Origin of the sequence: Streptomyces sp. NPDC057950, assembly GCF_042887295.1 — a bacterium.
Lineage (GTDB): Bacteria > Actinomycetota > Actinomycetes > Streptomycetales > Streptomycetaceae > Streptomyces > Streptomyces kaempferi.
In genome coordinates this window covers 99,590-200,101 of sequence record NZ_JBHVPP010000012.1, presented here as the reverse complement: position 1 = coordinate 200,101, position 100,512 = coordinate 99,590, and the positions used below count along the sequence as shown (strand labels likewise).

Sequence of the window (100,512 nt, the reverse complement as noted above, 5' to 3'; positions counted from 1 at the left end):
TGGAGTTCGCGCTGAAGACCCTCCAGTTACCCCCCCCCCGGGCCCGGGGCCCCCCCCGCCGGCGGGCCCCGGGTTCAACCCGGGCCCCCCCACGGCGATCGGCCGCTCGGCGGACGCGGGGCCGAACCGGCCTCCGCCGCCGATGACGGGGAACGCGCGTGCCCGGGCGCGTTCCCCGGACGCGGCGTCGCTCAGCCGGCCTTCGACCGGCGCGCCCTGCTGAACCGGCGCATGAGCGGGGCCTCGACCGTGGAGTAGAGCACCCACGACAGCAGGACCGTGACGGCGGCGGTGCCCAGCAGCATCGCGAAGCCGGCCGTGTCGGAGTACATCTGCTGCGTGCCGAGCGCCTTGCGCAGCCAGGACAGTGCCGTGTAGTGCAGCAGGTAGAAGGCGAAGGAGATCTCGCCGAGCCGGACCATCGCGCGATTGCGGAACAGCGTGAAGCGGCCCTCGATGTCGGCGGTCGCCGTGGCCGCGATCAGCAGCGCGATCGGCAGGATCATCGTGGCGCGCTGGCCGTACAGGTAGGGCACGTGGAAGGTCAGCGCGTATCCGCCCACCAGCAGCACGCTCGACCAGACCATGCCGATGTCGCGCCAGCGTCCGTGCCTCACCGCGAGCGCCACCAGGATGCCGAGGGCGAAGTCGACCATCCGGACCGGGGGCAGCACGTAGGCGAACCAGTACTGCGAGACCGAGAGGACCTGGCCGCTGGGCACCCGCGGGGTCTTCGGGAACAGCGCGTACGCCAGCGCGGGGGTGGCCACCACCGCCGCGATCGTCCCGGCGATCCAGTACTTCAGGTGGCGGGGGTCGATACGCCGGAACAGGTGCAGCAGCAGTGGGAAGCACAGATAGAAGACGGCTTCCACCGCCAGCGACCAACTCGGTGAGTCCACGCTGAAGTTGGTGAAGTAGCTGGGCACCCACACCTGGACCATGAAGAGGTTGGCGACGGCGACGCGGCTGGAGGTGTAGGAACCGGCGAACAGCAGCATGGCGAGGGCCCAGGCGACCACGTAGATCGGGTAGATCTTGACGAACCGGCGCCGCCAGAACGCCGTCGTGGTGTCGCTGTCCCGCGCCGACCAGGTCAGTACGAACCCGCTGAGTACGAAGAAGAACGCCACGCCGAGTCCGCCGGACTGCCCGAACCAGTCGGCCAGGCGGTACTCGGTGCGGTCGTCGGCCAGCAGCCGCAGCGGGGGTATCGGGAGGAAGGCGTGGTGGGCGAAGACGACGAGCGCGGCGGGGAACCGCAGGCCGGTGAGGGACGGCAGCCGTGAGGGGCCGGGACGTCTCGGCCCCTCGGCGGCGCCGCTCTCACCGGCCGGCGCGGAGCCGGTCAGAACTTGATCAGTGGCCATGGGATCTCCGTTGTCGGGCCGTTCTCGGGGAGTCCTGCGGTGTCCGGTCCCGCACGAGGGGGAAGGGACCGGGTCTGCACAGCGCACGGACCGGTCTGGTCGTGCGCGGTGTCGGTGCCGGCCGAGGCCGTCCGTCACCTCGCCCTACTGCGTTTCTCCGGGTGGGGAGGCACACCGTTTTTTGTACCGTCGCGTGCTAGTGGCGCGCTCAAGGGCCAGGGGCGGACCGAGCCGGCCGGGGTGGTGTCGCGCTCGACCCGGCGACCGGGCCGACCACACGTCAGAAACCCGCGCGTCGGTGACGCGCGGGCCGGTCGGCCGTGCCTCGGTGACGCGCGGGCGCGTGAACCGTCAGCCGTCTTCTGTGCGGTTGTCGTCCGGAGGGGGGCGGGGGAGCCGTTCGCCGCCGGTCTCCCCGGTCGGCCGACGCCACCGTCCCATGACCTGGTGACGTCGGCCGGCCGACCGACCGCACCGTGCCCTGGCCCGGTGCGTGGGCGCGGTGGCTCAGTAGCGGACGTCGCTCTGGACGAGCGGCGGATACACGGTGGAGGTGTGACCGTCGACGGTGGTGCCCGCGAACTGCAGCATCGACCGCAGGGCGCCGTGCATCGGTGCCGGGTAGTCCAGGTCCGGCGCCGACACCTCGTCGAGCCGTCGCAGCTGTTCGGGCGTGAGTGTCACCTCCAGGCCGGCGAGGTTGTTCTCCAGATGGTCGACGCGCCGAGCGCCCAGAATGGGTACGACGGTGCCCTCGCGGGCCCGCAGCCAGGCCAGCGACACCGCCGCCGAGGTGGTGCCGAGTTCGCCGGCGACCGCCGCCACGGCGTCGATGACGAGGTACTCGTCCTCGCCGGGGCCGCCGACGAAGGCCGCCCGCGCGGAGTCGGTGACCTGGGTGTCCCGCCGGTACTTGCCCGACAGGAAGCCGTTCTTGAGCGGGCTCCACGGAACCAGCGCCATGCCCTGGTCGAGCGCGAGCGGCGCGAGTTCACCCTCGACGGTGCGGGCCAGCAGCGAGTACTCGACCTGCAGGGCGATCAGCGGGCTCCAGCCCTTCAGCAGCGCCGTCGTCTGGGCCTGGGCGGTGACCCAGGCAGGGGTGTTGGAGAAGCCGATGTAGCGGATCTTGCCGGCGGTGACCAGGTCGTCGAGGGCGCGCAGCGTTTCCTCGATCGGGGTGTGCCGGTCCCAGTTGTGCAGCCAGTACAGGTCGAGATGGTCGGTGCGCAGACGGCGGAGGCTCTCGTCGAGCTGGGCGATGACCGACCGGCGGCCCGCCCCGCCCCCGTTGGGATCGCCGGGGAAGAGGTTGGTGAAGAACTTCGACGCCAGCACGACACGATCGCGCCGTCCCGGACGCGCGGCGAAGAAGTCGCCGAGGATGCTCTCGGAGTGGCCGTTGGTGTAGAAGTTCGCGGTGTCGATGAAGTTCCCGCCCCGGTCGAGATAGGTCTCCAGGATCTTCTCGGACTCCTCGACGCCGCATCCGGCACCCCCGGGGTCCTCCCCGAAGGTCATCGCGCCGAGGGCGAACGGGCTGACCCGCAGTCCGGACCGGCCGAGGGTGACGTAGTGGTCGAGAGGCATGACGGTGCTCCAGGGGTGTCGCGACGGATGCGGATCTGCTGACCACCATCGAAGCGCGGGCGGCAGGGTCCGGAGTAGGCCGATCCGCGCGGGTGCTTGCACGATCCTCTTCGCTTCGCCCCGATCGGGCCTGCCCGGCGACGCCCTGGGCTTGGCTTCCGCGGCGTGAGCGCGCCCCCACCGGCCCGCCGGGCGAGGTCCGTCTCCTCAGCTGCCGCTGAGGATCGTGCGCGGAAGCGACGCGCCGCGGTGTTCGTTGCAGTCGGCCGGTGCCGTGTCACCGGGTGCGGGCCACCTCTGGTGGGACTGGAGGGCGAGACTCACCAGGGTCAGGAGCAGATGGATGTCGGCGTCGACTTCGAGGCGTATGGTCACCCAGCGCGAACCGGGCACCATCCGGACCGCGCCGGCGCCCCTGAGGTGATCCTCGTAGCGGCGGATGGCACGGGCCGTCAGGTGCAGGTCGGCGTCGTGATCGGAGTGGAAGTGCACGATCTCGTCCCGGGCCGAGCGCAGTGCCCGCCCCGTGCCGCAGCTGGGCCGGGCCTCCGAGAGGTCCGGCCAGGCCGCCAGTTGCGTCATGGCACGCAAGGCCAACGTCATGCCCCCATCATGACCAGCTCACCGCCCGGCCACCAGGACTTGGGAATGCCGTAACTGACTTGTGGTTCGAGCGTATCGGGGCATACCAGGGCATAGCGAGAAGGGGGTCGCGGCGGGCGGGAGGAGGGCCGCCCTGACCGGTCCGAAGGTCGGTCACGCCAACTGAAGCGGAGGGTCAGGCCATCCAGAAGAACACCGCGGTCATCCGCTTGTCCTCGATGGTGGTACCCGCGTAACCGGTGGCGCTGTGCATCAGGTTGGCGTTGTACAGCAGCAGCCGGTTGTAGCGATGCGGCACACGGACGTCCTCGACGAACGAGTCCGGTGGCACGAAGCGTGTCCCCAACGCCTCGACGAGGTTGTTGTGGGGCGCCGCCACCACGTTGCCGCCGAGACGGCCGCCGGGCAGGTTCTGCCGGTAGAAGCTCGTCCCGCAGTCCTTGGGCACGGTCGGGTTGAGGTACAGCACCGCGGCGTACCGGCACAGCGCGCGGGAGTCGGTGTGCGGGCGCGGCTCCCCCTCGTCCCTGCCGACCACCTGGATGCAGTTGTGGTTGAGGGTGGCCCCCGAGTCAGTCGCCTGCTGCCACAGTTCCCGCGCTCCGGTGGCCTTCTTCACCAGCCGCTCCACGCGGGCGAGTTCGTCCGGTTCGAGACCCGGCATCGTGCGCAGGCCCGGCCAGCTCTCCGAGGTGTACGGGTGGCCCTTGGCCCAGTCGTCCTTGGCGAGGCAGCGGGCCCGGACGGCTTCCACGTCGGGCAGGACGTCGTCGAGAACCCAGTAGTCCCGGTCGCGGGTCGGTTTCCGGTAGGGGAGGACGGGGAGAGCGGGAGTCCGTGGAGGGTGTGGGGACATGCGGCAGACCATAGTGGCGGCGCCGGTCACCACTGGCCAAGGAATTGGTCAACAGTCTGTCAACTTCGCTTGGTCGCAAGGGGGTCGAGTGGCCGGCCGGGGGGACGGGGCCGGCAGTGCGCGTCCGTCACACCGGTGGCTCCGTCAGCGACTGCTCAGCCCAGATGATCTTGCCGTCGGGGGTGTAGCGGGTACCCCAGCGCTGAGTGAACTGGGAGATCAGGAACAGCCCGCGGCCGCCCTCGTCGGTCGTCTTCGGATGGCGCAGGTGCGGAGCGGTGGCACCTCCGTCCGAGACCTCGCAGATCAGGGCGTGCTCGGTGATCAGGCGCAGCCGGACCGGACCGGGAGCGTGCCGGATGGCGTTGGTGACGAGTTCGCTCACCACCAGCTCGGTGGTGAAGGCCAGCGCGTCCAGGCCCCAGACCCTGAGCTGCTCGGTGGCGGACCTGCGGGCCTGGGCGACCACCGCCGGATCGTCGGGCAGGTCCCAGGTCGCGACCTGTTCGGCCCCCAGCCGACGGGTGCGCGCCATCAGCAGTGCCACGTCGTCGTACGGACGGGTCGGAACAAGATCGTCCACGATCGTCCGGCACAGTCCGTCCAGCGATCCCCGGTATCCCTCCAGCGCGCGTCGCAGACGCTCCCGGCCCGCTTCCGGGTCCCGGCCGGTGCGGGGCGTGGCGATGAGGCCGTCCGTGTGCAGGCCGAGCAGGCTGCCTTCGGCCAGGGTGAACTCGGCGGATTCGAAGGGAAGTCCGCCCACGCCGAGCGCGGGGCCGCGGGGAAGGTCGGCGAAGGAGACCGTGCCGTCGGGGGCGACGATCGCGGGTGCCGGATGTCCCGCGCCCGCCATGGTGCACCGTCCGCTCACCGGGTCGTACACGGCGTAGAGACAGCTGGCGCCGACGGCCTGCATGCCGCTGGTGAGGGTGTCCGCGCCGCTGCCCTCCTCCCGGGCGGCCCGGCTGACCAGGTCGTCCAGATGCGCGAGCACCTCCTCGGGCGGCAGGTCCAGATCGGCGAGCGTCTGCACGGCGGCCCGCAGCCGCCCCATGGCGGCGGCACCGTCGATGCCGTGACCGGCCACCTCGCCCACGACCAGCGCCACCCGGGCCCCGGACAGCGGAATCACGTCGAACCAGTCGCCGGCCAGCCCCGTCAGCTCGTCGGCGGGCCGGTAGCAGGCGGACACCTCCACGGCGTTCTGCTCGGGGAAGCGGTGCGGAAGCAGGTTGCGCTGCAGGACGAGGGCCGCGTCGCGTTCGCGGGTGTAGCGGCGGGCGTTGTCGACGCACAGGGCGGCCCGGCCCACGAACTCCTCAGCCAGGCTCAGATCCTCCTCGTCGAAGGGATCATGGCGACGGCGCCGGAAGAACGTGGTGATGCCCAGGGTCACACCCCGTGCGCGGATGGGCACGATCATGACGCTGTTCAGTCCGAGATCGAAGAAGTGGGCGGCCTGCCGCCCCTCGTCCGCCGTGGCCCACTCCTCGTCCGACGGATCCAGCCGCTGCTCGCGCCACGACCGTCCCTCGGCCAGACACCGGATCGGGGGAGAGCCCGCCTGGTACGTCGCCACCGCGCCGACGGACACGGTGGTCTCGGGCACCCCGGCCCGGGTCGACTGCTGGCCGGCGCGCCGCAGCGGTACCGCGTCCGTGTCGCTCAGTCGGCCGGAGGCCGGCTCGGCTCCCTTGAGCACCGAATCCAGCAGGTCCACGGTGGCGAAGTCGGCCAGGCCCGGCACGGCCACGTCGGCCAGTTCCTGCGCGGTCCGCATGACGTCGAGACTGCGGCCGATGTGCTCCCCGGCCCGGTCCAGCAGTGCCAGCCGCCGCCGGGCACGGTAGCGCTCGGTGACGTCGACCACTGTGTAGTACACACCTATCGGATGGCCGTGGTCGTCGTCGAGCCGGACGAACGACAGGGAGTGCGCGGTCTCGCGATGCGGCGCGGACCGTACGCGGCCCACGTGCTCGAATCCGACCACCGGCTCACCGCTCCGCAGCACCTGGCGCATCCTCGCCTCCAGTGCCTCGGCGTCGAGCCCCGGCTGCACATCGGCGAGTCTGCGTCCCAGCCGCCGCTGCGGCGAGCCACCCCCGAACTGCTCCAGCGCGGTGTTCGACCACACGAACCGCAGCTCCGTGTCCACGATCGCTATGCCCACCGGGGAGCCCGCGTTCATCCGCTCCAGCACGGACCGGCTCATGTTCCAGCCGGGGCCGTCGGCGAGGTCGGCCAGCAGCACCACCCACCGTGTCGGCGCGGCGTCCTCCCGCACCGGGACGGCCCTCACCATCACCCGGACCGCGTGGCCGTCCCGGTGCAGAGCGGACAGCAGTCCGGCCCAGCCCTCGACGCCGCGGCACCGCTCGGCACGCTCCGAGATCCGTGCCGCGTCCTCCGGAAGCAGCAGGTCCACGACATGGTGGCCCACCACCTCCGCGGGCCGGTATCCCAGCAGCCGCTCGGCGTCCGCGGTCCAGCCGGTCACCGTCAAATGGGCGTCGAGCACGAGCGGCGCGGCGTCCGCCACGTCGAAGCGCCGACGGGGCGGCACTTGTCTTTCCTCGCTCACGGCCACGTTGACCCTCTCCGCTCCCCGAAGGTGGTCCTACCCCGTATGTGCCCATTCTTCACGTTGTCCGACCCGGTCACGGGGAGCGGCCGCCGTCCGCGGTCCCGCCGAGGGTCGCCGGGAGCCCACCGGCGGCCCGGCGCAGGCGCCCTCCGCTGAACTCCCGGGCCGGCCGTCACGTATCACTCCCCGGGGATGGCGTGAGCTCGCGCGCGGAAGGAGAACAGTGTGTCTACACCGCCCGAACCGGACCAGCCGGCCAGGCGACGGGCCATCGAGCCCACCCATGTGCAGCGGCGCCGCCGGACGGAGGCACTGGCGCAGCTCCTGAAGGAGGTGCGGGAGCAGCAGTACGGGGCCGATCCGGACGGCGACTACGAGGTGGTCGCCGTGCCCGCCGCCTCCGCGAAGACCGTTTCGGCCGCTGCCGACGAGGAGACCGAGGAAATGCCGCCCGTAGCGGGGGGCGAGGACTACACCCGCGACGCCGGGACCGCGGGCGTCGCGCCGGGACCCGCGCGGCGGACCGCGCGCGCACCCGTCGTCGCGCGGGGGGAAGGGCCACGGCCCGCTCGGGGAAGACGGTCCGGGCCGGGACGGCAGCCCACCCCCGGCCCGGAACACGCACCCGCACACGGTCACGCCGACGGTGCCGGCCGGCGCCGCGCCGCCATCGCCCTGGGGGTGACGGCGGCGGCCCTGGCCGGCTTCGCCCTCGCGCTCCTGCTGCCCGACGACGAGGACGGCCGCGCACAGCCCGGACAGCCCGGAAGCGGCCCCTCCGCGACAGCGGCCGCCCCGGCGCCGTCCGGATCCGCGGACCCGGACGGCGCGGGCACCCTCCGTGAGGGGGACAGCGGCCAGGAGGTGAGCGCACTGCAGCAGCGGCTGCTCCGTATCCCGGACGTGTACGCGGGCGGCTCCACCGACGGCAGCTACGACGCCACGCTCACCGCGGCAGTCGCCCGCTTCCAGCTCTGGTACGGCATCCGGGGGGACGAGACCGGCGTCTACGGCGACGACACCCGTGCCGCCCTGGAATCCCGTACGACGCCGTAGGCCGTCGGAGCGGGGTGTCCGCGGGCGGCTTCCGGGTCCCGTGTCAGGCGGGCAGGGCGGCGAGCCAGTCGATCAGGATGCGGTTGACGTCCTCGGGCCGTTCCTGCTGGATCCAGTGGCCGCAGTCGTCCAGGATGTGGGACGAGACCAGACCGGGCAGGGTCTTGGGGAACGCCGCGATCGCGTCGGCCAGCCAGGTCGTGGACGCGTCGAGGGCGCCTGCGACGAACAGCGAGGGCTGGGTGACGGGCGCGTCGTCGTGGTCGGCCAGGTCCTCCCAGTCGCGGTCCATGTTCCGGTAGCGGTTGAGCGCCCCGCTCGTCCCGGTCCGCTCGAACTCCTCGGCGTAGACGTCGAGGGTGGACTCGTCGAGCCAGTGGGGGAGTCGTCCGGCGGGAAACCGGTCGCGCAGGGTTCCGCCGGGGCTCACGAAGTGCGGGTCCGGCGTGCCGGGGCCGGGCATGGTGTCGCCGGACAGCGCCGCGTAGAAGCCCGCGAGCCAGCCGCGGACGTCGGGCTCGATCTCGGCCTCGGCCCGGCCCGGTCGCTGGAAGTAGGAGACGTAGAACTCCTCGGGACCGCCCATGCGCGCGAAGACGTCGCTGGGGCGCGGGCCGCCGCGCGGCGCGTAGGGCACGCTCAGCAGCCCGACCGCGTGGAACACGTCGGGGCGGACCAGCGCGGAGGTGGCGGCGATGGTGGAGCCCCAGTCGTGTCCGACGACGGTCGCGGACCGCTCACCGAGGGCGTGCACGACGGCGGCGCAGTCCTCCACCAGCTCCAGGATCCGGTACTCGGACACACCGTCGGGCCTGGAGGAGCGACCGTAGCCGCGGACATCGAGGGCGACCGCCCGGTAGCCGGCCGCGGCCAGCGCCGTCAGCTGGTGGCGCCAGGAGTACCAGGACTCCGGAAACCCGTGCACCAGCAGGACCAGCGGGCCGGTTCCCTGCTCCACCAGATGGATCCGGCCGGCCGGCGAGGTCACCAGACGGTGGGTGCGGTCTGCTGCGGACGACTTCGGCACGGATCCTCCCGGGACGTTGCTGCTGCGGTGGGTGCGACGAGCGGGTTCCCGGGGGACCGGTCCTCGCCGTGTCGGCACTACGGGTGATCATGCGGCGACCGGCGGGGCGCGGCCCAGTGATGTTGCCGATCCGGCAAAACCGGGCCGTCGCCGTGGAACACGCGGATCACCTGGCCCGCCGGGCGTTCTCCAGGTCCAGCAGCCGCTGCTTGCGTTCCAGACCCGCGGCGTACCCGGCGAGTGCGCCTCCGGCACCGATCACGCGATGGCAGGGGCGCACGACGAGCAGGGGGTTCGCCCCGATGGCGGTGCCCACGGCCCGTACCGCCGCACGTGACGCCCCGATCCGCGAGGCGATCTCGCCGTAGCTGACCGTCGTGCCGTACGGGACGCCCTCCACGGCTTTCCACACCCGCCGCTGGAAGTCGGTGCCCGCCCCGCCGGCGTACTCGATGGCGAAGTCGGTCAGCCCGCCCTCGAAGTAGGAGGTCAGCTGCGTGACGATGTCCGTGAACGCGTCGTCGTCCCGGGTCCATCCGTCCCGCACGACGGCGCCGGACTTCTGGCCGGGCATGGAGAGCGACACGAGCGCGGTGCCGCCCTTGGCGGTGGCCGACTCCTCGCCCACGAGAAGCAGCTCGCCCAAGGGACTGTCGATGGTCGTCCAGACCGTCATCGGAGGTGTCCTTTCACGCGTGGTCCGAGCGGTGCGAGCACCGCTTCACCTGCCATGTTGCCGTGTTCCCCGCACGGCGTCCGGCGGGATTCGGACACCTAGTGCCGCGGTGGGCGGCCGCCCGCACCCCGCGACGGGTGAGGGACCGACGGCACCCGCCCGCTCCTCGTCCCCGGCGCGAAGTTCGCCAGGACGACACGCGCCCTGCCGCCCACGCTCATCCGTTTCCCCGTCGTCCGGAAGAGACTGGCGGACGGACCGGCGACCCCCGCAACGAAGGGCTGATCACGTGCATCTCCCCTACCAGCGCGGCCGGTTGCACGACCTCCCGGACGACCCGGCCGCGTACGACACCGTTCTCGCCGCCGTCACCGAGGAGGCGCTGGCCCGCCTCACCCCGGACGGCGGCCTCGAACACCCCGCAGCCGTCCAGGACATCGGTGACACCTCGCTCGGCATCACCTCACTGCTGGCGCTCGCCTGGCGGCGCACCGGGGACCCGCGCCTGCCGGAGGCCGTCCGCCGCAGTCTCGCCTTCCATCTGCGCGAGCGCGTCTTCACGCGGGACAACCCCGGCTACCCCAACCTGAAGGTCCGTGACTCCGGTCTGCCGTACGCCCGTTACGTACTGGAGGACGGTGCCCACCCCATCGGCGACTGGCCGAGCACGGTGTGGGCGCTGCTCCAGGCGGTCAACACACTCGAACTGGCCGAAGGACTCGTCGACGGCGCAGAGCACGGCGAACTGCGGGACGTGGCACACGGATACTGGCGCCGGCTGACCGAGGCGACCTTCTTCAACCCGCAGGAGGCAGCTAACCAGGCCATCGGCTGCGTCGTCGGCGGACTCATGCTCCCCCGCCATCTCCCGGCGGGGGAAGGGGAGTCGGTCCGCTCGCACGCGATGCGTCTGTACACCGACGAGATCCGGGCCCGCCGTGTCCGCGACCGGGGAGCCCTGCTGCCCCCCGAGCACGGCGGAGCCTACGACAACAACTACGGACCGATCTCCCTGTCCTTCCTCGCGCAGGCCCACCGGGTCAGCGGAGAGCCGGTCTTCGCCGAGGACGGCGACGCGCTCGCCCACTACCTGGACGCGCGGCTGACGGTGGGCGGCTTCGACATCGGCGGCCCGCGCTACAGCGAACAGCACTGCGGTTTCGAGGCCGTTCTCGGCCTGCGCCGCTTCGGCGGCCGGATCGGCGCCGATCTGGGCCGCTACCGGGGTGACACCCGCTGGGGACGGCACGCGACCGGGCCGGACGGAGCCGTCGACGGCCACTTCGCCTTCATGCTGGTCTGGCAGATCCAGGACACGGCCCGCTGGCACCGCACGCCCAGGAGGGCACCGGTTCGCCACCAACTGCGCGCGGGCGGAGTCTCGGTGGCGTTCGACGACCGGATGACGCCGTCCTTGGTCGAGGCGGCGGGCACCTATCTGCTGCCCACCGCAGTGAACCGGCAGCACGGCGTCGGCCCGGTCGTCGACGGCTTCCTGCTGAGCCGCCCGATGGGCGAGGTGCGGGTGCGCGACCTCGAGAGCGACGGACTGACGGCCAAACTCGTCAGCAAGCCCGTCGTGACCCGCGACCACGTCCTGCGCCATCTCAGGTCGTTGTACGTCACGGACGGCACCAGCCTCTGGATGACGGTCGCCGTCGAACGGCTGGACGGGGACCCGTACCTGCTCGCCGGGATGCCGTACGCCGCCGACGACGGTGACCGGGTCCGCAGGGTCGCGACGGCGGAGGTGGCGTCCGCCGGCACCCTCCGGCTGACTCACCCGCGGACCGGGGGCGCCGACCGCTTCGACGCCCGTGCCCGGACCACCCAGGAGGAGGCGGCCTTCGCCCTCGCCGCCGACCCGCGGGTCTACGGCAACCCCGACGAGGGCTGGCGCCACCTGGTCGCCTCCAGCGCGTTCGAGGCCGGCCCGGTTCCCGGCGCCCCGGAGGACCTGCACGTCTTCGCCGTGCGCTACGGCTCCCCGGGCCCCTTCGCCCCCGTGGTGGAGTACGAGCCCGGGGGTCTGACGATCCTTACCGAGGCGTTCACCGCACTGATGGGGAGTCCGGCGGGCGATGCGCGAGGTGAACCCGGGGCGCGGATCCGGAGGCGGTGACCTCTGGTCCCACGACCAGATCGGCACGGGCCCGCGTCGCGGCGACCAGATCGGCGTTGCGCTGGTCCGTGCCGAGCACCCAGGCCACCGCCGTGTCGTGGTCCTTGCCGAACTCCTCGTGGCGGGCGACGAGACGGCGCACGCGTTCGCCCTCGTCGAGCTCGCAGAACCAGACCTCGTCCAGCCGCGACCGTACGCGCTCCCACGCCGGGTCGCGCAGGAGGAGGTAGTTGCCCTCGGTGATGATCAGACGGGCGGTGCGGGGGACCGGGACGGCGCCCGCGATCGGCTGCTCCAGGGTCCGCTCGAAGCCCGGCGCGTAGACAATGCCGTCGTCGTCCTCGCCCCCGTCCTCGTCGCGCAGCCGGCGCAGCAGCGCCGCGTACCCCGCCGCGTCGAAGGTGTCGGGAGCGCCCTTGCGGTCGCGGCGGCCCAGGCGCTCCAGCTCGACGTCCGCGAGATGGAACCCGTCCATCGGCACCTGCGCGACCCAGCGGGAGCCGGCGCCGTTCAGCTCCCGGACCAGGCGCTCGGCCAGCGTCGTCTTGCCCGCTCCGGGACTTCCCGCGACGCCGAGGATCGCGCGCCGGTCCGGACGGACGAGGGACGCCGCCCGCTCCAGGAGGTCGTCGAAGGTCATGAGCGCCGCCGAGGACGTACGACCGCCGTGCCGGCGGCGAGATCGACGGTCGTACGGTGCGCGGGCGCCCCGTCCTCCTCGTCGTCCCTCATCACCAGGGCCGACCGCCGTTCCTCGAGCTCGTGCTGCTTGCCCGGCGAGAGACTCGCGTGCAGTTGCTCGAACCCGGTGGCGGATATCTGGCCCTGCCGCGCGCCGTTGCGCCACGGCAGGAGGCCGGCCCGTCCGGCACGGAGCAGCGTCTGGTCGGCGAAGGCGGCGAGGGTCAGTGCGAGGACGAGTCCCGGAAGGGTCATGAAGACGGCGAATCCCATGCCACCAGTATCGGGCGCGGAGGCGGGGACCGGCTGACCCGGTTCCACCGGACCTGTGCCGGCTCGGGTGACGGGTGCGGCCGGTGCCGGTGGTCCGGCCGCACCCTGCACGTCAGTCCCGGGCGACGTCCGGCGCGATGTCCTCGTACCGCTCCCTGGGGGCGGCCGGCGCCGTGGCGCGGAGGGCCGCCTTGGATGCCTTGGACGCCTTGCCGCAGAACGCGGATTCCAGGGTGCCCGCCATGGTGTTGAGCACGTCGGCGTTGTTCGAGGTGTTGGCGAGGGAGGTGACGCTGCGCTTGCCGTCCTTCGAGGTGAAGGCGTACGTGTAGTAGCCCTGCACGGTGCCGGTGTGCCCGTACACGGAGACACCGCAGGACAGGTCGCGGCGGCGCAGACCGAGGCCGTAGCCCTGGGTGCTGTTGACGGTGGTCCACGTCTGCATCTGGGCGAGTTGCGCGGCGGACATGAGCCTTCCGGCCATCAGGGAGGAGAAGAACGTGTTGAGATCCCGCGTGCTGGAGATGACGGCGCCCGCGCTCTGCGCCCAGGACACCGTCTGCGCGGTGGAGTCGACGAGGGCCGCACCGGCCGCGTCGGGGGTGAGATAGCCGTTGGCGTGCGTGCCGGGGATGGCGGTGTCGGGGTGCACGTAGAAGGTGTCGGTCAGGCCGAGGGGTCCGAAGATGCGGTTCTGGTACTCCGTGGCCACCGCGTGCCCGGTGAGCTTCTCGATGAGCATGCCCGCGACGACGAAGTTGGTGTTCGAGTACGAGTAGGCCGCCCCCGGCGCGTTGGTGAGCGCGTGCTTCAGGGACAGGCGCACCAGGTCCTGGTAGCTGAAGACCTTGTTGCGGACGGACTCGAAGCCCGGGACCGTCTGCGCGAACATGTCGTTGGTGTAGTCGTAGAGGCCGCTGCGGTGGCTCATCACATGGCGCACGGTGATCTTGTTGTCGGGCAGCAGTCCGGGCAGATAGGTGTTCACCGAGGTGTCCAGGTTCAGCTTGCCCTCGTCGACCAGCTGGAGCAGGACCACGGCGGAGAAGCTCTTGGTGACGCTGCCGACGCGGAACCGGTCGGCCGTGGTGATGGCCCGCCCGGTGGCCCGGTCGGCGACCCCCTCGGACAACTGGTGGACGGTGCCCGCGTCGTCGACCCGCACCATCGCGCCCGGCGCTCCCTGGGACAGCGCGGTGTGCAGCACGCTCTGCAGCCCGGCGTCGTCGGGTGCGCCCAACCCCGCTGCCGCGACGCTCGTGACACGTGCGGTGTCCGAGCGGCCCGGCGCCGCGGAGGCCGCCTGCGCGGGGACCGCGACGAGGGACAGCAGTACCGCGCCCAGCGCCGTACCCGTGCCCACCGATCCTGAGACCATCTGATTCTTCTCCCGATTCTCTGCACCGGGTTCGCCCGCCCGTGCGGACGTCCGGCGCGCACCGTGCCGCGGACGCGGCGTCGACACCTTCTTTACGCGCCGGAGCGGCCGCGGGTTGCACGGCACGGAGAGGAATCGGAAGGTCCGTCAGAAAGGGGCCGTTCAGCCGCCGAAGAGCTGGGTCCAGTACGTGCCCGCGTCGCCGCCGCCCGCGAGGCCGACGCCTATGCGGGTGAAGTCGGGCTTGAGGATGTTGGCGCGGTGTCCGGGGCTGTTCATCCAGCCGCTGACGACCTCGGCGGCGGAGCGCTGGCCACAGGCGATGTTCTCGCCGATGGTCCGGCGCGCGGAGCCCGCCGCGGCGGCGCGGTCCCAGGGGCGGCTGCCGTCGGGAGAGGTGTGGGAGTAGAAGGCGCGGGCCACCATGTCGTCGCTGTGCGCCTGGGCCGCGACGGTGAGCGGGGTGTCGGCGAGGAGCGGCGGCAGGCCCTCACCGGCCCGCTCGGCGTTGGTCAGCGCGACGACCTCGTGTGCCGTCCGCGCCAGGCCGTCGGTGCTGAACGGCCGCGCCCACAGCGCCGTCCAGTACAGGTCGCCGGAACGGGGGTGGGCTACGTACGCGAGACCCGCCTGGGTGTACGCCCGGTCGTACAGCGTGGCGCGGGACCGCTCGGTGGTGAGGCAGTACTCGACGAACTCGCCGGGGGTGCGCGGGCCTGAGACGAGGTGCTCGCCCACGGTGAGGTACGCGTACCCCGCGGCGGTGACCCGCTGGTAGAGCGACGTTCCGTCCGCACCCTGGGAGCTGAGGAGCCCGCGCGCCGCCATGTCGGAGGCGTGTGCCCGAGCCGCGTCGGCGAGCCGCGCGTCGAGCGACACGGGTGGGGAACCGGCGGCGGCGCGCGCCGAGTTCACCAACTCCAGGAAGCCGTCCGGGCCGGGTGCCGTGACCGCCGGGGTGGTGTCCTCGCTGATGTCGACGCCGAAGTCCCGCGCGATGCCGGCCAGTCCCTCCGCGTACCCCTGGCCCAGCGCCCGCAGCTTCCACTCCGGGCCGCGCCGGTAGATCTCCGCGAGCAGGAGTACGGTCTCCCGCTGCGGGAGCGGGGGAGTGAAGCGCGCCAGGGTGCGCCCGCCGGGGCCGGTGACGAGCAGGGTGGGGGCGGGCAGCCGGCCCAGCGGTGTGCCGGGATCGGCCGGGGTGACGAGCACGGTGACCCGGCTCGCCCCGGAGCGCAGTCCCGGCGGGTCGACCGTCAGGCTCCCACCGGTCAGCCGGGCACCCGGCGCCGCGGGCTGGTTGTAGAAGACGAAGTCGGCGTCACCGCGCACCTTGCCGGTGTCGTCGGTGATGAGCGCCGAGACGTCGAAGGGGCCCGGCACCCGGATCGTCAGGGTGCCGCCCGGCAGGGGCACGTTGCCCCCGGGAACCAGCTCGCTCATCGTGCCGCCCGTCGACGTGGCGATCCCCGCGGATCTCCGGCGCGGGCGCCCACGCCCTTGGCCCGCTCGGTCCGTCAACGTCCGGAGCGCGCGGGAGGGTTCCCGGGTTCGTCGGCGTCGAGCAGCTCAGGGCGGCGCAACGAGCGCAGGGCCAGCAGGAGTACGCCGATGTCGTCCAGGTAGATGGGGTCGGGCAGCAGGTCCGTCGGGAGCAGCAGATAGGCGACGGCGCCCCAGAACACCCAGCGGGAGCCGGTCGGCAGTCCGGCGCGCCGCAGGTCGCGGCGCGCCCGGACGAGCCGGGTCAGGAGCGCGATCGCGACCGCGAGCGCGACGGCACCCAGGATCGCGACGACGACGACCACCGTCCATGTCGTGGAATCCATCAGTCCGTCCAGGGGTCTCGGCGGGAGGTTCGGTTTCTCCCTGTCGTCTTCCCGGCCACGGCGTTCGTACCGCCTCCGGTTCGGCCAGGTGCGGGACGAGGACGTCTACGTGCCTGCGGGGGCGCCCTCGGGCGGGTCACGGCGGCAGAGGACGAAGTCGTCGAAGACGTGCCGGCCCGGCCGGTCGCCGACGGTGTCGATGGCGGCGCGGATGTCGGCCAGCTGGGCGGTCGTCATCTGCAGGGGCGGCTCGTCGGGCTGGTAGGTGGTCCGCACGGGATAGTCCACGCCCGGTCGCCGGGTCATCTCGATGTGACAGCCGAGCACATGGGTGACCGGCCGGTCGGCGCAGAAATTGATCAGGCGGTCGACGGTGCGGGTGAAGGCCGGCCAGTCCTCGACGTACAGCCGGCCGGGATAGACGGTGTCACCGGTGAGGAGGAAACCGGTCCAGGGGTCGAAGTAGGTCACCGAGGCCGCGTGATGCCCGGGTGTGGCCAGGCACTCCAGGACCCGGCCGCCGAGGTCGACGCGGGCGACGCCGTCCGGGTCCCGGTCGAATCCGAAGAACGGCCACGCTGCGTCGAGGGCCGCGTCCACGACCCTGGTGCGGGGGCGGTCGGTGAACTGGCCGTCTCCCGCGACGTGGTCGCCGTGCGCGTGGGTGTGCAGGACCAGCAGCTCGTAGTCGTCCCGGGGGCGCGCGGCCTGCCGGTCCCGGATCAGCCCGTCCACCACCCGTCGCAACGGGAAGTGCGCGGGTGAGGCCGTGGCACCTGTGTCGATGAGCACCGCCCGCGCTTCGCCGAACAGCAGGAACAGGAAGGGCGCCTCGTAGTCGACGGCCATGTTCTGCCGCAGGATCACCGTGTCCGCGTCGTGGACGTGCACCTGGAGGTCCGGATCGGTGTTGTGCTTGGCCGACGGCGATCCGTGGATCCACCGCACATCGAGTGTGCGTGCCGTGGAGGTTCGCTCCCCCGCGCCGGCGTCCACGGCCCTGGGCCCCTGTGCGTCCACGACGTCTCCCGGTGGTCGTCGCACCGCAACCGTCGCCCGGCCCCGGTGTCTCAGTTTCGCGTGGCGGCGCTGTCCGCGAGCGCGTGCGTGACCGCTCGGACGCTGCGGGCGATATGGCTGAGCTGCAGAACCTCGGCAGCGTACATCTTGATGGTGTGCTCGATCACCGACTCCTGCAGTCCGAGGGCGGGCAGCTCGGACCGGGCGGTCTGCAGAGCCGTACGGGCGACACGTATCTCGTGCTGCACCTGGATCTGTGCGTGGCGGCCGAGCAGGACGGGGTGCTTCATCAGGGTCGGGTAGCTCGCGTAGCGGGCCGGCACCAGTTCGCGCAGCCACTTGGCGGCCGACCGCTCCCAGTCGAAGCTGCCGGGGGTCTTGACCTGGCACGGCCAGTCCGAGGTGATCGGTGAATACGTCAGGGCCATGTTCATCGCTTCCGGGTTACGTCGGCGGCAAGGGTGGTCAACGGTTCTGGGGCGGCCCCGGTCCAGGGGAAGGCCGGGGCCGCCACCGCGGGCCTGGTTCGCACGGGGCCCGTCCGATCACCCGGAACCCGTTGCGGGTAGGAGCGGACGGCCCCGGATGGTCGTAGGACGCGGCCTGGAGGTCTCCTGGTCACGATCCGCGAGCAGTATTTATATATACCGGCAGTTTCGCAAGGACATGAAAAAATTCATGCGCGATATGGGGTGATAGATCCCGTGATGCCGCGGTGAGGCGCGGTACGGGAGGGGGTGTCGGCGCGATCGGGGCAGGAGGGTGCCTGGCCCCTCGGGAGGAGGAGGACGCAGGTCTTCCGTGAGAAGTTCAGTCCTTCAGGAAGAACTGGTGCTCTTCGGCGATCTGCTCGTACTCCTCGAGGCGGGCCTGGGTCCGCTCCGGATCGGCGTCGGTCATGGCCTGGAGCAGTGCCGCCGACATCACCACGGGCGCGGCGTACGAGTCGAAGACGAGCCGGGAGCCGGTGCCGACGGTGAAGGTGACGTCGGCCTCGTCGGCCAGCGGTCCGAGCGCCAGGTCGGTGATCAGGGCCACCTTCAGCCCGGCACTGCGCGCGACCCGTACCGCGGTGAGCGTCTCCTGCGCGTGCCGGGGCATGCCGAACGCCAGCAGCCAGGTGCCGCCCGCCTCGCGCGACTGGAGCAGCGCGTCGTACGCGACGCTTCCGCCCCGGGTCACCACCCGGACATCGGGGTGGATGCGGCGCGCCGCGTAGGCGAAGTACTCGGCCAGCGACACCGAGATGCGCAGCCCGAGAACCGTCAGCGGTGTCGACTGCGAGAGCGCGCGCCCGAGTGCGATCACCTGGTCCGGGTCGGCGAAGTCGCGCCGCAGGTTCTCCAGGTTCTCCATCTCCACGTCCACCGCGGCCTGCAGCTCGTTGCCGCGGTCCACGGTGGGCGCGCCCGGGGCGCTGCCCAGGGTGCGGAGCGCGATGGCCTGGAGCTTCTCCCGCAGCGCGGGGTAACCGCTGAAGCCGACCGCCGCGGCGAAGCGGGTCACGGACGGCTGGCTCACCCCGACGCGCTCCGCGAGATCGGTGATCGACAGGAAGGCGGCCTCGGTGATGTGCTCGATCAGGTACTGGGCGATACGGCGCTGCCCCGGCGAGAGCCGCGGCCCGTCGAAGAGTTCCCGGAGCTGGGACGTGGGCGCCGCGCCCGCCTCCGGAGCCGTCTTTCCCGACGTGATCGCGGACGCCTGCGCGCGTGCCTGCTGCGGCGATGGCACCGATGTGCCTCCTTCATGTCCCACGAGGATTCAACATAGCTCACGGACCGTGCTCACCAGGGCATGGATGACCACACGCAGTAGCTCACCGCACGCGGGGCGGGGTGCGGCACGAAGGCCGGGAACCGGGTGGGCGACATCGCCCGGCGGGGACGGGGGACGGCACGGCGACGGTACCGCCATCTGACGATCGTCCGTGGACGTGAACTCGGTCTGGTTCGCGCCAAGTTGACGACCAGCCATGGACAGTGCGCGGGACGGGAGTTGAGGATGAGGATCCCCATCCGTAGGAGTTGTTCATATGCGTAGACGACGCCTGCTGGCCGGCGGTACCGCTCTCGCGGCCGCCGCTTCGCTCCGAACCGCCCTGACGACGCCCGCGCGGGCCGCTGGGACCCCGGTGCCGCCGGGGCCGGGAGACGTGACGCCGCTGCCCACGAGGAGTGAGGTCGTCACCGTCCTGCGGCGCGTGGCCGACCACTGGATCGCCGCGCACACGGACTCCGGTGACAACGGCTGGGCCAACGCCACCTTCTTCAGCGGACTGCTCGCCCTGTACCGCCTGGCCGGCGACGCGCGCCATCTCGCGTACGCCCGTTCCTGGGCGGACCGGCACGCCTACGGGCTCAACGGCGGGGTGACCACACGCCACGCGGACAACCAATGCGCCGGGCAGGCCTACCTCGACCTGTACGAGATCGAGCCCGAGGAAGGGAAGCTCACCGCGATCGAGACCTCCCTGCACCGCATGGTCCACACCGACCGGCCGGACAAGAACGACGACTGGTGGTGGGACGACGCCTTGCACATGGCCATGCCGCCCTTCGCCCGCCTCGGCGCCCTCCGCCGGGACCCGCAGTACTGGCGGAAGCTGTACTCCCTCTACGACCACACCAAGCGCGCCGAGGGCGGCCCCGGCCTGTACGACGCCACGACGGGCCTGTGGTACCGCGACGCGCGCTTCCTCCCCGGGGGCATCCTCTCGCCCTCGGGACGGCCCGTCGTCTGGTCGCGCGGCAACGGGTGGGTGGCGGGCGGTCACGTCAAGACCCTCAAGGCGCTGCCGTCCACGGAGCGCCACACCGCCGAGTACCGCGACACGCTGACGCGCCTGGTGAGGGCCGCCGCGGCGGTGCAGCGCGGCGACGGCTTCTGGAACGTCAACCTCGCCGACGCCACCCATCTGCCCGGCCCCGAGACCAGCGGCACGTCCTTCCTCCTGTACGGCACCGCGTACGCGGTCGGCGCCCGCCTGGTCGACCGGGACGCCTTCCTCCCGGTGGCGGCCCGCGCCTGGAACGGCCTCGTCACCACGGCCGTGCATTCCGACGGCTTCCTCGGCTACGTCCAGAACGTCGGCGACCGTCCGGAATCCAGCCAGCCGGTCACCTACGACAGCACCGCCGACTTCGGTGTGGGCGCCTTCCTGCTCGCCGGCACCGAACTGGCCCGGCTCGCCACGCGCTGACCGCCGGCGCGGCGGCACCCGCGGTCCGGTATGTCCGGGCCGGCCGCGCGCGGCGGCGCCGGCCGTCGCGAGGCCGGGGGTGCCGCCGCTGCCGGCGGGGGATGGATGACAGACTGACCACATGGACGAGCGTGAATTCGGCAGGTCAGGCCAGAAGGCATCGGTCATCGGTCTCGGTACGTGGCAGCTCGGCGCCGACTGGGGCGATGTGAGTGAAGCGGACGCCAAGGCGGTGCTGGAGACGGCGGCGGAGTCCGGGGTGACCTTCTTCGACACCGCGGACGTGTACGGCGACGGACGCAGCGAGCAGACCATCGCCTCCTTCGTGAGCGGCCGCCCCGACCTCCATGTGATGGTCGCGACGAAGATGGGCCGCCGGGTCGACCAGATCCCGCAGAACTACGTCCTCGACAACTTCCGCGCGTGGAACGACCGCTCCCGGCGCAATCTCGGCGTCGACCGCATCGACCTGGTGCAGCTGCACTGTCCGCCGACCCCCGTCTACTCGTCGGACGAGGTGTTCGACGCGCTGGACACCCTGGTCGAGGAGGAGCGGATCACCGCGTACGGCGTGAGCGTCGAGACCTGCGACGAGGCGCTCACGGCGATCGCCCGTCCGAACGTGGCGAGCGTTCAGATCATCCTCAACCCGTTCCGCATGAAGCCGCTGCGGCAGGTTCTTCCCGCTGCTCAGGAGGCGGGCGTCGGCATCATCGCCCGCGTTCCGCTGGCCTCCGGTCTGCTGTCCGGCAAGTACACCAAGGACACGGTGTTCGGGGCCGACGACCACCGTACGTACAACCGTCACGGTGAGGCCTTCGACCAGGGCGAGACCTTCTCCGGCGTCGACTTCGTGACCGGTGTGGAGGCGGCGGCCGAGTTCTCCGCCCTCGCTCCGGAGGGCTGCACCCCGGCCCAGCTGGCGCTTCGCTGGATCATCCAGCAGCCCGGCGTCACCACGGTGATCCCGGGCGCGCGTTCACCCGAACAGGCCCACGCCAACGCGGAGGCCGCGAAGCTCCCGCCGCTGTCGCGGCAGACGCTGGACGCGATCGACGAGCTCTACGACCGCCGGATCAAGGAGCAGGTGGAGGGCCGCTGGTAGCAGGTCGCGAGAGCCTCTACCGGGACGCCGACCGCCGCCCGCGGAACGACGGGCGGTGGTCGGCGTCCGGCGTGTCCGGGGCGCGGACGTCCGGCGTGTCCGGGGCGCGGACGTGTGGCGTACCGCCTGTGGGCCCGTCACCGGGCGTCCTCACCGGGCCCTTCGCTCCGGAGCGCGTCGAGCTGCCGGTCGTGTGCCCGGCCGAGCAGGATGACGGACAACGTGGCTCCGATCAGCGCGCAGAACATGTCCCACTGGGTGTCCCACACGTCGCCCTGGGTGGCCAGGAAGGCGTCCGCCGAGTGGCCGCCGATCACCGCGGCCGCCCACTCGAACATCTCGAAGAGCGCGCTGAAGGCCAGGCACGCGGCCACGGTCAGCGGCGCGAGCCAGCGACTGCCGCGCAAAGGTGAGGTCCGGCTCAGCACCTCCCGTACCAGGACGGCGGGCACGAACCCCTGCATGAGGTGACCGAACCGGTCGTACGGATTGCGGGCGAGCCCGAGCCCGTCCCGTACCCAGTCGCCCACCGGTACCTCCGCGTACGTGTAGTGACCTCCCACGGCGAGGACCAGCGCGTGCGCCGCCAGTAGGCAGCACAGCAGGTTCGTGAGCGGGAAGCGGCGCCGGAACAGCACGGCGAGGGGCAGCCCGAGCAGCACCCACACGGTCTCCAGCAGCCAGGTCGTCCCGTCGTGCGGATTCCAGGCGGAGACGGCCAGGCCCGCGACGACGAGCGCGACGAGCACTGTCGGCAGGACCCGCCGCCCCGCGTGGTGCTCCGGCAGCGCCTCGGACGCCGGGCCGGCGAGCGAGGAGAGGTGAAGTCGGTTCACGGGTGAGCTCCTTGGTCGTGGTCCTGGTCCCGGACCGCGGTCCGGGGTCGCCCCATCGTGCTGGAGCGGGGGAGTGACGGCATGAGTACGCCTACTCACCCACGGCGGGAGAAGTGAACGAACATGTTCGTCACGTACTTGTTCGTGGCGAACATGTTCGTTACCTTGAGGGAGTGACAGCACACCCCGCACCCCGCCCGAGCCGTCGTGAGCGACCGGCGAAACCGGCCCTGACCAGGGAAGGCATCATCGAGACCGCCGTGGCCCTGATGCGTGCCGAAGGTCTGAACCGGGTCACCATGCGCCGCCTGGCACAGGAGCTCGACACCGGCCCGGCCTCGCTCTACGTCTACGTACGCAACACCGCGGAACTGCACGCGGCCGTGCTCGACGAGCTCCTTGGCGCCGTCGACCTCGGCCCGGCCCGCGCGGACGGCGACTGGCGCGACCGGCTCGTCGAGGTGCTCACCTCGTATACGGCGGTGCTGTTCGAGCACCCGGGCCTGGCCCGCTCGGCCCTGGTGTCCCGCCCGTCCGGCGACCGTTATCTGGACCTGCTGGACGCACTGCTCGCCCTGATGAGCGAGGGCGGCATCCCCCGGGCGCGCGCGGCCTGGGCGGTGGATCTGCTGCTGCAGTTCGCCACCGCGACCGCCGCCGAACACGCTCCCGGGGAGAAGGATCCCGCCGACGCCGAGGGTGAATGGGCCGCGCTCGCCGCCGCACTGCACGGCGCCTCCGGCGAACGGCATCCGCATGTCACCGCCGCGGGCGCCGAACTGCTCTCAGGGCCCGGTGAGGCGCGTATGCACTGGGGCTTCCAGGTGCTGATCAGCGGAATCCTGCACACCCCGAGGCACGGGACGTCCGACACGTCCCGCCCGACCCTCCCCAAGGAGTAGCGACATGTCGATCCATCACCCCATAGCCGTGGTCGGCGCCGGTCTCGGCGGCCTCACGCTCGCCCGCGTGCTGCACCGGCGCGGCATCGAGGCCGCGGTCTTCGACCTCGACGCGTCGCCCACCGCCCGCGCGCAGGGCGGCATGCTGGACATGCACGAGGAGTCCGGGCAGGCCGCGCTGCGCGCCGCCGGGCTCCACGACGCGTTCCGGGACCTCATCCACCCCGGTGGCGAGGCCATGCGCATCCTCGACAAGGCGGCCGTCGTCCACATGGAGAACGACGGCGAGGGCGGCGGACGGCCCGAGGTCAGGCGAGGGGCGCTGCGTGACCTGCTGCTCGGCTCACTGCCCCCGGACACCGTCCGCTGGGGCGCCAAGGCCACCGGCGTACGGACACTCGACGACGGTCGGCACGAGGTGACGCTCGCCGACGGGGAGACGTTCACCGCCGATGTGCTGATCGGCGCCGACGGCGCCTGGTCGAAGGTCCGCCCGCTGGTCTCGGACGCCACCCCGGTCTACTCCGGACTCTCCTTCGTCGAGGCGCACCTCCCCGACGCCGACACCCGGCATCCGGTGAGCGCGGCCCTCGTCGGCCACGGCATGATGTTCGCCCTCGCCGACGCCAAGGGCTTCCTCGCCCACCGCGACCCCGACGGCTCGCTGCACGTCTACGTCGCCCTGCGCACGCCCGCCGACTGGGCCACCGCCGGACCCATCGACTTCACCGCGACCGCGGCGGCCAGGACGGCGCTGCTGGAGCACTTCCCCGACTGGGACGAACGCCTGCGAGCGCTGATCGCCGACGCGGACGGCGAGCTCGTGCCCCGGCCGGTCCACGCGCTGCCCGTCGGCCACCGCTGGGACCGCACCCCGGGCGTCACCCTGCTGGGCGATGCCGCGCATCTGATGTCCCCCTTCGCCGGCGAGGGCGCCAACCTCGCCATGCTCGACGGTGCCGAACTCGCGACCGCCCTCGCCACCCACCGGGACGACGCCGAGAAGGCACTGGCGGTGTACGAGGAGGCGCTCTTCGCCCGCAGCGAGGCGGCGGCGGCCGAGTCCGCGGACAACCTCGACCTCTGCTTCCGGCCGGACGCGCCGCGCCCCCTGGTCGAGCGCATGACCCACTATCTGGGCGAGGACCGGACCGGGTCCGCTTCCGCGTCCTGATCCGGGACACGGACACCGATTCCGCTCACTCTCGCGGCGCCGCGCCCCGAAGCGCCGCGATGCAGGAGCCGATCGCCTGCTGGAGGTCCTCCAGCCGCTGCACCATGTCGTCCTCGTAGATGTCGTCGGCGTCGTCGAAGGTCAGCTCCTCGAAGACCTTCGTGGCCCGCTGCAGGCTGTTGTAGAACTTCGTACGGCGTTCCTGGACCCGCAGTTCGGGGTCTGCCTCGACGGTCTCGACGACCAGGCCCTTCATCGTGTCGTAGGCCTCGGCCGCCCACTCGCCGGTGTCCTCGCCCTCGTCCAGCTCGTCCAGGAGCGACAGATGGCGCTCGGCCTCCGAGCGGAGCTCGGCAGGCGCGTCGAGGGTCTGCCCCGCCGGGGTCCTGATCTGACCCTTCTCGGCGATCTGGCGGACGTAGCCGATCCGGTCGGCCGCCCTGGTCTCGGTGGCCACCGCCTTCTTCAGCTCGTCGGTACGCGCGATGTCGCGGGCCAACTCGGCCTGCAGCGCCGGGTCTTCCTTCACCCTGTCCAGCAGCGCGGTGCGGGCCGCCTGCGCCGTGGAGGGGTCGGCGAGGATCGCGGCCCGCAGCGCGGTGGGGTTCTCGGCGACCTCCAGTGCCTTGGTGGGGCGGATGCCCTCGGCCTGCGCCGCCTCGGCGATGGCGCTTCCCCGTTCGGAGGACGCGCTGGAGCGGGAGGCGTAGTACGTCAGCCACGCGTCCGCGTCCGGCAGTTCGGTCTCCTCGCCCGGGACGAGGACCTCGAAGTGGGGGACGAGACCGTCGTCGGCCGCCTTGTCCCACGCCTTGTAGTAGCGCATCACCCGCTCGGGTGAACAGCCGGCCAGCTCGGCGAACTCCTTCGCGGACACCTTCGCGGTCTCGTCGGCGGACTGGCCGCCGGGACGCACGCTGCGCGCGACCTTCAGGGCGAAGGCCCAGCCGCCGGTCCGCGCGTAGGCCCCGAAGTCACGCGCGTCCCGTGAGACGGAGTCCTGTGCGTCACGCGGGAGGGTGTCCCGCGCCTCACGTGAGACGGGTACCTGCGCGTCGGGGCGCGCGACGGATCCTGCGGTCGGGACGAAGGTTGCGGTCACCGGGAACTCTCCAAGGTAAGTGCGGAGTTAAGATCACAGAGAATGAAGCTTTGGCCGTAGGTTTGGCCGGATCAAGCAGACACACGAGCAACAACGGAATCAAGTAAGCCTGAAACAACGCGATGTGACGCTGTTCACCCCGATGTGGCGCAAAGTGATGAATTCCTTACAGTCATCACACGTAGGGGAGGGGGCAGTACATCGTGAGACCGGCGGGAGGATCCATCGTGCGACCGTTCACCCTCAACTACGCCTTGCCCACGGGGCAGTCGGCCGCTGTACCCCCGTACCACTTCGACGTGTCCCTGCAACTGAACGTGCTGCCGGACGGCAGACCGGCCGTCAGCGACCGCGCTCTCCTGATGGCGACCGGTACGACGACATCGACCGCCGGTTCCCAGACGCACTTCGACGACTGACGGCCACTCACCCCGATGACGGTACTGATTCTCACGGCGGAGCAGGACGTCACCGCCGACATGGTCGTGGCCAGGCTGCACGAACAGGGCGTGCCCATGGTGCGCCTGGACCCCGCCGACGTGCCGGGCCGTGCGGTCCTGTCCGCGGACTACGCGCACGGCGACTTCGACGGCTACCTCTCGGTCAACGGCCATGTGCTCAGCATGGGCGGACTGCGATCCGTGTGGGTGCGCCGCCCGGGGGAGCCCGCGGCGCACGCGCCCGAGCCCTCGCCCTGGCTGACCGCGGAGACCCGGCAGGCGCTGTTCGGGATGCTCTACTCCGCCTCGACCCGCTGGATGAACCACCCGCGCCGGGCCGAGCAGGCCCGGCACAAGCCCTGGCAGCTGAGGGTGGCGCACAGCAGTGGGTTCGCGGTGCCACCGACCGTCATCACGACCGCGCCGCGGGTGGCCCAGCAGTTCGTGGAGGAGTACCGGCAGGTGGTGGTCAAGTCCGCCTCCGGGCCACCGCCCGGCGAACCTCCGGTGGCGCTGCCCACCACCCTGATCGGCCCCGACGCGGACTTCTCCGGTGTCGCGGCCGGACCCGCGCTGCTCCAGCAGTACATTCCCAAGCGCGCCGACATCCGGCTCACCTGCATCGGCGACCGTCTCTTCGGCGCCCGCAAGACCGCGGTGGCGGGTCAGGTCGACGGGCGCTTCGGCGAGACCGGGCACGTCTGGGAGCCCATCGCGGTGCCGGGGCGTATCGCCCGTTCGGTGCAGGAGTACACGGCCTTCACCGAACTCGCCTACACGGCCTTCGACTTCGCCGAGGACGAAGAAGGGGTGTGGTGGTTCCTGGAGGGCAACCAGGGCGGTCAGTTCGGCTTCATCGAGCTGGAGACCGGCCAGCCCATCTCCGAGGCGGTCGCGCTGTGGCTCTCCCAGCGAAGACCGGCCGACCGGCGCTGACCGCGTCGGCCTTCACCCCCGCGCCCGGACGGGGTGAGGGACCGGACACCGGGCCCGGGGACAGGAGCCGGCACAGGACCGGCGGGGGGCCCGGCCCGGATCACCCCGACGTGTACGTGAACGTCCGCAGGAACGTGTCCAGCGCCTGCCGGTTGGCGGCCGTGCCCCAGTCGTCCGCAGGGGTCGTCCACCGCAGGGAGAACCCGCGCCGGCCGTCGACGAGGAAGCCGCGCCCGAACGTGCGCTCACGGACCCCGTCCGCCGTCGAGAGCCACTCCATGTCCGCGCCCTTGTGACCGCGATAGTCGACGGAGCGGATGTCACCCACCCGCTCGTAGTCGATGGGCTCGGCCCGCAGAGAGGTGTCCACCTCGTTCCAGACCGCGACGGGGTCCGGGGCGAGCTGGGTGCTGTACGTGACGGTCAGGGTGCGCGGGTCGCCGCTCGCGCCGAGCAGGACACGGTAGGACTGGTCGGCGGACCGCTCGGTCCGCAGGGGCGCCCAGCCCTCGGGGAGGTCGATGGCGAAGCCCTGGGACGCCGTGAAGAGGAAGAAACCGGCCGGCGGGTCCTGTCGGCCGGTGCGGGACGGGGACGGGGAGGGGGAGCGCGAGGCGGACGGGGACGAGGAGCGGGACGCCGGGGCCGAGGGGGTCGCCCGGGGGTCCGTGCCGCCGGCGGTGGGAGCGGGGGAGCCGGCGGGCCGATCGGAGGCGGAGGGGGACGGGGCGGAGCCCGACGCGGACGTGCCGCGGTCGGACAGCCCGCCCGCCATGGCGAGACCGGCGAAACAGACGACCGTCACGGCCAGCGCTCCCCCCAGCAACACCGGCCTGCTGACGGGCCGTCCGCCGCGCGCCCGTCCCGGGCGCGGGCCTTCGAAGCCGGACTCCTCGAACAACGGCAGCGTCCCGGTCGGCTCCGAGTCGTCGAGCTCCGCCTTGAGGATGCGCGTGAGTGCCTCCCGTACGACCGACTCGGGCACCCGCTCCACGGAATCCCGGCGCAGGAGCCCCTGGATGGCCGGACCGAGCGGCCCGGCGGTGAGCGGGGCCCGGATGGGCAGCCGCTCCACCGCGCGGAACGTCGCCTCGAGGCTGCCCCGGTCCCGGATCGCCGGCCGGCCCTCGACCATCTCGTACATGATCGCGCCCAGCGCCCAGAGATCGGTGGCCGGTCCGCCGCCCTCACCTCGGGCCTGTTCGGGCGAGGCGTACGAGGGTGCCGTGACGCGGGGCGAGGCGGTGGCTCCCATCAGCCCGAATCCGCCCACCGTGAGCCCGCCGGACTCCTCCACCCACACCTGCCCGGGACTCAGGTCGCCGTGTGTGAAACCCTCTTGATGCGCGGCACCCAGGACGTCGAGCAGATCGAGCCCGATGCGGGCCGCCCTGACGTGGTCGACAGGGCCGTGCGCGAGGAGCGTGGCCAGGGGGACGCCGGCCGGCCGTGCGGTGACCGTCCACAGGAACGCGTCGTCCTCGACGACGTCGACGACGACGGCCACCCGCCCGGGGCAGACCAGACCCAGCGCCTCGGACTCACGGGTGATCCGTACGGCGGTGCGCAGCTCGGCCTCCTCGCGCAGATGCGCCGGGCGCCGGGACCGGGTCAAGGTGACGAGCCGACGGGACTCGACGTCCTGGCCGTTCCAGCCCTCGCGTCCCTCCTCCTGATGGACGACCTCCAGGAGCCGGTATCTTCCCGCGACCGACTCGTCCGTGGAGACTTGCACCTTGACCATGGTCATCCCTCGCTGCGCACCGGGCACTCACCTTTCCCGTTGGTACGGCGGGTGTGACGGTGGGTGTTCAAAGGTGAACGATTCCCGGGTCCTGTTTTTCCTGAATTCTTTTCATGTAGCTCACATGTACGAACAGTTCGGGCCTGCTCTCCCACCAGGGCCACCGTTCTCCCACCGAGCCACCGAGCCACCGAGCCACCGAGCCACCGAGCCACCGAGCCACCGTGCTGCCGGGCGGCCGCCCACGGCCGTTCAGGTCACGGCGTCCTGGCCGATGTACGACGCGGCGAAGGTGGCCGCCGCCGCGGGCGAGTCCAGGATCCGTCGCAGCCGGGCGCGCGCGGCACCCGCCCGGAAGGGGTCGCCGGAGGACGGCCCGTGCAGCAACTCGGCCAGCCACTGCGAGAATTCCTGGTACTCCCAGACCCGTCGCAGACAGGCCGCCGAGTAGTCACGCAGCCCGCTGTCGTCCCCCGTGCCGCAGTACGCGACGAGGGCGTCCGCCAGGAGCAGGGCGTCGTGCAACGCGAGGTTCATGCCCTTCGCGGCGATCGGCGCCACGAGGTGAGCGGAGTCGCCCGCCAGGAACAGCCGTCCGTACGCCATCGGTTCCACGACGTAGCTGTGCATGTCGAGCACGCGCTTCTCGATCAGCCGCCCCTCCGTCAGCGGGGGCGCTCCGGCCACCGCCAGTCGGGCGTGCAGCTCCGTCCACACGCGGTCGTGCGACCAGCGCTGCGGATCCTCGCCCGGCGCGACCTCCAGGTAGTAGCGGGTGACCTCCGGACCGCGGGCCATGTGAGCGGCGAATCCCCGGGGGTGGACGCCGAAGACGACACAGTCGCTGGACGGTGGCGCCTCGGCCAGCAGAGCCAGCCACCCGACCCCGTAGTCGTGACGGGCGACGGTGCCCCGTCCGGGCACCACGCAGGAGCGGGTCACTCCACGGGCGCCGTCGCAGCCGGCCACGATCTCGCAGTCGATGCGCCGCCGTTCGCCCGTGGCCGGATCCGTGTACAGCACCGAGGGCCGGTCGCCGTCGAGGCCGTGCGGGGCCACGTCCTTCACCCCGAACCGGATGTCGCCGCCCTTCACATCGGCGTACGCGCGCACCAGGTCGGTCACCAGCAGCGGCTGCGGATAGACGAAGTGCCGCTCCCCGGTCAGCTCGGCGTACCGGAAGCGGTGGCGTTCGCCGTCGATACGGAACTCGCAGGCGCTGTGTGCCTGCGCCCGCTCCACGAGCCGGTCCGCGAGCCCCCGCTCGCGCAGCGCCCGCACCGCCCACTCCTCGATGAACCCAGCGCGGGGCCGCTGTTCGACGAACTCCCGGCTCTCGGTCTCCAGCACCACACAGTCGACGCCCGCCGTGCGCAGGATGTTCGCGACGGTGAGCCCGGCGGGGCCCGCGCCGATGACGACGACCGGGACGCGCCGCGTCGGCGCGGAGGTGGGGGAGGGCTTGATCATCCGTGCATTATGTCGGTGGCCCGACAACCCCTGGCCGGGTCTGCACAACCCTCTGACACTTCCTTCGCCGACGCGCCGCGACCTCCCCGGCGACGCTCAGGCGCGCGCCACGAAGTCCCAGTTCCCGTGCGGCACCGTGTACACGGCGAACCCGGGCTCCGCACGCCTGAACTCCGCGCCGGCCGGAGCTGTCACGGCCGCGCGGCTCGCCGCCGGCACGTGGACCTCCGCCGTCGCCCCGACCGGCACCCGCACCGACAGCCGGATCGTCCCGTCGACGGCGGACCACGCGGCGGCCGCCTCACCGCGCACGGTGTGCAGCGAGGTACGGGCCCAGTCGACGCCGGTCCGGCCGTCCGGGCGGACGGTGAAGGTACGGTAGCCGCCGTCGCCGGGGCGCAGGCCCGCCACGTTCTCGTAGAGCCACTGCGCCACGGTGCCCAGGAAGTAGTGGTCCCGGGAGCGCGCGTCGAGCGACCACGCCTCCCACATGGTGTCGGCGCCGTGATCGAACCAGTAGCCCCAACTCGGGTACGTGCGCTGGGTGGCGAGCGCGTGGGCCACCTCCGGATGGCCCTGGGCGGAGAGCTCCCGCAACAGCACGCTCGTGCCCAGTGCCCCGGTGTTGAGGTGGTTGCCGCGCCGTTCGATGTCGGCCAGCAGCGAGTCGACCACACTGGCCCGGGCGCCGGGCGGGACGAGCCCGAACGCCAGCGGGACGCAGTTGCTCGTCTGCCGGTAGTCGGGGTCCTTCGCCGTCCGGTAGTGGCCGTCCGCGCCGAGGAAGGCCGCGTTGAAAGCCTCCTTGAGCGCGTCGGCCGTGCTCCGGTAGCGGGCCGCCACCGCCGAGTCACCGAGCAGGTCGGCCAGTTCCGCCGTGCCGGTGAGCGCGCGGTGCAGATACGCGGTCGCGGTCAGCCTGGTGTCCTCGGGCGGCACGCCACCGTCGTAGCCCGGCGGCAGCCAGTCGCCCAGAGCGGTCACCGCCAGCCCGTCCTGGAGCCGGGCGATCTCCCAGTCCAGGTACCGCACGAGCGGCGCCCAGTGGTCGCGGGCCGTGCGCTCGTCCCCGTACACGCGGTACATCTCCCGCAGCAGGAAGGGATAGACCGTCGTCCACTCCGGAGCGGGCGCCAACTCGTGGTAGCCCCAGCCCCCGCTCGGCACGATCACCGGCAGCTGCCCCTCGGTGTTCTGACTGTCCTTCAGGTCCCCCAGCCACTTCGTCAGGAAACGGTGCACCCCGAACGCGTAGGCCCATACGGGCGCGCCCAACTGGGCGTCCCCCGTCCAGCCGTTCTTCTCGTACACCGGGGTGTCCGTCGGGATGCCGTGCAGGTTGTTCAGGACCGTGCGGCGCATCGCCCGCTCCAACTGCTCGTAGAACGGCACGGAGCAGGAGAACGTGCTGGTGGCCTCCACCCGGGTGTGCACCACCCGGCCGAGCACCTGCGAGGGCTCGGGTTTCGAAGGCAGCCCGCTGACCTGGACGTAACGGAAGCCCTTGTACGAGAATCTGGGCTCCCACACCTCGTCCGCGCCGCCGCCCGCGCACACGTACTCGTCGGTCTGGCAGCGCCCCGGCACCAGATCGTTGCGGGCGAGCACGCTGCCGTCGGGGTTCAGCCGCTCACCGTGCGCGAGACGGACGGTCGTCCCGGCCGGTGCGCGCACGGTCAGCCGGGTCCAGCCCGCGAGCGTCCGGCCCATGTCGACGACGTACACGCCCGCGCTCAACTCGTCGACGGCGACCGGGCGCAGGGTCTCCGCGACCTCGATGGGGTCGTGCGCCTGCGCGCGCAGGGTGCCCCTGGGGGCGGTCTGCCGCCCGGCCCGCTGCCATCCCCGGTCGTCGAAGCCGGGGCGCGTCCAGTGCGCGGGTGCCTCGCGGGCGTCGTAACTCTCGCCCGCGTAGAGCGAGTTGGAGCGGGTGGGGCCGTCGGCGATGCGCCACTCCCCGTCCGTGGCGACGACGGTGCGCGAGCCGTCCGGGTGGTCGATCTCGAGCTGCGCCAGCAGCCGGGGTTCGCCGTGCCAGGGCGGCCGGTTCCAGTTCCACGCGTTGGGCGTGGTCAGCCCGAAGAAGCCGCGGCCGAGAGTGACTCCGATCGCGTTGGTGCCGCGCCGGACCCGGTCCGTCACGTCGTGCACCGCGTACAGCACCGTCTCGTCGTAGTCGGTGAAGCCGGGGTCGAGCACCTGGCGGCCGATGCGGACACCGTTGATCTCGGCGTCGTAGTAGGCGAGTCCGCTGATGTGGAGCCGGGCGCGCGTCACGGCCTTTCGCAGGGTGAACTCGCGGCGCAGCAGGGGAGCGGGTTGTTCGGGAGCGCTGAGGGACACGCCGGTTCCCCAGGGGCCCTGTCCGTAGGGCGCGAGCACGACGGCCGCGGGCCAGTCGCCGTCGTCGAACCCCGGCTGCTGCCACCCCGCCCGTTCGTCCCTGACGCAGCGCCAGCCCTGACCCGTGACGAGTTCGACCGTGTCGCCGCCGGTGGTGTCGACCAGGAGGCGGACGAGAAGGCCGCCCGGATTGACCGACACGTTGCCGCGGTTGGTCGCGACGGCGGCGACCACGATCCTGCCGCCGGCCGCTCCTCGGACCTGCTCGGTGACGTCGGCGACGTGCCCGGTGCGCCAGGCGTCCGTCTGCTCGGGCTGGTGGAGGACCTGCCGCCCGTCGAGGTACAGCGTGAAGTCGTCGTCGGCCGTGGCCACCAGGGTCGCCCGGCGCACCTCCGTCCCGGTGGGGAGCGCGGTCGCCGCGCGGAACCAGCAGGGTCCGGTGGGTGCCCCGTCGGCGGTCGAACCCGGCGACCAGATCCACGACGCACCCGTGAAGCCGGGCGGCTCGGGCGCCGCGGAGGCGCCGATCCAGAACCCCTCCCAGGCGTCCTTCGGCAACGTTGTCTCCCACCAACGCGGGGCACTCCACGCCGACGGCCGTCCCGCGCCGTCCCAGACCCTGACCTGCCAGTGGTAGCGAGTGCGCGGTCGCAGGGCGGGCCCGGCGTAGACGATGCCGACGGTACGGTCCGACTGGACGCGGCCAGAGTCCCAGACGAGGCGGCGTCCGGCGCGCAGTTCCTTCTCGGCGAGTGCCACCCGCACCTGATAGGCGGACTGCCGGGCGCCCTTTCCCGGAGCGGCCAACTCCCAGGTGAGCCGCGGGTGTTCGACCTCGGTCCCGAGCAACGTCTCCGCGTACTCGACGGTCGTCCGGCCGATGCGCAGCCCGCCCTCGTGCGGGGCGTGCGCGCCCGCCCCGGGCGACGCGGAGGCGGTGACGGCGCCGGGGCCGAGTGCGACGGAGGCTCCCGCGACGGAGCCCGCGGAGCCGCGGAGGAAGACGCGGCGGTTCCAATCCCTGGCCATGTGTCGCCCTTCATGATTGAAACGTTTCATTCCGGTGTCAACGATCCTACGCACCACGTCACTTGGGCCTCAAGAGTCCTGCACGCACCTCATGGACAGGTGGCGACGCACAGGGGAAGGATGGTGAATGCACCGAAGAGCATCACTCCATCCGTCGCCACCCGTCACCGTCAGTCACCCGCCGCTGTCACCCGTCGTCGCCCCGGAGGCCCGCGTATGAGTGCCCGTCCCCTGCCCGTCAGCACCCCCGCCGCCCAGGGGGTCGACGCCACGGGCGTCCACGCGTTCCTCGACGCGGTCGAGGCCGCGCCGGACATCGAACCGCACAGCCTGATGCTCCTGCGCCACGGGCATGTCGTGGCCTCCGGCTGGTGGGCGCCGTACGCACCCGACCGCCTCCACCTGCTGTACTCGCTCAGCAAGAGCTTCACGTCCACGGCCGCCGGATTCGCCGTGGCGGAAGGACTGGTGCGCCTCGACGATCCCGTGATCTCGTACTTCCCCGAGTTCGAGGCCGAGATCACCGACCCGCGCAGCCGTGCCATGCTCGTCCGGCACGTGGCGTCCATGGCCAGCGGTCACCTCGGTGAGACCTTCGAGGCGGCCGCCCGCGTCGACCGCGAGGAGATCGTGCGGGGATTCCTCCTCGTGCCGCCGGACCGCGAGCCGGGAACCGTGTTCGCCTACAACCAGCCCGCCACGTACACACTCGCCTCGATCGTGCAGCGGGTGACCGGCCGGTCACTGACCGAGTACCTGCGGCCCCGCCTGCTCGACCCGCTGGGCATCGGCGAGACCGCCTGGCTGCAGCGTCCGCCGGGTCGCGACCTCGGCTTCAGCGGTCTGCACGCGGCGACGGACGCGGTCGCCAGGCTCGGCCAGTTCTACCTCCAGGACGGCGTCTGGGACGGCGAACGCCTGCTGCCCTCCTGGTGGATCAGGGAGGCCACGCGCGAGCAGATCCCCACCTCGGACGGTACGCCCGCGGGTGCGCGGTCCGACTGGCAGCGGGGATACGGGTTCCAGTTCTGGATGGGCCGGCACGGCTATCGCGGTGACGGTGCCTTCGGGCAGTTCTGCGTGGTGCTTCCCGAACAGGACGCGGTGATCGCGACGACGGCGGCGACCGAGGACATGCAGGGCCTGCTGGACCTGATGTGGCGGCACCTTCTCCCGGCGTTCGGCTCCGCGCCGCTCCCGGGCACGGAGGACGAGGGGCTGCGACACCGGCTGGCGGGACTGGCCCTGCCACCGGTCGAGGCGAGCGCCGTGCCGCCGGCCGCGGGTGACGCCTGGGCCGGCGCCGTGTTCGCCCCTCGGGGCGGTGTCTGCGCGGAGCAGCGGACCCTGACCGGCGTCGAGGTGATGGCCCCGAAGGACGGTGACGGCTGGAGGGTGTCGCTCACGGAGGGCGACCAGCGGCACGAACTGCGGCTCGCCCCGGCGGAGTGGACGGTCGAGGACGGACCGATCCCCCTGGCGGCCAGCGGAGGATGGACGGACCCGGACACCCTCCGCTTCGACGTGGTGTTCCTGGAGACCCCGCACCGCCTGACCGTGAGCTGCGCGCTGCCGGACGGCACGTTCGGCGTGCGCTGGCACACGACTCCGCTGCACCGCGGCCCACTGCGCTCGCTGCGGGCACCCGGGCGGGAACGGGAACTGGCGTGAGCGCGACAGCCGGGGCATCGGCGAACTCGCCGACCCCTGTGAGCTGCTGTAACGTGAAATCACCCGCCGCCGCGCCCGCCAGCGGCCTGTCGGGGTGCGAGGGCGCACTCGCACCCTGCCGCTGACCGGCGCACACCACAGAGGCGATGCCCGCCGGTCCGGTCCGCGTTTGATACGCGTCGGGTTCGCGGGCCTCCCATGACCACCTGCGGACAGAGAGCCTCGAGATCGCTCCGACTCTCCAAGGCAGGGATCCAGATGACCACCTATCGAGTCGCTCAAGTGGAGTCCGCCGGCGGTCCGTTCGAGATCACCGAGCGAGAGGCGACTCCGCCGGGCCCCCGCCATGTGCGGATCACGGTCGACGCCTGCGGGGTGTGCCACAGCGACACCTTCTTCGTGAACGCCGGGGTTCCGGGCGTGACGTTCCCGGTGGTCCCCGGACACGAGATCGCCGGCCGGATCGAGGAACTCGGAGAAGGGACACAGGGCCGCGGCTGGGAGGTCGGCGACCGGGTGGAGGTCGGCTGGTTCGGCGGCGCCTGCGGCTACTGCACACCCTGCAGGGAAGGCGACTTCATCGTCTGCGAGAACCTGAAGGTGCCCGGATGGGCGTACGAGGGAGGATACGCGGAGTCGGTCGTCGTACCGGTGGACACCCTGGCCCGGATCCCCGACGCGCTGGCGGCGACCGACGCGGCGCCGCTGGGCTGCGCGGGAGTGACGGTGTTCAACGGACTGCGGCGCAGCTCGGCACGGCCGGGTGACCTGGTGGCCGTCCTCGGGGTCGGCGGACTCGGCCACCTGGCGGTGCAGTACGCGGTCGCGATGGGCTTCGAGACGGTGGCCATCGCCCGTGGTACGGGCAAGGCGGACTTCGCCAAGCGGCTCGGAGCCCACCACTACGTCGACAGCACCGCCGACACCCCGGTCGGCGCGGCGCTGCGATCCCTCGGCGGCGCACAGGTCGTCCTCGCCACCGCTTCGAACTCCGAGGCGATCACGGCGACGGTGGACGGACTGCGCCACCGCGGCGAGCTGGTCGTCATCGGCCTGGACGGCACACCGCTGGGGATCAGCCCGGCCCAACTGATCACGGCCGCCAAGGTCGTCCGCGGACATCCGAGCGGCACGTCGCAGGACATACAGGACACCATGGCGTTCAGTGCCCTGCATGGCATCCGCCCGATGACGGAGGTCGTGCCGCTTACCCAGACCGACGAGGCGTACCGCAAGATGCTCGCCGGCTCCGCGCGGTTCCGCATGGTGCTCAGCAACGAGTGACGCAGGGCGGTTCCCTCTGTGGGGCACAACGAGCAGTGCCGCAGGCGCAGTTGCCGAAGGGGCGGGAAGCCCGGCCGACCACCGATGCGGCTCCGGCGGCAGGTTGGACGGCCCCAGTTCGCTTCAGGGTGCCCGGACCGGGACCGGGCGGGCCCGGTATCCGGCCGAGGCGGGTGCGCGTCGACAAGGATTACGTCTCCGGTTACACCCCCCGCGGGAACTCAAGGAGTGGCCGTGACGCCCCGGTCCGCGTCGCCCGGTGTGTCGCAGGCGCCGAGCAGTTCGCGCACCAGGTCGACGACCAGCTCCGCGCGTCCGACGAACGGAGAGTGCCCCGTCGCCCACTCGCGAACGGAGTCGCAGCGTGCGGCCATCACCCGTTGGAGGTCCGGGTCGACAGCTCGGTCCTCCGTGCAGACGACGTAGACGGAGGGGACATGTCTCCAGCCCTGACGTTCCGGGATTCCTCGCCCACAGCCGGCCGCCTGGGGTCGTAGCAGTCCCACTGCCCAAGCGGCCAGGCTCTCAGGGCAGTCTCCGTACAGCACCTTCGCGGCCCGGCTCGGGTCGAGGTACGTGGAACCGTCCGTCCGCGGTTCGATGGCGGTCTTCAACTCGGCAGAGGCGCCGCCCAGGTTCGCCGCACTCTCCCGCACATCCGGCACGAAGGCCGCCAGATTCACCAGACGCCCGACTCCGCGCAGACCGGTGATCACCGATCCCCCGTAGGAGTGCCCCAGAACCAGGGGAGGCTCCGCCAGCAGGTCAACGGCGGCCTGCACGGCCGCCGTGTCCGCGGCCAGGGAACCGCGGTGCAGTTCGGGAGTGACCACGTCCACGCCTGCCGCTCGCAGGCCTTCGGCAACCCGGATGAAGTGCTCGGGCCGGTGATACAGGCCGTGAACCAAAACCGCACTGACCACTTCTTCCGCCTCCCCGGGGCGACTTGCCGAAGAAAGTGATCCTAGACGCCGAGCGCACCGGTGATCCGCTTGCGGTACGCCCAGGCCGTGTTCCCCGGATCTCCCCACACGGGCGGGGTGTTGGGGACAGAGACCTGGCGCAGGGAGGGCTGCACCTCGCTTGGGACCTGGTGAAGAAGTGGCCTGAGCACATGCCGCCGCCGGACTGGGTCGGTGAAGAGGCATGGATCACTTCCTTACTACCTCTGACGGGTCGGCATCCTTGGTCGTAGATCGCCCGCAGCCACGGTTGCCTGACGGCGGGCATCCGCGTGAGCGTCTACTGCTTCCGGCGGATGCGACCGGGACGTCGAGGCCCGTTCTGCCTAGCGATGGGGAAGCAGGAAGCGGGAAGCAGGAAGCCGCCCGGGACCGAGCCGCTGAACGTGATTCGTCCGTGGGTCAGCCGCCGTGATCACACCTGTGCCGACGAGACGGCCGTCGACCAGGATGGGGCCCGGCATTCGATCGGCGAGGCAAGGCCCGCCGATCGCACGTGCGGCAAGGCCGGCCACTTGCCGGGTACCTGGGCGGACGGTCAGGCGGTGACTGAGAATTCAGTCGTCGATCTCATCCGGCGTTGGTTCCGCAGGAATAACGTGCCCGTTCCTGCCGTTTGCGCCTCGCCTTCCGTTATGGCCCCTCCCGCCGTGGCGGCCGTCTTTCCCGTGCCACCCCGCTTTACCTGTCGGGCCCGTAGGGCCGGGCGGACCCGATGGACCAGAGGGGCCGGGTGCCCCCGAGGGGCCGCGCATGATGCCGTCCCCCTGGAGTTCCATGCGCCGCGCTCGGAGCTCGTCGATCTGCTGTTGGTGGGCGACGATCACAGCTGACTGAGCGACGACCGCGACAGTCAGAACTGCGCTGAGCAGAAGGCGGCGCCGCGGACCGCGCCACGCCTCGTTAACGCTTCTCACGTAACCCTCACGCTGTGTGACGATGAAAAGGAACCGTATTCACTTGCTCAGGGGGCGACTTCGACGCGCCGGGGCTCAGGCCCGCCGACACCTCTCAGTCCTCGATCAAGCAGGGAAGTTCTCCGCGGCCGCGTCACGGGGACTCGTCATCCGCTCTGCCCCGCGGGGGGTTGAACACTTCAAGCGCTTTACGGAGGGCCGCTCGGCTACGGCGGGGCGACGGCATCCTTGCCGTCCCGTCCGTCCTTCCCGTCACGTCCATCCCGTCCGTCCCGCCCGTCCTGCCCGTCTGTCCCGTCCTTGCCCGGCGGACCGATGGCGCCGTCCGCACCGGGAGGGCCGGACGGGCCGGACGGCCCGGGGGGACCGGGCTCGAGGTGCTCCTGGAGGTCGACGGGCTGTGTCTGCAGACCGTCGAGCTGCATTTGCTGGGCGATGAGTGCGGCTGACTGAGCTACCAGCGCGACCGTCAGGACTGCGCCGAGCACAAAAGGGCGCCGCGGGCTCCGCAGCGCTTCGTTCACGCTTCTCACATCGTTCCTCACGTTGCGTAACGGCTCGAGTGTAAGGGACGAGGACTCGGGGGAAGGTGGGGCGCGTCGTGTGTCTTCACCCGAGGGCGTCGGTCGGCGCTGAGGCGGGGTTGCCTCACATCGCCCGCCGCACCGCGACGTCCGCGGCTGCCGGCCGGCGGTACCTGGGCGGGCCTCGGACGGCCGGCTCGGTCAGTGGCACTCAACCGCCACTGCGGCAGGGGTGGAGTGATCGCGTCCCATGAAGTGGTGTGGCCGGGCGGGGTCCCGGAACGCGCGGGTGTCTGACCGGGGCGTGCATTCGCCGGCGTTGCATGCTCCTTGAACAAGGGCAGGCCATCGCGCAAGTCTCCCTGTTGAACGGGCAGTTCAACCGGAGGAGCGCGCGATGGCCTTGTCCCAGTCCGAGCTGATGCGGCTGCTGGAGTCGCTACGTCGGGCAGGGGGAGTTGAAGGAACCGGGAGCTCGCCGCCGCTGGGCTTGGCCTGCTCCCCGCGCCCACGGGGATGTTCCCGACGTGTGGACGGAGTCCTGCGCCGCTCCGGCGTCGTGATCTCCATCCGTGAGGGGTCCACCGTCAGCTACGCGCTGGCCGGCGGCGACGTCTCCTGCGCGCGGCCCGCCGCATCCTCACCGAAGTCCTTGACGGGCAGAACGTGCTCCGCGCCGAACTTCTGCGGGCCGACGCGTCCGCCCCCTGCCCACCAACAACCGCGGCTGACCGGCGCCGCGGGACGCCGGGCCGCACCCCTTCGGACTGGCCGGCACCCGACCTGCCGCCTCTACCGCCGTCACGTCCCCGTCAGCAGGGAGAGGTCGACCGCGTTGGCCAGCGCCTGCATGCCGGCCTCATTGGGGTGGATGTGGTCGCCGGAGTCGTAGGCCGGGTTGAGGGCGGCGGGGTCGGCCGGGTCGGCGGCGGCCTTGGCGAAGTCCACCACGCCGTCGAAGGCCCCACTGGTGCGGATCCACTGGTTGGCCGCCTGGCGGATCGCCTCCGCGGAGTCGCTGTAGTAGCCGTTGCCCTTGTCGGGCAGCATGGTGCCGCCGATGATCCGGACTCCCGCGGCGTGCGCCTGCCGGATCAGGTCGCGGTAGCCGTCGATCAGGTCCTGCGCGGTCAGTGGCGCGCCGCCGGGACCGGCGTTGTTGCCGATGTCGTTGATGCCCTCCAAGAGGATCACGTCCCTGACTCCTGGCTGGCCGAGCGCGTCATGGGCGAAGCGCTTGCGGGCGCTGACGCCCTGCCAGATGTTGGGGACGTCCGTCAGGACGCGGTTGCCGCCGATACCGGCGTCCACGACGCCCATCGGGCTGGTGGCGGCCAACCGCCGGGCCAGGTCGTCCGGCCAGCGGCGGTAGGCCCCCGCCGGGGTGTTGTAACCGTCGGTTATCGAGTCGCCGAAGGCCACCACGGTGCCGCGGGCGCGCGTCGGGACGACGTCGATCCCGGACAGGTAGTACCAGGAGGTTCTCGCCGCGACGTAGGACGCGTCGGAGGTCTCGGTGGTGTGGTCGCCCGGCGTCGACAGGTAGCTGGTGTCGAAGGCGTCGGAGTGCCAGGTGGCGGAACTGGTCGCATGGGGCAGGTAGATGCTGATCAGGACGCTCTGGTCGGCCTTGACGTGCATGGCCACCGGGTCGCTGACCACTTCCCCGCCGGTGGGGACGGTCACGGACCGCCGGTGATCGAAGGTGACCGGGAGCAGTGACCGGGCGACCGCCGTCGCCCGGTCGGCCTGCGCGCCGATGGTGACGTGTCCCACCGACAGCGGGATCGTGCCGCGCAGGTTGGACAGGTGGATGCGCAGTGCGTCGCCGTCGACGGTGGAGTGGGCGACCATCCGTATGGTCTGGTCGTTGAAGTTCGGTCCGCCGACCGTCATGCTCGGCGACCAGGCCGCGACCCGCCGGTCCTGAGGCGCCTGGGCGTGCGAGGCGGTGGACGCGGTTGCCGGGGAGTCGGCCGTGCGGCCTACGGCGAGTTGCGCGCCGGCGAGCAGTGCGACGACCGCGGCGGGTGCCGTCAGCACGGTGAGCAGTTTACGTCTGGGTGCGGCAAGCATGGGTGTTTCCTTTCTCCCGGCGCATGGCCGGCCCGGTGGCGGTGAGTTGCCTGTGACGGCGGTCAGTCGAGGGTGAAGCCGTCCACCAGGAGGTAGTCGCCGCCGGCCTTGGTGAGAGTCAGGGTGTGCGTGCCGGCCGGCAGGTTCGAGACCGTGTACACGCTCTGCTGGGCGTGCCGTTGCGGGGTACTCGCGCTGACGGTCTCCTTGGAGTGGCCGTCCAGCGTGACGGCGATGTCGCCTTCGTCGGAGTTGGTCTCGGTGAGGAAGCTGATCCCGGTGCCGGTGAAGGTGATCGTGGCGGCGGCGCCGTCGTGCTGCGCGTAGTGCACGCCGTTGTCGAGGTCGCCGTAGCTGCGGGAACCGCTGGAGGACCAGCTGCCGGTGTACGAGATCCGCAGGTCGTCGTCGTCGACGGTGCGGCCGGGGAGGGTGCCGGGGCCGGCGGCGTCGATGATGGCCCTGGCCGCCGGCGGCCAGTTCCCGTCCGTCACCACGGTGGCCTGCTCGAAGGTGATGTCGGTGCCGCTGTTGTTGTAGGAGGCGGTGTCGCTGTAGTTGTCGTGGATCGAGTCGTCGTGGATGCTCGGCGTCCACAGGTTCGTCCAGAGCGACCCGTTGGCGAAACGCACGACGTTGTCGTGGGTGTTCCACATCGAGCTGCCCTCGTCGTGGTAGATCATGTTGCAGCCGTCGATGCACTCCGACAGCACGTTCCCGGCGAATTCCGAGGGTGCGGACTGGCCGCCGAGGGTGTAGATCGGACCGCCGTCGAAGAGCGCGCCCATCACGCTGTGCACGTGGTTGCCGAGGATCTTGTTGCCGCCGGCGTACGTGGTGCCGTGCAGGCAGGGGTCGGGCAGACCTTGCTTGGCCTGCAGGGTGCAGCTCGACGCCCATCCCCAGCCCCAGCCGATGGACATGCCGGAGTACGGGGTGTAGCCGACGTCGTTGTGGGAGACGGTCGTCGCCCTGCTGTGGCCGACCCAGACGCCGACCGCGTCCTGGTATTCCTGGCCGGGGAACTGCACGGTGTTGCCCGAGACCGTGTTGCCGCTCGTCATCAGGGCGGGGTCGGTCTGGTAGTAGTCGTCCACCTCGCCGACCAGGACACCGCTGCCGGAGGTGTCGGTGACGGAGCTGTCCTCGATCGTGGAGTCCTGTGTCTGGTCGGCCAGGTCGATGCCGCTGGTCCCGGTGTGCTGGACCACGTCGCCGGAGAAGGAGATCCGTTTGCCCCGGTGCACCTGGACCGCCGCGGGTATCCGGATCGGGGTGCGGGTCGCCGGGTCCCAGAGCACCCCGGCCTGGTTGTCCACGTAGCCCTCGGCGGACGGGGCGTTCCACGTGGTGTAGGCGAAGGTCAGCCCGGAGAAGACGATGTCGTGCACGGGTGCCACGACGTCGGGGATCACGGTGAATCCGTCGACGAGCAGGTAGGCGCCGCCGGTCTTGACCAGACGCAGGGTGTGCTTGCCCTTCGGCAGTCCGGTGACGGAGACCATGACCTGCTGGGCCAGCCGCTCCGGCCCGTCGCCGGATACCGTCGAGACCTTCTTCCCGTCGATGTACGCGTCCGCGGTGCCCTCGTCGGAGTTGGTCTCCGACAGCACCTGGATCCCGGCGCCGGTGAAGGTGTAGCTGACCGCGTCGCCGTTGTCGGCGGTGTAGTGCACGTCCGCGTTCAGGTCGCCGAGATGCCGGCCTTCGGAGTGGCCCCAGTTGCCGGAGTAAGTCGCCCGCCAGTCGGTGTCGTTGACCGGGGCCAGGTGTCCCGGGGTTCCCGAGGCGTCGACGAGTTCGGGCGCCACCGGCAGTTCGACGTCCGCCGTCGCCAGGTTCTCGCCCGCGCGCGGCACGTAGTAGAGGTACCCGGCGCCCTCGTCGAGATAGAACTGGCCGGGTGTGCCGAGGAGTTGGTAGGCGTTCTCCAGCCAGGTGATGCCGTCCATCGACGGCAGTCCGGCGCCGTTGAAGGGGAAGCTCGGGTTGGGCACCGCGTTGTGGTTGTTGTTCCAGCAACCGGGATCGACGGTGAGGTCCGAGCCGCCGTGCGCGGAGCGGGTGATGGACGCCAGCGGGCAACGCATCTGCTTCCAGCCGCTGTTGTGCACGACCTCGACCTGCGCGGGGTTCGTCCACGCGGTGTACGAGGCGTCAGCGGTGGTGAAACCGGTGGCGGTCACGGAGAACCCCGACGGGTTGCGCGTCCCGCGGGCGCGGTCAGCGCGCTTCCCGTCGACGAACAACTCCCGGCTGGTGATGCCTGCGGGAACCTTGGCCCGGTAGATGTTCTTCGCCACGTCGACGCGCGCGAACCCGGTGATCCGGGTCGCGCCGCTGAGCACCGGCGTCTGCCCCGCGGCCGCCCGGTACACCACCGGGTGGCCGGGCCGGCCGGAGTTCTGGACGCCCAGCCGGAAGGGAGCGGTGAGCCGGTAGGTCCCGCCGTCCAGTTCGACCACGACGTCGCCCGGGGCCTGCGGGACGAGAGATCTCGCACGGTCGCGAGCAGTCTCGAGACTGCACGGATTCCGGTCACTGCACGCCGAACCGCGCCCGTCCGGCGCGACATGCAGAGTGTCCGCCGCGTGGGCGGACGCGTCGGCGGCGACGGCTTCGGGCGGGCCGCCGGTGAAACCAAGACAGGCCACGGCGGCAGCAAGGCACGCGGCGACAATGGTGCGCATAGTCGATCTCCCACAGGACGAGCGAAGGCTCAGACATCCGATGAATGTACGGAACCATGTCGCCAAGTCCTATACCTGGGACGGAGTTTGTATGATGACATCCGACCTGTCTCGGAGGGAGTGCGGTAACGCGGCGGTGTTCACCGGCCTCGACGACTTCTCCGCTCCGAGCCCCTGTGCGTTTGGGGGCAGCCCGAAGGCACTGACATCGATGTGCGGTGTCGCTGTCAGTGCCTTCGGGGGTTCAGGGGGCTGGGGCGAACGGGAGGGGCTCCCCTTGGTGTCGTACGCCCGCGCGCGGTGCGCGGGTCTCGACGCGATCAGGCCTTGCGGGCCCGGATCTCCTCCGTGAGACGGGGTACGACCTCGAACAGGTCGCCGACCACGCCGTAGTCGGCCAGGTCGAAGATCGGAGCCTCGGCGTCCTTGTTGATCGCCACGATCGTCTTCGAGGTCTGCATGCCGGCCCGGTGCTGGATCGCGCCCGAGATGCCCGCCGCGACGTACAGCTGCGGCGACACGCTCTTGCCCGTCTGGCCGATCTGGTGCGCGTGCGGATACCAGCCGGAGTCGACGGCCGCGCGGGACGCGCCCACCGCGGCGCCGAGCGAATCGGCCAGGGCTTCGATGATCGGGAAGTTCTCCGCGCCGTTGACACCGCGGCCGCCGGCGACGACGGTCTCCGCCTCCGTCAGCTCCGGGCGTCCCGTCGACTCGCGCCGGGTGCGCGAGGTGATCCTGGTGCCCGTCGCCCGGTCCGCGAAGGCCACCGCCAGCTCCTCGACCGTGCCGGCGGCCGGGGATGCCTCCACCGGGGCCGAGTTGGGCTTGACGGTGATGACCGCGACGTCCCGGGTCACGCGCGAGCGGGTGGTGAAGGCCGCGGCGAACGCCGACTGCGTGGTGACCGGGCCGTCGGGGCCCGCCTCGACGTCGACGGCGTCGGTGACCAGGCCGGCGCCGACGCGCAGCGCCAGGCGGGCGGCGATCTCCTTGGACTCGGCCGAGGACGGCAGGAGGACCACGGCCGGGGAGAGGGCGGCGCAGGCGGCCTGCAACGCGTCGACCTTGGGGGCCACCAGGTAGTCGGAGTACTCGGGGGCGTCGTGCGCGAGGATCCTGACCGCGCCGTGGTCGCCCAGGATCTCGGCGGCGGCCTGCGCGCCGGCGCCGAGGTGCACGGCGACCGGCTCGCCCAGGCGGCGGGCGAGTGTGAGCAGTTCGAGGGTGGGTTTGCGCACTGCTCCGTCGACGTGGTCGACGTAGACGAGGATGTGGGTCATGGACGTGTCTCCTGCGGATGAAGAAGAAGGACGTGGACGGGTGGGCGTCGGCCGGGCTCAGATGTACTTCTGGGCCGCCAGGAACTCCGCGAGCTGCTTGCCGCCCTCGCCCTCGTCCTGGACGATCGTGCCCGAGGTCCGGGCCGGGCGCTCGGCCACCGCCTCCACCGCGGTCCAGGCGCCCTTGAGGCCCACCGCGTCGGGGTCGATGCCGAGGTCCGACAGGTCCAGGGAGTCCACCGGCTTCTTCTTGGCCGCCATGATGCCCTTGAACGACGGGTAACGGGCCTCACCGGACTGGTCGGTCACCGACACGACCGCCGGCAGGGACGCCTGGAGCCGCTCGGACGCCGCGTCGCTGTCCCGGCGGCCCGTGACCTGACCGCCGGCCACCGAGACCTCGGACAGCAGGGTGGCCTGCGGGACGGCCAGGCGCTCCGCCAGCAGCGCGGGCAGGACCCCCATGGCGCCGTCCGTGGAGGCCATGCCGCAGACGACGAGGTCGTAGCCGATGTGCTCGATGGCCTTGGCGAGCACGAGCGAGGTGCCCAGCGCGTCCGTGCCGTGCAGGTCGTCGTCCTCCACGTGGACGGCGCGGTCGGCGCCCATGGACAGTGCCTTGCGCAGCGCCTCCCTGGAGTCCTCGGGACCCACCGTCAGTACGGTGATCTCCGCGTCGTCCGACTCGTCGGCGATCCGGAGGGCCTGCTCGACCGCGTACTCGTCGAGTTCCGAGAGAAGTCCGTCGACGTCTTCGCGGGCGACCGTCGAGTCGTCGGCGAAGTGCCGGTCGCCTGTCGCGTCGGGCACGTATTTCACGCAGACGGTGATCCTCAGGGTCATGACTGTTCTTCCTTCTGCTCGTGCGTTGTCGTGCGATTCGTTCGTCGTGCCGGGGCGCGCTCCGGCGATCCGTTCCCGGAAGCGGGAGGGGGCGCGAGCCTCAGGCATCGGCGCCCGGCGGGACGGCGCCCGGTTCGGTGAGCGGCAGGCCGAGATGCGCGCGCTCGGTGACCCAGCGGGTCGGCCGGTAACGGGGGTCACCGGTGCTGCGGTGGAGCCCTTCCTGGAGGGCGAGCAGGCGCCGGGCCCCGATCCGGTCGCCCCAGGCCAACGGGCCGACCGGGTAGCCGAGTCCCGCCGTGACGGCGAGGTCGATGTCGCCGGGGGCCGCGAGGGAACGCTCCGCGACGGAGGCCGCCACCGAGATGATCGACGCCAGCACCCGCTGGGCGACCGACCCCGCCGTGTCGCGCACGACGGACACCGGGACGGCCTCCGCACCGCCGGCCGCCCGTGCGAGCACCGCGCGCGCGTCGCGCACCGCGGTCCCGTCGGACGCCGGGGTCATGGCCAGCACCCGGCGACGGACGGTGAGGGACAGGGGGTCGACGCCCAGGGTGCGCTCGGCCGGCAGGCCGCCCTCGGCGATCGCGGAGGCGACGGTCGTTCCCCAGACCGGGCACAGCACGAGAGCCTGCTCCGAGGGCGCGGACGCCCTTTCGAGGGCCGCCCCCGAGTCGCTGAGCACCGTGCGCAGTGTGTCGCCGTCCCGGTTTTCGCCGGCGACCCACACCGGCCGGCCCGGATCGCCGGTGACGGGTTGTTCCGGCAGGTCGGCGGGGGCCGGGATGCCGGGGCCGTACGCGTAGAAGCCGCGCCCGGTCTTGCGGCCGTGCAGGCCCGCCGCCACCCGGTTGGGAGCGAGGTAGGAGGGGCGGAGCCGGTCGGAGTGCCGGAAGCCCTGCCAGATGGAGTCGGTCACCGCGGCGGTCACGTCCAGGCCGGTGAGGTCCATCAGCTCGAAGGGGCCCATGCGCAGTCCGAGTACGTCGCGGGCGATGCGGTCGATGCCCGTCGTGTCGCTGACGGACTCCTCCAGCAGGGCGAACGCCTCGGTGATCAGGCCGCGGCCGACGTGGTTGATTAGGAAGCCGGGGGTGTCCGAGGCGACCACCGCGGCGTGTCCGGTGGCCCGGACCAGTTCGACGAGGGTCCGGGGGATCTCGGGGCGGGTCAGCGCGCCCGGAATGACCTCGACGATCTTCATCAGCGGTACGGGATTGAAGAAGTGCAGGCCGCAGAGGCGGGACGGATCAAGGAGTCCCGACGCGATCTGTGTCACGGGCAGCGAGGACGTGTTGGTCGCGAAGACCGTGCCCGCGGGCAGGATGTCCTCCAGCTGCCGGAACAGTTCCGTCTTGGTGGCCAGGTCCTCGCGGACCGCTTCGATGACCAGCCCCACGTCGTCGCCCGGCGCGGCCGGCGAGTCCACCGGCAGCAGCCGTGCCGAAGCGGCTCCGGCGGCCTCGTCGGTCATCCGCTGCTTCTGGGCGGCGCGTTCGAGCATGCGCTGGACGAAGGTGACGGCCTCGCCGACGGCCTCCTGCCGTACATCGGCGAGTTCGACGGTGTGGCCGGCGACCGCCGCCCACTGGGCGATGCCGCGGCCCATGGCTCCGGCGCCGACAATCCTGATGCGCATGTGGATCTCGCCTCCCTCTCGGTTCTCGGATTTCCGCTCCCGCTCCGGTGGCGCGGGAGCCGGCTCCCTTGTGCTGACCCGGCCGCTCCGGTCCGCCGCCGCCGGTGGAACACCGGCACCCTGCCTCCCGCGCCCGGGACCCGTTGACACCCGGCGCATCCCGGCCCGAGCGCGGTGACCACCCACCGCCGACGCACCCCGCGGGGCCCTGTCGGCCTGACCTCCCCACTCCGGGGAGACCGAAGTCCGCGCGAACGGCCGCCGTCCGAGGCGGACGGACGGGTCCGCCGGTGTGCCACGCCGGAACGCCCGTCCCCTGACGCGAGGCGGGAGCCGCGCGGATCGGTTCGGCGGACGGTCTTACGCTGCCAGCCGTAATCCATTAATGTCCAATACTAAATGGCACACGCTTTAAGACGTTCATTCGATGAATGACCGGGATTCCTCCCGGAGTCGGAACAGTGGGAACCACCATGGAACTGCGCCGCCTGGTCGCCTTCGTAGCCGTCGCCGAAGAACTGCACTTCGGCCGTGCCGCCAAGCGGCTCCAGATGGCCCAGCCACCGCTGAGCCAGCAGATCCGGCAGTTGGAGAAGGAGCTGGGGGTCCAGCTCTTCGAGCGCAACACCCGCTCGGTCAGGCTCACCAGCGCCGGCCAGTCCTACCTGGAGCCGGTGCGTACCGTGCTCAAGGACCTCGACCTGGCCACCCGGGCCGCCAGAGCCGCCGGGCTGGGCCAGTACGGGCGCGTGACCGTGGGCTTCGCCGGCGCTTCCAGCCATGAGAGCCTGCCCCGGCTGACCCGGGCCGTCAGGGCCGTCCATCCCGGCATCGAGCTGGTCCTGAAGGGCCAGACCTACGCCAACGCGGCCCTGGCGGGCGTCGCGGAGGGCTCGCTGGACCTCGGTTTCGTCCGGCTCTCGGCCACTCCGCCTGGTGTGACACTGCGGGTCATCGGGGAGGAGGAGATGATCTGCGCGCTGCCCTCCTACCACCCCCTGGCCCAGCGCGATCGCATCCCGATCGCCGCCCTGGGCGAGGAGCCCTTCGTGAGTTTCCCCGCCAACGCCGGGTCCAGCCTGCGCGACGTCACGTTCCAGGTCTGCGGCACGGCCGGGTTCACGCCGCGGGTGGTCCAGGAGGCTCCGGACTCCCACACCATCCTGGCGCTGGTGGCCGCCGGAGTCGGGGTGACGCTGACCCTGACGTCCTGCCTGCACGTCCAGCAGACCGGCCTGGTGTACCGCCCGCTGGCCGGGCCGCCCATCCGGCTCCAGGCGGCGCTGGCCTGGCGTACGGACAATCCCTCGGCCGCGCTGCACTCGGTCCTCGCCGTGGCCGAGGAGGCGCTGCCGACCCCCACCCTGATCACCTAGACGATTTCCGTCTGAATTCGGCGTGAATTAGATATTGGATCTTCTTGGTGTCGGAGTGCGAGGCTCGGTGGGAACGGTTCCGCCGTAGAACTTCCCCCACCAGGGAAAGGCAGTCGCATGTCCGAACAAGCCGATGTCGTCATCTGCGAGCCGCTGCGCACGCCGATCGGCCGCTTCGGCGGCGCGCTCGCGGACCAGCGTCCGGCCGGTCTCGCGGCGCTCGTCATCGCCGAGATCGTCGGCCGCACCGGGATCGATCCCGAGCGGATCGACGAGGTGATCCTCGGTCACGCCTACCCGACCTCCGACGCCCCCGCGATCGGGCGGGTCGCCGCCCTCGACGCGGGGCTGCCCGACTCGGTCACCGGCGTCCAGGTCGACCGCCGTTGCGGATCGGGCCTCCAGGCCGTCCTCGACGCCGCCATGCAGATCCGCAGCGGCTTCAGCGATGTCGTCGTCGCGGGCGGGGTGGACGTCATGAGCGCGGCCCCCTTCTACACCCACGACGTCAGGTGGGGCATCAGGACGCCGAGTCTCGAACTCCACGACTCCCTGGCGCGTGGCCGGGCCACCGCCGGCGGCGTCAACCACCCCGTTCCCGGGGGCATGATCGAGACCGCGGAGAACCTCCGCCGCACCTACTCCATCTCCCGCGAGGACCAGGACACCCTCGCCGTGCGCTCCCAGCAGCGCACCGCTGCGGCCATGGCGGCCGGGCTGTTCAAGGACGAGATCGTCCCCGTCACGGTGCGCACCCGCAAGGGCGAGGTCACCGTGGCGGAGGACGAACACCCCCGCCCCGGCACGACGGCGGAGCAACTGGCCGCACTCCGGCCGATCATGGGCAGGTCCGACCCGGAGGCGACCGTCACCGCGGGCAACGCCAGCGGTCAGAACGACGCGGCGGCCGCCTGCCTGGTGACCACCCGTGCCACGGCCGAGCGCCTGGGCCTGACCCCGCTGGTGCGACTGGTGTCCTTCGCCCGCGCCGGGGTGCCCGCCGAGACCATGGGGATCGGCCCGGTACCGGCCACCCGGAAGGCCCTGGACAGGGCCGGGCTCACACTCACCGACATGGGCCTGATCGAGCTCAACGAGGCCTTCGCCGCCCAGGTACTGGCCTGCACACGGGTGCTGGGTCTGACCGACGCCGACCACGAGCGGATCAACGTCAACGGCTCCGGCATCTCCCTCGGCCACCCCGTCGGGGCGACCGGCGCCCGGATCCTGGCCACCCTGGTGCGCGAGATGCACCGCAGGGGGACCCGCTACGGCCTGGAGACGATGTGCATCGGTGGAGGCCAGGGCCTGGCCGCGGTGTTCGAACGCATCACCGACTGACGTCCCGCCGGACCGCGGGCACCGATCGGCCGATGGCCGGCCGTCATCCGACCAGGAACTGAACCAAGGAAATCGGAGTCCATCGTGACACTGACCGCCAACGGCATACCGGAGATCGCGAAGCTGGCCGGCCGCGATCTCGGACACTCCGAGTGGAGGGAAGTCACTCAGGAGCTCATCGACGCCTTCGCGGCGGTCTCAGGCGACGGCCAGTGGATCCACACCGACGTCGAGCGCGCGGCCGCGGGCCCGTTCGGGCGCACCATCGCGCACGGCTACATGGTGCTCAGCTGGGGCATCCCCATGGTGGCGGAACTCCTCCAGGTCACCGGCGTGGGCATGGCCCTCAACTACGGTGTGAACAAGGTGCGTTTCCCCGCGCCCGTGCCGGTCGGCAGCAAGATCCGCCTGCACGCCGAGATCACCGAGGTGCGCGAGGTGAGCCGGGGCGGCATCCAGGTGCACCGCGCCTTCACCTTCGAACTCGAAGGATCCGACAAGCCCGCCTGCGTCGCGGAGTCCCTCACGCACTACTACCCGTAAAGAAAGCCATCCCCGAAGAACAACGGCCTTGGCGGCCGGGCACCCTCGATCTCTCCGGCCGCCAAGGTCGTTCTCATGCCTGCGGTGGGTGACGTCCGACGCCGGACGGCGCGGCACGGCCCGAGAGGCCGGGGGCGCCGGGGAGGTACGAAGCGTCCACGAGGGACGGTACGGGCCGCAGACGGGCGAGGACGTCGGAGAGGTGGGTGTGTCGTGCCGGGGGTGGCACGAGGGCGAGGTGGGCGAGGCAGTCGAGGTCGTAACGCAGTGCGGCGAGGCCGGGTCCGGTCAGTTCGACGGCGCCGGAACGGCGGTGGGCCTCGCGGGAGCCGATTCCGTAGACGGGACCGAGCGCGTGTCCGGGGCGCGCGGTGAGGAGCGTGGTGCCCTCGTCGTCCGCGTCGGGGAGGAACGCCCGGTCGTGGGCCCCGGCCTCGGCCAGGGCCCGGCCGAGGAGCGCGGGTTCGATCAGCGGCAGGTCGGCGGGGAGCGCGGCGACACCGCACCCGGGGTGGCCGGCACGGGCGGCCAGTTCGCCCTGGCGCAGGGCCTCGTTGAGACCCGGGCCGGTCCCGAGGACATGTCCGACACCGAGACCGGCGACGGGTTCGAGGTCCTGGATCCGGTCGACGACGACGATCACCGTGGCCACGCCTGGCGTGTGCTGCGCGGCGGCCACGGTGTCGCGGAACAGGGCGCTCGCGACCCGCTGCCGGTCACGCGAGTCGAGTGCGAGGCGGCTCTTCGCCAGGCGGAGGTCCTTCTGCGGGACGACAACGGCCCAACGCACCTCACGGCGCGCACGGTTGTCGCGGTGTCCGCCCCTGTCGGCGGGGTGGTGGGCCCGGCCGTGCGCGCCCCCGTCCGCGCGGCCGGGCCGGCCGGTGGTCATCGTACGAATCCGACACTCAGCGGCACGACCCGGTGTACCTCCTTGTCGAACCTGCGGGCCGCTTCGGCGCGTTCCGCGCTGACCTGGCCGTAGGTCGTCGAGCGCTGCCGGGCCGGGCGGCCGGCCGCCGCGGCGAGGGCCTCGATGTCCGCGATGGTCTTCATCGACCCGTTCGTCGAGCCCGCCATCCGGCTGATGGTCTCCTCCATCAGCGTCCCGCCCAGGTCGTTGGCGCCCCCGCGCAGCATCTGTTCGCACTGGTCGGGCGACAGCTTGACCCACGAGCACTCGATGTTGTCGATGTACCCGTGCATCAGCAGGCGCGCGAGGGCGTGGACTGCCCGGTTGTCCCGGTGGGTGGGGCCCGGCCGGGCGATCCCGGCGAGGTAGATCGGGGAGGAGTGGTGCACGAACGGCAGCGGTACGAACTCGGTGAACCCGCCCGTCTCCCGCTGGATGTCGACCAGGGTCCTCAGGTGCCCGACCCAGTGCCGGGGCTCGTCGACGTGTCCGTACATCATGGTCGCGGTCGTGGGGATCCCCAGTCCGTGCGCGGTCTTCACCACCCGGATCCACTCCGCCGCGGGGAGCTTGCCCTTGGTCAGGATCCAGCGGATCTCGTCGTCGAGGATCTCCGCCGCGGTGCCCGGGACGGAGTCCAGCCCCGCCTCGCGCGCGCCGGCCAGCCACTCGGAGACGGAGATCCCCATCCGGGACGCGCCGCTGATGATCTCCATCGGGGAGAACGCGTGCAGGTGCATGTCGGGGCAGCGTTCCTTGACGGCGCGGGCGAGGTCGTGGTGGACGCTGCTGGGCAGGGCGGGGTCGATGCCGCCCTGCATGCACACCTCGGTCGCGCCCACGGCCCAGGCCTGTTCGACGCGGTCGCCGACCTCGCCCAGCGACAGACGGTAGGCGTCCGCGTCGGTCTCCCGCTGCGCGAACGCGCAGAACCGGCAGCCGACGTAGCAGACGTTGCTGAAGTTGACGTTCCGGTTCACCACGTAGGTGACGGTGTCCCCGACCGCGGACCGGCGGACCTGGTCCGCGAGCCGGCACATCGCGTCGAGCCCGGGACCGTCCGCGTAGGCCAGCGCCAACGCCTGTCCGTCCGTGAGGCCCGCCGGGTCCCGCTCGGCCGCGCGCAGGGCGTCGGCGACGTCGCTGTCGAGGCGCTCCGGCGCACCCGCACCGGCTCCGGTGGGGAGGTTGTGGACCTGGTCGGCCAGGACCTGCCAGTCGCCGAACGCGTTGTCGAAGTCACCGCGCGCGGTGGTGAGGCGGCCCTCCCGGTCGATCGCGGTGTGCAGGTCGGTACGCCCGGACGAGACGGCCGCGGCGGCTTCCTGCCACGGCCTGCCCACCGGCAGCACGTCGGCGGCGAGGCCGGTGTCCGGGTCGGCGAGTGCCCGCAGGTGCGGCTGGACGCGGGCGTCCGCCCACGGGCTGCCCGCGCGGATGTACTCCGGCTGGGCGGCGAGGCGTTCGCGCAGTTCGAATCCGGCCCCGGCGGTCAGTTCCGCGAGGCGCTCCAGCTGCGGCCAGGGCCGTTCGGGGTTGACGTGGTCGGGTGTCAGGGGCGACACGCCGCCCCAGTCGTCGACGCCGGCCGCGAGCAGGAGCCGCAGCTCGTTCGGGTCGGACAGGTTCGGCGGGGCCTGGATCCGCATCTTCGGCCCCAGCAGGATCCTCGCGACCGCGATCGCCGCGAGGTACTCCTCCAGGTCCGCGTCCGGCACCGACTTCATCGCCGTGTCCGGCTTGGCCCGGAAGTTCTGCACGATCACTTCCTGGACCGCCCCGTACTGCCGGGCGATGCGGCGGATCTCCAGGATCGACTCGACCCGGTCCTCGGCGCCCTCACCGATACCGATCAGGATCCCCGTCGTGAAGGGGATGCTGCTGCGGGAGGCGTCCTCGATGGTCCGCAGCCGCACCGCGGGGTCCTTGTCCGGGGACCCGTAGTGGCAGCCCCCCGGCTCCGACCACAGCGACCGTGCCGTCGACTCCAGCATCAGGCCCATCGACCCCGCGACGGGCTTCAGCCGCTGCAGTTCCGTCCAGCTCATCACCCCGGGGTTCAGGTGCGGGATCAGGCCGGTCTCCTCCAGCACCAGGATCGCCATCGCCCGCACGTACGCGAGGGTGTCCTCGTAGCCGTGCGCGTCCAGCCACTCCCGGGCGGCCTTCCAGCGGTCCTCCGGCCGGTCCCCGAGCGTGAACAGGGCCTCCTTGCAGCCCAGTCGGGCACCCTCGCGGGCGATGTCCAGGACCTGCCCGGGCGTGAGGTAGGCCTCCTCGACCCGGCCCGGAGTGGTCGCGAAGGTGCAGTAGTGGCACCGGTCCCGGCACAGCCGGGTGAGCGGTACGAACACCTTCTTGCTGTAGGTGACGATGCCGGGCCGCCCCGCGTCGAGGAGACCCGCGGAGCGCACGGCCCCGGCGACCTCGCACAGCGAGGCCAGGTCGTCGCCGCGCGCCCCGAGCAGGGCCGCCGCCTCCCGGCGGTCGATGTTCTTGCCCGCCCTGGCCCTGGCCAGTGCACGGCGTACGGGTGCGGAAGTCACCGCGGTCTCCTCACATGGACGCTCAGGCATGGTCAGTTGCCGCGCAGGCCCATGGACCGCGCGATGAAGTTCAGCTGCACCGACGGCGGGCCGGCCACGACCCGCGCGATGATTCCGTCCGAGTGGTGCATCGGCAGGGTGTGGTCGCGGACATAGCCGTACGCGCCCTGCAGCTGGACCGCCAGTGCCGATGCCTCGGCGTATATCTGGCCGCACAGGAACTTCGCCATCGTGCTCTCCGTCTCGCACGGCAGACCCGCGTCGAAGAACGCCGCCGACCGCTGCACCGCGCAGCGCGCCGCGTCCTTGCGGACGAACATCTCCGCGAGCGGCAGCGTCACACCCTGGTACGAGGAGATCGTCTTCCCGAACTGCTCGCGCTCGTTGGCGTACTCGACCGTCATGTCCAGGACCTGTCCGACACTGCCCAGGAACCCCGAGCTGATCATGATCCGCTCCAGGACCAGCCGCTCCTTGAGGATCTGCCAGCCCTGGCCCGGCTCGCCCAGCAGGGCCTCGTCGGGGACCAGGACGTCGTGGAGGAACACCTCGTAGATCCCGCTGATGTTGCGGCCCAGGGCCGGCATCCGGCGGATCTCCACACCCGGGTGGTCCGAGGGGACCAGGAACACGGCGAGGTCGTCCCGCTTGCGGCCGCTGTCGCCGGTCTTCGCGAACAGCTCCATCACCGTGCCCGGGATCCCCGCGCCCTCGCAGTACGTCTTCTGCCCGTTCAGCAGCCAGCCGCCCTCGACGCGTTCCGCGGTCGTCGCCACGCTCGCCGCGTCCGAGCCGACGTCCGGCTCCGAGACCGCGATGGAGAACCGGCCGTCGCCGCGCAGTACGGGCTCGGCGTACTTCTCCTGCTGTTCGACGGTGCCCCAGCGGATCAGGTCGCGGATCCCGCTGATGTTCAGGTTCAGCAGCGCGACCAGGTCCGAACTGGCCCGCCCGACCTCCTCGCACAGCGCGATCAGCAGGCCGGCCATGCCGTCGAGGGGCTCGTCGTCCGCGACGATGTCGTACCAGCCCAGCTTCGCGATCTCGCGGTAGAGGTGCTCGGGGTAGGAGCCCTCCTCGTCCCAGATCCGCACGTCACGCTGGGGAGCGTGCCGTGCGATCACCGCGCGGGCCGTGGCCCGCAACTGCTCCTGGTCCTCGGACTCGATGAAGGGGTTCGCACTCATGGTTGTCGCCTTTCCGGAGGGGATCGGGCGGCCGGTGGATCGGGTGGTCCGAACGGTGCGGTCGCCGCGGGGAAATCAGGTGGTGAGAGCCGTCCGAAGGGTCTGGACAAGATCCGACGGCGCGGCCGCGAACTGCTCGGCGAGGTGCCGGGCCCGGTGGCCGAGGTCCGCGGCCCCGACCACGTCGACCAGGCCCAGCCGGGCCAGGTCGTCCCCTGTGAAACGTTCATCTGCCACCAGCAGCCGGAACGCCGTGGCGGGACCGACAGCGGCCCGCAGGCGGCGGACCGTCTGGTCCGGGGGCAGGAAGCCCAGCCGGAGCTCCGGGAAGCGGAACGTCGCGCCCGGAGCCGCCAGGGTGACCACGGCGGCGGCGGCCAGGGCCCATCCGCCGCCCACGGCCGGGCCCTGTACGGCGGCGACCGAGGCGGGGAACGCCTCGACGAGGTCGCACGCCTCCTCGATCAGTTGCCGGCGCAGGCCCGGCCGGCCCATCGCGGTGCCGTCGTCCGACCGCACGTCGGCGCCCGCGCAGAAGGCCGGGCCCTCGGCCTTCAGCAGCAGCACGCCGACACCCTGTGCGCGGGCGTCCTTGAGCGCCGCGACCAGTTGCTGGAGCAGCGGGATGTTCATGGCGTTGCGCGCGTCGGGGCGGTTCAGCGTCACCGTCGCGACGCCGCCCCCGGTCTCCGACAGGCACAGCGGTGTCTCGTCCGTGACGGCGTTCATGTGAGCTCCGGGAGGACTTCGGTGGTGAGCAGGTCCACGGCTTCCGCCGGGTCGGGACCTACGGGGGCTCCGACGTATGCCTCGGTGAAGCCGGCCCCGCGGGCGTACTCGAGGAGTTCGGCGAGCGACGCGATGCAGTCGCCAGGGGTTCCCGAGATGACGAGCTGGTCGGCCACGTGCTGGGGCAGGAGTTCGGCCGCGGCGGCGATGCCCCGGCCGGTGTGGACGGCCTCGCGGGTCGCCGCGTAGTCGGACTGTTCGAAGCCGACCCGCTGCAGACTCTCGTGCGGCTGCTGGGAGACGATCAGGGCGGCCTGCCGGCGGGCGGCGGCGTTGGCGCGGTCGCGGTCCGCCGAGACGGACACGTTCGCCCCGTATATACGGGTCAGCTCCGGGCGGTCGCTGCGCTCCCGGCCGGCGTCGAGGCGGTCGAGGTTGCTGACCGCGTCGAACTGGCCGCTGCGGAAGGCCGCGAGGCTGTGTGCCGGGAAGTTGCTTGCGCAGATCACACCGTCGGCCAACTCGCCCGCCATCTCGAGGATCTTGGGACCCGTGCCGGCCACGATCACCCGGACCGCGGGGTCGTCCACCCAGTCGAGGGACGCCCGGCCCTCCGCACGCAGGCCCAGGTCCGCGCAGGTGAGGGGGTAGTCGCCCATGCGGACGCTCTCACCCCGCCAGAGCGCGCGGCAGAACCTGATGAGTTCGGCGACGCGGCCGACGGGCTGCTGCCGCTCCATCAGAGCGCTCACCAGTCCACCGCCGGTGCCGATCCCCATGCTCACCTGGCGGCCGGCCGGCATGAACTCGGCCAACGTGGCCATCGTGGAAGCCTGTTCCAGGGGGTTGCGCCCGAACGGGAACGTCACCGCCGTGCCGACACCCGCACCGGTCCTGGCCGCGATCGCCCCCAGGACGGCGCCCACTCCTCGCGACTGCATCTGGTCGGTGACCCAGATCGTCTCGAAGGTCCGAGCGGCGACCTCGGCGACCTCGACCATGCTCGGTCCACCTGCCCAGGCGTGTAGCTGAATGCCCTTGATCATCGACTCTCGATTCACGATGGTGAACAGTGTCCACGGCAATGAATAAAAGGGAATTGCGAATCCATCCCGGCCGAGGCTTGAACCTCCGTCGGCCGGTCACGGCGGGGCCGCATGCGCGACCGCATCCGGCCCCGCCGGAAAATCAGCGATGAGCCGCCACGTACTCGGGTTCGGTGAGGTACGTGCTCACGATGTCCTCGATCAACGGGCCGTCGGCCTCACTGCGTTCCTTCAGCTCGACCCACCGCGGATCCGCCCTGAAGGCATCCCAGAACTCAGCCGCCGCGTTCACGTCCTCGAACGCACACAGGTAGTAGATCCGTCGTCGGTCGTCGACGACGTGCCAGAAACCCCTGAGATCGAGACCGAATTCCCTGAAGAGGTCGAGGGTCTCGTCGGCGAAGCGCCGGTGCAGGTCCTCGGCCCGGTCCGGCAGCGCGGTGTACTCGCGCAGTTCGAGGATCATGCCGGGATCCCGGAGACCGAGACGCCCGAACGGGTCTTGTAGCGCCGGTTGATGTTGATGAGGACGGCGGTGAGCGGCTCCAGCTGACGGGCAAGCCGCAGGACCCCGCCGTCGATGCCGGGGCGGCCGGTGATCGTCGCGGCGAGGGCGGCGACCTTCTCCTTGGCGTCCCTGTCGTCACCGACCACCAGGACGTCCTCGTGCCCGAGGGGACCCTCGGCCTCCCACAGGGAGACGGCGGACAGGTGGTGGAAGGCGCCGACGACCACCGCGTCGGGCACGAGCCTCTGCGTCTGCTCGGCGGCGCTGCCGTCCTCGACGTCCAGGCCGTACGCACCGCGCTTGTCGAAGCCGAGCGGGTTGACGCAGCTGATGACCAGCTTCCCCGCCAGCACCGGCGCGAGCGCCGCGACCAGTTCCTCGTGGCCGTCCCACGGCACGACGATCAGGACCGCGTCGGCCGCCTCGACGGCACCCTTGTTGTCGAGGCCGAGCACGTCGACGGCCGAGCCGACACGCGCGCGGATCTCGGCCGCGGCCTCCTCGGCGCGCCCGGCCGAGCGCGACCCGACGACGACCTTGTGGCCGGCGCGGGCGAAGTGCAGGGCCAGGCCCTTGCCCTGTGGTCCGGTACCTCCCACAACGGCGATGGTGTGGCTGTCCATGGTTCGTGCTCCTCAAGGAAGTGCCCGCGACCGGCGGTGCGGGTTCACGGGACCGGCGGTGCGGGCGCCGGTCCTGTGGGTCTGATGGGGTCAGCCGGCGGATCGCTCCGGGCCGGCCTCGGGGTAGTCGGCCGGTACCCGGCCGCCGCTGCGCACCGTGATGGCACGCGCGGCGGTGACCAGGTAGGGGGCCAACTCGTCGATGTCCTGCGGCGTGAGATCCGTTCCCATGCCGAGCAGGCTGATCACGAGGCAGGGCTGCCCGTCACGGTCGAAGACGGGGAAACCCATGACGTTCAGCTCGGGGGCGTACTCCCCGAAGACGACTCCGAAACCGCGGGAGCGCACTTCCTCGCGGCGCGCGTCGTCGTCCGCGGCCGGCACGACGTCACGCCACGCGTCCGTCAGCCGGCTGAGCAGCGGCGCGTCCCGGTCGAACCGGGAGCCGATCTCGATGGTGATCTTGATGTCCTTGCGGCTCTCGATCTTCGCGATCGCGGTGAAGTGCCCGTCGGGCATCGGCGAGATCGCGAGGCACGCCAGTTCGGTCCGCTCGGCCAGCCGCTCCATGAACGGCCGCGCCTCGGCGACCGGGGTGGTCCTGGTGACCGCCGCCACGCCGTACTCGACGAGCAGCGGTCCCAGGTTGTAACGCCGGGTGTCGGAGTCGTACTCGATGAGTCCTTCGCTGACCATCGTCCGGATCAGGTTGGACGCCGTGCTCTTGGCCAGCCCGCACGATTTGGCGAGTTCGGTGACCGTCCCCCCGTCGACGTGCCGGACCAGGTGGTCGAGTACCCGTACCGTGCGCGACACCGCCGGCACGAGAACCCCGGCTGACTGCTCGGCATCGTCGTCGACGACCACGCCGCCGGACTCGGAAGGCTCCTTCGCCACGTCTCCTGCTTTCCGGTCAGGGAAGCCTCAGTGCTTGGCTGAGTCCCCTACCAACTCGACAAAGTGGAACAGCGTACCGTCGGGGTCCGCCGCGAACAGGATCTTCCATCCGTTCACCCCGTCGGGGGCCATGACGGTCTGCGGGGTGTGCAGGAACGTGACGCCCGCGTCGCTCAGGCGGTCGTACTCGCCCTGGATGTCGTCCGTGAGGATCGAGAAGCGGCACAGGCCGGGGTTGACGGTGTCGGCGATGGACCGCTCGCGGGTCACCGGCACGTCGCGCCACTCGATGATGTCGAGCATCGCCTCGTCGGGCGAGTTGTTCAGGCGCATGTGCGCGAAGCGCAGTTTGCTGCCCTCCTCGATCATGAACGCCCGCGCGAGGTTGGCGTCTTCGAGCTCCTTGTCCTGCACGACCTCGAAGCCCACGAGCCGGTAGAACTCGATGGTGCGGTCCATGTCGGTGACATTGAGACCGACATGCCAGAATCTACGCATAGGTGGTCCCTCTCGTGATGTGTGTCTGTACGTGACGTGTGTGCGTACGCGATGTGTGTCTGTAGGTCCCGTCCGGGTACGGACGCCGCCGGGGCGCCCTCTCGGGCGGCAGTGCCGCCGGAGCGGGCCGGTCAGTGCGGGGCCGGAGCGAGGGCGCGCCGCAGGAGCTTCCCGGTCTCCGTCCTCGGCAGGGACGAGACCACCTCGAACTCACGGGGTCTGGCGTGCGGCCCGACCGTGGCGGCCACCAGGTCGCACAGCTCCGCGCGGAGCGCCTCCCCGACCTCGCCGCCGGGCTCGCCGCCGGTGAACCGCAGGAAGACCTTCACCCGCTGGCCGATGCTGTCGTCCGGGATGCCGACCGCGGCGGCCTCGGCCACCAACGGGTGGTTCACCAGGGCGTCCTCGATCTCCGAGGGGCCGATCCGGTAGCCGCGGCTCTTGATGACGTCGTCCGCGCGGCCCAGGTACTCCAGGCGCTGTCCATGAGCACGCCTGGCCAGGTCGTTGGTCCGGTGCCATTCGCCGGCCGGAGGCACCGGGCCCTCCGTCTTCGCATCCCAGATCCCCAGCAGCGCGACCGGGTCGGGAAGCCGCAGGGCGATCTCGCCGACCTCACCGTGGGCGACCTCCCGGCCGTCCTCGCCGAGCAACGCGATGGTGTGGCCCGGGTAGGGGGCGCCCATCGTGTCGTCGTCGACGGAGGCCAGCACCGCCGAATCACCGATGAGACCGTTCGCCTCGGTCTGGCCGTACGCCTTGTTCACGGCCTGCGACAGGTGCAGCCGGGACCACGCCATCTCCGAACGCCCCGCCGCCTCACCGCCGGTGACGACGGCACGCAGCCTGCGCTCCGGCGCCCGGCCGTTCGCCTGCAACAGGCGCAGGACGGAGGGCGGCAGGAAGGCGGTCGTGACGCCGCACCGCGCGAACAGGTCCAGCGTGGCATCGGCATCGAAACGCGTCTGCCGCTGCGCGACGACCGGGACGCCGAACGACCACGGGACGAGGAGCCCCAGCATGAGGCCACCGATCCACCCCCAGTCGGCCGTCCCGTAGTAGACGTCCCCGGGCTGGAACAACTCGAAGGCGTAGTCCACTCCGGCATGGCCGAGCAGCACCTGGTGGCCGTGCAGGATGCCCTTGGGCGGACCGCTGGTGCCCGAGGTGTACATCAGCAGGGCGGGGTGCGTCGGACCGGCCGGCCACGGTGCGTCGGAGTGGTCGTCGACCTTCCGCCCGGCGATCCCCTTCCCCTCGGAACCGTCGACCGTCAGTACCGCACGGCCCTCGATGTCGCAGCCCGTCGAGCGCAGCCGTTCAAGGCCCAGCCCGTCGGTGACGAGCACCTTCGCCCCCGAGTCGCTCAGGCGGTGCGAGACCGAGCCGCCGGCCATGAGCCGCGGGATCGGCAGCAGCACCGCCCCGGCGGCCAGCACTCCGAAGACCACCTCCGCCGCGGCCGGCGAGGGGTCGAGGTAGAGCGCGACCCGGTCGCCCGGAGCGACGCCCTGCGCCCGCAGTACGTCACCGATCCGCAGCGCGGCCTCCTGGACCTCGCCGAACGTGATCTCGCCGACTTCCTGCGGTCCGGCCGTGAGCACGGCCACCGCGTCCGGATCCTGCGCGAAGAGCGCGTCCTGGACGATCGAGTAGTCCGCGGCGGGTGACCACCGGGCGAGGCCCCGCAGCTCGCGCAGTCGGGCGACGACCGGGACGTCGGCGCCCTGCGGCGCTAGTCCAGACGTGCCCATACGCTCTTCTCCTTCGTGAAGCTCTCGATCGCGCTGCGACCGAGGTCACTGCCGTAGCCGCTCTGGCGGAACCCGCGGTACGGCGAGGCCGGGTTGAGCACGCCCCAGCTGTTGATCCACACGTTCCCGGCGTCCAGCGTCCCCGCGAAGCGCAGGGCCCGGCCGACGTCCCGGGTGAACACGCCGGCCGCGAGGCCGTAGATCGTGTCGTTCGCCAGCTCGATCGCCTGCTCCTCGCCCTCGAACGGCAGCACACCGAGGACGGGACCGAAGATCTCCTCGCGGGCGATCCGCATGTCCGGGGCCACGTCCGCGAACAGCGCCGGCTGGTAGAAGAAGCCCGGACCGTCCGCCGGAGCCTCGGTGCTGCCCGCCAGCAGACGAGCGCCCTCCGCGGCACCCGACACCACATAGGAGTGAACCGAGTCGCGCTGCGCCGCGTTGACCAGTGGGCCGATCTCCGTCTCGGGGTCGAGCGGGTCGCCGACCCGGGCCGCGTCGACCCGTGCCTTGACCAGCTCCACGACCTCGTCGTAGATCGGACGCTCGACCAGGAGCCGGCTGGGCGCGGTGCAGGTCTCACCCTGGTTGCCGTACATGGCCGCGAAGACCACGTCGGCGACCGCCTTCGGGGACGCGTCCGCGAACGCGACCAGCGCCGACTTCCCGCCCAGCTCCAGGGAGGTGGTGATCAGGCGGTCCGCCGCCATCCGGCCGATCTCCTGGCCGATCTCGGTCGAACCGGTGAAAGTGATCTTGCCGACGCCCGGGTGCTGGACCAGCGCGTTGCCCGCCACCGAGCCGCGGCCCGGCAGGACGTTCACGACACCGGGGGGGATGCCGGCCTCCAGGGCCAGCTCACCCAGCGCCACCGGCACGAGGGGCGCGAGCTGCGCCGGCTTCAGGACGATGGAGTTGCCCATGGCCAGCGCCGGCGCGATCTTCCAGATCGACTGCACGGCGGGGAAGTTCCACGGGGTGATCGCACCGACCACACCGATCGGCTCGCGCACCGTGTAGTTCAGGAAGCGGCCGGGGGCGGGGGTCGTCCGTCCCTCGATCTTGGTCACCAGGCCGGCGAAGTACTCGACGGTCTCGACCATGACCGGCAGGTCGATCTTCGCAGACTCGCGGATCGGCTTTCCCATGTCGCGGCTCTGCAGCTCGGCGAGCTGCTCCTTGTTCGCTTCGATGAGCGCCGCGTAGCGCAGCATCAGACGGGTGCGCTGCGAGGGGCGCATCCGCTGCCATGCCTTGGCGCCGGCTCGCGCGGCCTCGACGGCGCGGGCGACGTCGTCCACGGTCGCCTCGGCGACCTTCGCTATGACGCTGCCGTCGGCGGGGTTGACGGTCTCGAACGTGGCTCCGTTGGAGGCGTCCGTGAGCTGGTCACCTAGGACCAGCGGAACACTGGAGGTCAGTGCACGCATGATCGGCTCTCTTTCGTTCGGGCCTCAGGGGAGGCGGTGCGCGGTCGGCAGGACCGCCTCGGCGAGGGCCTGCAGCTCCTCCATCGCGGAGTCGAGCGTGGCGTGCTCGAACGAGGTGTCGCAGATGAAGTGCGTGACACCGAGGTCGCCGTACGCCTCGATCGTCTCGGCGTTGTAAGGCGCCGTGCGCAGCGGGCGCGCGGTGAGCGTGATCTCGCTCATGTCGCGGCCGGCCTCCGCCACGTACGACTTCAGCGTGGAGAGGTAGCCGGCGTAGTCCTCCGGGCCCACGGCCAGCGGGTGCCAGCCGTCACCGATCGCGGCGATACGGCGCAGCGACGCCTCGCTGTAGCCGGCGAACCAGACCGGGATCGTGCCCCGCACGGGCTTGGGGAACATCATGAAGTCGTGCAGGTTGTAGAAGTCGCCGTCCCAGGAGACCTCGTCCTCGGTCCACATCTGGCGCATGGCCTTGACCATCTCGGTCACCCGGCGGCCGCGGTCCTTGAAGGGCGCGCCCAGCGCCTCGAACTGCTCCTTCATCCAGCCGACGCCGATGGCGACGGACAGCCGGCCCTTGGACAGGACGTCGATGCTCACGAGCGTCTTCGACGTCTGCACCAGCGGGCGCCACGGCAGGATCAGGCAGGACGTGCCCAGCTCGACTCTCTCCGTCGCGGCCGCGGCCCAGGTCAGCGCCGTGAGGCAGTCCAGGTAGGGGGTTTCGGGCGCCCAGAGGAACTTGCCGTCTGCGGTGTACGGGTAGGCCGTCTCCACCTTCGTGGGCAGGGCCACGTGGTCAGTCATCCACAGCGAGTCGAAGCCGATCTTCTCCGCGTAGCGGGAGACCTCGCTGATCGCGTCCGGTCCGGCCCAGGGACCGGCACCGGGGATCCTGATACCAACCTTCATGTGATGCTCCCGTCTCAGAACGTTGTGTGTTCAGCGGACGACGCGCGCGGCCAGCAGCCGTGCGATGTCTTGGTCGTTGTGTCCGAGCTCCTTGAGAAGCTCGGCGGTGTGCTCGCCCAGGGCGGTCGGCGGACGCTCCACACGGCCCGGAGTGTCCGACAGCTTGATCGGCAGGCCCGGCACCCGGACCTCGCCGAGTGCCTCGCTCTCCAAGCCGACGACCATCTCGAGCGCGCGGATCTGGGGGTGATCCACGGCCTCGTCGTACGCGAGGACCGGGGCGCAGATGATGTTCTGGTCGGTGAGCAGCGTGACGATGTCGTCCCGGTCGCGCTCGGCGAACCAGGGAGCGAGCACCACGTCGAGTTCTTCGCGGTGGGCCAGCCGGCTCGCCGCGTTCGTGAACCGCTCGTCGTCGAGCAGGTGCTCGGCGCCGGCCGCTTTCACGAACCGCTCGAAGTGCCGGTCGTTGAAGGCGACGATGTGGACGGCCCCGCCGTCGCGTGTCGCGTACGCGTTGTACGGCGCGTAGAAGTTGCTCGCGTTGCCGACGCGCGGTGCCACGTAGTCGGCCAGCATGTACTGGCCCAGCCACGGTGACTGAAGGTGGAACAGCGAGGCCACCAGCGACACCGAGCCGTTCTGGCCGGCTCCGGTCTTCTGCCTGGCGAAGAGTGAGACCAGGGCCGCGACGGCGACAAGGTATCCGGCCGAGCTGTCGGCGACCGGCGGACCGGCCTTGATGCCGCGGCCGTCGGCGTCCCCGGTGCCCTGGATCATGCCGGTGAGGGCCTGGGCGACGGGATCCAGCGCGGGCCGGCCGGCCGACGGGCCGCTGTCACCGTAGCCGCTCACGTTCAGGCAGATCAGGTGGGGGTGGCGCTCGCGGAGCTCCTCGGCGGTCAGGCCGAACTTGGCGCGCACCGTGGGCAGCATGTTCTCGATCAGCACGTCGGCGCCGGCGCACAGCTCGTGGAAGAGTTCCCGGCCCTCTTCCGTGCGCAGATCGAGTGCGATCGCCCGCTTGTTCCGGTTGACCCCGGCGTAGACACCGCTCATACCGTCCCGGCCGGGGCCGAACGTACGGGACTCGTCCCCTGCGATGGGCTCCACCTTGACCACGTCGGCACCGAAGTCAGCCAGGATCGACGCGCCCAGCGGGCCCGCAACCATCGTTGCGGCGTCGATCACCCGCGTTCCTGCCAGAGCCCGCACCTGCTGAGTCATCCTTGACCACCCGTGTTCATTATCTCGAACTCGCGCCAGCATTTGGAACGACCATAGGTAGGGTGTTCGTCGGCGTCAAGACTCGCCTGGGGACTTCCTGGGAGGACCCTTTCGCCCCGGGGCCCTGGCGCCGGGACGCCGACGACCGGACCGAAGGGCTGGCGCACATGCCTGACGTCTCGCCAGATCGCCGCACCTGACGGCAACTTGGAGTCGAATTGCTGACGCATCACCGGAGAGTGACGAGACCCCGGCCGAGCCCGGAGGAGTCGCGAAGAGACCTCGGCCAACGGGGGTCGATCAAGGAATCCGCCGCTCGGCGGGAGTTTCGCTCGCATGTCCAGCCGCACCGGCGACGGCGTGTACAGTGCTGCCGATCACGCAGACCCTCGGGGATTGGCCCGTTCTGCCGCCTTTGTCCTGCCGTGCGGGAGATCCTTCGGCACCCCGAAGCTCCCGGGTTTCCAGCGCCCCGCACGGTCGGCGGCCGGCCCGCCGGGCCACCTACATCCGCACAGCGGACATGTGACGCATTCCACACAAGCAGCATCATTCCGGCCGGGTCGCGACAGGGCGTCCTTGCAACGACACCCCCGTCCTGGACACACCTCCGCCGGCCCGCCCGGATGCGACCGGCGGGCGGACCGCCTACAGGACGCAGCCACCTCTGAGGAAGGCGCTCATGCACACGATCGATCTCGCCTACGTGGGGCGCGGTCCCCACGAGGAGCTGGTCACCTACATCGCGGACCAGCAGGACTTCTACGCCGACGCCGGTGTCCACGTCGCCCTGCGGGACGGCTCGATCTGGGATCCGGAGCGGCTGCGCCGCGGGGCCGTCATCGGCCTGGGCCGGACACTGCTGTCCCGGCTGGTCGGCGGCATCCCATGGGTCGCGCTCAATGTGAACACCCAGCGGCCCCAGTTCTGGTTCCTCGCCCGGCCCGGTCTGGACTCGCTGGCCGACCTGGCCGGGAAGCGTCTGGCCGTGCATCCGCGCCACACCGGGCCCGGCTGCTTCACCCGCATCATGCTGCGCCAGGCCGGACTGGACCCGGACCGCGATGTCGAGACCATCGTCCGTGCACCCGGCGACTACGGCATGGACCTGCGCAGGCTTCGCGAGGGCACGATCGACGCCGCGGTGGTGGGCGACACCCTGGTACCCGAAGCCGTGGCCGCCGAGAACGGCTGGCGGGTGCTGGCCTTCGCCGGTGACCTCTTCCAGGTCCCGACCGTCGGTGTGTCCGTCGACCCGACCTACACCGATCCGGAGGACCCCGCGGTCCAGGCCGTCGTGCTGGCCCACCGGCGCGCGCTACGGGTGATCCGGGACGAGCCCGACACCACGGTCAGGTATCTCCAGGCATTCCTCAACGGACACACGGAAGAGGAAGTCCGGGCGCACTACGAGAGGTTCATCGCCCCGTCGTTCGGTATCGACGGTCAGGCGGACCTCGCCACCGCCGAGACGGCCGTCAAAGCGGTCGCCGCCGAACTGGGCGTGCCCGCCACGTTCACCGCGGCCGATTTCTATCGCACCCGACCCACCACGGCTTAGGCCGCGGTGTCTTTTCGCAGCATCAGAGAAAGGCTGGCTTGTGAAAGAGTTCCTGATCGAGGTCACCACCAACATTCCCGACGGAACCGAGACGGCCGAGGTCGACCGCCGTCGCGCCGCGGAGGCCGCCCGGGCCGTCGAGTTGATCGCCTCCGGCCACCTGGTCCGGATCTGGCGTCCGGTGGGTGAGATGCGCAGCATCGCCCTGTGGCGGGCCAACGACGAGGCCGAGTTGCGTGACAGGATCCTGAGCACCTTGCCGCTGTGGTCATGGATGACGTCCGTCGTCACCCCTCTTGAGTCGCACCCGAGCGACCCCGGCAAGGCGGACACCACCGTCTGACTTTTTTCCTCCGTGCACCTGCCCGACCGCGGTCGGAGCGGTCGGCGGGTGTGCGGGGCAGTGCGTGCCCACGGAGGGAGACCGGGGTTCCCAGTGCCGCCTGCCGCCTGCCGCCTGCCGCCTGCCGCCAGGTACGGCCAGCGGCTGGCCTGCTTCACGAGCCCATTCAGAGCAGGGGCCGGTCGGCAGCGAGGATGTCGGAAAGACTCACAGCCGGGCGGCCGAGCATGGTTGTCAGCGTGCGCTGTTGTCGCTCGGTCAAGGTGGGTACGAAGACCACCGTGTCAGCGTCGGCCTGGTCGCAGGCCTGAGCCACCTCGCGGACCTTTCCGTGGCTCAGCAGCGTCGCGAGGATCGCGTCCCATGAAGCGGTGTGGCCGGGCAGGGTCCCGGAACGCGCGGGTGCCTGACCGGGGCGTGCATCCGCCGGCGTTGCACGCCCCCTGAACAAGGGCAGGCCATCGCGCAAGTCTCCCGGTTGAACGGGGAGTTCAACCGGAGGAGCGCGCGATGGCCTTGTCTCGGTCCGAGCTGATGCGGCTGCTGGAGTCACTACGTCGGGCAGAGGGAGTTGCAGCGATCAGGGTGGTGGTCATCGCCAGGCTGATCTCCACAAGGTCACCGACCCGCAGCGACTCCAACGCAAGGCCCTCAGCCACGTCCGCCCCCACCTCGCTCGTAGCGGGCCGCACCTCACTGTGCGGCCGACTCGCAGCCGTCCGCGGCATGGCGTCACCCCTGGATCCGGGCGGGCGTGAACCGTCGGTGCCCGACCGCCACTTCACTCCGGCCGGGCACGGCCCCGTCAGCGCAGCGTGTCCGCCCAGTTCGCGGGCACGCGTCCCGCGGGGCCCGGCGTGGGCTGGTCCAGGGGGTGGCATTCGGGGGCGGCGAGATCGGGGCCCGTCTCGTACATCTCGTTCGTCTCGAAGTTCCAGAACCACGTCTCGCCGGGCTCGTAACTGCGGATGATGGGATGTCCGGTGCTCTGCGCGTGGGCGGTGGCGTGCTTCGACGGTGAGTCGTCGCAGCAGCCGATGTGACCGCACTGCGCGCACCGCCGCAGATGGAACCACCAGCCGTCGACGGCGTCGCAGTCACCGCAGCCCGCACCGCTCGGCGGGACGGACGGGTCGATTCCGGCGGGCAGGGTCATGACGCCTCCTCGGACGTTTCGGTGTCCGCCGCGGTCAGCGGCAGACGGACCTGGAAACGGGTGTCACCGGGGACGGACTGCACCGACAGGCTCCCGTGATGCTTGTTGGCGACGATCCGCCAGGAGATGTCCAGTCCGAGCCCCGTGCCCTCACCCACCGGTTTGGTGGTGAAGAACGGGTCGAAGATGCGGTCGCGGATCTCGGCCGGCACCCCGGGCCCGGTGTCCCGGAACTCGACGAGCAGCTGGTCGTGATCGTGCGCGGTGCGCACCGTCAGCGTGCCCTCGCCCTCCATCGCCGAGGCGGCGTTGTCGATGAGGTTCGTCCACACCTGGTTCAACTCGCCCGGATAGGCCGGGATCCTCGGCGCCGTGCGGTCGTAATTCTTGGTCACCTTGATGCCGGGACCCAACTTTCCGGCGAGCATCAGCAGCGTGCTGTCCAGGAGTTCGTGCACATCGACGACCTGGTACGGCGCGCGGTCGATCTGCGAGTACTGCTTGGCCGCGTCCACCAGGTGCGAGATACGGGTCGTGGACTCCTCGATCTCGGTCATGAGGAGCTCGGTCTCCACGGTGTAGTTCAACCACCGTACGGCGCCTTCGAGGGTGTCCTCGTCCACGGCCGCGGCGACCTGGTCCAGCCAGTCCGTGTCGAGCCCCGCCTGCACGAACGTCGGCGCGAGCTGCCAGCCCCCGGCGATGTCGTGGTCCTCCAGCCAGTCACCGAGCGAATCCTCCCGGTCGGAGGCCTCGAGCGGACTCAACGGCGTTGCCTTGGCCACCCGTTCGGCGGTGCGCTCCTGGATCTCGATGAGCGTCTCCAGGGTGTCGCGGGCGTACGGGCCCGCGGCGATGGCGCCGAGCTTGTGCCGCATGTGGGCCACTCGGTCCCGCAGGGTGGAAGTGGCCCGTACCGCCGCCGCGGCCGGGTTGTTGAGCTCGTGCGTCAGCCCGGCCGACAGCGAGCCGAGGGCGAGCAGCCGCTCGCGCTGGCCGATGGTCCGCTGCGTGTTCTGGCTGCCGAAGAAGAGCCCTTCGAGCAGATGGACGGCCATCGGGAACCAGTCCCGCAGGACCGCGGCGAAGGTCGCGGCGGGCAGGACGAAGAAGCGGGAGGGCACGGTGACCCTCATCGACCCCTTGTAGAACGTCTGGTCCGGTCCGTTCAGATACGCCTGCATGGCCCCCGCGTACACCCCGCGCTGGGAGCTGCGGCTGATCTCCACGTCGTCGGCGCCGACCCGGCGCGACATCACGACGGTCCCTTCCAGCAGCACGTAGAAACAGGTGGCCTCGTCACCCTCGGTGTAGACCGGACCGGCGTCGAACTGCTCCACCCGGCCTTCGCGGCACAGTCGCTCCAACTGGTCCTGGTCCAGCTTCTCGAACAGGAACAGGGTGCCGAGCTCGCTCTTGTCGCAGGGCAACGGCCGCGGGCTCACGACTGCTCCAGATAACGGTGGACGAGCATGACGGCCATGGCTCCTTCTCCGACCGCGGAAGCGACCCGCTTCGCGGACTCCGCACGCGCGTCCCCGGCCACGAACACACCGGGCACATTGGTCTCCAGGTGATACGGCGGCCGGTCCAGCTCCCAGCCCTTGGGCGGCTGCCCGTCGACGGTCATGTCGGGGCCCGCCATGATGAATCCGCGTGTGTCCCTCAGCACCGTACCCTCCAGCCAGCCGGTGAGGGGGGCCGCGCCGATGAACACGAACATCCACTGGGCGTCGACGAGTTCGGTGTGCCCGCTCGTCACGTCCCGCAGGGTGAGCTGCTCCAGATGGTCCGTGCCGTGCGCGGCCTCGACGACCGTGCCGGTACGCACCGAGATGTTGGGGGCCTCCTCGATCTGCTGGACCAGGTAGTGCGACATCGACGCGGTCAGCGACTGACCCCGGACGAGCAGGGTGACCGACTTGGCGCCACGCGACAGGTACATGGCGGCCTGTCCGGCCGAGTTCGCCCCGCCCACGATGTACACGTCGTGTCCCTGGCAGGAAGCCGCCTCGGTCAACGCCGAGCCGTAGAAGACCCCGCAGCCCGTCAGGTCCGCCAGGCCGGGCGCCTCCAGCTGCCGGTACGAGACACCGGTCGCCAGGATCACCGCGTGCGCGGCGATCGCGGAGCCGTCGGAGAAGCGGATCACGCGCGAGGCACCGGTGACCTCGAGGCCCGTCACCTCCCGGGCGGTGAGGATCTCGGCGCCGAACTTCGCCGCCTGCCGGCGGGCCCGCCCGGTGAGCTGGGAGCCGGACACCCCGTCGGGGAAGCCGAGATAGTTCTCGATGCGCGAGCTCTGTCCGGCCTGGCCGCCGGTCGCCGACCGTTCCACGAGGACGGTCCGCAGGCCCTCGGACGCGCCGTACACGGCGGCCCCCAGTCCGGCCGGACCACCGCCGATGACGACCAGGTCGTAGAACTCCTCCGTCGGGGTCGTGGCCAGCCCGACCTGCGCCGCGAGGTCCGGGTCCTCCGGCTCGACGAGCGGCGTGCCGTCCGGCGTGATCACCAGCGGCAGCCGCTCCCCGTCCTGACCGGCCGCGGAGAGCAGCCGCTGCCCCTCCGGCGTGTCCGACGAGTACCAGCGGTACGGCACCTGGTTGCGGGCAAGGAACTCCCGTACGTCCGAGGAGCGCGCCGACCACCGGTGCCCGACCACCTTGCAGGTCGGTACGGGCCGGAAGTCGCTCGCCCGCCAGGCGTCCAGCAGATCGTCCAGCACCGGATAGAGCTTCTCCTCCGGCGGGTCCCACGGCTTGAGGAGATAGTGGTCCAGATCGATCACGTTGATCGCGTCGATCGCCGCGTTCGTGTCCGCGTAGGCGGTCAGCAGCACCCGGCGCGCGCCGGGGTACACGTCGAGGGCCTGCTCCAGGAACTCGATGCCGTTCATCTGCGGCATCCGGTAGTCGGCCAGGATCACCGCCACCTGGTCGCCGCGCAGCTTCAGCTCCCGCAGCGCCTCCAGTGCGGTGTCCCCGGACTCCGCCCGCACGATCCGGTGCGACTCGCCGTAGCGGCGCCTGAGGTCGCGCGCCACGGCACGCGACACCCCGGGATCGTCATCCACGGTCAGAATGACGGTCCGCGCTGTACCGGCGGCCTGTGCCATACGTCTCCCACCCCGAGCAGGTCGATGCCGTCCCGGCCGCACGCACGCCGTACGACGCGGAACGACCGGTCCTCGCTCAATCGTATGTATGAACGGTCGCGTTCGCTCTGCAACCGCCTCACGCGGGCTCGGCGGGGCCCTCCGGTTGTGGCAGCAGGGACTCCCGGACCTTGGGGAGGATGGTGGTGACGTAGTCCTCGACGGCCGTGTCCAGTCCGATGTCGTGCTGGGCGTGCTCGGACAGGTACCAACGGTGTTCGAGCAGCTCGTGATAGATCTCCGCGGGGTCCATGGAGCCGCGCAGGTCCGGCGGTACGGCGCGGACGGTGGGCCGGAAGACGTCGCGCACCCAGCGGTGGGCGAGCACCTCGGGGCGCGCGGCCCGCGGGTACTCACCGCCCGGCCGGGACGACCGGTTCGCGGAAGCGTCGCCCGGGGCGTAGTCCTCCTGGGTGGCCATCCAGCTCTCCAGGTCGTTCAGCAGCCGGCGCGCCTGGTTCTCCTCCGCGTCGAGACCGGTCAGCCGCAGCAACTGGCGCTGGTGGTGACCCGCGTCGACGACCTTGGGGACGAAGGTGACCGTGTCCCCGTTCGAGGAGTGCGCGATCTGCATCTCCGCGACGTCGAAGCCGAGGTCGTTGAGGCGCCGGATGCGGCGGTCGATGTAGTGGTGCTTGCCCGCCGGGTACACGGAGGTCCGGGTCAGCTCCTCCCACAGGCTCCGGTGGCGCGCGCAGATCTCCCTGCCGAAGTCGATCGGGTCGACGGAGGGGTGCAGCGCCCCGGCCGCCTCCAGGTCCAGCAGCTCGCCGCTGATGTTGACGCGGGCGAGATCGAGGTCGTACTCCCGCTGCCCGTCGCTCAGCCGGGGGTGCAGCTCGCCGGTCTCGGCGTCCACCAGATACGCCGCGTACGCTCCGGCGTCGCGGCGGAAGAGGGTGTTGGACAGCGAGCAGTCGCCCCAGGCGAACCCGGCCAGATGCAGTCGCACCAGGAGTACGGCCAGCGCGTCCATCAGCCGGTGCATGGTCGCGGGCCTCATGGTCGTCTCGAACATCGACCGGTAGGGCATCGAGCCGCCCAGGTGCCGGGTGATGAGGACGGACTCCAGCGGCCCGCCGTCGGCGTCGGTGCGCCCGGTGACCACGGCGAGCGGGTCCACCGCCGGGATGGCGAGCCGGTCCAGGCCGCGCAGCATCTCGTACTCGCGCAGGGCGGGCCGCTCGGCGAGCTCCTTGACCGCCACCACCTCGCTCCCGGCGCGCGCGTAGCGCACCACGTGCCGTGAGATGCCCCGCGGCAGCGGGACCAGGTGGTGCTCGGGCCATTCCTCCAGAGGCAGCTGCCAGGGCAGTTCGAGCAGGAGCGCGGGGTGCTCCGGGTTGGTGGCGCTGATCTGCAAAGCCATCGGCGGGCTGCCCTCACCTCGGAGTCGAACGTGTACCTGCTCCCAGCATCTACGACTGATCGCCGAGGCGGAAGACGCGCCGGGCGTTGCCCGAGAGGAACAGCTCGGTGGTCTCCTCGTCGAGGTCAAGCTCGGCGAGGTGTTCCAGCGCCCGACTCGGCGTGATCATGGGGTAGTTGCTGCCGAAGAGGACCTTGTGCCGCCCCCGGCCGCGGAGGTAGGCGACCAGTTCGGGCGGGTAGCGACGCGTGGTGTAGGCGCTGGTGTCGATGTACACGCCCGCGTGCTTGTCGGCGACCGCGATCATCTCGGTGGTCCAGGGGTAGCCGATGTGCCCGCAGACGATGGTGAGTTCGGGGAAGTCCAGTGCGACCTGGTCGATGTACGGGATGGGCCGGCCGGTCTCCGAGGGGCGCAGCGGCCCGGTGTGTCCGACCTGGGTGCAGAACGGGACGCCGAGATCGACGCAGGCCGCGTACAACGGATAGTAGAGCCGGTCGGTGGGCGGCAGCTGCCACAGCCACGGCACGATCCGCAGCGCCACGAAGCCCAACTCCTCGACGGCCCGGCGCAGTTCGCGCACGGCCGTGACCGGCTTCGCCAGATCCGCCCCCGCGACCCCGCGCAGCCGTCCGTGCGACCTGGCGACGAAGTCGGCGACCTCGTCGTTGCTCACGAGCGGGCCCTGCGGCCCGTACCAGGCCGCGGACAACCCGATCTCGACGTCGGCCGCGGCCAGCGCCGCCACGGTGACCTCGACCGGAAGGGGCTCCTCCAGGAGCTCCATGCCCGTCCAGCGGCGGAGCGACGCGAACATCTCGTGGTTGGCGTGGCGGACCGTGGGGTGCTGCATCCACGCGTCGACGACCGGCATGATCCCGTCCCCTCCCGGAGCCCAAGGCTAAGCGATTGCTTACCCCGACCCTAGGGGGTGGCCCGCCGTACGACTACCTCGATACGGCGTCGACCAGGGCCCCGAGCGCGGCGGCGAGGCGCCCGAGACCGGGACCGGCCGGGCCGCCGGGCTCGCTCATGTACGTGTCCCGCCGGATCTCCACCATGAGGGAGGTGACCCGCGGATCCCTGCCGTGGAAGCGCAGCGGCACGTAGGCGCCGGAGAACGGGCTGTCGATCCCCACGGTCCCGATGCCCTCGAACGCCTCCCTCGCCCGCTCCACCAGCGCGGCGGGTGTGTGGAAGACGTCGGTGCCCAGGCAGATCGGTGGACGTGGTCCCCCGCCGTGCAGTTCGTACGGCAGCCGGGCCGTCGGATACGAATGGACGTCGATCACCACGGCCCGCCCGGTGACGGCCAGCCGGTCGGCCACGGCGGCGGTCATCGCCTCGGCGTACGGGCGGTAGCAGCGCTCGATCAGCTGCGCCGGGTCGGCGTCGGCCGGCCGCAGCGGGGCGCCGTGTGTGGTGCGGGTGTAGACCGCGCCCATTCCGACGGCCCGCATCTCCTCCCGTTCGTCGGGGAAGCGCTCTGGATCGACCACGAGACGGGACAGACGGTTGACGAACCGCCACGGAGTGACACCGGCCGCCCGCGACGCCTGCTCGGCGAGCTCCGCGGTGTGCGCGTCCGTGATGTGGTCCAACTCGCGTTCCAGCGCCGGATCGTCGAGCGTGATGCCCGCGCGCACCGGCAGCGGTATGCGCCGCGACGAGTGCGGGACGTGCAGGACGACGGGGGAGGCGATGGCGCCGGGCAGCAGCTCGAAGGAGGCGGGGTTCGCGGCGCCGGGGTCCGTGGAATAGGGGTTCGCGGCGGCGGGGTCCGCGGAAGCGGCGGTAGTGGCGGTAGTGGCGGCGGGGTTCGTGGACGCGGGGTGCGCGGGGGCCGGGTTCTCGTTCACCCCTGATTCCTACCGCAGCCCGGGGGAATCCCGTCTCATCGCAGGCCGCCGCCTCCATGGCGCGCGTAGTGCTCGATGAGGGCCGCCCGCGTCGTTTCGAGCCGGTGGGCGAGGATCGCCGCGATCGTCCGGGTCAGCGACAGCTCCAGCGCCGGATCCTTCGCGCAGAGTCCGAGCACTTCCCCGGCGTCGAACTCGTAGGCGCGTACCGGACTGAACGCCTCCGCGCCGAAGTCCCAGTGGTGGGGTGGGAAGAGCCAGGACCAGCCGAGCAGATCGCCCGGTCCCAGCGTGGCCACGGAGATGCGCCGCTCCCCGACGACCTGTTGGTACAGCGAGACGGTTCCCGAGCGGATCACCCAGAAACGGTCCGCGGTTCCCCCCGCCTCGAAGATCTTTCCGTCCGCGGGGAAGGAGACCTCCTGGGCCACGGTCATCAGCCGTTCGCGGTGTTCGGCGGAGAGGGCGGGCAACAGCCGCAGAGCAGTGGGCATCGCGGACCTCCATCGCACCGCCGCAGGACCACGCGGGCTCGGCGGCGCTGTCGTGCCGGTGGTGTGCCGTCACTCTCCATTGGAGCCGGATCCGCCGGATTCGTCTCGTCGGGGGACCCCGGTCGCCGACAGGGGGTGCCGTGAGACCGGACCACGGGCGGTCCAGGGGGCCGTCCGCCCGCTGGTCGCGGGCTCAGGGCAGGGGCTGCTCGGCCCAGATCACCTTGCCGGCGGGCGTATAGCGCGTACCCCAGCGTTCGGCGAGCTGGGCGACCAGGAACAGGCCGCGCCCGCCCTCGTCCGTGCCGGCCGCGAAGCGCAGCCGGGGCGAGGTGCTGCTGCCGTCGAAGACCTCGCAGATCAGGCTGTGGTCGCGCAGTACGCGGACCTGGATGGGGCCGCTGCCGTAGCGGAGCGCGTTGGTGACCAGCTCGCTCAGGATCAGCTCGGTGCTGAACGCCAGCTCGTCGAGATCCCACTCCGCGAGCTGACGGGAGACGGCCGCGCGGACCTCGCCGACGGCCACCGGATCGGACGGGACCTCCCACTCGGCGATGTGGTCGGCGTCGAGCACCCGCGTGTCGGCGACGATCAGGGCGATGTCGTCGCTGGGCCGGGCGGGCAGCAGGGCGTCGAGCACGGCCCGGCAGGTGTCCTCCGGGGAGCGGCGGCCGGTCCCGGTGAGGGCGGTGCGCAGCAGCTCCAGGCCGACGTCGATGTCCCGGTCCCGGTCCTCGACGAGCCCGTCCGTGTACAGCACCAGACGGCTGCCCTCCTCCAGCTTGAGCTCGGCCGTGTCGAACGGCAGGCCGCCCAGCCCCAGCGGGGGACCGGCCGGCACATCAGGGAACTCGACACTGCCGTCGGGCCGGACCAGCGCGGGCGGCGGATGTCCGGCGCGGGCGACGGTGCACAGCCGGGAGGCCGGGTCGTAGATGGCGTACAGGCAGGTCGCGCCCGTGATCGCGGCGCTGCTCTCCTCCGTGGCCTCGTCCAGGTCGATGCGGGCGACGAGCTCGTCGAGCAGACAGAGGATCTCGTCGGGCGGCAGATCCAGGGAGGAGAAGTTGTGGACGGCGGTACGCAGCCGGCCCATCGTGGCGGCGGCGTGCAGCCCGTGGCCCACGACGTCGCCCACGACCACGGCGACACGGGCGCCGGACAGCGGCAGGACGTCGAACCAGTCGCCGCCCACCCCGGCCTGCGCCGGGAGGTAGCGGTAGGCGATGTCCAGGGCGCTCTGCTCGGGCAGGCTGCGCGGCAGCAGGCTGCGCTGGAGTGTCACCGCCATGTTGTGCTCGCGTGTGTAGCGGCGCGCGTTGTCGATGGAGACGGCGGCCCGCGCGACCAGTTCCTCGGCGAGGGCGAGCTCCTCCTCGTCGAACGGCTCCGGCTTCTCGGAACGCCAGAAGTTGACCACGCCCATCGCCAGCGGGCCCACCCGCAGCGGAACGGTGATCAGCGAGTGGATGCCGTACTCCACGACCTGGCTGGTGCGCCGCAGGTCCTGGGCCAGCCAGCCGGGGGCCTCCTCCAGCTCGGGCTCGACGACGGCCTCACCGGTGCGGAGGCTGTGGGCCTGCGGCGAGGTGGCGACGAACCGGATGTGCTCGCCCACCGGGTACAGGGGAGCGTTGTCGCGGATGCCGCTGAACGCCGTACGGCGCACGTCGGTTCCCGCCTCCGGATCCTCACCGTGCAGCACCGAGTCGGCCAGGTCCACCGTGACGAAGTCCGCGAACCGCGGCACGGCCACCTCGGCCAGCGCCTCGGCTGTGCGGGTCACGTCCAGGCTCGTACCGATACCCACCCCGATGTCGTACAGCAGCTTCAGCCGCTCCCGTGCCACCTCGGCCCGGCCGGACAGCGCCCGCAGCTCGGTCGAGTCGCGCAACGTCGCGACGCTGCCGGGCGGCCCGCCCTGGAGGTCCGTGGGCCGCTGGTTGATGGCCAGCAGCCGGTCCCCGACCAGGTGCACCTCGTCGGTGACGACGCGTCCCGACGACAGCAGGGCGGCGGTGTCCGGGTCGAGGCCGAGATCGAGGACGTGCCGTCCCTCGGCGTCGTGGGGCAGATCCAGCAGCCGCTGCGCCTCGTCGTTGGCGAGCAGCAGCCGGCCCTCTCCGCCGGCGATGATCACTCCCTCCCGGACGGCGTGCAGCACCGCGTCGTGGTGCTCGTACATCCGGGTCATCTCGTACGGGCCGAGGCCGCGGGTCTGGCGCAGCAGCCGTCTGCTCACGAGGGCCGTCCCCGCGGTGGCCAGGGCGAGCGCCGCGGCCGCGGCGGCCAGGACGATGGGCAGCTGCCGGTTGGCGACGCCGCCCACGTTCGCCGTCGTGATGCCGGCCGACACCAGCCCCACGACCTTGCCGTCGGGTTCCTTGACGGGAACCACGGCCTGCACCAGCTGTCCGATGGTGCCGTCGATCTCCTCGACGCTGGTGCGGCCATGCTGGGCGGGGGAGATGTTCCCGACGAAGTTCTTGCCGATCCGGTCCGGCTCGGGGTGCGTGTAGCGGATCCCGTCGGTGTTCATCACGACGATGAAGTCCACACCGGACGCCCTGCGGGCGGCCTCGGCCCGCGTCTGCAGTGCCGCCGTGGGGTCGGCGCTGCTCAGTGCCTCGCGGGTGCCGGGCGAGTTGGCGAAGGTCTCGGCGACGGCCAGTGAGCGGTTGCGGGCCTCCTGCGTGCTGTCGTGCCGTACCTGCAGCACCAGCGCCACCACCGCGGAGACGACCAGCAGCAGCACGATCACGACCTGCAGGAGGAACACCTGGCCCGCGACGCTGCGTCCGCTCAGCGCCGACCTCAGGATCGCCGCGCGCCCGGTCCGCTCGCGCGGCCCTTCGGGGCGAGGGGTCGACCGAGTCCGGGATCGACCCAATAGTCGGGCCATGTGCCCATGTCTACACTGCCGGGCGCCCCGAGGCGAGAGGCGCCGCGGGTGTGGGGGTGCCCCGACAAGGGCCGCACGGGCGCGGCCTCCGGCGCGTGGTGCCGGAGGGAGCATCTGGCCGCATCATGGAGGGAAGTCATTTGCCCGCATTTGTATCTCGGGCGCGGGAGGCCACGATGCAAACCCCGGACCGCTACCGGTTGAGCTTCACCCATCAGGAATCAGGTGTCGGCGTCATCACGGACGAGGTGGTCGTCGAACGCACCGCGACCCTCGGGCCGGGCGGAAACCCGGTGTACTCCGATCCCACCGGCATACTCCGCGCCGAGATCAGCTCGGCGGGAGAGGTACGGATGCTGGCCAGCGGCGGCTACCAGTCGCCCGTGTCGCCCACCGCCGAACCGCTTCGCTGAGCGACGCTCCCGGTCCGCCCGCCTCGCCCCGCGCCCAGGGTGGCGGGGCGCCGGGCCGTGCCGGGCCCGGACGGCCGGGGCGTGGCGCGTGAGCGCGCCGCGCCCCGAAGTGCGTGGGCGTGCGGCGAACCGGAGCGGGGCCGGGACCGTACGCGGGGCCGGGGGCGTATGCGAGCACGTCGCGCACCGAGTGACGGGCGGACGGGGCCCGGAACCGTCCCGCGTCCCGGAACCGTTCCCGCGTCCCGGAACCCTCCGACGCCCTGGAACCGTCTGCGCGTCGAACTCCGTGGCCCGACCGCGCCCCCGCCCGGATTCCGGCCAGGTATGGCCATCCGGGTGCAGGCTCGCTGGGTGCGGGCCGGCCGGGTGCGGGCCGGCCGGGTGCGGGCCGGCCGGGGGCGGGTCGGCCGGGGGCGGGCGGGCCGGGGGCGGGCGGACTGGGTGCGTGCCGGCCGGGTGAGGGTTGCTACCGAGGAGGGGTCGCTGTCGAGCGCCCAAGATCCCCCCCCGCCCCGAATCGCGCCGCCCCGGTCGGTGAACACCGACGGCAGGCGCCCCGCGCCCTATTCGGCGTCGTGGCAGCTCACGCTGAAGTGCGCCCCGTCGGGGTCGCTGAGGATGGCCTCCGTGGAGCCGGCCCCCTGCTGGTGGGCCGTGCCCCCGTGGGCGCGCGCGGCGCGGGCGCAGGCCTCCACGTCGTCGACCGTGAAGTGGACGCGCCAGTGGGGCCTGATCGTGGGGTCGGGTGCCGCCCCGACCGCGCCCGAGTGGATCCGGGCCACGACGTCGCCCTGACTGCGCAGCACGACCTCGTTGTCCTCGTAGTCGACCTGACAGGAAGCGGGATCGGAGGAGGCCCACTGCAGGACCTCCGCGTAGAAGATGGCGGCGTCGAAGGCGTCGCGGGTGTGCAGTCGCACGAAGACCGGTGCCGCCCGGCGCCACGCCTCCCAGCCGGCCACCAGTTGACCTTCCCAGATACCGAAGACCGCGCCGTCCCGGTCGGCCAGGAGCGCGGCCCGCCCCGGCGGGAAGGAGATGGGCCCCACCGCGGTCGTGCCGCCGCGTTCCTGGCTGCGTGACACGGTCTCGTCCGCCGAGGCCACCGCGAAGTAGGCGGTCCAGGTGGCCATCTTCGCCCCGATCCCGGACATCCCCGAGACGCCGGCGACCGGCACCCCGTTGACGCGGGCGAACCGGTACTGATCACCCAGCGTGCCCGAATGCCACTCCCAGCCCAGTACGGCGTGGTAGAAATCCTCCGCGGCGCGCAGATCACGTGTGGTCAGACTGACCCAGCACGGCGCGCCGAACACCGTATGACTGGAGACGACCCCACGGTCGAGTGTCCTGTCGCTCATCATCGCCGCACCGTCCTGACATCACTGGCCGGCTGCGGTCGGGCACGAGTGCCCGTGGGGATGTCCGCGGCCTGCAGCTCGCCTCCGGTATCCGCACAGCCGACAGGGGCCCTCCGGTCCGGAAGGCCTCCTGCGGCATCAGTGCACTCGCGGATCCGCTGTCCCATCAGTAACAGCATCCCCCGCCTCGGCGTCCCGCGCACTCCAACCAGGTCACAAGCGGGCATAAAGAGACGTAAACGGACTTATCCGCGAGGCCGCTCGAAGGTGAGGAGGAGCCCCTCGACAGCGCCCGGACCGATGCGGCCCTTGACGTCCGCGGACGTGATCGCCTTCAGCGCCCAGCCGTCCTCGGCGTGCTTGTTGAGCACCTTCTCCAGCTTGTCGCTGTCCAGCGCGTCGCCGATGAGCGATTCACGGAAGGTGACGACCTTGTATTCGTATGTGTATGCGCTACTCATGATGGTGAGGTTCTCCTGCGGATCGACACATGTGGCCGGGCCCACCCAATCACCCTTCGTCGCCACGGCACAGGGGAGAACGCACCTGTGGCGATACCTTTGTTGAAGCTTCATGAAGGTCTGCTCCCGGGGCTCGGGAGCAGACCGGGCGGGCGGAGGGGGACTCATGGACAGGGCACGGAGCGACGGACGCGTCGGCGGGGGCGCCGAGGGCGCCGGGGACGACGGCTTCGCCGAACTGCGGACGCGCGAGTTCGGCTACCTCGACGAGGGCGGCCACACCTACCTCGACCACACGGGCGCGGGTCTTCCGCCGAGGTCGCTGGTCACCGCGAGCGCGGAGCGCATCACGGGCGGGGTGTTCGGCAACCCGCACTCCGAGAGCCCGGCCTCCCGCGCCTCCGGGCTGCTGTTGGCGGAGGCCCGCGAGGCCGTACTCGCACACTTCAACGCCGACCCCGCCGAGTACGCCGTGATCTTCACGCCCAACGCGACGGGCGCCCTGCGCCTGGTCGGCGAGGCCTATCCGTTCAGGCGCGGCGGCAGGCTCGTCATGTCGCTCGACAACCACAACTCCGTGAACGGACTGCGGGAGTACGCGCGGGCGGGCGGCGCCGCGACGGCGTACGTACCGGTGAGTGGGCCCGGTCTGCGGATCGACGAGGAGCGATTGCGCCAAGCGCTCTCCGTACGGCGCCGACGGCCCGGTCCGGTGCGCGGGCGGGGCGCACCGGGCTCGCGCGGGCTGCTGGCCTACCCGGCGCAGAGCAACTTCACCGGGGTCCGGCATCCGCTCGAATGGATCGCCAAGGCCCAGGAGCACGGCTACGACGTCCTGCTCGACGCGGCCGCGTTCGTACCGGCCAGTCCCCTCGACCTGAGCCGGTTCCACCCGGACTTCACCGTGGTCAGCTGGTACAAGGTCTTCGGCCACCCCACCGGTATAGGCAGTCTCATAGCCCGCCGGACGGCCCTCGCCAAGCTGCGCCGCCCCTGGTTCTCCGGCGGCACCATCTTCGCGGTCAGCGCCCAGGCCCAGTGGCACGTCCTCGCCGACGACGAAGCGGCCTTCGAGGACGGCACGGTGAACTTCCTGTCCATCCCGGACGTCACCGCGGGCCTCCGGTGGATCGACCGCCTCGGCATGGACCGGGTGCACGCCCACGTCGCCGACCTGACCGGCCGACTGCTCGACGGGCTGCGGACGTTACGCCACGGCGACGGCTCCCCGATGGTCAGGATCTACGGTCCCGAACAGGCCGGGGCGGCCCGTGGCGGCACCGTCGCGCTGAACCTGCTCGGAGCCGACGGCCGGATCGTCGACGAACGGATCGTCACCCGTGACAGCGCCGCCCGCGGCATCTCGCTGCGCACCGGGTGCTTCTGCAACCCGGGCGCCGGCGAAGCGGCGTTCTCCCTCCCGCTGCGCCTGCTGCGCTCCGCGGCGCGCCGGCCGGTCGGTTCACTGGAGGACTACCTGGAACTGCTGCGCCTGCCCACGGCGGGAGCCGTGCGCATCTCCCTCGGAGTCTCCTCGCAGCCCAGGGACATCGAGACGTTCCTGACCTTCGTGACCCGGACCTACCGTGACCGGGTACCGGGGGCGGCGGGACTGGCGGCCCGGGTGGGCTGCTGAGAAGGACGCGCGGCGCGCAGGCACGTACCTCCGCGATGCCGAGCGGCCGCTCACCGCCCCGCCCGGCTGCGCACCACGCCCTCCCGGCACTTGCGCACCAGGACCGCCCACGTCACCACCAGGAACAGCACCGCGAACCCCGCGAGGACCAGCCAGCCCCGGGCCGCCGGATGACCGAACGAGTCCCCGTACGACGCCAGCAGCGGACGGCCCAGCGGCGAGGCACCCGCGCGCCACAGCGACTCGAGGCCGACCCCGCTGCCCAGCGCCTCGAACGCCCACCGGTTGGTCATCGCCCAGCTGATCGCCTCCCCGGCCCCCGTCATCCGCGGCACCGGCACGAACGCCCCGGAGAACAGCACCTGCGGGAAGCAGAGCAGCGGCAGCATCAGCGTCGCCTGCGCCGGCTCCGTCACCGCGGCCGAGGCGAGCAGTCCCAGCGCCAGCGCGGCGGCCGAGGCCAGCACGCTCGACACGAACAGGGACCCGTACGTCGTCCACCCCGTCGCGGGCAGCCGGTCCAGCGCCCGCAGCACCACCAGCAGCAGCGCGTCCGCGAGCGCGAGCACCGGCAGCATCGTGGTCAGCTTCGACGCGAGGTACGGACCGATCCGCAGCCCGGCCAGCCACTCGCGACGCAGCACGGGCAACTCGGCACAGATCTGCAGCAGTCCGTAGGTCAGCCCGAAGAAGAACGCGCCGAAGGCGATCCAGAACATGATCATCGCTGTCGACCCGGGATCCGGCGCGGCGGGAGCGAACGCGCCCGCGCGGAACAGCACCGCGAACATCGCCACGATCATCACCGGCGAACCGGCCAGGACCGCGGCCGACAGACGGTTGTGCAGGAGCAGCGCGGTGCCACGGCGGGTGAGCAGTGACCACTGCCGCACGGCGCCGACACGCCGCGGACGTACCGGAGGCGGTGGGGCACCGGTCCGCCCGGCGTCCGGCGGGGCGGTCTCTGCTACGCCCGCCGGGACGGCCCGCTCGGCGCGCGCCCCGCCCGCCACCGCCCCGTAGACCTCCTCGACCGTGCCGACCCCGAACGCGCCGCACAGCGCGGCCGGTTCACCGGCGTACGCCACCTCACCGCCGGGCGAGAGGAACACGACCTGGTCACCGCGGAGCAGATCGGCGAGGGTGTGCGTGGTGAGTACGACGGTGGTGCCCTCCTCGGCCAGCGCGCTCAGGGTCCGCAGCAGAGCCGCCCCGGTCACCGGGTCGAGCCCGGAGGTGGGCTCGTCGAGGAACAGCACCCGCGGCCGGGTGAGCAACTCGACCGCGACACACGCTCGTTTGCGCTCTCCGCCACTGAGCGCGCGTACGGGCGTCGAGGCCCGAGCGGAGAGGCCGAGCGTCTCCAGGACCCGCTCCACGCGCGCGGTGACCGCCTCGGCGGGCGTGCCCGCGGGCATCCGCAGCCCCGCCGCGTACACCAGCGTCCGGTGCAGCGGCAGCTCGCGGTGGATGATGTCCTCCTGCGGTACGAACCCGAACTCCGGCCCGGGTGAACCGGGTTGGGACCCGTCGTGCAGGATCGCCCCCTCGGCCGGGGCGCGCAGCCCGGCCAGCGTCTGCAGGAGGACGGTCTTGCCCGCCCCGCTGCTGCCGGCGATCACGGTGAGCCGTCCGGGGGCGAGGTCGAGGGACACGTCGTCCAGGACACGGCCCGCGCCGCGCACCCGCTGACTCACCGAACGCGCCTGTATGCGCGTGCCGTTGAGCGGGGGTACGGCGGCTTCGGCGGACGAGCTTGGCTGCATGGGCGTCGGCATGGGTGCAGCATGCCAGGGGCCTGCCCGGCACGCGGCCCACCCGCGTGTCGCGCACCGCGCGGGCCCGGCCGGTTCTGGTCGACGGACACCACGCGGCCGGTACTCGGGCCGGTACTCGGGCCGGTACTCGGGCCGGTACTCGGGTCGGTCGGCCGGCCCGCGCGCCTCGGTGCGGACGCCCCGCACGGCGCGCCTACCGCGCGGACATCGGCCGCGGTGGCCGTGTCCGTCCCGGGCAACGGCCGGGGGAGCCGTAGCGTGGGGCTCCGTAGAGCTGGAATACCGTGCAGGCCGACCCCATGGTGACGCGATGTGTTGGAGTGCGACGGCCGACCTGGCAGCCGGTGCCGGTATCGCCGCTGTCGGAGTGGCCTGTGTGACGCGTGCGCGGCGGGCCCGGGATCTTCCGCTGGCCGCGCTGCCGCTGCTGCTGGGAACACACCAGATCGTCGAGTCCCTGGTCTGGCACTCCGGTGGGGGAACGGGCCCCGCCACCGTCGCCTGGGCGGCGATCGCCCTTCCGCTGCTGCCCGTGTGGGTGTCGGCGGGCGTGCTGTGCGCGGCGCCCCGGCACGCCCGCCGCCGGCTCACGATCCCTCTCGTGATCGGCGTCGCCACCGCCGCCGCCCTCACGTTCGCGCTCGCGACCCGTCCGGTGCGGGCCGAGATCCGCGGCCACACGCTCGGCTACGCGGTCGATCTGGCCCACCCGGAACTGCTCGTCGGCGGCTACTTCCTGGCCACCGTCGGCTCGCTGCTGCTCTCCGGTGACCGGCTGCTGCGACTGCTCGGGCTGCTGGTCGGCGCGGGCGCGCTCGTCTGCTGGGCGCTGTGGGAGCTGGAGTTCGTGTCGACCTGGTGCGCGTTCGCCGCGGTGTGTTCGGTGGCGCTGTACGGGTGGGTGCGGCGCCGGCCGGGTGCTCCGGGCCAGGGGAACTGACGCCGCCCCCGGCGCCTCGCGGCGCGACCCGGACCCGGCCGTCCGCACCCGTGTCGGCCCTCCACGAGGACCGCCGTGCCCCCACGTGGGGACACGGCGGTGGAACCCTCGACCCGGGCGCGGTGCCGGGTGACCGCGGATGTCAGCGGGCGGGCTGTCGCAGCACGGCGACGTCCCTGGGGGAGAGGACGACGGTGCCCTCGTCGTCCGTCCGGCCGACCAGCGGCTCCCCGGCGATCCCCGGCAGCGCCACCGTCTCGTCGGTCCGGTTGACCAGGAACAGATAGCGGCTGCCGCCCCCGCGCCGCACGATCAGCTCGACGCTCCCGCGTGCCGCGTCCGGCAGTTCACTGCCGACACCGGCGGGCGCGAGCAGCTCCGGGAGCAGCCCGGTGAGGCCGTCGGCGCCGAGCCTGGTGGAGACGTACGCGGCCGAACCCTGGCCCACCGTACGGCGGGTGACCGCGGGCCGGTCGGCGTACGTGCCGCCGCGGTAGTGGGCCAGCACCTCCACGGCGGGGTCGGTGACCGTGATCCGGTCGGTCCACACGGTACCGGTCGCCCCACCGGTCACGCCGTTCACACCGACCTCCACCGTGTCCGTGCCGAGCAGCGGGCCGAACTCCTCGATGCGGATGCCGAGCAGCTCACGCAGGGCACCCGGGTAGCCGCCGAGCCAGATGTGGTCGTTCTCGTCGACGACGCCGGAGAAGTACGTGGTGACCAGGTGGCCGCCGTTCTCCACGTACCGGGTGAGTTCCTTGGCCAGCGGCGCCGGGACGACGTGCAGCACCGGCGCGATCAGGACCTGGTAGCGGTCCAGTTCGGTGTGCGGGGTGACGACGTCGGCGCGGACGCCGAGGGCCAGGAGGGCGGAGTACCAGTTCAGCGCCTCCTGCCGGTAGTCGAGGAGGGAGGTCGGGTGGGAGTCCTGCTCGCTCGCCCACCAGGAGTCCCAGTCGAAGACGATCCCGACCCGGGCCGGCTCGCGCTCGGTCCCGGCGACCGGGGCCAGCGCGTCGAGGGTCTGCCCGAGGCCCGTCACCGCACGGAAGACCTCGCTGTCCGCACCGGCGTGCGGGAGCATCGCCGAGTGGTACTTCTCGGCACCGGCCGCCGACTGACGCCACTGGAAGAAGCACACCGCGTCGGCGCCGTGCGCCACATGGACCAGCGAGTCGCGGGCGAGGTCGCCGGGCCGCTTGGCCACGTTGACGGGCTGCCAGTTGACGGCACTGGTCGAGTGCTCCATGAGGAACCACGGACGGCCGCCGGTGATCCCGCTGACGAGGTTGGCGGAGAAGGACAGCTCGTCCCGGTCCTGCGGGCCCGGCACCACGTAGTGGTCGTTGGAGACGAAGTCGATCTCGGCGGCCCAGTCGGTGTAGTTCATGCCCTTGGTGCCGCCCATCACCATGAAGTTCGTGGTGACCGGCACCGCGGGCGTGAGCTCGCGCAGCACGTCGCGCTCCGCGCGCAGGTAGTCCTTGAGCGCGTCGGAGGAGAAGCGCTTGAAGTCCAGCTGCTGGGTGGGGTTCGGGTGGGAGGCGGCCAGCCGGGGCGGCAGGATCTGCTCCCAGTCGCTGTAGCGCTGCGACCAGAACGCGGTGCCCCAGGCGTGGTTGAGGGCGTCGAGCGTCGTGTAGCGCACGCGCAGCCAGTCGCGGAAGGCGCGGGCGGCGTCGTCGGAGTAGTCGTAGACGTTGTGGCAGCCCAGCTCGTTGGAGACGTGCCAGGCCACCAGTGCGGGGTGGTCCGCGTACCGCTCGGCCATCGTCCGTACCAGACGCAGCGCGTGCTCGCGGAAGACGGGCGAGGTGGGACGCCAGTGCTGGCGCGCCCCCGGCCACAGCGTCTCGCCGGAGGCGGTCACGGGGAGGATCTCCGGATGCGCGGTGGTGAGCCAGGGCGGCGGGGACGCGGTGGCGGTGGCCAGGTCGACGCCGATGCCGCCCGCGTGCAGCAGGTCCATGATCTCGTCGAGCCAGGCGAAGTCCCACTCGTTCTCGGCCGGCTGGATGCGGGCCCAGGAGAAGATCCCGACGGAGACGATGTTGACGCCGGCCTCGCGCATCAGCCGTACGTCCTCCTCCCACACCTCGCGCGGCCACTGCTCCGGGTTGTAGTCGGCGCCGTAGGCGAGTCGGGGGGTGGGATCACCGTCCGGCCCGTGCCGCAACTGGGACAGGAGGGTGGAGATCATGGCGGTCCTTCCGATGTGCTGCACGGGGTGGTGCGTGGTGGGTGCCGGAGGGCTGCCGCTGGGCCTCCGCTCCCCGGCGGCAGCCCTCCATGTGCCTACTTCTGGACGGTGAAGCCCTGCTCGTTGCCGTACTTGATCGAGGCGTCCTGCCAGGACTTCAGACCTTCGGCCAGCTTGGTGCCGGAGATGTAGGCCTTGCCGACGGTGTCGTTGAAGATCGAGTTGGCGTACTGCTGGAAGGGCAGGTACGACCAGTCGCTGCCGACGTTGGCGGCGGACTCGGCGAAGATCTTGTTGGCCTGCTGGCCGCCGAAGTAGTCGAACTTGATGTTCTGGAAGTCGGTGGACTGGAGTTCGGCCTTGGTCGCCGGGAACGCGCCCTCCTTGATGCGGCTCTGCACGCCGTCGCCGGAGTTGGCGTACTCGACGAACGCGTAGGCGAGTTCCTTGTTCTTGCCCAGCGCGGGCAGGGCGAGGGAGCTGCCGCCGTTCTCCGCGGTCGCCTTCTCTCCCGTGGCCCACTGCGGCATCGGGGCCGCCCGCCAGTCACCCGAGGCGTTCGGCACCCCGGAGACGAAGTTGGCGGGCATCCAGGCACCGGTGGTCAGCGTGGCGATGGTGCCGTCGCCGAGGCCCTTGTACCAGTCGTCGGTCCAGCCGTTGATGGGCGCGAGGAGCTTCTCGTCGATGAGCTTCTGCCAGGTGTCGGTGTACTTCTTGGCGCCCGCGTCCTGGAAGTCGACCGCCACCTTCGTGCCGTCGACCTTGTAGGGGCGCGAACCGGCCTGCCACAGCATGCTGGTGGTGAAGCCCGCGTCGCCGGCGTCGTTGGCGATGTACGCCTTGGGGTCGGCCTTGTGCAGCTTGCGAGCCGCGTCGACGTACTCGTCCCACGTGGTCGGGACGGCGATCTTGTACTTGTCGAAGACCTTCTTGTTGTAGAACATCGCCATGGGGCCGGAATCCATGGGCAGGCCGTAGACCTTGTCACCGTCGCTCACGGCGTTCCACGGACCCGGGGTGTACTTGGAGGCGAGCTTGTCGGCGCCGTACGGGGCCAGGTCGCTGAGGCCCTTGGTGAGGGAGTACTGACTCAGCGCGAAGTACTCGACCTGGGCGACGTCGGGGACGCCCTTGCCGGCCGCGATGGCGTTCGACAGAGCGGTGTAGTGCTTGTCACCGGACCGGTCGCCGACGAGGTTGACCTTGACCTTGGGGTACTTCTTCTCGAAGTCGGCGACGACCGTCTTCAGCGTGGGCTCCCACGCCCAGACCGTGACCGACCCGCCCTTCTTGAGGGCCGCCTGGATGTCCGTGGCGGAGACGGCCTTCTGGCCGGAGCCGCTGTCGTCGGAGCCTCCGCAGGCGGTCGCCCCCAGGGCGAGGACGGAGAGGAGGGTGAAGCCGCGCAGCAGGCGGCCGGTGGTTCTGCGCATGGAGGTGCTTCCACTTCTTCGTGGGCGGGACTTCTTCATGGATGGGACAGGGGGGAGCGGGAAGAGGCGAGGCTGCGGAGGCAGGGGGCCTGGGCCTGAGGCCGGGCTATTCCTTGACGCTTCCCGCGGCGAGCCCGGACTGCCAGTACTTCTGCAGCAGCAGGAACGCGGCGATCAGCGGCACGATGGTGAGCAGCGAACCGGTGATCACCAGGTTGAAGATCACGTCGCCGCCGATGGTCTGGGCCTGGGAGTTCCACGCGTCCAGGCCCAGTGTCAGGGGGTACCACTTCGGGTCCTTCAGCATGATCAGCGGCAGGAAGTAGTTGTTCCAGGTCGCGACCGTGGTGAACAGCAGGACGGTCACGGTGCCGGGGGCGAGCAGCGGCAGGGCCACCTGGAAGAAGGTGCGGATCTCGCCCGCTCCGTCGATGCGGGCGGCCTCCATCAGTTCGGTGGGGATGGCCTCGCTGGCGAAGACCCACATCAGATACAGACCGAAGGGCGACACGAGCGAGGGGATGATCACCGCCCAGGGGGTGTCGGTCAGCCCCATCTTGCTGAACATCAGGAAGGTCGGTACCGCCAGGGCGGTGCCGGGCACGGCCACGGCACCGATGACCACGGCGAAGACGGCGCGCTTTCCGGGGAACCTGAACTTCGCCAGCGCGTAGCCGCCCAGGATCGCCAGGAGAGTGGCACCGCCGGCGCCGAGCACGACGTACAGCAGGGTGTTCAGCAGCCACCGGACGAAGATGCCGTCGTGGTAGGCGAACGTGTCGTGGATGTTGCTCCAGAGAGCGAACTTGTGGCTGAACCACAGTCCGGACGAGTCGGCGAGTCCGTCCTGGGTCTTGGTGGCACTGATGACCAGCCACAGCAGGGGCACCACCGTGTAGACCAGGATCAACCCGGTGAGCACGGTCAGCAGAATGCTGCGCTTGGGGCGCCTGGGCGTGTTCTTGCGGGAGGTGCGCAGGCGGGGCGTGCCCTTGGCGGCGCCCCCGGCCTCGGCGGGTGCGGGACGGGAGCCGGTGGTGGCGGATCTGCTCGTGCTGCTCGTGCTGCTCATCGGGTCACGCTCCCTTGCGCATGCCGCGGAGCTGCACGACATAGGCGATGACCATGGTGATCAGCCCCATGATGATGGCGACCGCCGCGGAGTAGTTGTGCTGCTGCCCGTTGAAGGACAGTGAGTACGTGTAGAAGTTCGGGGTGTAGTCCGTCGTGATGGCGTTGCGCGCGAGCGGCCGAAGGATGCTCGGCTCGTTGAACAGCTGGAAGCTGCCGATGATCGAGAAGATCGTCGCGATGACCAGGGCGCCGCGGATCGCGGGGAGCTTGATGGCCCTGATGACGCGGATCTGCCCCGCGCCGTCGATCTCCGCCGCCTCGTACAGGGATTGCGGGATCACCCGCAGCGCCGAGTAGAAGATCAGCATGTTGTAGCCGACGAACTCCCAGGTGACGATGTTGCCGATCGACGCCAGGATCAGGTTCGAGGAGAGCGGGTCGGGCAGGGTGACGTCGAAGGCGCTGTTGATGTCGCCGACCAGGCCGAACCGGGTGCCGTACATGAAGCCCCACATCAGGGTGGCGACCACGGCGGGCACGGCGTACGGCAGGAAGATCGAGATCCGGAAGAAGTCCCGGCCGTACAGGCGGCCGCTGTCCAGTGCGAGTGCCACGAACAGGGCGATGCCGAGCATGATCGGCACCTGGATCACCAGGAACAGGGAGACACGGGTCAGCGAGTCCCAGAACTGCTGGTCCTGCAGGGCCTGTTGGTAGTTGTCGAGGCCGACGAAGGAGGTGCCGCCGATGAGCCTGTCGCGGAAGAGGCTGAGATAGATCGAATAGGCGATCGGTGCCAGGAAGACGAAGGCGAAGACCACCGCGAAGGGGCCGATGAACCCCCAGCCTGTCCAGGAGCGGCGGTCCCGTTTCCCCGGAGGCCTCTCCGGACGCCGTGTCACGGCCGCGGGGGGTTGAAGCGTCGTCATGTCGTTCCTCGCTCGTCCATCTCGGAACCGGCGGAGCAGCCGTCGATGTTTGCGTAAACATCAGCCGCGGAAAGGGCCCTGGCCTGTTATGTTTACGTAAACATCTGATGGCGGCATGTCTACACTGCGCCAATGTCGGTGGTCAAGAGTCGCCGAAGTAACGGCTTCTCGGGAGCAGGGGAGACGGGTGGACACTGCGGACAGCGGGTCGGGGGGCCTCGATCGGGCCCGTACGCGCACGGGAAAGCGGCCGGGGCGTCGCACGCAGGGCGCGTCCATGGCGGACGTCGCACGGCTGGCCGGTGTCTCGTCGCAGACGGTCTCCCGGGTGTCCAACGGCTACGACGGTGTCAACGAGGAGACCCGGCGGCAGGTCCTGGCGGCGATGAAGGAGCTGGGGTACCGGCCCAACAGCGCGGCCCGAGCGCTGAAACGCGGTGAGTTCCGCACCATCGGCGTCATCACCTTCAACCTCTCCACCACGGGCAACATGCGCACCCTGGAGGCGATCGCGACCTCCGCCGCGCAGGACGGCTACGCCGTCACCCTCCTGCCCGTCGCCGTCCCCACCCAGGACGAGGTGCGGGGCGCCTTCTCCCGGCTCGGCGAGCTCGCCGTCGACGCCGTCATCGCCATCATGGAAGTGCACCTGCTCGACGCGGCGACCATCTCCCTGCCTCCCCATGTACAGGTCGTCGTCGCCGACTCCGACGCCGGCGACCGCTACGCCGTGGTCGACACCGACCAGGCGGGCGGAGCCCGTGCCGCCGTACGGCACCTGCTGGACCTCGGCCATCGCACCGTCTGGCACCTCGCGGGTCCGGAGGAGTCGTTCGCGGCGCAGCGCCGCGCCGACGCCTGGAACGCCGCGCTGACCGAGGAAGGGCGCGCAGCACCGCCCCTCGTACGGGGCGACTGGTCGGCGGAGTCCGGCTACCGCGCGGGTCTGCTCCTCGCGGACGAGCGGGACTGCACGGCGGTGTTCGCCGCCAACGACCAGATGGCACTGGGGCTCCTGCGGGCCCTGCACGAGCGGGGCCGGAGGATTCCCGAGGACGTGAGCGTCATCGGCTTCGACGACATCCCGGAGGCCGGTTCCTTCCTGCCGCCGCTGACCACCGTGCACCAGGACTTCGCCGAGGTGGGACGCCTCTGCGTCGAGGGCGTCCTGCGGCGGATGCACCTGGACGCGACGGAACACGGCACCACCCTCGTCCCCACCAAGCTCGTGGTGCGCGCCAGCACCGCGCCGCCCCCCACCGGGCAATCGCGCGACGGGGACTCGAGGGTGTCGCTCGACGCCCGGTGAGACCTGTCGTCGGGAGGGGCACCACGCGGCGTCGGTGCCTGACGTTTCCGCTCGACGGGATCGACCACCCAGAAGAGATCGTTCCGCCCCGCCGCGATCCGGCCGCAGACCGCGTCGGGAGGCGAAGCGGCCACCGACCCCGGCCGAGCACGCTGACACGGCCCGTTCCGAGCCCCTCGCCTCGCTGTGCGATCCGTGGTGGCGCCTGCGGACGGGACGGCGCTCGGACCCCCGGTTCAGGCACCCGGGCGGTGGCGCTGGGCAGGGTGTCGAGGCAGTCGACCGCCCTGTGGCCTCCGGCGGTCACTGAATCGCAGCGGAATCATTCGGACGCTGCGGAGGTGGAAGCTGGAGCGGCAGCGAGGAGCACGGCGGCGCCGACCCCGGGAGACTTCGCGGTACGTCGTGGGGGAGGACGGCCACGAGCACTACGCCTTGCTCCACCCGGTCGTGTGGGAGTACGAGTCCAGCAAGTCCACCACGAAGACCAGGGTCGAGCCCGGCGGGATCAACGGTGAGGGCGACTGATTACCGTAGCCGAGACGCGGGGGAACGATGATCTCGCGCCGGCCACCGACCTTCATCCCCCTCACCCCCCGGTCCCAGCCCTTGATGGCCTTGCCGCTGCCGAGGGCGAACTTGAACGGCTGGCCCCGGTCCCAGGAGGCATCGAACTCCTTACCGGACGCGAAGAGCACCCCGACGTAGTGGACCCTGACCACCATGCCCGGCTTCACCTCGGCCCCGACCCCGACGACCAGGTCCCGGACGGTCAGCTCGGTAGGAGCGTCACCCTCCGGAACGTGGACCTCGGGCTTCGTCGGTTCACTCATTGCAGCCTCATCCCGTTCCGTCGGAAACCGTCGCAAGGAACGGCCGGACGCATACATGGACACTCCATGCAGCAGATGGTCAGGCTACCGAGAATGCCGGGACGCGGGCTTCTCCGAACTTGCGCTGGTGAGGTGATCGAGTCACGAACGCCCGTGCTCGCGGCTGAGTTCGTGGTAGCCGCGAAAGTCGAAGAAGAGCAGGCCGTCGAGCACTGTTCCAGACAGGATTTCCGGCAGGGTCCATGGGCGGGCGGTATAGTCGTCCGCTGCCACGCCTCCATGCTCAAGCAGCACAGCGATCATCTGGTGAACCTCATCGGTGCCGTCGATGCGCCCCGAGATGTCGATCCGCCCCGCCCAAGTGGGGTGATGTCCGACGGCCGCTTCGAGGAGCGCGACGTCCTCAGGATCTCAGTCGGAGAAGAGGTGGCCGGTCTGCTCATCGTCGGTGTCGAGGGAGAGGTTGCCGTCCAGAGTCGACGGATGGCGCTGCTCAGGCAGATGCCGATCGAGCGAGGCAACGGTCTCAGCTCGCCTCTCCCTGAACCACATCCCCGTCCCCTGGCCCAACAGGTCGATTCTGATAGCGCTCATGCACGCGTGTCGTCGGCGTCGGCGTCGACGTCGGCGTCGACGTCGGTGTCGGGGTCCGGCACCACGCTCAGCGTCCGCAAGGCGTCGGCGTATTGGTGACGGTCGAACTGGAACGGACCGAATGCCTCAGCCATGGCGGACCCATGAGGTGAACTCGGCGGCGAGACCGGGTGGGTTGGCGGCCTCGGTGCTCCGGGCGATCGCCTCGTAGTACTCCAGCTCGTGGACGATCACCGGCACGGTTCGGCCGACAGATCTTTCGATGACGCCGGTCGTGTGGAGGGTTCGGGCGAGCTGGCAGCAGGTCTGGATGAAGCGGGCCTCGATCTGCGCGGCGAGTGGCCCGATGGCCGAATCCCAGTCGGCGAGGTCGGTCGGCCCGTCGTACCAAAGCCCGAGGTCGCTGATCCACTCCTGGCGGGCTGCGGCTCCGGCGGGGTCGCTGGTCAGGTCGCCGACCACAGTCAGCTCGTTCTGGATCCAGAAAGCGTAGTTCCAGCGGGCTTCTGCCTGGTCAGAGGCATCCTGGATGCTGTGGTGGGCCTGAGTCTCAGTGTTGTAGCCGATCGTCAGGGTCGGCTTACGGGGGTCGTCGTCCTCGTTGTCGATGAGGAACGAGACAGCGTAGATGTCGTCGGCGTCGGCGGCCGGGATGGAGGAGAGGGCTTTCTCGACGAGATGCCGAAGGTGATCGTCGAACGCCATGGTCGCTGGAGTCCTGTCGGTCAGGGTCATGCGTCCCACTGGTCGCAGTACTCGATGTGGATCTCGCGCGCGTCGCCGAGAATGCCGTCGTTGGAGTGGAGTTCGGTGCAGAAGCGCGGGTAGCTCGGATGGACGGGGACGTATCCGGGGCCGTTCCGGGCGACGTCGAAGAAGTGCCGGGCGGTGTCCGTGAACACCTTCGCGCTGCCGGTCATGAACAGGGTCTCGGCGTGGAGATGCTGGTGGAACAGATCCCGGTTCTCCTGGTAGTGCCGTGCCTCGTGGTCGGTCACGGCTTCGTCGGTGTGTCCTGCGCCAGGCAGCGTCACGGTCTGTGGACGCCCTGGGCCGAGCCGTTGTCGTATTTCCTTCCAGCGTGAGGGCGCGAACTGGAGCGAGTGGTGCAGCAAGACGAGATCAAGCTGCCGTGTGCCGTCCTCCGGCAGCTCGTGGGAAGGGCCACGGTTCCCCCGTATCGGCAGGTGGACCAAGGAGCGCGGTGATGAGGCGGCGATCTTCCACAGCCCACCGATCCGCTGGGCGGCGCCCTGATCGAGGTAGGTGTCCAGGTGCCGATCGTGGTCGATGAGCACCGCGCGGACCAGGGGCCGGGCTGGTCGGATGACCTTGAACTCCGTGGACCCGAGCCGTGCTTGGTGGATGGTGATGGGTAGCTTCATTGGTTCTCCGGGACACGGCGGGTGACATCGGCGGTGCCAGAGGCCCAGTCGCCTGCCAATGCCTTCTGCCATTGGACGGCGCCGTGGATGTGGACGCCTGGACGCCTGGAGGTCGGGATCAGATCCCTGCCGACATGCAATCAGCAACCTGCGAGCCAGTCCACCAAGTTGTAGACCGCATGGCAGTAGGGGGCGTGGACGTCCTTCCGCATGCGTTCCAACTCCCCGGTTTCCAGGAGGACGGGAAGTGCGGCATGCGCTCCTGCCACGCCGACGACAACAGAGCCTTCTCCGTCGCGCAGGGGAAGGTCGACACCGAACGGCGGGGCACCCCGTGAAGCGGGGGTGTCCAAGTAGAGGCGACACGTCGCCTGGTCCAGAAGCAGGAAGCCACGCGGGCGCGGCTCCGCGGACTCATCGGACCCCAGTGGAGTGGAGAAGGCCGCATCTTTGGCAGTACGTCGGGGTCAGCGGCGTAGCGCGAGATCAACTTACGTCCGAAGAGTCGGATCGTCCGCATAGTTGAGCAACTGATCGGTAGCCGATGCCGGCGGTGCCGGTCACCCCGGACTCGCGGAGAGGCGATGTTCGCCGAACCCCCCGGCCTACCGCCGTGGCTGGGACGCCGAACGCGGGGCCAGGAGGTCCTGGCGTCCCCAGGACTGGAGCAGAGGTCCTGGCGTCCCCAGGACTGGAACAGAGGTCCTGGTGTCCCCAGGAGTGGAGCATGGGACGGAGTGCGCCCCACGGGTGTGGCGGAAGCGGCGCGCGCTGCCGCCGGCCCCGGCCGCCTGCCCTCCGTCGGTGGCGGGCGACTGAGCGCCGCCGCGACCGCGCCGAGCAGCAGCCGTACCTGGGCTCGCCTCCTGGTCCGGCCGGACGCGTTCTCCGCGCGCGCAGGCGCTGCCGGTGGGTGACGGCATCACGCTGTCGTGGCCGGGTGCCACGGCGGGGACGCGACGCGGGCGGGCGACCGGGAGTCGGTGAGCCCGTCCCGGTCCCCGCCCGATCAGGTCACTCCATCGGCCCAGCTGTGGATGCTCCGCCGGTGACGGTGGAGTCGACTGGGTGGACCGTCGAGGCGACCTCCGTCGAAAGGGACACAGCGTGCCCATATCCGGTTCCATAGCGAACCGTCGGCGTGGGGCCATGGTCATCGCGTCGGCGGTGTTCTGCTCCACGGCCCTCACCACAGCGGATCCCGCTCCGGCCGACGTGCCGTTCCCCGCGGTACCCGCCCCGCGGCTGGACTGGAAACCCTGCGCGCAGGGCTCGGAGTTCGACTGCGCGATCGCCAAGGTACCGCTGGACTATCTCGACCCCGGTCGTCGCACCATCGAGCTGGCCGTCGTCAGACGAAAGGCGACCGGCCCCGGACGTCGCGCGGGCACCCTCTTCTTCAACCCCGGCGGTCCGGGCGGCCCGGGAACGGTGCAGATGCCCCAGAACTACGAGTCCTTCCCACGCGAGGTACGGGAACGGTTCGACATCGTCAGCTGGGATCCACGCGGAGTCGGCAACAGCACCGCGGTGAACTGCTTCACGACCACCGAGGAAGCCGTCGCATGGAACGCGGACAAGCCGGTCGGTCTCCCGGTGGGCGAACAGCAGCGGGCGGCCTGGATCGCCGCGTTCGCGGATCTGGGCCGACGCTGTGAGCGGCGGGACCCCGAGCTGCTGCGCCATGTGTCGACCGCCGACACCGCCCGCGACCTCGACCAGCTCCGCCAGGCGGTGGGCGAACCCCAACTCACCTACCTCGGCGTCTCCTACGGCACGTTCCTCGGCGCCACCTACGCCAACCTCTTCCCCGGCAAGGTCCGCGCGATGGTCCTCGACAGCAACGTAGACCCGCAGGCGTGGACGAATCACGCCTCGGACGCGGCACCACGGCTGACGCCGTTCCTGCGCATGGGCTCGGACGTCAGCGCCGCGGCGACCCTGGACCAGTTCCTCACCTTGTGCGGGTCCGCCTCCACGGCCGGCTGCGCCTTCTCCGCCGGGGGTGCGAAGGCCACCCGGGCGAAGTTCGACGAGCTGATGCGGCGCCTGCGGCAGCATCCGATGAGCGACTGGACCTACGGCCGGACGGTCGCCGACGTGGTGAGCGCCCTCTACGTCGTCCACCCCGGCTGGACGGACCTCGCGGCCAGGCTGCAGGACCTGTGGCAGGGGCGCGTTCCGCAGTCGGCCGCCCCGTCGCCCGCGTCGCCGGTCCCGGTCCCTTACACGGGGGTCGAGCAGGCCGGTTCCATCCTCTGCTCCGACAGTCCCACTCCGCGTGACCCCGGCGTCTACCACGCGCTGGAGGAGGCCGCCGCGCTCCGCGCGGGTGACGCCGGACGCTTCTGGGCCTGGGCCGCGGAGGCATGTGCCACCTGGCCGGTCGTCGCCGCGAACCGCTACCGCGGGCCGTGGAACGAGCCGACGGCACACCCCGTCCTGGTGGTCGGCACCACCTACGACCCCGCCACCCCGTACGCGGGCTCGCAGGCCATGGTCAAGGATCTGGCCTCCGCCCGTCTGCTCACCAACCGGGGCTGGGGACACACGGCACTGATCAACTCCGGCGACTGCGTGAGGGAGTACGAGAGCCGCTACTTCCTCGACGGCACCCTCCCGCCCGTCGGAGCGACCTGCGAACCGGACGCACGCCCCTTCCCCGCCCCCAAACCGCGGGGCGGCATCGCCACCGGAGGCGGCGGGAAGGCCCTGTAGCGAGCACGTGTCGCGGGCAAATGCTTCACTCGATTGCGCGAGTCCTCTTCCGTATCACCCAGGTCCTCGACATCCCGCCCACTGACCTCGTGAGATGCCCCGCCCGCAACACCGGAGTCGGCACGAGGACGTGGATGCCGATCCCGTCCCACTATGGGGCGGCAGCGTTGCTCAGACGCGGGCAGTCACGATCAACGTGCCGATATGGCCAGCCTTCGGCGCATCGAGGACTTCCGCCTTGGCAGTGCTGAAACCGGCCCGGGTCAGCAGTCGGCCCCATACCGCGGGCCGATGGCTGTACCGGTAGGTGAACGTGGCCTTCCCCGCGAACCCGCCCTTGTACATACCCTGCGGGCCGTAGGCGCCGGGGATCGCCGGCGGCTGGGAGTACACGAACACCCCGCCCGGGGCCACCGTCCTCCTTGCCGGACTGAGCACCCGCACGCTCGACGATCTGCGCGACGGTGAGCGGGAGTTGTTGGACCACGCAGAGCAGCAGGCGCGTGAGCCGGCCTGATGCGGCGAACAGAGCCCCGCCCCCGATTCGGGGAAGCGGGGCTCTGTTCGTTGAAGGTTCACATTTCGTTACGGTTTCATCACCGGGCCTTCACAGCTCTTACAGAATCCTCACCTGCCCCGTTACGGTCATCCCTCACGAACCATCCCTGGGGGGACACATGTCGCAGAATCAGCCGCCGCCGCCGCCGTCCGGGCCGGCCTGGGGCCAGGTACCGCCGCAGCCTCCGATGCCGCCGCAGCCGGCCAGCGGCCCGAAGTGGGCGCGGAAGCGGATCGTCATTCCCGCCGCCCTGGTCATCCTGTTCATCGGGGTCGGTATCGGCTCCTCCGGCAACGACCAGAAGACGGCCGCCAGTTCGAAGCCCGCGCCGCGCGTCACCGTCACCGAGACCGCCAAGAGTGACGCGAAGCCCGAACCGGCACCGACGGTCACCGTGACGAAGACCGCGAAGCCTCCCGCCGTGAAGGCCAAGCCGAAGAAGACCGAAGCGCCGGCACCCAAGGACCAGGTCGTTTTCAAGGTGTGGGGCAGCGCGCCGGCCGGTGTGGACATCACCTACGGCAGCGACTCCGACAGCATCCAGGGCCATGGCCTGCCGATGACGAAGACGCTCAAGCTGAAAGACGACGCCATGTACTACAACGTCACCGCGCAGCTACAGGGCGGCGGAGACGTCCACTGCTCCGTGACTGTCGACGGCAAGACGAAGACGGGGCACGCCTCCGGCGGCTACAACATCTGCAACGCGCAGCTCAGCGGCGGCCTGTTCGGCGACTGGAGTTAGCCCCGTATACACGACCCAGCACCCCGCCGCGGCCGAGAATGGCAGCAGCGGGGGCAATCCCGATCACGCGCTCTTGTCGTCCGGCGGCCGGACAGCGGCCGGCCGCTTCCGGGTGTACCTCCACCACGACTACATCAGCGGGCGTGAGTTCGAGCAATCCCTCTGCTGGCGGTGGATTTAGCTGGTCAGAGGTTGGACGAGCGCGAGTCGCGAGTATGCCGGGTGATCGCCGTGTAAAGAGCGGTCCGTTCTTCTTCTGACGCCGGCTCGAGTTCGCTGAGGGTCTTTGCCATCCGTGACAGGCCCTGTACGGAAATCCTGATCAGTCCCTCCGTCACAAGCGGGACGACCGATCCGGCAGTGATGTAGAAGGCCCACTTGGCGAGACTCGGGTCGGTCCTGGGGTGGTGCGTCGCGGACCAGAGTAGGACTTTGATCTGCACCGCTATGAGGATGGCGCAGATGGTGAACCATGCGGCGGCAGCCGCCATAACGGGCCATGCGATGTCGATGAAGCGGCGCGGGTCCACGATTGAGGTGATCTGATCGAGGTCTGCCGGATCGGGGGGTGGGCCCGCGGTGTAGGGCTTCGGCTGCTCGCCTTCGTGCGTCAACGATGAGTTGTGCCGTCTCGGCATAGGCGTCGATCCACATTCGAAAGAGCGTGAATGCCTGCACGGCGCCGATCAGCAACACGGCGAGGATCACTGTTGTGATGAGCGAGGCGTAGTCGTCGCTCATGGCCCACTTCATGCGCCCCCCTTGATCGCTTATTGGAGCAACCTGCCAGGACAGGGTCGTTTGACTAGTGCGTTTCGCAGTAGCCACACACACAAGGGCCCCGCTCCACAGGGCGCTTTTCTGTCAGTCCTCGCCGACAGTCGGTGGTCCGTCAGCGTCGTCGCTGGCTGGCCGGGTCCGGTCGTCGATAGCGATGGTTACCGGGTCGCCGCCGCTTCGAGGGTGTGTCGAGGTTCGCGACGTGCCCCATTTGGCCGTATTAAGGTGTCGGACGGCGCGGTACGGCGTTAGTCGTGCATGAGCAGAAGTCGCAGGTTGCGGGATCTGTCAGGGCCTCAGGCGTTCGACCAGCTGCGTGCGCAGTTGGCTCGTGCCGCTGCCGGGGTGGCCAGGGAGAAGGTGCCCCGGCACGAGGGGGTCGAGCCGGCGCGTGCGGAGCCGGATGACATCCGCGGTGAGGCGGACCCGCCACGTTCGGGCTGAGTCTCTATTACGTCGTCCGTCGGGTGTGAGTTGGCCTTTCGGGTTCGGTGCTCTGGGTGGGGGTGCGCCCGCTCGCCGGATGACGAGGCCGACGCGGACGGGTCAGGCGGGGCCGCTGACGTACCGGTGGCCGGTGCTGGTCGGTCGGAGGCGGTCGAGGCGGATGCGGGTACGGCGGCTGGGCTTGGCGCGCAGGTGCCCGGCGCCGCGAGGCAAGGCCAGCTCGACGACCGCGTGGGTGTCATCGATGTCGACGATGCGGACCTTACGGCCGGAGCCGCGTGGGTCGTTGTCCTGCCAGGGCCTGTCCGATGGGTCGTTAGGCTGGATCTGAAAGAATCAGCCTCCCCGCGATGTTGCGCGGCAGGAAGGCCGGGGTGGCGCTGTGAAACTGGCATGGACTCTGTACGACGAGGGTTGCCTCGCAGGTCGTGGGGTGCAGCGCGAGACAGCGCGCCTCCTCGTTGAGCAAGGGCTGCCGACCGACTGCAATCGGATGTTCGTGCGGGACCCGGTGCGGGAACTTGAGGTCCGCGAGCTCCCAGTCGGCCAGGCTGTCTTCCTTGGCGCGTTCGAGGACGGCGTCAACTCGTACTGGCTGGCGATCGGCAGTGGTGACGTCTGGATGGGCCGGGGTCACGACGGCGATGCGGACCAGCAATACACGCAGGTCAACTCCTCGATCGAGGGTCTGGTGCAGGTCCTGCGGATCTGGGAAGCCTTCGTCTATTCCGGCAAGAGCGATGAGGACGACGATTACGAGCACTTTGCCCAGGACGTGATCGACCAGGCCCGGCGAGCGGACCCTGATGCGTTCGCGGACGACGAGTCCTGGTGGTCACGTGTTTTCGAGGAGGTCGAGCTGGGCGTGCTCGTTCCCGAGGATGCATAGACGCTCGGCGTTCACGGCCGGAGCCAAAGACGGATCGCGGCGACTGTGACCGTCCCGTGAAAGACATAGGCTCTCTTGTCGTAACGGGTCGCGACCGCCCGGAAGGTCTTGAGTCGATTGATCGTTCGCTCGACCCCGTTGCGACGCCGGTAGATCGTCTTGTCGAAACCGGTGGGCCGTCCGCCTGTGCGACCTCGGCGCTGGCGGTTGGCCCGCTGGTCCTTCGGTTCGGGGATCGTGTGCTTGATCTGGCGTCGTCTCAGGTAGCGCCGGTTGCGGCGAGGCGAATACGCTTTGTCACCCCCGAGATGATCGGGCCGAGTGCGTGGGCGACCGCCTCCTAGGGCCTGTCCGATGGGTCAGGGCCGTGACTGAGCAAAGATGGTGCCCATGGCCTGCGAA

86 protein-coding genes and 3 pseudogenes (1 of these 89 running past the window's edge) are annotated in these 100,512 nt (G+C 71.0%); 25 read left to right on the top strand and 64 right to left on the bottom strand.

From position 1 onward, the window contains the following. Positions 1 to 191: 191 nt before the first annotated feature. The 5 genes from ACFVTC_RS21350 to ACFVTC_RS21330 form a co-directional block, all read right to left on the bottom strand. On the bottom strand, positions 192 to 1,370 hold the full coding sequence (locus ACFVTC_RS21350) for an acyltransferase family protein (protein WP_390129199.1): 1,179 nt from the start codon (positions 1,368 to 1,370) through the stop codon (positions 192 to 194). Between the two features lie 507 nt (positions 1,371 to 1,877). Then, positions 1,878 to 2,960 carry an aldo/keto reductase gene (locus ACFVTC_RS21345; protein WP_390129196.1) on the bottom strand — a complete coding sequence of 361 codons (1,083 nt, stop codon included), beginning with the start codon at positions 2,958 to 2,960 and terminating at the stop codon, positions 1,878 to 1,880. A 207-nt stretch (positions 2,961 to 3,167) separates the two neighbouring features. Beyond that, entirely contained in the window at positions 3,168 to 3,563 is a 396-nt protein-coding gene (locus ACFVTC_RS21340) for a luciferase family protein (protein WP_390129194.1), read from the bottom strand. Between the two features lie 175 nt (positions 3,564 to 3,738). Then, positions 3,739 to 4,419 (bottom strand): DUF6445 family protein, encoded by a 681-nt coding sequence (locus ACFVTC_RS21335; RefSeq protein ID WP_390129192.1) that lies wholly within the window; start codon positions 4,417 to 4,419, stop codon positions 3,739 to 3,741. Between the two features lie 127 nt (positions 4,420 to 4,546). Next, complete coding sequence (locus tag ACFVTC_RS21330) at positions 4,547 to 6,985, bottom strand: SpoIIE family protein phosphatase (protein WP_390129190.1); 2,439 nt, start codon at positions 6,983 to 6,985, stop codon at positions 4,547 to 4,549. 246 nt (positions 6,986 to 7,231) lie between these two features. Here ACFVTC_RS21330 and ACFVTC_RS21325 point away from each other — a divergent pair, with 246 nt between their 5' ends. Continuing rightward, complete coding sequence (locus ACFVTC_RS21325; protein ID WP_390129187.1) at positions 7,232 to 8,062, top strand: peptidoglycan-binding protein; 831 nt, start codon at positions 7,232 to 7,234, stop codon at positions 8,060 to 8,062. 43 nt (positions 8,063 to 8,105) lie between these two features. Here ACFVTC_RS21325 and ACFVTC_RS21320 read toward each other — a convergent pair whose 3' ends face one another. Next, a complete protein-coding gene (locus ACFVTC_RS21320) occupies positions 8,106 to 9,089 on the bottom strand; it encodes an alpha/beta fold hydrolase (protein WP_390129185.1) in 984 nt (327 codons plus the stop codon). Positions 9,090 to 9,255: 166 nt separating this feature from the next. Further along, entirely contained in the window at positions 9,256 to 9,765 is a 510-nt protein-coding gene (locus ACFVTC_RS21315; protein WP_390129184.1) for a methylated-DNA--[protein]-cysteine S-methyltransferase, read from the bottom strand. Between the two features lie 289 nt (positions 9,766 to 10,054). Here ACFVTC_RS21315 and ACFVTC_RS21310 point away from each other — a divergent pair, with 289 nt between their 5' ends. Then, positions 10,055 to 11,887 carry a hypothetical protein gene (locus tag ACFVTC_RS21310; RefSeq protein ID WP_390129183.1) on the top strand — a complete coding sequence of 611 codons (1,833 nt, stop codon included), beginning with the start codon at positions 10,055 to 10,057 and terminating at the stop codon, positions 11,885 to 11,887. On the opposite strand, the gene ACFVTC_RS21305 is transcribed toward ACFVTC_RS21310, so the two are convergent. The 8 genes from ACFVTC_RS21305 to ACFVTC_RS21270 all read right to left on the bottom strand — a co-directional run bounded on the left by ACFVTC_RS21305 (position 11,817) and on the right by ACFVTC_RS21270 (position 18,802). Beyond that, positions 11,817 to 12,527: a nucleoside/nucleotide kinase family protein gene (locus ACFVTC_RS21305; RefSeq protein WP_390129180.1), complete on the bottom strand. Its 711-nt coding sequence runs from the start codon at positions 12,525 to 12,527 to the stop codon at positions 11,817 to 11,819. The genes ACFVTC_RS21310 and ACFVTC_RS21305 overlap by 71 nt on opposite strands. Next, a complete protein-coding gene (locus ACFVTC_RS21300) occupies positions 12,524 to 12,841 on the bottom strand; it encodes a DUF6191 domain-containing protein (RefSeq protein ID WP_390129177.1) in 318 nt (105 codons plus the stop codon). The genes ACFVTC_RS21305 and ACFVTC_RS21300 overlap by 4 nt, the downstream gene beginning before the upstream one ends. Positions 12,842 to 12,953: 112 nt before the next feature. Next, positions 12,954 to 14,219, bottom strand: a complete 1,266-nt coding sequence (locus ACFVTC_RS21295) for a serine hydrolase domain-containing protein (protein ID WP_390129175.1) — start codon at positions 14,217 to 14,219, stop codon at positions 12,954 to 12,956. A gap of 162 nt (positions 14,220 to 14,381) precedes the next feature. Then, complete coding sequence (locus tag ACFVTC_RS21290) at positions 14,382 to 15,662, bottom strand: CAP domain-containing protein (protein WP_390129172.1); 1,281 nt, start codon at positions 15,660 to 15,662, stop codon at positions 14,382 to 14,384. Between the two features lie 74 nt (positions 15,663 to 15,736). Further along, positions 15,737 to 16,048 carry a DUF1232 domain-containing protein gene (locus tag ACFVTC_RS21285; protein ID WP_390129169.1) on the bottom strand — a complete coding sequence of 104 codons (312 nt, stop codon included), beginning with the start codon at positions 16,046 to 16,048 and terminating at the stop codon, positions 15,737 to 15,739. 105 nt (positions 16,049 to 16,153) lie between these two features. Further along, entirely contained in the window at positions 16,154 to 17,068 is a 915-nt protein-coding gene (locus ACFVTC_RS21280) for an MBL fold metallo-hydrolase (protein WP_390129167.1), read from the bottom strand. Positions 17,069 to 17,118: 50 nt separating this feature from the next. Further along, entirely contained in the window at positions 17,119 to 17,496 is a 378-nt protein-coding gene (locus ACFVTC_RS21275) for a hypothetical protein (protein WP_390129343.1), read from the bottom strand. A 382-nt stretch (positions 17,497 to 17,878) separates the two neighbouring features. Beyond that, complete coding sequence (locus tag ACFVTC_RS21270; protein ID WP_390129165.1) at positions 17,879 to 18,802, bottom strand: MurR/RpiR family transcriptional regulator; 924 nt, start codon at positions 18,800 to 18,802, stop codon at positions 17,879 to 17,881. 301 nt (positions 18,803 to 19,103) lie between these two features. Here ACFVTC_RS21270 and ACFVTC_RS21265 point away from each other — a divergent pair, with 301 nt between their 5' ends. Together ACFVTC_RS21265 and ACFVTC_RS21260 are read left to right on the top strand one after the other, a co-directional pair. Continuing rightward, a complete protein-coding gene (locus ACFVTC_RS21265) occupies positions 19,104 to 20,270 on the top strand; it encodes a glycoside hydrolase family 88 protein (protein ID WP_390129163.1) in 1,167 nt (388 codons plus the stop codon). A 121-nt stretch (positions 20,271 to 20,391) separates the two neighbouring features. Beyond that, on the top strand, positions 20,392 to 21,375 hold the full coding sequence (locus tag ACFVTC_RS21260; RefSeq protein ID WP_390129161.1) for an aldo/keto reductase: 984 nt from the start codon (positions 20,392 to 20,394) through the stop codon (positions 21,373 to 21,375). Positions 21,376 to 21,512: 137 nt separating this feature from the next. Here ACFVTC_RS21260 and ACFVTC_RS21255 read toward each other — a convergent pair whose 3' ends face one another. Then, a complete protein-coding gene (locus tag ACFVTC_RS21255) occupies positions 21,513 to 22,133 on the bottom strand; it encodes a DUF2238 domain-containing protein (RefSeq protein WP_390129341.1) in 621 nt (206 codons plus the stop codon). 251 nt (positions 22,134 to 22,384) lie between these two features. Here ACFVTC_RS21255 and ACFVTC_RS21250 point away from each other — a divergent pair, with 251 nt between their 5' ends. Continuing rightward, the gene (locus tag ACFVTC_RS21250; protein ID WP_390129159.1) at positions 22,385 to 23,113 is read left to right on the top strand and encodes a TetR/AcrR family transcriptional regulator; all 729 of its coding nucleotides are present in this window, start codon (positions 22,385 to 22,387) and stop codon (positions 23,111 to 23,113) included. A gap of 4 nt (positions 23,114 to 23,117) precedes the next feature. After that, positions 23,118 to 24,287, top strand: a complete 1,170-nt coding sequence (locus ACFVTC_RS21245) for an FAD-dependent oxidoreductase (protein WP_390129156.1) — start codon at positions 23,118 to 23,120, stop codon at positions 24,285 to 24,287. Between the two features lie 25 nt (positions 24,288 to 24,312). Here the strand turns inward: ACFVTC_RS21245 and ACFVTC_RS21240 are convergent, their stop codons facing one another. Beyond that, entirely contained in the window at positions 24,313 to 25,389 is a 1,077-nt protein-coding gene (locus ACFVTC_RS21240) for a hypothetical protein (RefSeq protein ID WP_390129155.1), read from the bottom strand. Between the two features lie 227 nt (positions 25,390 to 25,616). On the opposite strand from ACFVTC_RS21240, the gene tgmA reads away from it, so the two are divergent. Both tgmA and ACFVTC_RS21230 read left to right on the top strand, forming a co-directional pair. Next, positions 25,617 to 25,808 (top strand): putative ATP-grasp-modified RiPP, encoded by a 192-nt coding sequence (gene tgmA, locus ACFVTC_RS21235; protein WP_028804150.1) that lies wholly within the window; start codon positions 25,617 to 25,619, stop codon positions 25,806 to 25,808. A 15-nt stretch (positions 25,809 to 25,823) separates the two neighbouring features. After that, positions 25,824 to 26,765 carry an MvdC/MvdD family ATP grasp protein gene (locus ACFVTC_RS21230; RefSeq protein ID WP_211118122.1) on the top strand — a complete coding sequence of 314 codons (942 nt, stop codon included), beginning with the start codon at positions 25,824 to 25,826 and terminating at the stop codon, positions 26,763 to 26,765. 100 nt (positions 26,766 to 26,865) lie between these two features. Here the strand turns inward: ACFVTC_RS21230 and ACFVTC_RS21225 are convergent, their stop codons facing one another. From ACFVTC_RS21225 to ACFVTC_RS21215, 3 genes are all read right to left on the bottom strand, one after another. Then, positions 26,866 to 28,509, bottom strand: a complete 1,644-nt coding sequence (locus ACFVTC_RS21225) for a serine/threonine protein kinase (protein WP_390129153.1) — start codon at positions 28,507 to 28,509, stop codon at positions 26,866 to 26,868. 252 nt (positions 28,510 to 28,761) lie between these two features. Further along, positions 28,762 to 29,979 (bottom strand): 4-hydroxybenzoate 3-monooxygenase, encoded by a 1,218-nt coding sequence (locus ACFVTC_RS21220; RefSeq protein WP_390129151.1) that lies wholly within the window; start codon positions 29,977 to 29,979, stop codon positions 28,762 to 28,764. Positions 29,980 to 30,075: 96 nt separating this feature from the next. Continuing rightward, positions 30,076 to 33,354 carry a family 78 glycoside hydrolase catalytic domain gene (locus ACFVTC_RS21215; RefSeq protein WP_390129149.1) on the bottom strand — a complete coding sequence of 1,093 codons (3,279 nt, stop codon included), beginning with the start codon at positions 33,352 to 33,354 and terminating at the stop codon, positions 30,076 to 30,078. A gap of 216 nt (positions 33,355 to 33,570) precedes the next feature. Between ACFVTC_RS21215 and ACFVTC_RS21210 the strand changes: the two genes are divergently transcribed. Together ACFVTC_RS21210 and ACFVTC_RS21205 are read left to right on the top strand one after the other, a co-directional pair. Continuing rightward, complete coding sequence (locus tag ACFVTC_RS21210) at positions 33,571 to 35,025, top strand: serine hydrolase domain-containing protein (protein WP_390129147.1); 1,455 nt, start codon at positions 33,571 to 33,573, stop codon at positions 35,023 to 35,025. A gap of 258 nt (positions 35,026 to 35,283) precedes the next feature. Then, positions 35,284 to 36,309: an alcohol dehydrogenase gene (locus tag ACFVTC_RS21205; protein ID WP_390129145.1), complete on the top strand. Its 1,026-nt coding sequence runs from the start codon at positions 35,284 to 35,286 to the stop codon at positions 36,307 to 36,309. A 221-nt stretch (positions 36,310 to 36,530) separates the two neighbouring features. Here ACFVTC_RS21205 and ACFVTC_RS21200 read toward each other — a convergent pair whose 3' ends face one another. After that, complete coding sequence (locus tag ACFVTC_RS21200; RefSeq protein ID WP_390129142.1) at positions 36,531 to 37,232, bottom strand: alpha/beta hydrolase; 702 nt, start codon at positions 37,230 to 37,232, stop codon at positions 36,531 to 36,533. A gap of 2,018 nt (positions 37,233 to 39,250) precedes the next feature. Between ACFVTC_RS21200 and ACFVTC_RS21195 the strand changes: the two are divergent. Next, positions 39,251 to 39,426 (top strand): annotated as a pseudogene (locus tag ACFVTC_RS21195) (transcriptional regulator); the annotation flags it as partial. A gap of 87 nt (positions 39,427 to 39,513) precedes the next feature. Here ACFVTC_RS21195 and ACFVTC_RS21190 read toward each other — a convergent pair. The 5 genes from ACFVTC_RS21190 to ACFVTC_RS21170 all read right to left on the bottom strand — a co-directional run bounded on the left by ACFVTC_RS21190 (position 39,514) and on the right by ACFVTC_RS21170 (position 47,246). Next, positions 39,514 to 40,788, bottom strand: a complete 1,275-nt coding sequence (locus tag ACFVTC_RS21190; RefSeq protein ID WP_390129140.1) for an SGNH/GDSL hydrolase family protein — start codon at positions 40,786 to 40,788, stop codon at positions 39,514 to 39,516. Positions 40,789 to 40,850: 62 nt separating this feature from the next. Beyond that, complete coding sequence (locus ACFVTC_RS21185) at positions 40,851 to 43,478, bottom strand: hypothetical protein (protein ID WP_390129139.1); 2,628 nt, start codon at positions 43,476 to 43,478, stop codon at positions 40,851 to 40,853. Positions 43,479 to 43,798: 320 nt separating this feature from the next. After that, the gene (locus tag ACFVTC_RS21180; RefSeq protein WP_390129137.1) at positions 43,799 to 44,761 is read right to left on the bottom strand and encodes an electron transfer flavoprotein subunit alpha/FixB family protein; all 963 of its coding nucleotides are present in this window, start codon (positions 44,759 to 44,761) and stop codon (positions 43,799 to 43,801) included. 57 nt (positions 44,762 to 44,818) lie between these two features. Further along, the gene (locus tag ACFVTC_RS21175) at positions 44,819 to 45,604 is read right to left on the bottom strand and encodes an electron transfer flavoprotein subunit beta/FixA family protein (protein ID WP_390129134.1); all 786 of its coding nucleotides are present in this window, start codon (positions 45,602 to 45,604) and stop codon (positions 44,819 to 44,821) included. Between the two features lie 100 nt (positions 45,605 to 45,704). After that, on the bottom strand, positions 45,705 to 47,246 hold the full coding sequence (locus ACFVTC_RS21170; RefSeq protein WP_390129132.1) for a 3-hydroxyacyl-CoA dehydrogenase: 1,542 nt from the start codon (positions 47,244 to 47,246) through the stop codon (positions 45,705 to 45,707). A gap of 473 nt (positions 47,247 to 47,719) precedes the next feature. Here ACFVTC_RS21170 and ACFVTC_RS21165 point away from each other — a divergent pair, with 473 nt between their 5' ends. From ACFVTC_RS21165 to ACFVTC_RS21155, 3 genes are all read left to right on the top strand, one after another. Then, positions 47,720 to 48,622, top strand: coding sequence for a LysR family transcriptional regulator (locus tag ACFVTC_RS21165; RefSeq protein ID WP_390129130.1), 903 nt, complete (start codon positions 47,720 to 47,722; stop codon positions 48,620 to 48,622). Positions 48,623 to 48,739: 117 nt separating this feature from the next. After that, the gene (locus tag ACFVTC_RS21160; RefSeq protein ID WP_390129129.1) at positions 48,740 to 49,963 is read left to right on the top strand and encodes an acetyl-CoA C-acetyltransferase; all 1,224 of its coding nucleotides are present in this window, start codon (positions 48,740 to 48,742) and stop codon (positions 49,961 to 49,963) included. A gap of 84 nt (positions 49,964 to 50,047) precedes the next feature. Then, positions 50,048 to 50,506, top strand: a complete 459-nt coding sequence (locus tag ACFVTC_RS21155) for a MaoC family dehydratase (RefSeq protein ID WP_356011071.1) — start codon at positions 50,048 to 50,050, stop codon at positions 50,504 to 50,506. A gap of 73 nt (positions 50,507 to 50,579) precedes the next feature. Here ACFVTC_RS21155 and cofC read toward each other — a convergent pair whose 3' ends face one another. From cofC to ACFVTC_RS21090, 13 genes are all read right to left on the bottom strand, one after another. Next, complete coding sequence (gene cofC, locus ACFVTC_RS21150; RefSeq protein WP_390129127.1) at positions 50,580 to 51,398, bottom strand: 2-phospho-L-lactate guanylyltransferase; 819 nt, start codon at positions 51,396 to 51,398, stop codon at positions 50,580 to 50,582. Further along, entirely contained in the window at positions 51,395 to 53,995 is a 2,601-nt protein-coding gene (locus ACFVTC_RS21145) for a bifunctional FO biosynthesis protein CofGH (protein ID WP_390129124.1), read from the bottom strand. The genes cofC and ACFVTC_RS21145 overlap by 4 nt, the downstream gene beginning before the upstream one ends. A 2-nt stretch (positions 53,996 to 53,997) precedes the next feature. Beyond that, a complete protein-coding gene (locus ACFVTC_RS21140) occupies positions 53,998 to 55,152 on the bottom strand; it encodes an acyl-CoA dehydrogenase family protein (RefSeq protein ID WP_153287024.1) in 1,155 nt (384 codons plus the stop codon). A 75-nt stretch (positions 55,153 to 55,227) separates the two neighbouring features. Further along, on the bottom strand, positions 55,228 to 55,881 hold the full coding sequence (locus ACFVTC_RS21135; RefSeq protein WP_390129121.1) for an enoyl-CoA hydratase/isomerase family protein: 654 nt from the start codon (positions 55,879 to 55,881) through the stop codon (positions 55,228 to 55,230). Beyond that, entirely contained in the window at positions 55,878 to 56,882 is a 1,005-nt protein-coding gene (locus tag ACFVTC_RS21130; RefSeq protein ID WP_390129119.1) for an LLM class flavin-dependent oxidoreductase, read from the bottom strand. The genes ACFVTC_RS21135 and ACFVTC_RS21130 overlap by 4 nt, the downstream gene beginning before the upstream one ends. Before the next feature lie 187 nt (positions 56,883 to 57,069). After that, positions 57,070 to 57,393 (bottom strand): NIPSNAP family protein, encoded by a 324-nt coding sequence (locus ACFVTC_RS21125; protein ID WP_390129117.1) that lies wholly within the window; start codon positions 57,391 to 57,393, stop codon positions 57,070 to 57,072. Beyond that, the gene (npdG, locus tag ACFVTC_RS21120) at positions 57,390 to 58,058 is read right to left on the bottom strand and encodes an NADPH-dependent F420 reductase (RefSeq protein WP_390129115.1); all 669 of its coding nucleotides are present in this window, start codon (positions 58,056 to 58,058) and stop codon (positions 57,390 to 57,392) included. Before npdG ends, ACFVTC_RS21125 begins: the two co-directional genes overlap by 4 nt. A gap of 90 nt (positions 58,059 to 58,148) precedes the next feature. Continuing rightward, positions 58,149 to 58,955 carry an IclR family transcriptional regulator gene (locus tag ACFVTC_RS21115; protein ID WP_390129113.1) on the bottom strand — a complete coding sequence of 269 codons (807 nt, stop codon included), beginning with the start codon at positions 58,953 to 58,955 and terminating at the stop codon, positions 58,149 to 58,151. A gap of 27 nt (positions 58,956 to 58,982) precedes the next feature. After that, entirely contained in the window at positions 58,983 to 59,453 is a 471-nt protein-coding gene (locus ACFVTC_RS21110) for a VOC family protein (protein WP_390129111.1), read from the bottom strand. A gap of 131 nt (positions 59,454 to 59,584) precedes the next feature. Continuing rightward, positions 59,585 to 61,207: an AMP-binding protein gene (locus ACFVTC_RS21105; protein ID WP_390129110.1), complete on the bottom strand. Its 1,623-nt coding sequence runs from the start codon at positions 61,205 to 61,207 to the stop codon at positions 59,585 to 59,587. Beyond that, positions 61,189 to 62,637, bottom strand: a complete 1,449-nt coding sequence (locus tag ACFVTC_RS21100; RefSeq protein WP_390129108.1) for an aldehyde dehydrogenase family protein — start codon at positions 62,635 to 62,637, stop codon at positions 61,189 to 61,191. The genes ACFVTC_RS21105 and ACFVTC_RS21100 overlap by 19 nt, the downstream gene beginning before the upstream one ends. Positions 62,638 to 62,661: 24 nt before the next feature. Further along, positions 62,662 to 63,549, bottom strand: coding sequence for a TIGR03619 family F420-dependent LLM class oxidoreductase (locus tag ACFVTC_RS21095; RefSeq protein WP_390129106.1), 888 nt, complete (start codon positions 63,547 to 63,549; stop codon positions 62,662 to 62,664). A 30-nt stretch (positions 63,550 to 63,579) separates the two neighbouring features. After that, positions 63,580 to 64,776, bottom strand: a complete 1,197-nt coding sequence (locus tag ACFVTC_RS21090) for a CaiB/BaiF CoA transferase family protein (protein ID WP_390129104.1) — start codon at positions 64,774 to 64,776, stop codon at positions 63,580 to 63,582. A 682-nt stretch (positions 64,777 to 65,458) separates the two neighbouring features. Here ACFVTC_RS21090 and ACFVTC_RS21085 point away from each other — a divergent pair. Together ACFVTC_RS21085 and ACFVTC_RS21080 are read left to right on the top strand one after the other, a co-directional pair. Next, complete coding sequence (locus ACFVTC_RS21085; RefSeq protein ID WP_390129102.1) at positions 65,459 to 66,337, top strand: ABC transporter substrate-binding protein; 879 nt, start codon at positions 65,459 to 65,461, stop codon at positions 66,335 to 66,337. A 40-nt stretch (positions 66,338 to 66,377) separates the two neighbouring features. Continuing rightward, positions 66,378 to 66,680 (top strand): muconolactone Delta-isomerase family protein, encoded by a 303-nt coding sequence (locus ACFVTC_RS21080; protein WP_153287013.1) that lies wholly within the window; start codon positions 66,378 to 66,380, stop codon positions 66,678 to 66,680. A gap of 166 nt (positions 66,681 to 66,846) precedes the next feature. Here ACFVTC_RS21080 and ACFVTC_RS21075 read toward each other — a convergent pair whose 3' ends face one another. The 9 genes from ACFVTC_RS21075 to ACFVTC_RS21035 form a co-directional block, all read right to left on the bottom strand. Continuing rightward, a complete protein-coding gene (locus tag ACFVTC_RS21075) occupies positions 66,847 to 67,149 on the bottom strand; it encodes a hypothetical protein (protein ID WP_390129100.1) in 303 nt (100 codons plus the stop codon). Between the two features lie 336 nt (positions 67,150 to 67,485). After that, positions 67,486 to 67,836, bottom strand: coding sequence for a UBP-type zinc finger domain-containing protein (locus tag ACFVTC_RS21070; RefSeq protein WP_356017417.1), 351 nt, complete (start codon positions 67,834 to 67,836; stop codon positions 67,486 to 67,488). Next, positions 67,833 to 69,281 (bottom strand): ATP-binding protein, encoded by a 1,449-nt coding sequence (locus ACFVTC_RS21065; protein WP_390129098.1) that lies wholly within the window; start codon positions 69,279 to 69,281, stop codon positions 67,833 to 67,835. Before ACFVTC_RS21065 ends, ACFVTC_RS21070 begins: the two co-directional genes overlap by 4 nt. Continuing rightward, complete coding sequence (locus ACFVTC_RS21060) at positions 69,278 to 70,954, bottom strand: FAD-dependent oxidoreductase (protein ID WP_390129096.1); 1,677 nt, start codon at positions 70,952 to 70,954, stop codon at positions 69,278 to 69,280. The genes ACFVTC_RS21065 and ACFVTC_RS21060 overlap by 4 nt, the downstream gene beginning before the upstream one ends. Positions 70,955 to 71,072: 118 nt before the next feature. After that, positions 71,073 to 72,362 carry a DUF4032 domain-containing protein gene (locus ACFVTC_RS21055; protein ID WP_390129094.1) on the bottom strand — a complete coding sequence of 430 codons (1,290 nt, stop codon included), beginning with the start codon at positions 72,360 to 72,362 and terminating at the stop codon, positions 71,073 to 71,075. 49 nt (positions 72,363 to 72,411) lie between these two features. Beyond that, positions 72,412 to 73,236: an amidohydrolase family protein gene (locus ACFVTC_RS21050; RefSeq protein WP_390129092.1), complete on the bottom strand. Its 825-nt coding sequence runs from the start codon at positions 73,234 to 73,236 to the stop codon at positions 72,412 to 72,414. Between the two features lie 73 nt (positions 73,237 to 73,309). Further along, positions 73,310 to 74,080: an N-formylglutamate amidohydrolase gene (locus ACFVTC_RS21045; RefSeq protein WP_390129339.1), complete on the bottom strand. Its 771-nt coding sequence runs from the start codon at positions 74,078 to 74,080 to the stop codon at positions 73,310 to 73,312. Between the two features lie 176 nt (positions 74,081 to 74,256). Next, a complete protein-coding gene (locus ACFVTC_RS21040; protein WP_168531703.1) occupies positions 74,257 to 74,715 on the bottom strand; it encodes a Crp/Fnr family transcriptional regulator in 459 nt (152 codons plus the stop codon). A 193-nt stretch (positions 74,716 to 74,908) separates the two neighbouring features. Then, positions 74,909 to 77,617 carry a SpoIIE family protein phosphatase gene (locus tag ACFVTC_RS21035; protein ID WP_390129089.1) on the bottom strand — a complete coding sequence of 903 codons (2,709 nt, stop codon included), beginning with the start codon at positions 77,615 to 77,617 and terminating at the stop codon, positions 74,909 to 74,911. A 176-nt stretch (positions 77,618 to 77,793) separates the two neighbouring features. Between ACFVTC_RS21035 and ACFVTC_RS21030 the strand changes: the two genes are divergently transcribed. After that, positions 77,794 to 78,030: a DUF6296 family protein gene (locus ACFVTC_RS21030; RefSeq protein WP_390129087.1), complete on the top strand. Its 237-nt coding sequence runs from the start codon at positions 77,794 to 77,796 to the stop codon at positions 78,028 to 78,030. A 566-nt stretch (positions 78,031 to 78,596) separates the two neighbouring features. Here ACFVTC_RS21030 and ACFVTC_RS21025 read toward each other — a convergent pair. After that, complete coding sequence (locus ACFVTC_RS21025) at positions 78,597 to 79,397, bottom strand: VOC family protein (RefSeq protein ID WP_329292738.1); 801 nt, start codon at positions 79,395 to 79,397, stop codon at positions 78,597 to 78,599. A gap of 242 nt (positions 79,398 to 79,639) precedes the next feature. Then, the gene (locus ACFVTC_RS21020) at positions 79,640 to 79,855 is read right to left on the bottom strand and encodes a DUF4177 domain-containing protein (RefSeq protein ID WP_046728804.1); all 216 of its coding nucleotides are present in this window, start codon (positions 79,853 to 79,855) and stop codon (positions 79,640 to 79,642) included. Positions 79,856 to 80,021: 166 nt separating this feature from the next. On the opposite strand from ACFVTC_RS21020, the gene ACFVTC_RS21015 reads away from it, so the two are divergent. Continuing rightward, positions 80,022 to 81,491 (top strand): aminotransferase class V-fold PLP-dependent enzyme, encoded by a 1,470-nt coding sequence (locus tag ACFVTC_RS21015; RefSeq protein WP_390129084.1) that lies wholly within the window; start codon positions 80,022 to 80,024, stop codon positions 81,489 to 81,491. Positions 81,492 to 81,541: 50 nt separating this feature from the next. Here ACFVTC_RS21015 and ACFVTC_RS21010 read toward each other — a convergent pair whose 3' ends face one another. Continuing rightward, positions 81,542 to 83,269 (bottom strand): ATP-binding cassette domain-containing protein, encoded by a 1,728-nt coding sequence (locus ACFVTC_RS21010; protein WP_390129082.1) that lies wholly within the window; start codon positions 83,267 to 83,269, stop codon positions 81,542 to 81,544. Between the two features lie 310 nt (positions 83,270 to 83,579). On the opposite strand from ACFVTC_RS21010, the gene ACFVTC_RS21005 reads away from it, so the two are divergent. Beyond that, positions 83,580 to 84,209 (top strand): DUF6629 family protein, encoded by a 630-nt coding sequence (locus ACFVTC_RS21005; RefSeq protein ID WP_390129079.1) that lies wholly within the window; start codon positions 83,580 to 83,582, stop codon positions 84,207 to 84,209. Positions 84,210 to 84,351: 142 nt separating this feature from the next. On the opposite strand, the gene ACFVTC_RS21000 is transcribed toward ACFVTC_RS21005, so the two are convergent. From ACFVTC_RS21000 to ACFVTC_RS20985, 4 genes are all read right to left on the bottom strand, one after another. Further along, on the bottom strand, positions 84,352 to 86,412 hold the full coding sequence (locus ACFVTC_RS21000; RefSeq protein ID WP_390129077.1) for a beta-galactosidase: 2,061 nt from the start codon (positions 86,410 to 86,412) through the stop codon (positions 84,352 to 84,354). A 95-nt stretch (positions 86,413 to 86,507) separates the two neighbouring features. Then, the gene (locus ACFVTC_RS20995) at positions 86,508 to 87,848 is read right to left on the bottom strand and encodes an ABC transporter substrate-binding protein (RefSeq protein ID WP_390129074.1); all 1,341 of its coding nucleotides are present in this window, start codon (positions 87,846 to 87,848) and stop codon (positions 86,508 to 86,510) included. Between the two features lie 106 nt (positions 87,849 to 87,954). Then, positions 87,955 to 88,920: a carbohydrate ABC transporter permease gene (locus ACFVTC_RS20990; protein WP_390129071.1), complete on the bottom strand. Its 966-nt coding sequence runs from the start codon at positions 88,918 to 88,920 to the stop codon at positions 87,955 to 87,957. A 4-nt stretch (positions 88,921 to 88,924) separates the two neighbouring features. After that, entirely contained in the window at positions 88,925 to 89,851 is a 927-nt protein-coding gene (locus tag ACFVTC_RS20985) for a carbohydrate ABC transporter permease (RefSeq protein ID WP_390129068.1), read from the bottom strand. 277 nt (positions 89,852 to 90,128) lie between these two features. On the opposite strand from ACFVTC_RS20985, the gene ACFVTC_RS20980 reads away from it, so the two are divergent. Next, positions 90,129 to 91,160 carry a LacI family DNA-binding transcriptional regulator gene (locus ACFVTC_RS20980; protein ID WP_390129066.1) on the top strand — a complete coding sequence of 344 codons (1,032 nt, stop codon included), beginning with the start codon at positions 90,129 to 90,131 and terminating at the stop codon, positions 91,158 to 91,160. A 428-nt stretch (positions 91,161 to 91,588) separates the two neighbouring features. Here ACFVTC_RS20980 and ACFVTC_RS20975 read toward each other — a convergent pair whose 3' ends face one another. From ACFVTC_RS20975 to ACFVTC_RS20950, 6 genes are all read right to left on the bottom strand, one after another. Beyond that, complete coding sequence (locus tag ACFVTC_RS20975; RefSeq protein WP_390129065.1) at positions 91,589 to 91,993, bottom strand: FKBP-type peptidyl-prolyl cis-trans isomerase; 405 nt, start codon at positions 91,991 to 91,993, stop codon at positions 91,589 to 91,591. 141 nt (positions 91,994 to 92,134) lie between these two features. Further along, the gene (locus ACFVTC_RS20970) at positions 92,135 to 92,296 is read right to left on the bottom strand and encodes a hypothetical protein (RefSeq protein ID WP_390129064.1); all 162 of its coding nucleotides are present in this window, start codon (positions 92,294 to 92,296) and stop codon (positions 92,135 to 92,137) included. Positions 92,297 to 92,404: 108 nt separating this feature from the next. After that, a complete protein-coding gene (locus tag ACFVTC_RS20965) occupies positions 92,405 to 92,587 on the bottom strand; it encodes a hypothetical protein (protein WP_390129062.1) in 183 nt (60 codons plus the stop codon). Then, positions 92,584 to 92,721 carry a hypothetical protein gene (locus ACFVTC_RS20960; RefSeq protein WP_390129060.1) on the bottom strand — a complete coding sequence of 46 codons (138 nt, stop codon included), beginning with the start codon at positions 92,719 to 92,721 and terminating at the stop codon, positions 92,584 to 92,586. The genes ACFVTC_RS20965 and ACFVTC_RS20960 overlap by 4 nt, the downstream gene beginning before the upstream one ends. After that, entirely contained in the window at positions 92,714 to 93,322 is a 609-nt protein-coding gene (locus tag ACFVTC_RS20955; protein WP_390129057.1) for a hypothetical protein, read from the bottom strand. Before ACFVTC_RS20955 ends, ACFVTC_RS20960 begins: the two co-directional genes overlap by 8 nt. Then, positions 93,319 to 93,972: a hypothetical protein gene (locus ACFVTC_RS20950; protein ID WP_390129056.1), complete on the bottom strand. Its 654-nt coding sequence runs from the start codon at positions 93,970 to 93,972 to the stop codon at positions 93,319 to 93,321. The genes ACFVTC_RS20955 and ACFVTC_RS20950 overlap by 4 nt, the downstream gene beginning before the upstream one ends. Positions 93,973 to 94,151: 179 nt before the next feature. Here ACFVTC_RS20950 and ACFVTC_RS20945 point away from each other — a divergent pair, with 179 nt between their 5' ends. Continuing rightward, positions 94,152 to 94,310, top strand: a complete 159-nt coding sequence (locus ACFVTC_RS20945; protein WP_390129054.1) for a hypothetical protein — start codon at positions 94,152 to 94,154, stop codon at positions 94,308 to 94,310. 769 nt (positions 94,311 to 95,079) lie between these two features. Then, positions 95,080 to 96,690 carry an alpha/beta hydrolase gene (locus ACFVTC_RS20940; RefSeq protein WP_390129053.1) on the top strand — a complete coding sequence of 537 codons (1,611 nt, stop codon included), beginning with the start codon at positions 95,080 to 95,082 and terminating at the stop codon, positions 96,688 to 96,690. Positions 96,691 to 96,861: 171 nt separating this feature from the next. Here the strand turns inward: ACFVTC_RS20940 and ACFVTC_RS20935 are convergent. Further along, positions 96,862 to 97,104, bottom strand: a pseudogene (locus tag ACFVTC_RS20935) (SAM-dependent methyltransferase); the annotation flags it as partial. Between the two features lie 263 nt (positions 97,105 to 97,367). On the opposite strand from ACFVTC_RS20935, the gene ACFVTC_RS20930 reads away from it, so the two are divergent. Further along, positions 97,368 to 97,994 carry an MmpS family transport accessory protein gene (locus ACFVTC_RS20930; protein ID WP_390129050.1) on the top strand — a complete coding sequence of 209 codons (627 nt, stop codon included), beginning with the start codon at positions 97,368 to 97,370 and terminating at the stop codon, positions 97,992 to 97,994. 185 nt (positions 97,995 to 98,179) lie between these two features. Here the strand turns inward: ACFVTC_RS20930 and ACFVTC_RS20925 are convergent, their stop codons facing one another. After that, positions 98,180 to 98,608 (bottom strand): hypothetical protein, encoded by a 429-nt coding sequence (locus tag ACFVTC_RS20925; protein WP_390129048.1) that lies wholly within the window; start codon positions 98,606 to 98,608, stop codon positions 98,180 to 98,182. A gap of 995 nt (positions 98,609 to 99,603) precedes the next feature. Here ACFVTC_RS20925 and ACFVTC_RS20920 point away from each other — a divergent pair. Then, the gene (locus tag ACFVTC_RS20920) at positions 99,604 to 100,110 is read left to right on the top strand and encodes an SUKH-4 family immunity protein (protein ID WP_390129045.1); all 507 of its coding nucleotides are present in this window, start codon (positions 99,604 to 99,606) and stop codon (positions 100,108 to 100,110) included. Between the two features lie 11 nt (positions 100,111 to 100,121). On the opposite strand, the pseudogene ACFVTC_RS20915 reads toward ACFVTC_RS20920, so the two are convergent. Continuing rightward, positions 100,122 to 100,448, bottom strand: a pseudogene (locus ACFVTC_RS20915) (transposase); the annotation flags it as partial. Between the two features lie 52 nt (positions 100,449 to 100,500). Here ACFVTC_RS20915 and ACFVTC_RS20910 point away from each other — a divergent pair. Further along, positions 100,501 to 100,512: the 5' end (the start) of a hypothetical protein gene (locus tag ACFVTC_RS20910; protein WP_390129043.1), read on the top strand. Its footprint extends 288 nt past the window's final position; 12 of the gene's 300 nt are visible here — the first part of the coding sequence; its start codon is at positions 100,501 to 100,503; its stop codon lies off the right edge, out of view.

Excerpts from the sequence above, each read along its gene's own strand:
- ACFVTC_RS20985 (WP_390129068.1), bottom strand. The coding sequence starts at position 89,851 with ATGACGACGCTTCAACCCCCCGCGGCCGTGACACGGCGTCCGGAGAGG.
- ACFVTC_RS20980 (WP_390129066.1), top strand. The coding sequence starts at position 90,129 with ATGGCGGACGTCGCACGGCTGGCCGGTGTCTCGTCGCAGACGGTCTCC.
- ACFVTC_RS21035 (WP_390129089.1), bottom strand. The coding sequence starts at position 77,617 with ATGGCCCGACTATTGGGTCGATCCCGGACTCGGTCGACCCCTCGCCCC.
- ACFVTC_RS21030 (WP_390129087.1), top strand. The coding sequence starts at position 77,794 with ATGCAAACCCCGGACCGCTACCGGTTGAGCTTCACCCATCAGGAATCA.
- ACFVTC_RS21070 (WP_356017417.1), bottom strand. The coding sequence starts at position 67,836 with ATGACCCTGCCCGCCGGAATCGACCCGTCCGTCCCGCCGAGCGGTGCG.
- ACFVTC_RS21005 (WP_390129079.1), top strand. The coding sequence starts at position 83,580 with ATGTGTTGGAGTGCGACGGCCGACCTGGCAGCCGGTGCCGGTATCGCC.
- ACFVTC_RS21165 (WP_390129130.1), top strand. The coding sequence starts at position 47,720 with ATGGAACTGCGCCGCCTGGTCGCCTTCGTAGCCGTCGCCGAAGAACTG.
- ACFVTC_RS21275 (WP_390129343.1), bottom strand. The coding sequence starts at position 17,496 with ATGGCCCTGACGTATTCACCGATCACCTCGGACTGGCCGTGCCAGGTC.
- ACFVTC_RS21295 (WP_390129175.1), bottom strand. The coding sequence starts at position 14,219 with ATGGTCTCAGGATCGGTGGGCACGGGTACGGCGCTGGGCGCGGTACTG.
- ACFVTC_RS21170 (WP_390129132.1), bottom strand. The coding sequence starts at position 47,246 with ATGCGCATCAGGATTGTCGGCGCCGGAGCCATGGGCCGCGGCATCGCC.
- ACFVTC_RS21205 (WP_390129145.1), top strand. The coding sequence starts at position 35,284 with ATGACCACCTATCGAGTCGCTCAAGTGGAGTCCGCCGGCGGTCCGTTC.
- ACFVTC_RS21010 (WP_390129082.1), bottom strand. The coding sequence starts at position 83,269 with ATGCCGACGCCCATGCAGCCAAGCTCGTCCGCCGAAGCCGCCGTACCC.
- ACFVTC_RS21215 (WP_390129149.1), bottom strand. The coding sequence starts at position 33,354 with ATGGCCAGGGATTGGAACCGCCGCGTCTTCCTCCGCGGCTCCGCGGGC.
- ACFVTC_RS21260 (WP_390129161.1), top strand. The coding sequence starts at position 20,392 with ATGGACGAGCGTGAATTCGGCAGGTCAGGCCAGAAGGCATCGGTCATC.
- ACFVTC_RS21335 (WP_390129192.1), bottom strand. The coding sequence starts at position 4,419 with ATGTCCCCACACCCTCCACGGACTCCCGCTCTCCCCGTCCTCCCCTAC.
- ACFVTC_RS21230 (WP_211118122.1), top strand. The coding sequence starts at position 25,824 with ATGACGGTACTGATTCTCACGGCGGAGCAGGACGTCACCGCCGACATG.
- ACFVTC_RS21100 (WP_390129108.1), bottom strand. The coding sequence starts at position 62,637 with ATGCGTGCACTGACCTCCAGTGTTCCGCTGGTCCTAGGTGACCAGCTC.
- ACFVTC_RS21130 (WP_390129119.1), bottom strand. The coding sequence starts at position 56,882 with ATGGTCGAGGTCGCCGAGGTCGCCGCTCGGACCTTCGAGACGATCTGG.
- ACFVTC_RS20945 (WP_390129054.1), top strand. The coding sequence starts at position 94,152 with ATGGCAGTAGGGGGCGTGGACGTCCTTCCGCATGCGTTCCAACTCCCC.
- ACFVTC_RS21040 (WP_168531703.1), bottom strand. The coding sequence starts at position 74,715 with ATGCCCACTGCTCTGCGGCTGTTGCCCGCCCTCTCCGCCGAACACCGC.
- ACFVTC_RS20965 (WP_390129062.1), bottom strand. The coding sequence starts at position 92,587 with ATGAGCGCTATCAGAATCGACCTGTTGGGCCAGGGGACGGGGATGTGG.
- ACFVTC_RS20975 (WP_390129065.1), bottom strand. The coding sequence starts at position 91,993 with ATGAGTGAACCGACGAAGCCCGAGGTCCACGTTCCGGAGGGTGACGCT.
- ACFVTC_RS21285 (WP_390129169.1), bottom strand. The coding sequence starts at position 16,048 with ATGGATTCCACGACATGGACGGTGGTCGTCGTCGTCGCGATCCTGGGT.
- ACFVTC_RS21300 (WP_390129177.1), bottom strand. The coding sequence starts at position 12,841 with ATGGGATTCGCCGTCTTCATGACCCTTCCGGGACTCGTCCTCGCACTG.
- ACFVTC_RS21265 (WP_390129163.1), top strand. The coding sequence starts at position 19,104 with ATGCGTAGACGACGCCTGCTGGCCGGCGGTACCGCTCTCGCGGCCGCC.
- ACFVTC_RS21015 (WP_390129084.1), top strand. The coding sequence starts at position 80,022 with ATGGACAGGGCACGGAGCGACGGACGCGTCGGCGGGGGCGCCGAGGGC.
- ACFVTC_RS21290 (WP_390129172.1), bottom strand. The coding sequence starts at position 15,662 with ATGAGCGAGCTGGTTCCCGGGGGCAACGTGCCCCTGCCGGGCGGCACC.
- ACFVTC_RS21220 (WP_390129151.1), bottom strand. The coding sequence starts at position 29,979 with ATGATCAAGCCCTCCCCCACCTCCGCGCCGACGCGGCGCGTCCCGGTC.
- ACFVTC_RS21305 (WP_390129180.1), bottom strand. The coding sequence starts at position 12,527 with ATGACCTTCGACGACCTCCTGGAGCGGGCGGCGTCCCTCGTCCGTCCG.
- ACFVTC_RS21125 (WP_390129117.1), bottom strand. The coding sequence starts at position 57,393 with ATGATCCTCGAACTGCGCGAGTACACCGCGCTGCCGGACCGGGCCGAG.
- ACFVTC_RS21060 (WP_390129096.1), bottom strand. The coding sequence starts at position 70,954 with ATGGCACAGGCCGCCGGTACAGCGCGGACCGTCATTCTGACCGTGGAT.
- ACFVTC_RS21020 (WP_046728804.1), bottom strand. The coding sequence starts at position 79,855 with ATGAGTAGCGCATACACATACGAATACAAGGTCGTCACCTTCCGTGAA.
- ACFVTC_RS20995 (WP_390129074.1), bottom strand. The coding sequence starts at position 87,848 with ATGCGCAGAACCACCGGCCGCCTGCTGCGCGGCTTCACCCTCCTCTCC.
- ACFVTC_RS21025 (WP_329292738.1), bottom strand. The coding sequence starts at position 79,397 with ATGATGAGCGACAGGACACTCGACCGTGGGGTCGTCTCCAGTCATACG.
- ACFVTC_RS21245 (WP_390129156.1), top strand. The coding sequence starts at position 23,118 with ATGTCGATCCATCACCCCATAGCCGTGGTCGGCGCCGGTCTCGGCGGC.
- ACFVTC_RS21145 (WP_390129124.1), bottom strand. The coding sequence starts at position 53,995 with ATGCCTGAGCGTCCATGTGAGGAGACCGCGGTGACTTCCGCACCCGTA.
- ACFVTC_RS20930 (WP_390129050.1), top strand. The coding sequence starts at position 97,368 with ATGTCGCAGAATCAGCCGCCGCCGCCGCCGTCCGGGCCGGCCTGGGGC.
- ACFVTC_RS21210 (WP_390129147.1), top strand. The coding sequence starts at position 33,571 with ATGAGTGCCCGTCCCCTGCCCGTCAGCACCCCCGCCGCCCAGGGGGTC.
- ACFVTC_RS21105 (WP_390129110.1), bottom strand. The coding sequence starts at position 61,207 with ATGGGCACGTCTGGACTAGCGCCGCAGGGCGCCGACGTCCCGGTCGTC.
- cofC (WP_390129127.1), bottom strand. The coding sequence starts at position 51,398 with ATGACCACCGGCCGGCCCGGCCGCGCGGACGGGGGCGCGCACGGCCGG.
- ACFVTC_RS21085 (WP_390129102.1), top strand. The coding sequence starts at position 65,459 with ATGCACACGATCGATCTCGCCTACGTGGGGCGCGGTCCCCACGAGGAG.
- ACFVTC_RS21185 (WP_390129139.1), bottom strand. The coding sequence starts at position 43,478 with ATGCGCACCATTGTCGCCGCGTGCCTTGCTGCCGCCGTGGCCTGTCTT.
- ACFVTC_RS21055 (WP_390129094.1), bottom strand. The coding sequence starts at position 72,362 with ATGGCTTTGCAGATCAGCGCCACCAACCCGGAGCACCCCGCGCTCCTG.
- ACFVTC_RS20950 (WP_390129056.1), bottom strand. The coding sequence starts at position 93,972 with ATGAAGCTACCCATCACCATCCACCAAGCACGGCTCGGGTCCACGGAG.
- ACFVTC_RS20990 (WP_390129071.1), bottom strand. The coding sequence starts at position 88,920 with ATGAGCAGCACGAGCAGCACGAGCAGATCCGCCACCACCGGCTCCCGT.
- ACFVTC_RS21315 (WP_390129184.1), bottom strand. The coding sequence starts at position 9,765 with ATGACGGTCTGGACGACCATCGACAGTCCCTTGGGCGAGCTGCTTCTC.
- ACFVTC_RS21050 (WP_390129092.1), bottom strand. The coding sequence starts at position 73,236 with ATGCCGGTCGTCGACGCGTGGATGCAGCACCCCACGGTCCGCCACGCC.
- ACFVTC_RS21160 (WP_390129129.1), top strand. The coding sequence starts at position 48,740 with ATGTCCGAACAAGCCGATGTCGTCATCTGCGAGCCGCTGCGCACGCCG.
- ACFVTC_RS21190 (WP_390129140.1), bottom strand. The coding sequence starts at position 40,788 with ATGCTTGCCGCACCCAGACGTAAACTGCTCACCGTGCTGACGGCACCC.
- ACFVTC_RS21110 (WP_390129111.1), bottom strand. The coding sequence starts at position 59,453 with ATGCGTAGATTCTGGCATGTCGGTCTCAATGTCACCGACATGGACCGC.
- ACFVTC_RS21180 (WP_390129137.1), bottom strand. The coding sequence starts at position 44,761 with ATGACCCACATCCTCGTCTACGTCGACCACGTCGACGGAGCAGTGCGC.
- npdG (WP_390129115.1), bottom strand. The coding sequence starts at position 58,058 with ATGGACAGCCACACCATCGCCGTTGTGGGAGGTACCGGACCACAGGGC.
- ACFVTC_RS20970 (WP_390129064.1), bottom strand. The coding sequence starts at position 92,296 with ATGATCGCTGTGCTGCTTGAGCATGGAGGCGTGGCAGCGGACGACTAT.
- ACFVTC_RS20960 (WP_390129060.1), bottom strand. The coding sequence starts at position 92,721 with ATGGCTGAGGCATTCGGTCCGTTCCAGTTCGACCGTCACCAATACGCC.
- ACFVTC_RS21095 (WP_390129106.1), bottom strand. The coding sequence starts at position 63,549 with ATGAAGGTTGGTATCAGGATCCCCGGTGCCGGTCCCTGGGCCGGACCG.
- ACFVTC_RS21000 (WP_390129077.1), bottom strand. The coding sequence starts at position 86,412 with ATGATCTCCACCCTCCTGTCCCAGTTGCGGCACGGGCCGGACGGTGAT.
- ACFVTC_RS21175 (WP_390129134.1), bottom strand. The coding sequence starts at position 45,604 with ATGACCCTGAGGATCACCGTCTGCGTGAAATACGTGCCCGACGCGACA.
- ACFVTC_RS21225 (WP_390129153.1), bottom strand. The coding sequence starts at position 28,509 with ATGGTCAAGGTGCAAGTCTCCACGGACGAGTCGGTCGCGGGAAGATAC.
- ACFVTC_RS20955 (WP_390129057.1), bottom strand. The coding sequence starts at position 93,322 with ATGACCCTGACCGACAGGACTCCAGCGACCATGGCGTTCGACGATCAC.
- ACFVTC_RS21350 (WP_390129199.1), bottom strand. The coding sequence starts at position 1,370 with ATGGCCACTGATCAAGTTCTGACCGGCTCCGCGCCGGCCGGTGAGAGC.
- ACFVTC_RS21090 (WP_390129104.1), bottom strand. The coding sequence starts at position 64,776 with ATGACTCAGCAGGTGCGGGCTCTGGCAGGAACGCGGGTGATCGACGCC.
- ACFVTC_RS21140 (WP_153287024.1), bottom strand. The coding sequence starts at position 55,152 with ATGAGTGCGAACCCCTTCATCGAGTCCGAGGACCAGGAGCAGTTGCGG.
- ACFVTC_RS21340 (WP_390129194.1), bottom strand. The coding sequence starts at position 3,563 with ATGACGTTGGCCTTGCGTGCCATGACGCAACTGGCGGCCTGGCCGGAC.
- ACFVTC_RS21135 (WP_390129121.1), bottom strand. The coding sequence starts at position 55,881 with ATGAACGCCGTCACGGACGAGACACCGCTGTGCCTGTCGGAGACCGGG.
- ACFVTC_RS21345 (WP_390129196.1), bottom strand. The coding sequence starts at position 2,960 with ATGCCTCTCGACCACTACGTCACCCTCGGCCGGTCCGGACTGCGGGTC.